This is a genomic window from Mesorhizobium sp. M0040 (genome assembly GCF_040323505.1).
Classification (GTDB): Bacteria; Pseudomonadota; Alphaproteobacteria; order Rhizobiales; family Rhizobiaceae; genus Mesorhizobium.
The window spans coordinates 56824-146825 of the sequence record NZ_JAMYVA010000014.1 but is presented as its reverse complement, the minus strand read 5'-3'; the positions used below and the strand labels follow the sequence as shown (position 1 = coordinate 146825).

At 63.2% G+C, this 90002-nt stretch carries 78 protein-coding genes and 2 pseudogenes (1 of these 80 running past the window's edge); 45 read left to right on the top strand and 35 right to left on the bottom strand.

The window, feature by feature from the left end:
* Window positions 1–493 precede the first annotated feature (493 nt).
* Window positions 494–1432 carry an NAD(P)-dependent oxidoreductase gene (locus tag NKJ91_RS15325; protein WP_352456263.1) on the bottom strand — a complete coding sequence of 313 codons (939 nt, stop codon included), beginning with the start codon at window positions 1430–1432 and terminating at the stop codon, window positions 494–496.
* Between the two features lie 145 nt (window positions 1433–1577).
* Here NKJ91_RS15325 and NKJ91_RS15320 point away from each other — a divergent pair, with 145 nt between their 5' ends.
* Window positions 1578–2474 (top strand): NAD-dependent epimerase/dehydratase family protein, encoded by an 897-nt coding sequence (locus tag NKJ91_RS15320; RefSeq protein ID WP_352456262.1) that lies wholly within the window; start codon window positions 1578–1580, stop codon window positions 2472–2474.
* A 100-nt stretch (window positions 2475–2574) separates the two neighbouring features.
* Here the strand turns inward: NKJ91_RS15320 and NKJ91_RS15315 are convergent, their stop codons facing one another.
* Window positions 2575–2979: a VOC family protein gene (locus tag NKJ91_RS15315; RefSeq protein ID WP_352456261.1), complete on the bottom strand. Its 405-nt coding sequence runs from the start codon at window positions 2977–2979 to the stop codon at window positions 2575–2577.
* Between the two features lie 108 nt (window positions 2980–3087).
* Between NKJ91_RS15315 and NKJ91_RS15310 the strand changes: the two genes are divergently transcribed.
* Window positions 3088–3570, top strand: a complete 483-nt coding sequence (locus NKJ91_RS15310) for a MarR family winged helix-turn-helix transcriptional regulator (protein ID WP_352456260.1) — start codon at window positions 3088–3090, stop codon at window positions 3568–3570.
* A gap of 162 nt (window positions 3571–3732) precedes the next feature.
* On the opposite strand, the gene NKJ91_RS15305 is transcribed toward NKJ91_RS15310, so the two are convergent.
* The 3 genes from NKJ91_RS15305 to NKJ91_RS15295 form a co-directional block, all read right to left on the bottom strand.
* Window positions 3733–4221: a nucleoside deaminase gene (locus tag NKJ91_RS15305; protein WP_352456259.1), complete on the bottom strand. Its 489-nt coding sequence runs from the start codon at window positions 4219–4221 to the stop codon at window positions 3733–3735.
* Window positions 4222–4293: 72 nt separating this feature from the next.
* On the bottom strand, window positions 4294–5151 hold the full coding sequence (locus tag NKJ91_RS15300) for an EamA family transporter (RefSeq protein ID WP_352456258.1): 858 nt from the start codon (window positions 5149–5151) through the stop codon (window positions 4294–4296).
* Window positions 5148–5762, bottom strand: coding sequence for a nitroreductase family protein (locus NKJ91_RS15295; RefSeq protein WP_352456257.1), 615 nt, complete (start codon window positions 5760–5762; stop codon window positions 5148–5150). The genes NKJ91_RS15300 and NKJ91_RS15295 overlap by 4 nt, the downstream gene beginning before the upstream one ends.
* Before the next feature lie 110 nt (window positions 5763–5872).
* Here NKJ91_RS15295 and NKJ91_RS15290 point away from each other — a divergent pair, with 110 nt between their 5' ends.
* The gene (locus tag NKJ91_RS15290) at window positions 5873–6874 is read left to right on the top strand and encodes a LysR family transcriptional regulator (RefSeq protein ID WP_352456256.1); all 1002 of its coding nucleotides are present in this window, start codon (window positions 5873–5875) and stop codon (window positions 6872–6874) included.
* Between the two features lie 30 nt (window positions 6875–6904).
* Window positions 6905–7678, top strand: coding sequence for a FadR/GntR family transcriptional regulator (locus tag NKJ91_RS15285; protein WP_352456255.1), 774 nt, complete (start codon window positions 6905–6907; stop codon window positions 7676–7678).
* 25 nt (window positions 7679–7703) lie between these two features.
* Here NKJ91_RS15285 and NKJ91_RS15280 read toward each other — a convergent pair whose 3' ends face one another.
* The 5 genes from NKJ91_RS15280 to NKJ91_RS15260 form a co-directional block, all read right to left on the bottom strand.
* Window positions 7704–8810 (bottom strand): Gfo/Idh/MocA family protein, encoded by a 1107-nt coding sequence (locus NKJ91_RS15280; protein ID WP_352456254.1) that lies wholly within the window; start codon window positions 8808–8810, stop codon window positions 7704–7706.
* A 32-nt stretch (window positions 8811–8842) separates the two neighbouring features.
* Window positions 8843–9655 (bottom strand): ATP-binding cassette domain-containing protein, encoded by an 813-nt coding sequence (locus NKJ91_RS15275; protein ID WP_352456269.1) that lies wholly within the window; start codon window positions 9653–9655, stop codon window positions 8843–8845.
* A gap of 32 nt (window positions 9656–9687) precedes the next feature.
* Window positions 9688–10803, bottom strand: coding sequence for an ABC transporter permease (locus NKJ91_RS15270; RefSeq protein ID WP_352456268.1), 1116 nt, complete (start codon window positions 10801–10803; stop codon window positions 9688–9690).
* Between the two features lie 148 nt (window positions 10804–10951).
* On the bottom strand, window positions 10952–11920 hold the full coding sequence (locus NKJ91_RS15265; RefSeq protein WP_352456252.1) for a rhizopine catabolism ABC transporter substrate-binding protein: 969 nt from the start codon (window positions 11918–11920) through the stop codon (window positions 10952–10954).
* A gap of 67 nt (window positions 11921–11987) precedes the next feature.
* Window positions 11988–12962: a polysaccharide deacetylase family protein gene (locus tag NKJ91_RS15260; RefSeq protein WP_352456251.1), complete on the bottom strand. Its 975-nt coding sequence runs from the start codon at window positions 12960–12962 to the stop codon at window positions 11988–11990.
* Window positions 12963–13308: 346 nt separating this feature from the next.
* Between NKJ91_RS15260 and NKJ91_RS15255 the strand changes: the two genes are divergently transcribed.
* Complete coding sequence (locus NKJ91_RS15255; RefSeq protein WP_352456250.1) at window positions 13309–14553, top strand: DegT/DnrJ/EryC1/StrS family aminotransferase; 1245 nt, start codon at window positions 13309–13311, stop codon at window positions 14551–14553.
* 169 nt (window positions 14554–14722) lie between these two features.
* Window positions 14723–15166 (top strand): SRPBCC family protein, encoded by a 444-nt coding sequence (locus NKJ91_RS15250; RefSeq protein WP_023675820.1) that lies wholly within the window; start codon window positions 14723–14725, stop codon window positions 15164–15166.
* A gap of 31 nt (window positions 15167–15197) precedes the next feature.
* Here NKJ91_RS15250 and NKJ91_RS15245 read toward each other — a convergent pair whose 3' ends face one another.
* From NKJ91_RS15245 to NKJ91_RS15225, 5 genes are all read right to left on the bottom strand, one after another.
* Window positions 15198–15563 carry a GFA family protein gene (locus NKJ91_RS15245; protein ID WP_352456249.1) on the bottom strand — a complete coding sequence of 122 codons (366 nt, stop codon included), beginning with the start codon at window positions 15561–15563 and terminating at the stop codon, window positions 15198–15200.
* Between the two features lie 194 nt (window positions 15564–15757).
* Complete coding sequence (mocR, locus tag NKJ91_RS15240) at window positions 15758–17224, bottom strand: rhizopine catabolism transcriptional regulator MocR (protein ID WP_352456248.1); 1467 nt, start codon at window positions 17222–17224, stop codon at window positions 15758–15760.
* A gap of 4 nt (window positions 17225–17228) precedes the next feature.
* Window positions 17229–17435 carry a LacI family DNA-binding transcriptional regulator gene (locus tag NKJ91_RS15235; protein ID WP_352453276.1) on the bottom strand — a complete coding sequence of 69 codons (207 nt, stop codon included), beginning with the start codon at window positions 17433–17435 and terminating at the stop codon, window positions 17229–17231.
* A gap of 199 nt (window positions 17436–17634) precedes the next feature.
* Window positions 17635–18546 carry a myo-inosose-2 dehydratase gene (gene iolE / locus NKJ91_RS15230; protein WP_352456247.1) on the bottom strand — a complete coding sequence of 304 codons (912 nt, stop codon included), beginning with the start codon at window positions 18544–18546 and terminating at the stop codon, window positions 17635–17637.
* Window positions 18547–18665: 119 nt separating this feature from the next.
* Window positions 18666–18953 (bottom strand): DUF3175 domain-containing protein, encoded by a 288-nt coding sequence (locus NKJ91_RS15225; RefSeq protein WP_023675825.1) that lies wholly within the window; start codon window positions 18951–18953, stop codon window positions 18666–18668.
* A 175-nt stretch (window positions 18954–19128) separates the two neighbouring features.
* On the opposite strand from NKJ91_RS15225, the gene NKJ91_RS15220 reads away from it, so the two are divergent.
* From NKJ91_RS15220 to NKJ91_RS15190, 7 genes are all read left to right on the top strand, one after another.
* Window positions 19129–20328, top strand: coding sequence for an MFS transporter (locus NKJ91_RS15220; protein ID WP_352456246.1), 1200 nt, complete (start codon window positions 19129–19131; stop codon window positions 20326–20328).
* Between the two features lie 206 nt (window positions 20329–20534).
* Window positions 20535–21563 (top strand): HTH-type transcriptional regulator GntR, encoded by a 1029-nt coding sequence (gene gntR, locus NKJ91_RS15215; RefSeq protein ID WP_352456245.1) that lies wholly within the window; start codon window positions 20535–20537, stop codon window positions 21561–21563.
* A 296-nt stretch (window positions 21564–21859) separates the two neighbouring features.
* A complete protein-coding gene (locus NKJ91_RS15210; protein ID WP_023675828.1) occupies window positions 21860–22984 on the top strand; it encodes a sugar ABC transporter substrate-binding protein in 1125 nt (374 codons plus the stop codon).
* A gap of 79 nt (window positions 22985–23063) precedes the next feature.
* Window positions 23064–24605 carry a sugar ABC transporter ATP-binding protein gene (locus tag NKJ91_RS15205; RefSeq protein WP_352456244.1) on the top strand — a complete coding sequence of 514 codons (1542 nt, stop codon included), beginning with the start codon at window positions 23064–23066 and terminating at the stop codon, window positions 24603–24605.
* Window positions 24602–25582: an ABC transporter permease gene (locus NKJ91_RS15200; RefSeq protein ID WP_352456243.1), complete on the top strand. Its 981-nt coding sequence runs from the start codon at window positions 24602–24604 to the stop codon at window positions 25580–25582. Before NKJ91_RS15205 ends, NKJ91_RS15200 begins: the two co-directional genes overlap by 4 nt.
* A complete protein-coding gene (locus tag NKJ91_RS15195) occupies window positions 25579–26565 on the top strand; it encodes an ABC transporter permease (protein ID WP_352456242.1) in 987 nt (328 codons plus the stop codon). The genes NKJ91_RS15200 and NKJ91_RS15195 overlap by 4 nt, the downstream gene beginning before the upstream one ends.
* Window positions 26566–26627: 62 nt before the next feature.
* Window positions 26628–27107 carry a gluconokinase gene (locus tag NKJ91_RS15190; RefSeq protein ID WP_352456241.1) on the top strand — a complete coding sequence of 160 codons (480 nt, stop codon included), beginning with the start codon at window positions 26628–26630 and terminating at the stop codon, window positions 27105–27107.
* Here the strand turns inward: NKJ91_RS15190 and NKJ91_RS15185 are convergent.
* Both NKJ91_RS15185 and NKJ91_RS15180 read right to left on the bottom strand, forming a co-directional pair.
* Entirely contained in the window at window positions 27104–27553 is a 450-nt protein-coding gene (locus NKJ91_RS15185) for an RrF2 family transcriptional regulator (RefSeq protein WP_006202816.1), read from the bottom strand. The genes NKJ91_RS15190 and NKJ91_RS15185 overlap by 4 nt on opposite strands.
* Before the next feature lie 247 nt (window positions 27554–27800).
* Window positions 27801–28787, bottom strand: coding sequence for a sulfate ABC transporter substrate-binding protein (locus NKJ91_RS15180; protein WP_352456240.1), 987 nt, complete (start codon window positions 28785–28787; stop codon window positions 27801–27803).
* 285 nt (window positions 28788–29072) lie between these two features.
* On the opposite strand from NKJ91_RS15180, the gene NKJ91_RS15175 reads away from it, so the two are divergent.
* The gene (locus NKJ91_RS15175) at window positions 29073–29345 is read left to right on the top strand and encodes an antitoxin (protein WP_352456267.1); all 273 of its coding nucleotides are present in this window, start codon (window positions 29073–29075) and stop codon (window positions 29343–29345) included.
* Window positions 29345–29743, top strand: a complete 399-nt coding sequence (locus NKJ91_RS15170; protein ID WP_352456239.1) for a type II toxin-antitoxin system VapC family toxin — start codon at window positions 29345–29347, stop codon at window positions 29741–29743. The genes NKJ91_RS15175 and NKJ91_RS15170 overlap by 1 nt, the downstream gene beginning before the upstream one ends.
* Window positions 29744–29757: 14 nt before the next feature.
* Here NKJ91_RS15170 and NKJ91_RS15165 read toward each other — a convergent pair whose 3' ends face one another.
* From NKJ91_RS15165 to NKJ91_RS15135, 7 genes are all read right to left on the bottom strand, one after another.
* Window positions 29758–30798: a sulfate/molybdate ABC transporter ATP-binding protein gene (locus NKJ91_RS15165; protein WP_254819067.1), complete on the bottom strand. Its 1041-nt coding sequence runs from the start codon at window positions 30796–30798 to the stop codon at window positions 29758–29760.
* 131 nt (window positions 30799–30929) lie between these two features.
* Complete coding sequence (gene cysW / locus NKJ91_RS15160) at window positions 30930–31814, bottom strand: sulfate ABC transporter permease subunit CysW (protein ID WP_352456238.1); 885 nt, start codon at window positions 31812–31814, stop codon at window positions 30930–30932.
* The gene (cysT, locus tag NKJ91_RS15155; protein WP_352456237.1) at window positions 31807–32658 is read right to left on the bottom strand and encodes a sulfate ABC transporter permease subunit CysT; all 852 of its coding nucleotides are present in this window, start codon (window positions 32656–32658) and stop codon (window positions 31807–31809) included. The genes cysW and cysT overlap by 8 nt, the downstream gene beginning before the upstream one ends.
* Window positions 32659–32681: 23 nt before the next feature.
* Entirely contained in the window at window positions 32682–33710 is a 1029-nt protein-coding gene (locus NKJ91_RS15150) for a sulfate ABC transporter substrate-binding protein (RefSeq protein WP_352456236.1), read from the bottom strand.
* A gap of 224 nt (window positions 33711–33934) precedes the next feature.
* Window positions 33935–34621, bottom strand: coding sequence for a M15 family metallopeptidase (locus NKJ91_RS15145; protein WP_352456235.1), 687 nt, complete (start codon window positions 34619–34621; stop codon window positions 33935–33937).
* Window positions 34622–34675: 54 nt separating this feature from the next.
* Window positions 34676–36766: a penicillin-binding protein 1C gene (gene pbpC, locus NKJ91_RS15140; RefSeq protein ID WP_352456234.1), complete on the bottom strand. Its 2091-nt coding sequence runs from the start codon at window positions 36764–36766 to the stop codon at window positions 34676–34678.
* A gap of 214 nt (window positions 36767–36980) precedes the next feature.
* Window positions 36981–42461 (bottom strand): alpha-2-macroglobulin family protein, encoded by a 5481-nt coding sequence (locus NKJ91_RS15135; protein ID WP_352456233.1) that lies wholly within the window; start codon window positions 42459–42461, stop codon window positions 36981–36983.
* A gap of 273 nt (window positions 42462–42734) precedes the next feature.
* On the opposite strand from NKJ91_RS15135, the gene NKJ91_RS15130 reads away from it, so the two are divergent.
* The 6 genes from NKJ91_RS15130 to NKJ91_RS15105 all read left to right on the top strand — a co-directional run bounded on the left by NKJ91_RS15130 (window position 42735) and on the right by NKJ91_RS15105 (window position 57533).
* A complete protein-coding gene (locus tag NKJ91_RS15130) occupies window positions 42735–44660 on the top strand; it encodes an autotransporter assembly complex protein TamA (protein ID WP_352456232.1) in 1926 nt (641 codons plus the stop codon).
* On the top strand, window positions 44660–50710 hold the full coding sequence (locus NKJ91_RS15125) for a translocation/assembly module TamB domain-containing protein (protein ID WP_352456231.1): 6051 nt from the start codon (window positions 44660–44662) through the stop codon (window positions 50708–50710). Before NKJ91_RS15130 ends, NKJ91_RS15125 begins: the two co-directional genes overlap by 1 nt.
* Window positions 50711–50971: 261 nt before the next feature.
* Window positions 50972–52624, top strand: a complete 1653-nt coding sequence (locus NKJ91_RS15120) for an ABC transporter substrate-binding protein (protein WP_352453205.1) — start codon at window positions 50972–50974, stop codon at window positions 52622–52624.
* Window positions 52625–52845: 221 nt separating this feature from the next.
* Window positions 52846–53880, top strand: coding sequence for an ABC transporter permease (locus NKJ91_RS15115; protein ID WP_352453204.1), 1035 nt, complete (start codon window positions 52846–52848; stop codon window positions 53878–53880).
* A gap of 11 nt (window positions 53881–53891) precedes the next feature.
* Complete coding sequence (locus NKJ91_RS15110) at window positions 53892–55049, top strand: ABC transporter permease (protein ID WP_352456230.1); 1158 nt, start codon at window positions 53892–53894, stop codon at window positions 55047–55049.
* A gap of 63 nt (window positions 55050–55112) precedes the next feature.
* Window positions 55113–57533 carry a dipeptide ABC transporter ATP-binding protein gene (locus NKJ91_RS15105; protein ID WP_352456229.1) on the top strand — a complete coding sequence of 807 codons (2421 nt, stop codon included), beginning with the start codon at window positions 55113–55115 and terminating at the stop codon, window positions 57531–57533.
* A 14-nt stretch (window positions 57534–57547) separates the two neighbouring features.
* Here the strand turns inward: NKJ91_RS15105 and NKJ91_RS15100 are convergent, their stop codons facing one another.
* A complete protein-coding gene (locus NKJ91_RS15100; RefSeq protein WP_352456228.1) occupies window positions 57548–58138 on the bottom strand; it encodes a transglycosylase SLT domain-containing protein in 591 nt (196 codons plus the stop codon).
* A 218-nt stretch (window positions 58139–58356) separates the two neighbouring features.
* On the opposite strand from NKJ91_RS15100, the gene NKJ91_RS15095 reads away from it, so the two are divergent.
* Window positions 58357–59895 carry a trimethylamine methyltransferase family protein gene (locus tag NKJ91_RS15095; RefSeq protein WP_352456227.1) on the top strand — a complete coding sequence of 513 codons (1539 nt, stop codon included), beginning with the start codon at window positions 58357–58359 and terminating at the stop codon, window positions 59893–59895.
* 79 nt (window positions 59896–59974) lie between these two features.
* Window positions 59975–62416 (top strand): GcvT family protein, encoded by a 2442-nt coding sequence (locus NKJ91_RS15090; protein ID WP_352456226.1) that lies wholly within the window; start codon window positions 59975–59977, stop codon window positions 62414–62416.
* A gap of 4 nt (window positions 62417–62420) precedes the next feature.
* Here the strand turns inward: NKJ91_RS15090 and NKJ91_RS15085 are convergent, their stop codons facing one another.
* Complete coding sequence (locus NKJ91_RS15085; RefSeq protein WP_352456225.1) at window positions 62421–62813, bottom strand: DoxX family protein; 393 nt, start codon at window positions 62811–62813, stop codon at window positions 62421–62423.
* Window positions 62814–62968: 155 nt separating this feature from the next.
* Entirely contained in the window at window positions 62969–63745 is a 777-nt protein-coding gene (locus NKJ91_RS15080; RefSeq protein WP_352456224.1) for a VOC family protein, read from the bottom strand.
* A gap of 204 nt (window positions 63746–63949) precedes the next feature.
* Here NKJ91_RS15080 and NKJ91_RS15075 point away from each other — a divergent pair.
* Window positions 63950–64074, top strand: a pseudogene (locus NKJ91_RS15075) (gamma-glutamylcyclotransferase); the annotation flags it as partial.
* 339 nt (window positions 64075–64413) lie between these two features.
* Here the strand turns inward: NKJ91_RS15075 and NKJ91_RS15070 are convergent.
* On the bottom strand, window positions 64414–64626 hold the full coding sequence (locus NKJ91_RS15070; protein WP_352456223.1) for a hypothetical protein: 213 nt from the start codon (window positions 64624–64626) through the stop codon (window positions 64414–64416).
* Between the two features lie 220 nt (window positions 64627–64846).
* On the opposite strand from NKJ91_RS15070, the gene NKJ91_RS15065 reads away from it, so the two are divergent.
* The 5 genes and pseudogenes from NKJ91_RS15065 to NKJ91_RS33840 all read left to right on the top strand — a co-directional run bounded on the left by NKJ91_RS15065 (window position 64847) and on the right by NKJ91_RS33840 (window position 69053).
* Window positions 64847–66211, top strand: a complete 1365-nt coding sequence (locus tag NKJ91_RS15065) for an NAD(P)-dependent oxidoreductase (RefSeq protein WP_352456222.1) — start codon at window positions 64847–64849, stop codon at window positions 66209–66211.
* A 2-nt stretch (window positions 66212–66213) separates the two neighbouring features.
* The gene (preA, locus tag NKJ91_RS15060) at window positions 66214–67527 is read left to right on the top strand and encodes an NAD-dependent dihydropyrimidine dehydrogenase subunit PreA (RefSeq protein ID WP_352456221.1); all 1314 of its coding nucleotides are present in this window, start codon (window positions 66214–66216) and stop codon (window positions 67525–67527) included.
* A gap of 100 nt (window positions 67528–67627) precedes the next feature.
* Window positions 67628–68146, top strand: coding sequence for an RrF2 family transcriptional regulator (locus NKJ91_RS15055; RefSeq protein ID WP_023675859.1), 519 nt, complete (start codon window positions 67628–67630; stop codon window positions 68144–68146).
* Window positions 68147–68157: 11 nt separating this feature from the next.
* Window positions 68158–68616 (top strand): carboxymuconolactone decarboxylase family protein, encoded by a 459-nt coding sequence (locus NKJ91_RS15050; protein ID WP_023675860.1) that lies wholly within the window; start codon window positions 68158–68160, stop codon window positions 68614–68616.
* Between the two features lie 54 nt (window positions 68617–68670).
* A pseudogene (locus NKJ91_RS33840) lies at window positions 68671–69053 on the top strand (DoxX family protein).
* Window positions 69054–69088: 35 nt separating this feature from the next.
* Here NKJ91_RS33840 and NKJ91_RS15040 read toward each other — a convergent pair.
* The gene (locus NKJ91_RS15040) at window positions 69089–69811 is read right to left on the bottom strand and encodes an SDR family oxidoreductase (RefSeq protein WP_352456219.1); all 723 of its coding nucleotides are present in this window, start codon (window positions 69809–69811) and stop codon (window positions 69089–69091) included.
* Window positions 69808–70659, bottom strand: a complete 852-nt coding sequence (locus tag NKJ91_RS15035; protein ID WP_352456218.1) for an SDR family NAD(P)-dependent oxidoreductase — start codon at window positions 70657–70659, stop codon at window positions 69808–69810. The genes NKJ91_RS15040 and NKJ91_RS15035 overlap by 4 nt, the downstream gene beginning before the upstream one ends.
* Before the next feature lie 105 nt (window positions 70660–70764).
* Between NKJ91_RS15035 and NKJ91_RS15030 the strand changes: the two genes are divergently transcribed.
* Entirely contained in the window at window positions 70765–71637 is an 873-nt protein-coding gene (locus NKJ91_RS15030) for a helix-turn-helix transcriptional regulator (RefSeq protein ID WP_352456217.1), read from the top strand.
* Between the two features lie 277 nt (window positions 71638–71914).
* On the opposite strand, the gene NKJ91_RS15025 is transcribed toward NKJ91_RS15030, so the two are convergent.
* Entirely contained in the window at window positions 71915–72556 is a 642-nt protein-coding gene (locus tag NKJ91_RS15025; RefSeq protein WP_023675865.1) for a TetR family transcriptional regulator C-terminal domain-containing protein, read from the bottom strand.
* Window positions 72557–72799: 243 nt separating this feature from the next.
* Here NKJ91_RS15025 and aptA point away from each other — a divergent pair, with 243 nt between their 5' ends.
* From aptA to NKJ91_RS15000, 5 genes are all read left to right on the top strand, one after another.
* Window positions 72800–74128, top strand: coding sequence for an omega-aminotransferase AptA (aptA, locus tag NKJ91_RS15020; protein ID WP_352456216.1), 1329 nt, complete (start codon window positions 72800–72802; stop codon window positions 74126–74128).
* A 109-nt stretch (window positions 74129–74237) separates the two neighbouring features.
* Entirely contained in the window at window positions 74238–74684 is a 447-nt protein-coding gene (locus NKJ91_RS15015) for an endonuclease domain-containing protein (RefSeq protein WP_352456215.1), read from the top strand.
* Window positions 74685–74687: 3 nt separating this feature from the next.
* A complete protein-coding gene (locus NKJ91_RS15010; RefSeq protein ID WP_352456214.1) occupies window positions 74688–75938 on the top strand; it encodes a Zn-dependent hydrolase in 1251 nt (416 codons plus the stop codon).
* A gap of 58 nt (window positions 75939–75996) precedes the next feature.
* Window positions 75997–77448 (top strand): dihydropyrimidinase, encoded by a 1452-nt coding sequence (gene hydA / locus NKJ91_RS15005; RefSeq protein ID WP_352456213.1) that lies wholly within the window; start codon window positions 75997–75999, stop codon window positions 77446–77448.
* A gap of 29 nt (window positions 77449–77477) precedes the next feature.
* Entirely contained in the window at window positions 77478–77819 is a 342-nt protein-coding gene (locus NKJ91_RS15000; RefSeq protein ID WP_352456212.1) for a hypothetical protein, read from the top strand.
* 35 nt (window positions 77820–77854) lie between these two features.
* On the opposite strand, the gene NKJ91_RS14995 is transcribed toward NKJ91_RS15000, so the two are convergent.
* On the bottom strand, window positions 77855–78259 hold the full coding sequence (locus NKJ91_RS14995; protein ID WP_023675871.1) for a cupin domain-containing protein: 405 nt from the start codon (window positions 78257–78259) through the stop codon (window positions 77855–77857).
* Between the two features lie 191 nt (window positions 78260–78450).
* Here NKJ91_RS14995 and NKJ91_RS14990 point away from each other — a divergent pair, with 191 nt between their 5' ends.
* The 6 genes from NKJ91_RS14990 (at window position 78451) to NKJ91_RS14965 (ending at window position 83381) form a co-directional block, all read left to right on the top strand.
* Window positions 78451–79242 carry an ABC transporter ATP-binding protein gene (locus NKJ91_RS14990; protein ID WP_352456211.1) on the top strand — a complete coding sequence of 264 codons (792 nt, stop codon included), beginning with the start codon at window positions 78451–78453 and terminating at the stop codon, window positions 79240–79242.
* Window positions 79232–79765, top strand: coding sequence for an endonuclease domain-containing protein (locus NKJ91_RS14985; RefSeq protein ID WP_156937310.1), 534 nt, complete (start codon window positions 79232–79234; stop codon window positions 79763–79765). Before NKJ91_RS14990 ends, NKJ91_RS14985 begins: the two co-directional genes overlap by 11 nt.
* Window positions 79766–80644 carry an ABC transporter permease gene (locus tag NKJ91_RS14980; protein ID WP_352456210.1) on the top strand — a complete coding sequence of 293 codons (879 nt, stop codon included), beginning with the start codon at window positions 79766–79768 and terminating at the stop codon, window positions 80642–80644. It begins immediately after the preceding gene.
* Window positions 80641–81777 (top strand): ABC transporter permease, encoded by a 1137-nt coding sequence (locus tag NKJ91_RS14975; protein ID WP_352456209.1) that lies wholly within the window; start codon window positions 80641–80643, stop codon window positions 81775–81777. The genes NKJ91_RS14980 and NKJ91_RS14975 overlap by 4 nt, the downstream gene beginning before the upstream one ends.
* 40 nt (window positions 81778–81817) lie before the next feature.
* Window positions 81818–82789, top strand: coding sequence for an ABC transporter substrate-binding protein (locus NKJ91_RS14970; RefSeq protein WP_352456208.1), 972 nt, complete (start codon window positions 81818–81820; stop codon window positions 82787–82789).
* A 148-nt stretch (window positions 82790–82937) separates the two neighbouring features.
* Window positions 82938–83381 carry a CHRD domain-containing protein gene (locus NKJ91_RS14965; RefSeq protein WP_352456207.1) on the top strand — a complete coding sequence of 148 codons (444 nt, stop codon included), beginning with the start codon at window positions 82938–82940 and terminating at the stop codon, window positions 83379–83381.
* Between the two features lie 40 nt (window positions 83382–83421).
* Here the strand turns inward: NKJ91_RS14965 and NKJ91_RS14960 are convergent, their stop codons facing one another.
* From NKJ91_RS14960 to NKJ91_RS14950, 3 genes are all read right to left on the bottom strand, one after another.
* Window positions 83422–85071 carry a thiamine pyrophosphate-binding protein gene (locus NKJ91_RS14960; protein WP_352456206.1) on the bottom strand — a complete coding sequence of 550 codons (1650 nt, stop codon included), beginning with the start codon at window positions 85069–85071 and terminating at the stop codon, window positions 83422–83424.
* Window positions 85068–86243 (bottom strand): CaiB/BaiF CoA transferase family protein, encoded by a 1176-nt coding sequence (locus NKJ91_RS14955; RefSeq protein ID WP_352456205.1) that lies wholly within the window; start codon window positions 86241–86243, stop codon window positions 85068–85070. The genes NKJ91_RS14960 and NKJ91_RS14955 overlap by 4 nt, the downstream gene beginning before the upstream one ends.
* A 78-nt stretch (window positions 86244–86321) precedes the next feature.
* Window positions 86322–87257: an alpha/beta fold hydrolase gene (locus NKJ91_RS14950; protein WP_352456204.1), complete on the bottom strand. Its 936-nt coding sequence runs from the start codon at window positions 87255–87257 to the stop codon at window positions 86322–86324.
* A 266-nt stretch (window positions 87258–87523) separates the two neighbouring features.
* On the opposite strand from NKJ91_RS14950, the gene NKJ91_RS14945 reads away from it, so the two are divergent.
* The 4 genes from NKJ91_RS14945 to NKJ91_RS14930 all read left to right on the top strand — a co-directional run.
* Window positions 87524–88309 carry an alpha/beta fold hydrolase gene (locus NKJ91_RS14945; RefSeq protein WP_352456203.1) on the top strand — a complete coding sequence of 262 codons (786 nt, stop codon included), beginning with the start codon at window positions 87524–87526 and terminating at the stop codon, window positions 88307–88309.
* On the top strand, window positions 88306–88755 hold the full coding sequence (locus NKJ91_RS14940; protein WP_352456202.1) for a MarR family winged helix-turn-helix transcriptional regulator: 450 nt from the start codon (window positions 88306–88308) through the stop codon (window positions 88753–88755). The genes NKJ91_RS14945 and NKJ91_RS14940 overlap by 4 nt, the downstream gene beginning before the upstream one ends.
* A gap of 195 nt (window positions 88756–88950) precedes the next feature.
* On the top strand, window positions 88951–89889 hold the full coding sequence (locus tag NKJ91_RS14935; protein ID WP_352456266.1) for a ribonuclease T2 family protein: 939 nt from the start codon (window positions 88951–88953) through the stop codon (window positions 89887–89889).
* 73 nt (window positions 89890–89962) lie between these two features.
* Window positions 89963–90002: the 5' end (the start) of a hypothetical protein gene (locus NKJ91_RS14930; RefSeq protein WP_352456201.1), read on the top strand. The gene runs 575 nt beyond the window's last position; the window shows 40 of its 615 coding nt (coding positions 1–40); it begins with the start codon at window positions 89963–89965; the stop codon falls past the right edge of the window.

The following is a 90002-nucleotide window of genomic DNA, read 5'->3' as shown; positions in this document are numbered from 1 at the left end:
ATACGGATAAGGTGTTCCACGGACGGCTCCCTTGTTTGAGATCTCAACGAACTCATTCTGGCACATCCGATGCCGTCGGGCGCCGTCCACCCCATCATGCCGTTACCTTGCGGCAGTGCTCCAGCAGACCAGAACCAAACGCTGCCACCCGGTCCTGCGAAAAAGCTCGAAGCACTCTGGGACTGGTCGTCTCGATCAATTCGGTCTTCCATTGGCGGAGCCAGCGCTTCCGCAGCTTCTGGCTCGCGGTCATGGTGGAAGGGCGACGAGCGCAATGGCGGATACAAGCGCCGTTCTGAGCCGCTGCATTCTTCGGCTGATGTCACGGCATGGATTCCAGGGTCTGCGCGACGTCGCTTCGCTCCTGCTCCGCCCTGGGATGACGAAGGTGTGGTGTCATATGCTAATCGCCAGCGTTGGAGATTGGCGGATGTAGCTGGTCGGCAGCGAACGTTTGCAGTTGCGACACTCCCAGGCGTTAATCCCAACGTTCTCAGATCGTCTGCTTCTTGCCATCCCTGGTCGGCATCAGGTCGACGCCGTTGACCTTGCCGATATGCGTGGCCAGCATCGGCACATACTGGTCGGCGGGGCCGGCCGCGAAGGCGCCGGCGAAGGCGTTCTTGGTGGCGTTGCCGAGCGGGTTGGCGATGCCGGCAGCGCCCGCCATCGATTCGAGATAGGTGAGATCCTTGAAGGCGTTGGCGATGGTGAATTTGTGCGCGTCGCGGTCGCCTTCCAGCGTCCAGCGCATGAAGGTCTGATAGAAGCCGCAATCCATGCGGCCGTTGCGGATGACGCTGTCGAAGCGCGGCGGCGAGATGCCAACCTTCTGCGCCAGCGCCAGCGCCTCGGAATAGATCGCGGCGTAGCCGAGCGAGATGAAATTGTTGAGCAGCTTCATGCGATGGCCGTCACCGGTGTCGCCGATATGGACGATACGCCCGGCCCAGGTTTCGAGCACCGGCTTCAGCCGGGCAAAGACCGCGTCGGGCGCGCCAACCATGGCATCGAGCGTGCCTTCCCAAGCCTCCTTCGGGGTGCGGCTGAGCGGGGCATCGACATAATCGACGCCGAGCGCCTTGAGCTCGGCGGCCAGCGCCACCGTCGAAACGGGATCAGAGGTCGAGCAATCGACGACAACCGATCCCGGCTTCAGGCCTTCCTTGAGGCCGCCTGGGCCGCGGATGATGGCTTCGACCTCGCGCGAGCCGGTGACGCAGATGAAGACGATATCGGATGCCGCCGCGACGTCGCGCGAGGTTGCCGCTTCCCTGGCGCCGCGGCCGAGCAGGTCTTCCACCGGCGTGCGGTTCTTGCGGCCGAGAAACGTCAGCGGATAACCCTTGTCGACGATGTTCTTCGCGATCCCGTGCCCCATCAGGCCAAGCCCGATGAAGCCGATCTTTTCGCTCGCGGCGGTCGTGTTCATGTCGTTTCGTCCTATTTGCAGTGATGGATGACGGCGCTGCACCTTGCCGGCGAATTGTTGAAGCGGGTTTTTGCCGCATGCCATGGCAGGCGATTGCAGAGTTCGGTATTGTCTGACAATACACATGAATCTTAGGGAGAGCAAAATGACGAAGCGGATCATGTTCACCGGCGGCAGCGGCAAGGCCGGGCGCCACGTCGTGCAGTATCTGGTCGAGCAGGGCTGCCAGGTGCTCAACATCGACACCAAGCCGCTCGACAATCCCAAGGTGCGCACGCTGATCACCGACATCACCGACAGCGGGCAGGTGTTCAATGCGCTGTCGAGCTATATGGGCCTGCATGAATTCGACCCGTCGCTGCGTACGCAGCCGGTGGATGCCGTGGTGCATTTCGCGGCGATCCCGCGCATCATGATCACGCCCGACAATGAGGTGTTCCGCATCAACGCGCTCGGCACCTACAACGTGATCGAGGCCGCGGTGAAGCTCGGCATCCGCAAGGTGGTGATCGCCTCCAGCGAAACGACCTACGGGCTGGTCTTCGCCAACGAGCCGCGCAACCCGACGCATTTTCCGCTCGACGAGGCGTACGACGTCGACCCGATGGACAGCTACGCGCTGTCCAAGGTCGTCAACGAGAAGACGGCGCGCGCCTTTGCGCTGCGCAGCGGCTTCGACATCTACGCCTTGCGCATCGGCAACGTCATCGAGCCGCATGAATATTCGCTGTTTCCGAAATGGTTCGCCGATCCGGGTTTCCGCAAGCGCATCGCCTGGAGCTATATCGACGCGCGCGACCTCGGCCAGATCACGCTGCGCGCCATCGAGAAGGACGGGCTCGGCTATCAGGTGTTCAACGCGGCCAACGACGACACCTCGTCCGACCTGCCGACGGCCGAACTGCTGAAGCGGTTTTATCCCGATGTGCCGGTCAAGGGCGACCTTGACGAATACGAGACGCTGCTCTCCAACCGCAAGGCGCGCGACATGCTCGGCTTCCGGCCGGAGCACAGCTGGCGGAAATACGTCAAGACGACCTGACCGGGGCAGCTGACGCGGAACCGGCACTGGGCCAGCCCCGAATTGCTCGTCATGACTCCAGGCTTACACCGGCTACGACCGATGCGCCCACACCCTAGGTTCAGGCGTTCGCCGTCGGGTTCATCCATACGATTTCCCAGACGTAGCCATCCGGGTCTTCAATGTGGCGGTTGTACATGAAGCCAAGATCCTGTGCGGGGTTGGGATCGGCGCGACCGCCCGCCGCAACCGCGCTGGTCAGTGTTGCATCGACGGCGTCGCGGTTATCGACAGTGAGGACGATCATTGCCTGGCTGTCGCGCCGTGCGTCGCCGATTGGGCGTTTGGTGAATTCGCGGTAGTGGTCATGGGTCAGCAGCATCACCCCGATCGTGTCCGAGAACATGAGCGAGGTGGATTTCTCGCCGGAAAACTGCGGGTTCACAGTGCCGCCTAGCGCCACGTAGAACGCCGTCGAGGCCGACAGGTCACGGACAGGCAGGTTCACGAAAATCATTTTGGGCATCGATTTCGCTTTCTCCAGGGCTGCGCGCTGCGCTATTGTCTTGCTGCAATGTAAGTAGATGCAATGTATCTTGATTGCAAGATACATTTTGCCGAGGGAATATTTGCCATGGATCGCGCCGAGGCCGCAGCTAAGCAATGGGCCCGCGAGCGCCCCGATCTTCCGTCGTTACCTGTTGAAACGGTAGGTCGTCTGCTTGATGCCGCCGCACGGGTCATCCGCGATCACATGAACCCGTTGCTCAAAGAAGCAGGCCTGAATGTAGGTGAGTTCGATGTGCTCACGCCGCTTAGGCGCGCCGGTGAACCCTATATGCTTTCACCTACTCAGCTCTACGAATCGGCAATGATCTCCTCGGGCGGCATGACCAGCCGCCTGGACCGGCTGGAGCGCGCTGGGCTGGTTGAACGACGCCCCGATCCCGCCGACCGGCGCGGCAAGCAAATTGCGCTGACGACCGGCGGCAAGCGCGCGATAGACGATTTGATCGGTCCAATGGTGGCGCTGGAAGAGCAATTAATCTCCGTGCTGACGTCGGCGGAGCAGGAAACTCTTAATGCTCTACTTAAGAAATTGCTCACCGGTCTTTGAATTAGAAACTGTTTTGTCGTTCACGGAAACGCCGAACCGATCTATATTTTTTGTTTTGAGGCAATTCCGGGCGGAAAATCGTTTCACACTTTTCCTGGAATTGCTTCAGGTCGTTGTCCACGTCGGCACTCACCTCTGCCTCTGAATCAACGAGTCCTGACCCTACTTGTCTTTCCAGAATTCGGCCTGGAGTTGCGCCGCTTCATCGGCAAGCAGCGGGCCGACGACTTCAGTCGGACGCTGCCCGGCTTCGAAGACGATCCTGCAGGGCAGGTCGAGTGTGGGATTCTCGACATGTGCACCCGTTACCCGCTTGAGGTCATGTTCGCTCTGCCCAAAGACGACCCGTCCGATGCCCGCCCAATAGATTGTGCCGGAGCACATCGCGCAAGGTTCGGCCGACGTGTAGAGGGTGCAGGAGGCCAGCTTTTCGAGACTGACATTCATCCCCGCCCACGAGGCCAGCAGCCTTTCGGCATGAGCGGTGCGGTCGCCGCCGCCGGCTTTGTAACCGTTGGGCTGCTCGCGCAACACATTGCCGTCCTTGTCGGCCAGGAGCGAACCAAAGGGATGTTCGCCAGCATCGCGGGCCCTGCGCGCGACTTCGAATGCCTGACGGAGCAGACGCTCATCATACGGGCGCTGTGGCATCGGCAGATCCTTCGGCAGTGCCGCTTGACCATAGTGCCGGACAATCCGCCGACACAAGTCAACAAGCAAGGCTCAAGCCTCGTTCCGATTGGGCCGTTGAGCCAGCCAGATGCTGCCGATGACGAAAACGACGCCGGCGATTTGAGGCAAGGTCAGTGTCTGATCCAGGAATACCCATCCAAGCAGCACGGCGGTCACCGGGCTGAGGAAAAGCAGCGATGACACCACGGCAGATTCCAGTCGCGCAATGCCCCGGAACCAGAGGACATAGGTCAGCGCCGCGCCGATCAGCCCTAGCCACACGAGTCCAAGCAGGTTGGCGCCGGTCGGGATTGGGATAGACGGCTCGAAAAGCAGGACCACCGGAACGAGAAGGAGACCACCGGCAGTCAGTTGCCATGCCGTAAAGGCGAGCAGCGATGCTGGCGGCTGCCACTTGCGGCTCAACACGCTTCCGAAGGCCATTGAGGCCGCCCCGGCGAGGCCGGCGGCAACGCCGACCGCATCGAGCGCTGCATTCGGGGTCAGCACCAGCAATGCAACACCGGCGATCCCGATAAGGGCGGCGACGATCGCCAACCGACGGACAGGGCTGGCAAGCAGGGCAGCAGCGAGGAAAATCACGATCAATGGCTGGACCGACAGCACGGTCGCCGCGACCCCGCCCGGAAGCCGGTAGGCGGCGACAAACAACATGCTCAGGAAGATCGAGATGTTGAGGGCTCCGAGGACGAAACTGCGCAGCCACCAGATGCCCATCGGCAGTTGCCGAACGATCGCCAGCAGCAGCAATCCGGCGGGCAAGGCACGCAGCATTGCGACCGTCATCGGCGAAAAGTTGGGCAGGAACTGCGTGGTGACGATATAGGTGCTGCCCCATATTGCGGGTGCAATGGCTGTAAGCAACAGATCGGAACGGTGCGTTTTCATAAGATTTCCAGTATTTCGGCAAGAGGGCGGCGCGGCTTTTGCGGCCAGTTTCCGGGCGCGGCGCGGCCGACGGCGATGAGCATCACCGGCACTTCATTGCGCCCAAGGCCAAACTCGCGGGCCATGCCTTCGGCATCGAAGCCGGCCATCGGACCGGAGACGAGCCCCAGCGCTTCGGCCGCGAAAATCAGCGTTGCGGCGCCAAGCGTTGCCGAGCGTACCGCTTCGTCGCGGGCTGCCCGAGGATCGGCATATTGTGCGCGGGCGCCCTCCTGCCAGCCCGAAGCCATATCCACCGGCATGAAGCCGGCTTCGATGAAAGGACGCAGCCTTGCATTGAGGGCAGCGTGGTCGGGGAGTACGCCGCAGATGATGAAGGTGACCGCTGCGTCCTGCACCTTCACCTGGCCGTGGGCCACGCTGCGCAACCGCGCCTTTGCTTCCGGCGTCCGCACGGCGATGAAACGCCAATTCTGAAGGTTGTAGGCGCTTGGCGCGCGCGTTGCGAGACGTGCCAGCTCCTCGATCTCGGCATCCGTCAATTCGTGCGAGGCATCGAACCGATTGGCCGACATGCGCCGCTCGATAAGGGAAATTGCGGGGTTGGTCATCATGTCATTCCGAAACTGAGCAAGTCGTTCGGGAAGCAGATAGAGAATTTACCAAGGAGCGATAATATGCAACAATTGAAAGACATTATTTACTGGAAGAGAACGGTGAGATGGATCGCCTGACTGCGCTGCAGGTTTTCCGCCAGGTGGCGGAACTGAACAGCTTTGCCGAAGCCGGACGGCGCCTGGGTCTCTCGCCTCCCGCGATCAGCAAGAACATCGCCGAATTGGAGGCGCATCTGGGGGTGCGGCTCATCAACCGGACAACGCGGCGCATGGCGCTGACCGAAGAGGGCAGGATCTATCTGGAGCATGTCATGCAGGGGCTCGATGCGCTGGCCAGGGCCGACCAGGTCCTCGGCCCGATCAAGACGGCGCCGAGCGGCACGTTGCGGGTCAGCGCGCCGATGACTGTCACGTTGACGCGGCTTTCGGCTGCCATCCCCGCGTTTCTATCGCGCTATCCCGATTTGAAGCTCGATCTGCACCTTGATGACAGGCGCGTCGATATCGTGCGGCAGGGATTTGACCTTGCCATTCGCGGCAGCGACAATCTTGAGGATTCCAGCCTGGTCGCCCGAAAGCTTGCGGTCATGCCGCACGTGCTTTGCGCAGCTCCGTCCTATTTCGAGAAGCACGGCCGGCCTAAAACGCCCGCCGATTTGAAGGCGGCCAATTGCATCCGGTTCAGCCTCTCGGGGCATGCGGACATATGGGACTTCCATAAGGACGGCCGCAGCGAGCGGGTCGCCATCGACGGACGATATTCGGTTTCCTCGAGCCTTGCCGTGCGCGATGCGCTGCGCGCCGGCTTCGGCGTCAGCCTGATCCCCTATCCCTATGTCGAGAGCGACCTGAAAGCAGGCCGGCTGCAATCGGCTCTGGATGACTGGGACAAGGTCGAAACCACACTCTACGCGGTCTATCCGGCACGGCAGCATCTTGCCCCGAAAATCCGCGTCTTCCTTGATTTCCTGATCGAGGAATTCAGCCGGGACAAAGAGAGGTCGTTCGTGCCTGTCCGACGGGAAGGCTCGGCAAAGCACGGGGTCGGCGAGGCGACGGATACGGAAAATCAAACTGGGATACCGCCGTCGATTTCATCTCCTTGACACGCCTCCAAATCCGGACTTTGTGGAGCCATGCGGGACGCGAAGCCGGATAAGGGAAAGACAGCGGCCGAGGCGTTCGCCGAACGCACGAGCGGTATCCGCCGTGCCGATGCGGCGCGCATACCGGGGTCGAGCGTGCATGCCTCGCTCGCCAACGAAATCGGGCTGAGGATCGTGCGCGGCGATTATCCGCCGGGAACCATCCTGCCCAATGAGGCCAAATGGTCGGAGACCTTCGACGTCAGCCGCTCGGCGGTGCGCGAAGCCATAAAAATGCTGATGGCGAAGAGCCTATTGGCGTCACGTCCGAAAATCGGCAGCTGGGTCGAGCCGAAGGAGCGCTGGAACCTGCTCGATCGCGACGTGCTGGCCTGGTATGCGACCTCGCCGGACCGCGAGGTGTTCCTCCGGACGGTGCAGGAATTCCGCCACATCATCGAGCCGGAGGCCAGCGCTTTTGCCGCCATGCGGCGCACCGACGAGCAGATGGCCGAGATCAGCCAGGCCTGCCGCGAGATGGGCGAGGCAACCAATCTGCAGGAGCGCACGCGCGCCGACACGCGGTTTCACCTCGCCATCCTGCGCGCCTCGGGCAACGATCTGCTGGTGCCGCTCGGCGTGCTGATCGAATCGGCATTCGATCATCTGTTCGCTTATACCACGCGGGAATTGGACGATTTGCAGCATGCGCAGAGGCTGCATGAGGCAATCGAGAAGAGCATCCGGCTGAAGCGGCCGGACGCGGCGCGCAATGCGGTGCGCAAGCTGCTGGCCAATACCGACAGCGTCATCAAGTCCAGATAGCGCCGTTCGGCTACAGGTGGAGTGCTCAGTCGAAGGGTGCGGTCGCGAGATGCCGCCGGGTCAGCCCGATCAGCAGCGCCTGGTCGCGGGCGGCGTGTTCGGGTGGGTTGACGACGGCATCGCCATTGACGATCGCCGCCCAGAAGCCACGCATCTCTTCGACGAAGGCTTCGGCGTAACCGGCACGCAAATCTTTCTTCGACAGCGTGTGACCGTCCGAGGTCGTCACCGTCAGCCGGGTCGGATGATGATTGAGCCAGGGCGAGGGGAATTCGAGCTCGAGGCTGGCATCGTCGAAGAACAGCGTGATCCGCTCCTTGTAGTCGGCGAGCTTGGGCACGGTGAGATGCGTCATGGTCCACAGTGCCTGCCCGTCCAGCAGCCTGACGGCGCCCTGGCCGCCGTCGCCATTGGCAAAGATCTGCGCGCCGACGACCTCGCCGTCCGGCACGCCGAGCGCATCGAGCAGGCCATGGACGGCATTGACATCGTGAATCAAGGCCGAGCTGTAAGCGCCGGTAAATCCACGGAAAGCGAGATCGGTGAAAGGCACGCCAATGGCGTGTTCGACCTGGCGCTTCTGCTTGGCCGCGACAGCGGCGATCATGTCCTTCGGGATATCGGTGCCGCGCCTGTAGGGCTGGTGGGCGATGAACGGCCAGGCGTCGGGATCGTTCACTTCCACCGAGACCGAACGCAGCGTGCTTGATGTTCCAGGCAGCGAAGCGAGCGCCAGCCGATAGCTCGGATCGAAGCGCTTCATATAGCCGACTTGCATGATTTTCCTGGCGGCATCGCGCGCGGCGACAATCTTGGCGATTTCCGCCAGCGAATAGCAGAGCGGCTTTTCGCAAAAGACGTGCAGGCCAACCGCCAGCGCCGCCAGCACCTGTTCGTGATGCAGCGGGTCCGGCGAGCCGATCACCACCGCGTCGAGGCGTTGGTCGAAGAGCTGGTCGATCGTTTCGAAATTGGCAATGCCATGGGTGTCGGTGACGAACTGCCGCGAAATCCTGGAGGGATCGGCGACCCCGACCAGCTCGAACAATTCGCCGAGGCGCAGCAGATTGGGGATATGCTCGACCTGCGAGATCATGCCGGCGCCGACGACCCCGACGCGTAACCTGCTCATTGGATCATTCCCCGCAATGTCCGATTGTCAGCTCAAGGCGCCGCAGGCGGCCGGTTGCCGATCTGGGCAAGCAGGCCGGCAATCTCCGCCTCGACCGCTTTCAAATCCTCGCCGCCCGACATGATCGAGATGACCTCGTCGCGCGAGATCTCCGACTTGGCGTAGGTGCCGCGATTGCGGCCGCGGTTGAGCAGCGTGAAGGTGTCGCCGACCGGATAGGCATGGTGGATGTTGTGGCTGATGAAGATGACGGCCAGGCCCCGCATGCGTGCTTCGATGATGAACTTCAGCACCATCGCCGCCTGGTGGACGCCGAGTGCCGAGGTCGGCTCGTCGAGGATCAGGACGCGCGCGCCAAAATGCACGGCGCGTGCGATCGCCACCGACTGGCGCTCGCCGCCCGACAACGTGCCGACGGCTTGCGTCGGGTCGCGCACGTCGATGCCGATATCGGCCATCGCCTGCCTGGCGATGGTGTTGGCGCGCTCCTTGTCGATGCGCGAGAAGGGCAGGCTGCTTTTGGTCGGCTCGCGGCCGAGGAAGAAGTTGCGGGTGATCGACATCAGCGAGATCATGCCGAGGTCCTGGAACACCGTTGCCACGCCGAGCTCCTGCGCATCGCGCGGGCTGCGGAAGGTGACCGGCTTGCCGTCGACCAGTATTTCGCCCTTGCCCGGCCGGTAGACGCCGGACAAAACCTTGATCAGCGTCGACTTGCCGGCGCCGTTATCGCCGAGCAGGCAGTGGACCTCGCCCGGATAGACCTTGATGTCGATGTCCTGGAGGGCGCGCACCGAGCCGAAATTGACGCTGACGCCGCGCAGTTCCATCGCGGGTTCGGTCATTTGGGCCGGTTCGGTCATTTGGGCCGGTTCGGTCATTTGCCACCTCCGCGGCCGAGCGCCTTCAGCCTGATGTAGTTGTTGACCAGCACGGCCATCAGGATGACGATGCCGAGGAAAACCTTGAACCAGTCGGTGTCGATGCCGGTGTAGAAGATGCCCATCTGCACCAGCCCGAAGATCAGCGCGCCGAACAGCACGCCATAGACGGTGCCGTAGCCGCCGGTGAGCAGCACGCCGCCGATGACGGCGGCGATGATCGCCTCGAATTCCTTGAGCAGGCCGCGCGTGGTGTCGGCGGAGCCCGCCTCCATCACCTGGATGGTGGCAAGCAGCGTCGCCGCGCAGGCGGTGTAGACGAACAGGCTGATCTTGACGCGATCGACCGGCACGCCGACGTTGCGGGCTGCGATCAGGTCGCCGCCGGTGGCGAAGATCCAGTTGCCGTATTTCGTCTGGGTAAGCACGTAGCCGGCCAGCGCCGTCAGGCCAAGCCACCAGACGATCGACATCGGAATGCCGGCGACGAAGGGAATGCCGTCGCTGCGGGTGGCGATCCAGCCTTGCGCGCCCATCCAGTGGAACAGGCCGGTGAGCAGATGGCCGTTGAAAATGCCGGCCGTCGCCGGATCCGGTGCGCCTTCGAGTATGTAGGGGATCTGGGTGCGGCCGGTGACGGCGCGGGTGATGCCGATCGACAGTCCGCGCAGGATATAGAGCGTGGCGAGCGTGACGATGAAGGAGGGCAGGCGCGTCTTCACCACGATCAGGCCGTTGAGATAGCCGGTGAGGATGGCAACGGCGAAGGCACAGGCGATGCCACCCCATAGCGGCAGGCCCCAGTACTTCACCGTCAGCCCGATGACGACACCGGCAAAGCCGACCATGGAGCCGACCGAAAGGTCGAACTCGCCGGCGATGATGAGGAGTGCTGCCGCGGTGGCGACGATGCCGAGCTCCGCCGACAGCGTCAGGAATGTCATCGATCCCTGCAGCGAATAGAGGTTTGCCGCGCCCGGCAGCAGCGCAAAGATGATGATCGTCGCAAGCAATCCGCCGGCGGCACCGGCTTCCGGCCGGCGCAGCCACTGGGTCAGCTTGCCGGTGCTGGCCAGCCGCTCGTCGGCGCCGGCGGCCCGCTTCGACGTCATGCCGAAGCGGTCGGTCGCCTTCAGTTCGCCCGGAGGTATCGCCTTGTCTTCCACGACCGCCATTAGGCTCTCCAATCGCTCAATTCGCAATCTTCGAACGGATCGGGAGAGCGCCTGGCGCATTCTCCCGTTCCGTCGGAGCGCTTGCCTAGCGGATGCCCTCTTTGGCGAGCGCCAAGATCGCCTTGGCTTTTTCCGGCGAGTCTATGAACAGCGGTCCGGTATAGGCATTGTTCTGCGGCCAGAAGCCGTGCGTTGCCTGCTCGACCAGATAGATCACCGGCAAATAGCCCATCAGATATTGCTGGGCGTCCATGCCGAAGCCCATTTCGCCGGCGACGACAGAATCGAGAACCTCCGGGCTGATGTCGAACGTGTAGAGCTTGAGCTTGCCGAACAGTTCCTTGTCGCGGAACATCGGGATCAGCGGATTGGCGGCGGTGGCGCCAAGCGCAAAGACCGCCTGTGTGTCCGGATGCGCCGACAGATAGGCCTCGGTACGGCGCTGGACGTCGGCGGGATCCGGCGCCACGGCCAGAACCTCGGTGCCGCCGCCGGAGGGCTTCAGCCCGTCATTGAGGCCCTGGCAGCGCTGGTCGAGGCTGACATTGCCGACCTCGTGGTTGATGCAGACGACCTTGAGCGTGCCTTCCTTGGCCAGCCGCTCGCCGGCCTTCTTGCCGGAATCATATTCGGAAACGGTGCCGACATAGAGCGTAGTGCCGAGCTCGGCGCCTTCCTTTTCGCCGGAATCCAGAACCACCATGGGAATATTGGCGGCAAGCCCGGATTTGACCGATTTGCCGAGCGCATTGGCGTCGGCGATGGAGACGGCGATACCGTCCGGCTTGGTGGCGATGGCGGCGTCGAGAAGCCGGGCCTGCTCGACCACGTCGAAGACCTGCGGCGCGTAATATTCGACCTTGGCGCCGGTAAGGGCGGCCGCGTCATCGACGCCGCGCTTGACCACCGACCAATAGGGATCGGACGCCGACCCATGCACCACGAAGGTGATGCGCACGTCCTTCGGATCCTTGAGCCCCGCAGCATACGCAATGCCTGTCATCAGGCCCGCCGAAACGAAGGCGCCCAATGCCACTTTCAGAAGAGTTTTCATCTTATTCTCCCATTTGTCGTTGCAGTTCCAATCCCTCTGGCGCCGTTTTCCGGCCGCGACGATCGGCTCACGTCGCGGATCGGGTGGCCGCTTTGCGGGCCTTTGCCGACGCCAATCGCTGTTCGCCCGCGTTGTTGCCGCGGACTGTCCTTGATAATCGCCCGGCCGAGAGTGCGGCGCGAAGCTCCTCGCGCAACGGCTTCATGCCGATGACGTCGATCGGCTGTGCGGTGAGCCAGTCGCGAAAGCCCTGGTCGCGGAACAGCTCGTACTCTTCGGTGCGGATATAGGCGGAGCGCGGCTCGATCAGCTCGAGTTCACCGGGCGCGTTGCAATGCAGGCAAAAGAAGGTCAGGCCCTCGCGCACACCCTCGATGAGCGCTTTGTAAGCCGGCTCGATCGGCCTGGAACGCGGCCGGCCCCAGGTCGTCTGGATGGCGGCGTCGAAAATGGCAAAGCCGCCGGCACGGGCCAGCGCCACGCCGCGCTGGAACGCCTCCTCGGTGACGCCGACCAGATTGTCGTTGGGGGAATAGGCGGACAGGGTCTTGGTCAGCAGCACGGGCAGCTGATATTCGAGCCCGAGCTTGATGTAGATGTCGCAAAATTCCGGCGACAATGCCGCGCCCATATGCGCGTCGAGATGGCTGACGTCGATGCCGGCGCGATAGGCGGTGTCGATCTGGGCGCGAAGCTCGGCCTCGACCGCCTGCGGCACCGCCTTGCGGCGCGTGGTCGCCACGTCGGGCCAGAAGAAGCCGAACTCGTCGGTCAGGCCGGCCGCCCGCGACGGCGCGGTCAACGGCCGCCATTTGTAATGCTGCTTCTCGCTGTTCAGCGTCAGGTGAACGCCAAGGTCAAGGGCAGGTTTGGCGACGGCGCTCTCGGCCATTTCGAGGAACCACGGGCACGGCACCATCACCGCGCCGGAACTGCAGACACCCAGCCCGCTCAATTCGAGGAAGGCGCTGTTGGCGCCGTGGCACATGCCGACATCGTCCTCGTGGAGCACGATCCGTTTGCTGGAGCCGGCGGCGTTCACGACCGGCCGCCTTCCCGCCGGCGCGCCGGTTTCGAGGGTCTTCCAAAGTGTGTCCCGTATTTCATGGAACCAACCGTTTGCCCAACTGGCCGGAATGGAACGCCGAAACCTGGGTTTCCGACAGGGCCACTTTGGCGAATTCGGATGGGTACGATTTGCCTGCCGGCTGAGACACTTAGCTACCGATTTCCCCAATCACGGTTCAAAACCAGTCATAGGAACCGTCTTCCGGGCGCAGATGGCTTGGTCGAATAGCGGCGGAGTGGTTCTTTCAAACTGTGCCGACAAGCCTACAGCTGTCCACACCATCAAGCGACCACATTATCAAGTGACTTGGAGGCCTATCATGTACACCGCCGGCGAAGAGGAAATCGAAGCCATTGCCAGGGTGATCCGCTCGGGCGCGCTGTTTCGTTACGGCAAGGACAGCGAATGCGACCGCTTCGAGGCCCGCTATGCGCAGCATCTTGGCGTCGAGCATTTCGCGCTGGCCGCCAGCGGCACCTATGGGCTCGCCGCCGGCCTGATCGGCCTCGGCATCGGCCCGGGGGACGAAGTGCTGGTGCCGGCGCACACCTATATGGCGACCGCGACCGCGGTGCTGTCGGTAGGGGCCATTCCAGTCATCGTCGACATCGACGAGAGCCTGACCATCGATCCCATCGCCTTGCGCGATGCCATCGGGCCGCGCACCAGGGCGGTCGTCCCGGTGCATATGTGGGGCGCGGCCTGCAACATGAATGCAATCATGGACATTGCTGCCAAGCGCGGCTTGCTGGTGCTGGAGGATGTCTGCCAAGGCATCGGCGGCGGCTATGAGGGCCGCAAGCTCGGCTCGATTGGCCATGCCGGCGCTTATTCCTTCAACTACTTCAAGAACATGACCTCGGGCGAGGGCGGCGGCATCGCCACCAGCGATGCGAAAGTGGCGGAGCGGGCGCGCTGCGCCATCGACCCTTGCCATTTCTACTGGCAGGGCAGAAGCGACAGCATCAAACCCTTCGCCGGCATCGGCGCGCGTGCTTCCGAACTGATGGGGGCGATGCTCAACGTCCAACTCGACCGGCTGGACGGCATCATCGAGGCGATGCGGGCCGAGAAGAAGACGGTGCTGGCCGGTACCCGCCACCTTAGCAATCTTGGGCTGACGCCGTCGCCGATGAACAGCGCGGACGACGATTGTGCCGCACAGGTGATGTACCTGCTGCCGAGCGAGCAGGCGGCGCAGACTTTTTCGAAGACCATTCCGAGCGTCGTTGCCGGCAAGACCGGCCGTCACAATTTCACCCAGTGGGACCAGGTGCTGATGCATGAAGGCGCGCATCATCCGGCGCTCAATCCTTACGCACTGCCCGAGAACCAGGGCCTGCGGCTGGATTATTCCGACGACCTCGGCAAGCGCTCGCTCGACATCCTCAACCGCACCGTGATGGTCGCCATGAACCCGGCGCACAGCGATGCCGACATTCAGGACATGATCCACAACATCGACGCGGCGGCGCGGGTGGCGCTGGAGAATGCTTCGCTCGATGATATCGAATTGCGCAAGGCGGCACCGGTTGACCTGCAGAAGTTCGACAGTGTGAACTAGACCAGATCCGGCGCGGTTTGCTACCCTGCGGTCGAGTTCCTTGTCCGGCGGCCGGGCGAGGATTCCGGCCGGCATAACCGGTCGCCAAAAAATCCGCAGGCCCGTGTCGGATAGGCCGGGCTCCGCTCGTCCTAGGGGGCATCGATCACCAACACGGAGGATTAACGATATGCCCGGCACCGTACGGCTGCACCGCGTTCTGACAACAAGCCCGGAGAAAGTCTACCGCGCGTTCCTCGAAGCGGACGCACTTGCCAAATGGCTTCCGCCGAACGGCTTCACCTGCACGGTTCATCACTTCGAGGCGAAAGTCGGCGGTACGTTCAAAATGTCCTTCCGCAACTTCACCACCGGCGACAGCCACTCGTTCGGCGGCGAATATGTCGAGCTCGTGCCCAATGAGCAACTGCGTTACACCGACCGGTTCGACGACCCCAACCTGGCCGGCGAGATCGAGGTGACCGTGACATTGAAGAAAGTGTCGGTCGGCACCGAAGTCAATATCACGCAGGCAGGTATTCCAGACGCCATCCCGGTTGAGGCCTGCTATCTCGGCTGGCAGGAGTCGCTGCGAAATCTGGCGAAGCTCGTTGAACCCGAGATCAACCAGTAGGATAAAGCGCTGCCCTGGCGGGTTGGCGTCGCTAACCGGAAACCCAGGGATGACGCCGTTCTTCCCACCCAACATGCGCCGGGGCCGGAAAGGCCGGATCGGCGAAGCAGCCGACCGCGACAGCGATCCATTCAGGCTTTCGCCCGGGCTCCCAGAAGACGCTTGAGCCGCAGCCCGGGCAGAAATGGAAAGTGACGTGGTGGCCGCTCCGAGCTGACCGCCTGTAGGTTCTGGCGTCGCCTTCGGCTTCTACCTTGTCGCGCGCAAAGAAGGCGGCGACGCCGTATGTGCTGCCGGTCCGTTTCTGGCAGTCGAGGCAGTGGCACTGTGCGATCAGTTGCGGCGCTCCGTTACAGGAGATCCTCAGTTGCCCACAGGCACAGGATGCGGTTCTCATGGCAATCCTCATGGTTCAGATGAATGCGTTGCCCGCCTATACCGGCGGTAGGCATGCTTCTGGTTTTCGGGGAGGTTCGGCCTTGGGAAGCGCGCTTTGCGCGAACGCCGAAAAACAAGGACCGATGCCCCATATTCCTAATCACTGCGGGCGACGGACTCAACCCCGCGGTGAACGAGATGGAGAGCCTGGCTCTAGCTTCTATCCAATCTTAGGAACGCGGCGCGCAACGCCAGAACGGCGCGCAAGATCTGGCGTTCGTCCATCGCCGCATAGCCGAGCAGCAGCCCGTGCTCGGGTTCAGTGGAATGATAGTTGATCGAGATGCCCTGGACGTCGAGCCCCTCCTTGACGGCTGCGGCGACCACGTCGCTGTCCTTATAGGGCCTGACAAAGCTCGCCAGCAGTTGCATGCCGGAATCGTTTTCCGTGACCGTCAGCCATTCCGCCAGATGCTCCTGGCACAGCTTGACGAAGTTCGCCTGCCGGCGCGCGTAGAGCCGGCGCATGCGCTTGAGGTGCGTGGCGAAATAGCCCTGGGTGATGAAGTCGTTGACCGTTGCCTGCAGGATCAGCGGCGCGAACTGACCGGTGATGCTCACCGCCCGGTCGAACGGAACCGACAATTCGCGCGGCACGATCAGATAGCCGATGCGCAGCGCCGGGATCAGCGTCTTGCCGAAGCTGCCGATATAGACGACGCGGTCGGCATGATCGAGCCCGCGCAGCGCCGGCACCGGCCGGCCGCGGAACCGGTATTCGCCATCATAGTCATCCTCGACGATCCAGGCGCCGTTGCGTTCGGCGATGTCGAGCAGCTGCAACCGCTCCTCGATGCGCATGATGGTGCCGAACGGCCATTGGCAGGATGGCGTCACATAGATCAGCCGCGGCGGCGGCAGCTCCGGATTGGCAAGATGCCAGCCGCGCCGGTCGACCTTCAACGGTGCCAGCTTGGCGCCGCTGGCGAGAAAGGCGCTTTTGGCGCCGAGATAGCCGGGCTCCTCCATCCAGACATGGTCGCCTTCGTCCATCAGCACGCGCGAGACCAGATCGAGCGCTGCCTGCGCACCGGTGACGATGATCACCTGGTCGGCGGTGCAGCTGATGCCGCGCGACAGGCCGATGGTCGAGGCAATGGCCTGACGCAGGCCGGGGTGGCCGGCAAAGGAGAGATAACCAAGCAGGCTCTCGTCGCGGCTGCGTGCATTGCGCACCAGAAGGCTTGACCAGATGGTGAACGGAAACGATGCCGTTTCAGGCACGCCGGGATGGAAATTGATGACGCCGGCATTGCGTGGCGGTTGCGGGCCGTTGACGATGGTCTGGCCACGCCGCGACAGCTTTTGCGGCGCTGCCAGTCCGGCGCGCAGGGATGCTAAGGGGCGGTTCTGCTGGATCGGCGCCACCCAGGTGCCCGATCCGGCGCGCGCCTCGATAAAACCTTCGGCAAGGAGCTGGTCATAGGCGGCGATGACCGTGTTGCGCCCGACCTTCAGATCTTCGGCCAGCGAGCGCGTCGACGGCAGCAGCGTGTTCTGCGGGATCTGGCCGTCAAGGATGAAGCGTCGCAAGGCGCCGTAGATCTGACGATGCATCGGTTCTTCCGAAGCGCGGTCGACCGACATGATGTCGAGGGAAAGGCGCATGTGGTCGGCCACGGCACTATCCCCCGACGAACCGGGCGGCGCGGGCGATCTTTTCCTCGTTGAGCCGGCAGACGGTGTCGAGCACCAGTCGCCTGGTTTCGGGGCGGATCTCGCGGCTGTTCTTCAGCGCGCGATGCACGGTGGCGGCGCCAAGTTCCGCCTTCTCGGCAATCTCGCGGATGGTGCAAAGCCGTTCCATGCCAAGCGCAGCTTCGAAAGCCATGTCGCTCCTCCTCGGTTGCATCAAGGCACGGCTTCCGGCCGGCCTCAAGCTTGAAAGTCGGGGTTTTAATCCAGAGCCGGGATTCTGCGATCCGCGCCGCATAGGGAGCAAGACGGCGCGGATCGCCGGGCGCTTCCGCGTCGCTAACCCCATCGAGGCGCGCGCCCATTATGTTCCTCCGGCTCGCAATGCGGGCCGGTCAGCCTGCCTTCCGAGTCGCCACTTCGAAGCCGGCCTCGCGGGCGGTGGCGAGCAGCGAGAAATAGCCTTTGCTGGCATAGGTCAGCGGATGCGCCTTGGCCGGATCCTGCTCGGCTTCGACAACGAGCCAGCCTTCATAGCCGCGCGCGGCGAGGGGTTTCAGCAATGACAGGAAATCGACCGAGCCGTCGCCGGGCACGGTAAAAATGCCGTCCATTACCGCCGCCATGAAGCTCATGTCCTCGCGGCGTGCCCGTTCCAGCACCGCTCTGCGAACGTCCTTGCAATGGAAATGCACGATACGGTCGAGATGCCGTTGCAGCAGCGATTGCGGGTCGCCGCCCGAAAACAGGCAGTGGCCGGTATCGAACAAAAGGCCGACGCTTCGGCCCGTCGCCTCCATCAGCCTGTCGACTTCATCGTCCGTCTCGACGATGGTGCCCATGTGGTGGTGGAAGGCCATGCCGACCCCGAATGCGGCCATGCGGTCGGCGAGGGCGGTCAGTTTCTCGCCATAGGACGGCCAGTCGCTGTCGGCGAGGCGCGGACGCTCGGAGATCGGTGCGAAAATGCCGTCATGGCGACCGCGCGAGGTGTCGGCGTAGACGACGATCCTGGCGCCAAGGTTGCGCAACAGCTGAAGATGTGGGGTGATCGCCGCGAATTCCTCGTCGACCGTGCGGTCGAGAATGCGGCCATCATACCAGCCGGAGACGAGTTCCAGGCCATAGGAAGACAGGAGCGGCCCAAGCACTTCAGCCTGGCGCGGAAATTTGCCGCCGAGTTCGGTGCCGCGGTAGCCGGCCAGCGCCGTTTCCGACAGGCAGGTCTCCAAGGACGTATCCCCGCCAAGCGCCGGAACGTCGTCATTGCTCCAGGTGATGGGATTGATGCCGATCTTGACCGTCATGACGCCAGGCTTTTGCGGGCTCGGGAATCCAAGCCGAGCCTGCAGACTGGCGGCAAAGAGGACCCGTCTCTAGGTCCAGTTGAGCCGAATTTGGCAGAACCAATCGATGGCGATCGATTCTAATCTTCCTTTGGGCGACCAAAAAGGGCGCGCAGCTCGTCTTTGGCGTCCTCCAGCACTTTCTTCTGCGCCGCCGGCAGGTTCTTGCCGGCGCGGTTGATGTAGAAATTCAGCATCGACATGGCGGATTGAAACGGCCCCGCCTTGCGTCGGTCGCTGTGCTCGGCCGATCGCTTCAAAGAGGCGGCGATCTTCTTGGGATCGTGGGATTCGAAGATGTGTTCCTCGAGGTCCAGCGCGTCGCTGTGCTCGGTGACGTCGGCGGACCATTTCCGTTGCGCGGTCATGGCAAACTCCTTCCACTAGGTCGTTGCCGGGAAAACGCCTTATGGCGCACCCCTGTTCCACTTCGGCCCGGATCCCTGGAGCCACGGATTTGCCTGTCGTGGCGCTGCTCGGCGATGCGAATGCGCCGATAGTGGTCAGAACCGCCGATTCAAGAACTGCGGACAGGAAACGCTCTTGACTCCAATCGTCTCAAGCCAGGCAGAAAGTTCCGGCATCGACAGTGCCTATGCCTGGATACGGCTGGGCATCTCGATGCTGCTGGCAACGATCGGCGGGGTCGGCATGTGGGCGGTGGTCGTGGTGCTGCCTGCCGTGCAGGCAGAATTCGGCGTCGATCGCGCCGCTGCCTCGATGCCCTACACCGCGACGATGGTCGGCTTTGCCGCCGGCAATGTGCTGTTCGGCCGCGCCATCGACCGCATGGGGTATTGGATCCCGGCGCTGATTGCCGCGATTACACTTGGCGCCGGCTTCCTGCTGGCGTCACTGACCAGTTCGATCCTGCAGTTCACCCTCGTCCAGGGCCTGTTGATCGGCGTTGGCTCGTCGGCGATCTTCGGGCCGCTGATCGCCGACATCTCGCACTGGTTCAACCGGCGCCGCGGCGTCGCGGTGACGGCTGCCGCATCCGGCAACTATCTCGCCGGAGCGATCTGGCCGACGGCGATGCCCTATGTCATGCAGACCGAAGGCTGGCGCTTCACCTATGCCGCGATCGGCGCCGTCTGTCTGGTCACCATGGTGCCCTTGATCCTGCTGCTCCGGCGCGGCGCACCGCCCCAGGCGGCTCCGGGATCGCCGGGGGGCCGCGTGGTGCAGCCGATCTCACTGTCGCCGGCGGCCTTGCAGGCGCTGCTCATCGTCGCCGGGCTCGGCTGCTGCGTGGCGATGTCGATGCCGCAAGTCCATATCGTCGCCTATTGCATGGATCTCGGCTACGGCGTGGCGCATGGCGCTGATATGCTGTCGATCATGCTGGCGGCGGGCGTCGTCAGCCGGCTTGGCTCGGGTTTCCTTGCCGATCGCATCGGCGGCGTGAAAACCCTGCTGATCGGCTCGGTGCTGCAATGCCTGTCGCTGCTGTTCTATATCCCGTTCGACGGGCTTGCCTCGCTTTATGTCGTCTCGCTGGTCTTCGGCCTGTCGCAGGGCGGCATCGTGCCCTGTTATGCGATCATCGTGCGCGAATATATGCCAGCCAAGGAGGCTGGCCAGCGCGTCGGCATCGTCATGATGGCGACCATCTTCGGCATGGCGATCGGCGGCTGGATGTCGGGCTGGATCTACGATCTGACCGGCTCCTATGCCGCCGCGTTCCTCAACGGCATTGCCTGGAACCTGCTGAATATTTTGGCCATGGTGCTGCTGCTGTGAAAGGCCCGGCGCAGCGCTGCTGTGGCGGCTTGAAGCACAGCGGTACGGATACAGTCTCTCCGGCCGTCGCTTGACAACAGCCGAAGGCTGCGCGACGCCAGACAAGGTGTGGCAACGGGCCAGTTTGGCATGGCAGCAGTTTCAAAAACGCTGAACATCGTTTCACGGTCGCGTGTGGGCGGTTGCCCGGCGTCCGGACGAGTACGGTGATCAAGCCGCGCTCGCGCCGCGGCGGCGGCCGCCCGACCATCGCCGATGTCGCCCGCAAGGCCGGCGTCGGCGCCATTACCGTATCGCGCGCCCTGCGTGAGCCGGGGCGTGTCTCGGAAGATCTGCGCCGCCAGATCGAGTCGGCCGTGAACGAGCTCGGCTATGTGCCCGACCCGAATGCGCGGGCGCTGGCTTCGGCGCGCGCCGAGGTCTTTGGCGTTCTGGTGCCGTCGCTTACCAACAACGTCTTTGCCGAAGTGGTGCGCGGCGTCTACGACAGCCTGTCGGACGGCCCTTTCCGGATTCAGCTCGGCAACACCCACTATTCCGGCCTCGAGGAAGAGCGGCTGCTGCAGGTGTTTGGCCCGCAACGCCCGGCGGCGCTGATCGTGGCCGGCATCGACCAGACGCCGGCCTCGCGAAAACTGCTGGAAACGGCAGGCTGTCCGGTGGTGCAGGTGATGGAGACCGGGCCCGATCCGGTCGACATGATGGTCGGCTTCTCGCATTTCGAGGGCGGCAAGGCGGCTGCGGAACATCTGATCGAGGCAGGCTATCGCCGGATCGGCTTCATCGGTGCGCGCATGGATCCGCGTTCGCAGCGGCGGCTTGCCGGCTATCGCGCGGCGATGGAGGCGGCCGGCCTGTTCGATCCGAGGCTCACCACCACGACGCCAGTGCCCTCCAGCGTCACCCTCGGCCGCGAATTGTTCCGCGACGCGCTGGCCAAGGTGCCGAGCCTCGATGGGGTGTTCTGTAACAATGACGATATCGCCCTTGGCGTGCTGTTCGAATGCCACCGCGCTTCGATCGCCGTGCCGAAAACGATCGGCATCGTTGGCTTCAACGATCTCGACATGATGGAGGTGGCCTTTCCGTCGGTCACCAGCGTTCGGACCTACCGCTACGAGATCGGCCGGCGGGCGGTCGCCATGGCGCTTGCGGCGATCGAAGGCAACAGGCCGGAGCAGCGGGTTGTCGACCTTGGCTTCGAACTCAAGCGACGTGAAAGCACGGCGCGCTGAAGCGAGCTTCAACGCAATGGCGCTTTACACTGCGTAATGGTAGCGCTACCAGTTATCGCCGGGCGGTACTTCGCTCAGAAGATGGGAGGCTGTTTATTATACATAAGCGACAGCTCATGCTTGTTTATTATGTATAATATGATAGTTTTTGTGGGACTATCCGGGCAGCAAAGGAGGGGATCGGGTCGGCATTCGGCCACCTGAACGCGCGACGGGTACGGCGGGAGGTGCCGGGCCGGAAACGCGCAAATTCATCGGCGTAACAACAAACAACACTGCAACTGGGAGGAATATCGATGATCAAGTCACTCGTTGGCGGTATCGTTGCCGCCACTGCTTTCGTCATGCTGAGCTCGTCGGCGATCGCCGATCCTGAAATCGTCAAGGGGCCATCGGCCGAGCCTGACTGCTTCGCGCCCTGGTCGGCCGATACGCAGTTCTTCAAGTTCCCCAAGAAAGACGGCCCGTACCGCATCGCTCTGGCCAACGGCTATATCGCCAACACATGGCGCATCCAGATGGTGCAGACGGCAAAGGCCTATGCAGCGCAGCCGGAGGTCGCGGCCAAGCTCAAGGAATTCAAGGTGGTCTCGACCGGCGAAGACGTGCCGGCCCAGATTTCGGCGATCAACAATTTCATCGATTCCGGCTATGACGCGATTGTCGTCAACGCCCAGAACCCGACCGCATTCGGTCCTGTCATCAAGCGGGCCAAGGAAGCCGGCGTGGTGCTGGTCGCCTTCGACAACATCCTCGACACCAAGGATGCCATCAACGTCAATGTCGACCAGAAAGGCCTTGGCGAATTGTGGGCCAACTGGCTGGTCAAGCACGTGCCGAACGGCGGCAAGGTGCTGGAAGTGCGCGGCGTCGCCGGCACGTCCGTCGACACCGATCGCCATAACGGCATCCACGAGGTTCTCGACGCTTCCGGGAAGAAATGGGATGTCACCGAGGTCGTCGGCAAGTGGGATGACGGCGTTGCGCAAAAGGCTACGGCCGATGCCATTGCCACCAACGGCCCCTTCGACGGCATTACCGGACAGGGCGGCGATACCGGCATCGTGCAGGCGATGATCGATGCCAAGCATCCGTTCGTGCCGTTCGGCGGCGAGACGGAGAACGGCTTCCGCAAATTCTGCGCCAAGTTCGCCGCTGACGGCCTGAAATGCTCGTCGGCCGGCACCGGCCCGGCTCAGGTCGCGGTTGCCATCAAGACGGCGATTGCAGCACTTGAAGGCCAGGTCGTGCCGCAAGCGGTCAAGCTGCCGCTGGCGATCGTCGAGGATCCGAACTTCAAGGCAGGCCAGGATTTCTTCCCCGATCAGTCCGACAATTTCTTCGTCGGCAATTCCTTCCCGACCTGCGGCATCAATTTCACGGCGCAGGAAATCATGGGCCAGAGCAAGGAAAACCAGTAAACTCCGACAGCCCGACGCCGCGGGAATCCCGCGGCGTCGGCGCTCGACATCCTGATTGCCAAGCGCCTGGGGAGGGCCGATGGACGGTGCGGTTCCGCTCTTCCGCATGGAAGGCATATCCAAGCGCTATGGCGGCGTGCGGGCGCTGGAGAAGGCCGAACTGTCGGTCACTCCAGGCAGCATCCACGCCATTCTCGGCGAGAACGGCGCCGGCAAATCGACGCTGATCAAGGTCATGGCGGGGGTCGTTGCGCCCGACGAGGGCCGCATGATGCTGGACGGAAGCGAAGTTACCTTCGCTTCGCCGGCCGCCGCCAACCAGGCCGGCATCGTCTGCATCTTCCAGGAACTGTCGCTCGTCCCCGAACTCAGCGTTGCCGACAACATCGTCATTTCCGATCCGCCGAAGCGTTTCGGCATGATCGACCGCAAGGCGCAGCGCCGCATCGCCGAAGAAGCCCTGGCTCGCGCCGGCGCCTCCGATATCCATCCGCTGGCGCTGGTCAAGGATCTTCCTCTTTCGAGACGGCAGATGGTCGAGATCGCCAAGGCACTGGCGCGCAAGCCGCGCATCCTGATCCTCGACGAGGCGACCTCGGCGCTGACCGCGGCTGACGTCGCCAGAGTTTTCGCCGTGTTGAAGCGGCTGCGTTCGGAAGGGCTGGCGCTGCTCTATATCTCGCACCGCATGAACGAGATCGCCGAGCTGGCCGATCAGTGCACGGTGTTCCGCAATGGCCGCAATGTCGCCAGCTACGCGGCCGGCACCAAGAGCGACAACGAGGTCGTCGAACTGATGATCGGGCGCGAATACAGCCACATCTTTCCGCCCAAGCCCGCACGGGCGGCTGCCGCAGCCACGCCGGTTCTGGAGGCGCGCAGCCTGTCATGGACGGATCGGCTGCATGATGTCTCGCTGTCGGTCGGGGCGGGCGAGGTGGTCGGCCTTGGCGGCCTCGACGGCCAGGGCCAGCGCGAATTGCTGCTCGCCTTCTTCGGTGTGCTGCGTGGCCTGTCGGGCCAGATCCTGATCGACGGCAGGCCGGTGGCGATCGCCAGCCCGGCCGCGGCGCGCGATGACCGGATCGGCATGGCGCTGATCCCGGAGGACCGCAAGACCGAAGGGTTGATGCTGCCGATGACGGTGCGCGAAAACCTCTCCTTCGCCGCCCTTGACCGGCTGTCCAGGGCCGGCATCATCGATCGCGCCGCCGAGCAGCGGCTGATCGACGACATGGTCGGTCTCCTGGCGATCAAGACCGCCGGGCTCGACATTCCGGTCGGCGCACTGTCCGGCGGCAACCAGCAGAAGGTCGTCATCGCCAAATGGCTGATGCGGCAGCCGCGCATCATCCTGCTCAACGATCCGACGCGCGGCATCGATGTCGGCACCAAGCAGGAGCTTTACCAGTTGATGCGCAAGCTTGCCGACCAGGGCGCGGCGATCCTCTTCTATTCGACCGACTATGACGAGCTGATCGGCTGCTGCGACCGCGTGCTGGTGCTCTATGACGGCGCGGTCAAGCGCGAACTGGTCGGCGCCGAAATCACCGAGCGGGCGCTGATCGCCAGCGCGCTCAACATTCACGAAGAGATGCCAAAGCAAGGAGCGGACGCGTGAAGGATTGGCGCTACTGGCTTGCCGAACAGCGCGGAACGCTGCTGGCGTTCGGCATCTTCGTTGTCATGTTCGTCATCTACACCTCGAACCATCCGGCGGGCTTCACCGCCAACGTCGTACAAACGGCCTCGAACAAGGGCGTGCTGCTCGCCTTCGTCGCCATGGCGCAAACGCTGGTGGTGATCACCGCCGGCATCGACCTTTCGGTCGGTATGATCTTCACGCTGACCAACTGCCTGGCCTCGTGGCTGGTCGTCGGCACCGGCATCGAGACCGCCTTCGGCGTCCTCGCCGTGCTCGGAACCGGGCTGCTGTGCGGGGCAATCAACGGTGCGATCGTCATCTATGGACGCCTGCAGCCGATCGTCGCCACCATCGCCACCGGCGCGGGCTATTTCGGCATCGCGCTGCTGCTTCGGCCGTTTCCCGGCGGCTCGGTCAATGAAGGGCTCGCCGATGCGCTGACCGGGCGCCTGTTTGGTTTTGTGCCGGCGAGTCTGGTGACGCTGCTGGCGGTCGTGCTCGTGGTCTGGGTGCCGTTCAGCCGGTCGGTGCTAGGCCGCGCCGCTTATGCAGCCGGCTCCTCGGAGATGGCGGCCTACATGTCCGGCGTGCCGATCCGGCGTGGAAAGTTCGCCGCCTATGCGCTTGCCGGTCTGCTTGCCGCGATCGGCGGGCTGTTCCTGACGTTCTTCACCTATACCGGTGATGCGGCCTATGCCAGCGGCAACGCCTATACGCTGTTTTCGATTGCCGCGGTCGTGCTTGGCGGCGTGTCGCTGTTCGGCGGCAAGGGCAGCGCCATCGGCGCGATCTTCGGCGCGCTTGCCTTCCGCACCATCGGCGACCTGCTGTTCGTCTTCGATTTCGATCCGCTCTGGCAGCCGCTGTTCCAGGGCGTCATTCTGCTGATCGCGGTCAGCCTCGGCGCGTTCGCCCTGTTTCGGGTCCGCAACCGGCTGGAGTGGTTCCTGTGAGCGAAACGACTGTGAGTGGTCTCGCCGGCCGCATGCCGAAATTCCTCCGCCGCGCCGACCCGGCGGTGCTGACGGCGTTCGCCTGTATCGTGCTGCTGCTGTTCCTCGGCAGCCTCTATTCGCGCAGCTTCCTGTCGCCTGAATACCTTTTGCAGCAGCTCAAGGTGGCGTCGTTTCTCGGCGTCATCGCGACCGGCATGATGCTGGTCATCCTGCTCGGCCAGATCGACCTGTCGGTGCCCTGGTCGGTGGCGGCCGGCGCCATGATGGCCTGCGCCGCGGCCGCATACGGTACCGTCGGCGTGGCGCTTGCCATTCCGTTCGGCATCTTCTGCGGTGTTCTGATCGGCATCGTCAACGGCATCGGCGTCGCCTATCTGCGCATTCCCTCGATGATCATCACGCTTGCCACCAACGCCGTCGCGCAGGGGCTGATGGTGGTCTACACGGGCGGTTTCTCGCCGCAGGATTCGGCGACCGGTGCGATGCGCTACCTGGCGACCGGCTTTGCCGTTCCTGCCGTGCCCAACGCCGTCCTCATCTGGGCGCTGATCGGCGCCGCAATGGTGTTCGTGCTGACCCGCACCGGCTTCGGCCGCACCGTTTACGGCATCGGCAATCGCGAGCGTGCCGCCTATCTTTCCGGCATCGATACAAGGCGCGTGGTGATGATCGCCTTTGCGGTTTCGGGCGGGCTCTCGGCCTTCGGCGGCGTGCTGTTGGCCGGCTATGCCTCCAAGGCGGCACAGTCGATGGGCGATGCCTATCTGCTGCCGTCGATCGCCGCGGTGGTGCTCGGCGGCACCTCGATCCTCGGCGGGCGCGGCTCCTATCTCGGCACCGTCGCCGGGGTAATCCTGATCACCCTCTTGCAGTCCATTCTCTCTGTCATGCAGATGCCGGAGGCGGGACGGCAGATCATCTACGGCGTCGTCATCGTCGCCATGCTGCTGCTCTATGGCCGCGCGCCGGCAAGCCGCTGACCTGCATGACCGGGAACGACGTGAGGGCGAGCACTGTTCGAACGATACCCGCCATCGTGGTGATGGGCGTTGCCGGCTGCGGCAAGTCGGTCGTCGGCGAAGCGCTTGCAGCGGCATTGGGCGCCCTCTTTATCGAAGGCGACAGGCTGCATCCGCCCGAAAACGTCGCGCGCATGGCGAGCGGCCAGCCGCTCACCGACGCGCTGCGCGAGGGCTGGCTCGACGCGATCGGCCAGCGGATGGCCGCGTCGGTCGCAAGCGGGCAAGGTGTGGTCGCCGCCTGCTCGGCGCTGAAGCGCAGCTACCGCGATCGCCTGCGCGGCTTTTGCCCGGATATCGTTTTCGTTTACCTGGAAATCGACCCGGCAACAGCAAAACAGCGCGTCGGCAATCGCAAGGGTCATTTCATGCCGGCAAGCCTAGTCGACAGCCAGTTCGCCACGCTCGAGGCGCCAGCGGCGGACGAGGCGGCGATAACCTTAGATGGCACGCGTCCGGTCGCCGACACCGTCGCGACTGCCTTGAGCCTGCTCGCGCGCTAGATTTGCGACGTCAGTTCGACTGGGAAATCGTCATTGTCGGCGTCGCGCATGGCCGCGAGGCTGCGGTTGTCCAGCACCTCGGCGATCGCCTGCCGGACCTCCAACATCATGTGCCGAACCTGGCAGGTCGCCTCGTCGCAATCCTCGCAGCGCTGGTATTGCGTGCGGCTGGCGCAGGGGATCGGCGCCAGCGGCCCGTCGAGGACACGCACGACATGGCCGATCTTGATCTCGGAAGCCGGCCGGGCAAGGCGGTAACCGCCTTCCTTGCCCTTGCGGCTCTGGACGAAGCCGGCGTTACGCAACTCGCCCAGGATGGCATCCAGGAATTTCTTGGGGATGTTATTGGCGACCGCAATGTCGTTGACGAATGCGAGCTGGCCGACCGGCAGGCCCGACAGATGCACGAGGGCCTTGAGGCCGTATTTGCCTTTTTTGGTAAGCATGCCCCGAGTCAACCCATGAAGCCCCAACCACCCGCGTCTGGCGGCTGTTTGTGTGCAAATCATGACGGTTTGATCACGCGAAGCCGTTCGCGAAAACAAGCCGTCCGTTCTCACGGTAGGCACAAACGCGTTGATTCTTTGTAACGTTTTGGACGGAATGCGCCCGGAAAGTGCCAGAAATCACCGTTCGCGGCGCGAAAGCAAAGAAGCCGGCAAAGCCGGCTTCTGTCAAAGTTGGAAGATCGCCTCAGCGGCTGCCATAAGTCTGGTCGAGCAGGCCGCCCGCTGCAAAGTGCTCGGCCTGGACCTTGGCCCAGCCGCCGAAGACGTCCTCCACCGTCAGCAGGCGGACGTCGGGAAACTCAGCCTTGTATTTGGCGGCGACGGCCGCGTCCCGGGCCCGCAGGCCGTTGCGGGCGGCGATGTCCTGGCCCTCCGGCGTATAGAGGAAGTCGAGATAGGTCTTGGCGAGATCGCGCGTGCCATGCTCGTCTGCAACGGTGTCGACGATCGCCACCGGAAATTCCGCCAACAGGCTGACCGAAGGCGTTACCTGCTCGAACTTGTCCTCGCCATACTCCTTGCGGACGCCGCGCGTTTCCGACTCGAAGGTGATGAGTACGTCGCCGATTTCGCGCTGCACGAAAGTGGTGGTCGCGGCGCGCCCGCCGCTGTCGAACACCGGCACGTTGTTGAACAGCTTGGTGACGAACTCCTTCACCTTGGCGTCGTCGTCCTTGAAGGCTTCCTTGGCGTAGGCGGTGGCCGCAAGATAGGTGTAGCGCGCATTGCCCGAGGTTTTCGGATTGGGGAAGATCACCTGCACGTCGTCGCGCACGAGATCGCTCCAATCCTTGATGTTCTTCGGATTGCCGGCGCGCACCAGGAAGGAGGGCAGCGAATAGAAAGGCGAGGCGTTGTCGGGAAAGTCCTTCTGCCAGTCGGCGGAGATGAGGCCCTTCTTGACCAGGAAGTCGATGTCGAGGACCTGGTTGAAGGTAACGACATCGGCGCTGAGACCCTCGGCGATGGCGCGCGCCTGCGCCGACGTCCCCGCATGCGACTGATCGACGGTGACGCCTGGGTGCGCGGCGACGAACGCCTTGTTGACCTGCGCAAACAGTTCGCGGCCGACATCGTAAGAGGCGTTCAGCAATCTGTCGGCCGACCAGGCTTGGGAGGATGCGAGGACCAGGCCGGCCAACGTGGCGACGCCAAGCAAAAATCGCTTCATGAAAACAGGCTCCAATGCCATGAGCTTAATGCCGGACCATAGCGGCAAGGCATCGTGCGCGACGAGGCACGCAGAGCGGCCGCTCGACATTATCGCGAGAAAAAGTAGTCCCGTTGTGGGCGGTTTCTAGTTTTTTCTTTCAAGAAGGGTCTTCCGCGCAGCTTGGAAGGGGTGCCGGCGTGGTTCGCGTGCACGATGATTCCCGGCCGGCTAACGCGGTGGCAAGACGAATGCATCGCGGCGCTGCCTGGCATATACAAGCGGTATATACAAGGAGCCATCGCCATGCCCCAACGCCGCCATTCAACAACCCCGCCGAAAGAGGCGAAGCTGTTTCGTAACAATCGCAGCCAGGCGGTACGCATTCCTGTCGAGTTCGAACTTCCCGGCGAAAGGGTCTTGATCAGCCGTGAAGGCGACCGCCTGATCATCGAGCCGGTCCGCAAACCTGGCCTCACGGCGCTGCTCGCGCAATGGGCGAAAGAGGCGCCGCCCGGTGCCGAGGAAGACTTTCCCGAGGTCGACGATATGCCGGTCAAATCCGAGGAATTTTTTTGATGCGGTTCATGCTGGATACGATCATTGTCAGCGACATGATCCGAAATCCGGCCGGGAAAGCCGCAAGCGCTGTCCTGCGCGTGGGAGACGCCGCCGTGTGTACCAGCATCGTGGTCGCGTCGGAACTGCGATATGGTTGCGTCAAGAAAAGATCAGCCAAGTTGCACAAGAAGGTCGAGGAATTGCTGGCTGAGATTCCCGTCTTGCCGCTCGATCTGCCGGTGGATGCCGAGTACGGCGCGATTCGCGCAGAACTGGAAGGCAGGGGCCAGACCACCGGCCAAAATGACCTTTTTATTGCTGCCCACGCCCGTGCGCTTGGAACTATCCTGGTGACCGCCGACACCGGGGAGTTCAACCGGATCAAAGGCCTGAAGGTCGAGAACTGGCTGGTGTAACGCCTGATAGAGGATCAAGCAGCCGGAAAAAGCTTCCAGCGCCGCGGCCTAAAAGCCACGCGACTTTTCTGCGCCGCCGGATGATCGACGGGCAATTCGATCTCGACCCGCTGACGTTCGCCGCCGATTTCGAGCTCGACCCGCCTGGTGCCGGCGACGCGGCGGCTGGCGGCGACCGTGCCGGCGATGCAGCCGTTGCATTCTTCCACCAGATCGACGTCGTGCGGGCGAAAGAACAGCGTCGCTTCGCCTTGCGGTGCGTGCGGCGCGGAGAGCCCGATCGGGCGGTCGGCGATCCAGACCTGGCCGTCCTCGACCTTGACCGGGATCGAGCTCGATTCGCCGATAAAGCCATAAACGAACGGCGAGTTCGGGGTGTCGTAGATCTCGTCGGCGGTGCCGACCTGCTCGATGCGGCCCTGGCTCATCACCACGACGCGATCGGCAAGCTCCAGCGCCTCTTCCTGGTCATGGGTGACGAAGACCGTAGTATGGCCGGTGGCGTCGTGGATGTCGCGCAGCCAGCGGCGCAGTTCGCGGCGCACCTGGGCATCGAGCGCGCCGAACGGCTCGTCGAGCAAAAGCACGGCCGGTTCGATCGCCATGGCGCGGGCCAGCGCCACGCGCTGGCGCTGGCCGCCCGAAAGCTGTGCCGGATAGCGTTTTTCCAGACCGGAAAGCTGAACGAGGTTGAGAAGTTCCGAAGCGCGGCGGCGGATTTCCTTCGCCGACGGGCGTGACGGCCCGTGCCGGACCTTGAGGCCGAAGCCGATATTGTCGGCGACCGTCATGTGGCGAAACAGCGCGTAGTGCTGGAAGACGAAGCCGACATTGCGCTCCTGAATCGACTTTTGGGAGGCATCCTCTTCGCCGAAGAAGATCTTTCCGCGGGTCGGCCGCTCCAAGCCGGCAATCAGCCTGAGCAGCGTCGTCTTGCCGGAACCGGAAGGTCCCAGCAGGGCGATCAGTTCTCCCGACTTGATGTCGAGCGAAACGTCGCGGAGGGCCGGAAACCGCTCAAACTCCTTGCGCACGTTGGCAACGCGAACTTCCATGCAAATCCCTTTTGTAGTTGATGCATGCCGTTATCCCAAAACCGGTTCCCACTTTTGGGCGACATCAAATCTTTGTTTTATGCATGTCGTTGTCCAAAAACCGCTACACACTTTTGGGCGACATGCATTTGTCAGTGTCCGCGCGTCGCGGCGATCTCGGCGCCGTAGCGCATCTCGAGAAGTGTTTTCAAGACCAGCGTGACGAGCGCCAGGCCGGCAAGCAGCGAAGCGACGGCAAAGGCGGCGGCGGCATTGTACTCGTTATAAAGGATTTCAACATGCAGCGGCATGGTGTTGGTTAGCCCGCGTATGTGGCCCGACACGACCGAGACCGCGCCGAACTCGCCCATGGCACGGGCATTGCACAGCAACACGCCGTAGAGCAATCCCCATTTGACGTTGGGCAACGTCACGTACCAGAACGCCTGCCAGCCATTGGCCCCGAGCGACAGGGCTGCCTCCTCGTCGCCATTGCCTTGTTCCTGCATCAGCGGGATCAATTCACGGGCGACGAAGGGGAAGGTGACGAAGATCGTGGCCAGCACGATGCCCGGCACGGCAAACAGGATGACGATGCCATGCGCCTTGAGCCAGGCGCCGAGCAGGCCTTGCGCGCCGAACAGAAGTACATAGACCAGGCCGGAAATGACCGGGGAGACCGAAAACGGCAGGTCGATCAGTGTGGTCAGGAACGCCTTGCCCTTGAACTCGAACTTGGCGATCGCCCAGGCGGCGGAAATACCGAAGACGATGTTGAGCGGCACCGAGATCGCCGCGACCAGAAGCGTCAGGCGGATCGCCGAGCGCGTGTCCGGTTCGCTCAGCGCCTGTGTGTAGGCCTCGATACCTTTGGCGAAAGCTTCCTTGAAGACGATGATCAGCGGCAGGAGCAGGAAAATGCCGAGGAAGGCAAAGGTCACTATCATCAGCACGGTTCTCGCCGTGCGGCTCTCGGTCACCGCCGGCGACTGGCTTTCATGGTGCGGCGCGTAGGATTTGATCTCCGGGTCAGCCATAGCGCTTGCGGCTCCAGGTCTGCACCAGGTTGATGACCAGCAGCATGACGAAGGACAGCGCCAGCATGATCGCCGCTATCGCGGTCGCCGCGGCGTAATTATATTCCTCCAGCCGGATGACGATCAGAAGCGGCGCGATCTCGGATTTGAACGGCAGGTTGCCGGCGATAAAGATGACGGAACCGTACTCGCCGACGCCGCGCGCGAAGGCCAGCGCGAAACCGGTGACGATGGCAGGCGCCAGTCCGGGTAGTAGAACGCGGCTGATGATCTGGAAGCGATTGGCGCCGAGCGTGGCGGCCACTTCTTCTACCTCCTTGTCGATCTCCTCCATGATCGGCTGCACGGTGCGCACGACGAAGGGCAGACCGATGAAGACCAGCGCGATGACGATGCCGAGCGGCGTATACGCGACCTTAATGCCGAGCGGCGTCAGCAGGCTTCCGATCCAGCCATTCGGTGCGTAAAGCGTGGTCAGCGCGATGCCGGCAACCGCCGTCGGCAGCGCGAAGGGCAGGTCGACCATGGCATCGGCGATGCGGCGGCCTGGAAAGCTGTAGCGCACCAGCACCCACGCGACGATCGTGCCGAAGACGACGTTGACGGCGGCGGCAATGAAGGCGGTGCCGAAGCTGATTTCAAGCGCGTTGATGGTGCGGCGGTCGGTGACGATCGCCCAGAAGTCGGTCCAGCCGAGCGCCGCCGAGCGCCAGATCAGCCCGGACAGGGGAATGAGGATGATGAGAGTGAGGTAGGCAAGCGAGAAGCCGAGCGTCAATCCGAAACCCGGAATGACGCTCGGCTGCCTGAATCGCCACCCCGCCTTGGCGGATGCTGTGGTCATGTCGTCCTGATCTAGATTTTATCTTACTGCGCTGGCTTGTAGATCTGGTCGAATATACCACCGTCGCCGAAATGGTAAGGCTGCGCCTTCGTCCATCCGCCGAAAATTGGATCGTCGATGCTGATCCGCTTGATTTCCGGCAGCTTGGCGAGATCCTCCGCAGGCACCAGGTCGGGCTTCGCCGGACGGTAGTGGTTCTTGGCGATGATCGTCTGGCCTTCCTTGGAATAGAGATAGCCCAGATAGGCTTCGGCAACTTTGCGTGTGCCCTTGGCATCGACATTGGCGTCGACAACGGCGACCGGCGGTTCGGCGAGGATCGAGGTCGGCGGGATGACGATTTCGAACTGATCGGCGCCGAACTCGTCCAGCGCCAGATAGGCCTCGTTTTCCCAGGCGATCAGCACATCGCCCAGGCCCTTTTGCGCGAAGGTCACGGTCGAGCCACGCGCGCCGGTGTCAAGCACCGGAACATGGGAATAGAGGTTGCCGACGAATTCCTTGGTCTTGGCTTCATCGCCGCCATCGTTGGTGTTGGCCCAGGCCCAGGCCGCGAGGTAGGCCCACCGGCCACCACCGGAGGTCTTGGGATTCGACGTGATCACCTGGACGCTGTCCTTTGTGAGATCGCCAAAATCGTGAATGCCCTTCGGGTTGCCCTTGCGGACGAGGAGGACGATGGTCGAGGTATAAGGAGCCGAATTGTTCTCGAACTTCGTCCGCCAGTCGGGATTGATCTTCTTCGTTTTCGAGACAATCGCGTCGACGTCGCCTTGCAGCCCCAGCGTCACCACGTCGGCGTCGAGGCCGTCGATCACGGCGCGGGCCTGAGCGCCCGATCCGCCATGCGACTGCTGGACGGTGACGGTCTCGCCGGTCTCGGACTTCCAGTGGGCGGTGAAAGCCTCATCGAATTGCTTGTAGAGCTCACGCGTCGGGTCATAGGACACGTTGAGAATTGTGGTGTCGGCAAACGCGAAACCGAGCGTGCCAAACTGGACAGATGTGGCGACCAGTGCGCCGAGCAGTTTCCTGAAATGAGGTTTGGTCATTTCCGCCTCCGTTGAACTCGCGCCAAATCTACCGAATTGATAGAATTTAGATGCATTCAATGTTGCCTTTTTTGGCCTATTGAAGCAATTTTTCGCCCACTTTCGGCGATATGAGGAACTATTTTCCCGACAAGGGGCCGGGATCGCGCTCCCGACGCGATTATCTAGAAACAGCTAGCTCTTCGGCAATGGCCTGCATCGCGCCCGAACGAGGTTTCGGCGGATTATTCGGCAGTAACGGGAAAGTTGAAGCGCTCTCTTGGAAACGGCTCGTTTTCCAGCGTGAAGTGCCACCATTCGCGTGCATAATTCCTGAAGCCGCCGGCGCGCATCGCCTCGACAAGTTTTTTGCGGTTAACCGCCGCTTCACTGGCTATCGGTCGGTGAGCCGTTTCGCTCGCTGGATCGAAACAGTCGAAACCCGTGCCGAAATCGAGCGTATCGGCATCGGTCGCGCCGCAGGCCGGTTTCGGAGCGCTCTTGCGGTCGGCTCGCGCGATCGCGACATCGACCGTCGATCCGCGCGAATGGGTGGACAGTTCGCCGATATAGCCCTTGGCGATGAGATCCTTGCGCTTGACCTTTGGGTACCATTGCGGGTCCGGTGGTCCACTCGTTTTTGTCCAGTCACCCATGTCGGAGACAGCCCGCGCAGGGCGATAGCAGTCGAACACGACCAGCGTCAGTCCTTCGGCGGCAATCGCTTTCTGCACTGCTGAAAGCGCTTGTGCCGCTTGCCTGGTGAGGACGCATATCGGCGCATCGTAGCCGCTTACCTTGCGATGCAGGAAATTTTCGAGGCCGGCATAGCGGATATCCTGCCGGATACTAGGGTCGATATCGGCCAGTCGAACAAAGCTGGCGGGCAGCGCGTCAGCAGACGCCGAGGAAATACCGGCGGCCGAAAGCAAGACGTAAAACCCAATCCCCTGAATCACCTGCCGGAAATTATTCAAGGGAAACTTTCACTCGACGAAAACCTTCACACTGGCCGCGCGTCCCGCCGCGTCGATCACGGTTAGGGTCGAATAGCCGGCGCCGTCCGGCTGCCAGGTCGCGGTGCGCCGCCGGTCGATGCCGACCAACGGCTTGCCGTTGGCCAGCCAGCGGAACGGTGCGCGGCCGCCTTGCAGCTTGAGCACCAGCGGCGAGACGTCGGCCGAGGAAGTGCCGAGATCGACGCGAGCGCCGTCGGGCGGAAAGATGATGGTTGGCGCAGGTTCGGTCGGCGTCGCCTGTACCAGCCCATCGGCGCCGGCGCCGAAGCGCGTCAGCGTCACCGGCAGCTCCTCGCGCTTCGGACGCCGGACGCCGGACGGCTGGCTCGGCAGCGGTACGGCGGCCAGGCTGGAACGGACAAAACCTTCGAACAGGATGGGCGCAGCCGAGACATAGCCGGACAGGCCGGGAACCGCGCCGGCGTCGGGGCGGCCGACCCAGACGCCGAGCACGTAGCGGCCGTCGAAGCCGACCGACCAGGCGTCGCGATAGCCGTAGGAGGTGCCGGTCTTGTAGGCGATGCCGCGTTGGGCGGCACCCTGGGGAGGCTTGACGCCTGACAGGATGTCGGTGATCTGCCAGGTCGCCTGCCCGTCGAGGATGGTGGTGGTCGAGCGTTCGGCATTCGCCGGCTCGGTGCCGTCATGCAGCGTGTGTGCCTTGCCGCCATTGGCAAGGCCGGCATAGAGTTGGACCAGGTCGCGCAGGGTCACCCCGACGCCGCCGAGGCCGATCGCCAGGCCGGGCGCTTCGTTGACGGGCAGGATAGGGGTCACATCGGCCTGGCGAAAGCGTGCCATCAGCCGGGCCGGGCCGACCGCGTCGAGCACGCGGATCGCCGGCACGTTGAGCGACAATTGCAGCGCCTGCCTGATGCTGACATCGCCCTGATAGCCCATGTCGAAGTTCTTCGGCCGATACCCGGAGAAATCGGCTGGGCTGTCCTCGATCAGCATCTCCTGCGCCACCAGGCCTTGTTCGAAGGCGAGGCCGTAGATGAACGGCTTCAGCGTCGAGCCAGGCGAACGAACGACTTTGGTCATGTCGATCCAGCCCGAACGGCTGGCATCGAAGAAATCGGCAGAGCCGACCTCACCAAGAATATCGCCGGTACGGGCATCGGCCAGTACCATGGCCACCGAGAGGCGAGGGCCGAGCCTGGCGGCCGCATCCTTGGCCACCTGCTCCAGCCCTTCCTGGACACTCTTGCGGATCGTCAGTTGCAGCTTCTGGCCGGGAACAGCCTTGGACAGCATTGTATAGGCCGCATGGGCAGCGAGCGCCGGCAAGGTGCGCCGCAGCCCCGACACATCGTCGAGCGCGGCACGCGCGGCCTCACGTTCGCCGAGCAGGCCTGCCGAGACCATGCGGGTCAGCACGCGGTCGCGGGCGGCCTGGGCGACGTCGAGGTTGCGGTCAGGGCGCCGCTTTTCCGGCAATTGCGGCAAAGCGACGAGCAGGGCCGCCTCCGAGACCGTCAGCCGTTTCGGCTCCTTGCCGAAATAGGCAAGCGAAGCGGCGCGCACACCTTCGAGATTGCCGCCATAGGGCGCCAGCGTCAGATAGCGTTCGAGGATCTCGCGCTTGGAAAGCCGCCGTTCGATCTGGAGGGCGCGCAGCATCTGCTTGATCTTCGAGCCGAGGCTGCGGCTGTCGCGCGGTTCGATCAGCCGGGCGAGTTGCATCGGCAGCGTCGAACCACCGGAGACGATATGGCCGCTGGTCGCGAACTGGCCGGCGGCACGCGCCAGTGCCAGCACGTCGACGCCTTGATGATCCCAGAAACGCTTGTCCTCATAGGTGACCAGCATGTCGACGAACTGCTTGTCGACCTGGTCCAGGCTGGTGGCGAGCCGCCAGTAGCCATCCGGCGTAGCGAAGGCGCGCAGCAGCTGGCCGTCTCGGTCCTGCACCTCGGTCGAGACCGGCAAAGCAGCCGGCAGCGGCGGCGGAAAAGCGCGGTCGAGCTGCCAGAGGGCGGCGGCGGTGATTGCAGCGAGACCGGCCAAGGAGATGCCCGTGATGGCCGCTCGGCGCAGGAATTTTCTGGAGAGCATGGCGCCGCCCCTCATCCGCCTGCCGGCACCTTCTCCCCGTTTAGTGACGGGGAGAAGGGGGCTGTCGCGAACCTTGGCGCCTTTTCTGCGACGTTAAAGTTCGGCGAAAACTTCGGCGCATGGCTCTTTCTCCCCGTCTCTATACGGGGAGAAATGCCCGGCAGGGCAATGAGGGGCAGCGCCATCGCCATATTCCTATCCGCCATTTTTTGCCTTACGGCGCCTTGACCTCCATCATGCCGGTGGCGGTGCGGGCCGAATATTGCGGCCGGTACATGTCCTCGATCGTTGCCGCCGGGTGGGCGTAGGTGCCCGGCGTCACCGCGCGCACGACGTAGGCGAGTGTGATGTTGCGGTCGCCGTCGCCGTCGTTGGGATTGAATGCCGCGACGAAACGGTCGTCGCGGAATTCGAGATGGGCGGCATCGGTCTGCGCCAGCCAGGAGAAGTTCGTCAATTGGGCGCTGGAGACCAGGCCCGGATTGTCGATCTCGAAGCCGGCCGGCAACAGGTCGGTGATCAGCAGTCGCGAAGGCCAGGTGTTCTGCTCGTAAACCTTGAGCACGACGACATAGCGTTCGTTCTGCTTGACCTCCGTCATGTTGGCCTCTGTGCCGTCTAGCTTGTAGTAGGTACGGCTGATGGTAAAGCCGTTGCCGCCGGCCGGCAGAGGCTGGATCGGCGAAGCCACGGTGGTGACGACCGCCTGCAGCGGATTTCTGCCGGTGTTGACGATGGTCAGCGGACTGTCGGCCAGGTCGCCACCGGCGATCTGGTCCGAATAGCCGCCGGCATGCGGTGCGCCGTTGACGGTCAGCGCGATCGAATCATTGCCGGCCTTCAGCGCGCGGGCCGCCAGCAGCATCCAGGACTCGTCCTGTGTGCTGGTCCACCTGGCGTCGGCGCGTTCCCTGGTCACTAGTTGGATCAGCGCCGGCACGATGGTCGGCACCGGCTTGCTTTCCGCGGCAAGCGCCAGGATCGCCGCGCCGTCGCGCAGTGGCGAGCCATAGTCGGACCGGTAATAGTCATATTCGGGCGTCGACTTGGCCAGTTGCAGCGCGGCCTGGAAGGTTGCCTCCGAGCGCTGGGTGTCACCGTAGAGCGCGAGAGACGCCGCCAATTGGGCGACGGCCATCGGGCTGGTAAAGGCTTCGAGCTGGGTGTCGGCATAATAACGCAGATCGCCGACCGAGGCCTTTTTGTTGCGGGCAAGCACATAGAGCGCATAGGCGATCTCGCTGCCGCGATCCTGGACGTCCTGATCGTAGCCGATCGCGTTCTGCAGATTGCTCAGCGCCTGGTTCATCGCCAGGGCCGGTACGTCGTACTTCTGCTCGCGCGCCCGGGTGAGGAAATCGGTGACATAGGCGTCGAGCCACAGATCGCCGGAACCCGGACCCCACAGGCCGAAGCTGCCGGCCGAGGCCTGATAGCTCAGCACCTTGTAGATAGCGTCCTGGACGCGGCCATGCAGATCGGGGTCGCTGGCCATGCCGATGCCGGAAGCCATCTCGTTGACGTAGAGAAGCGGCATGGCGCGGCTGGTGGTCTGTTCGGCGCAACCATAGGGATAGCGGTCGAGCGTCATCAGCAGCGACGGTACATCGAAGGCAGCCGCCTGCGAAACGCCGACGCTGACCGAAGCGCCATCGAGCAGGCTTGCCGCCAGCAGTTCCTTGTCGACGCGCAGCGCGCCGCCATTGCCCTTGAGGTCGACGACCATGCGGGTGGTCACCGGTAGTTGCGCCGGGCGCACCGGCACATAGAGCGTCTGCTCGACGGCGGTGACGTCGGCATGCGCAAGCTTGATGGTGATCGAGGCGTTGCCTGCGGTCTGCGCAATCAACGGCACGGTCAGCGTCTGCCGCTTGCCTTTGGCCAGCGTCAGCTTTTCAGGCAAGGCGGCACTGCCGGTAGACAGGTCGCCCGTCGTGTCGATGGTCAGCTTGTAGTCGCCAGCGGGGCCGTCGGTGTCGGCGACGTCGAGCCGCATGACGGCGGAATCGCCGGGCGCCAGGAATCGCGGCAGGCCGGCGGTGATCACCACCGGATCGCGAACGATGACGTCGGACTGGGCATGGCCGACTGCTTCCTTTGTCCAGGCGACGGCCATGACGCGCACGGTGCCGTTGAACTGCGGTATGTCGAAGTCGATCCGCGCCTTGCCGTCGGAGTCGAGCTGGACCGGGCCGGAGAAGAAGGCGACCAGCTTTTCGGTCGGCGGACTGCCTTGCGATTGCATGTTGGCGCCGTCGCCGCCGGTGCGCAGCTTACCGGTTGTGCCCAGCGAGCCGTCGATCAGCCGGCCATAGATGTCGCGAACCTCGAGACCGAGCATGCGCTGCCCGAAGAACCAGTTCTCCGGATCCGGTACCTTGAAGTTGGTCAGGTTGAGGATGCCGACGTCGACGGCCGCGACCATGACATAGGCGTTGGTGCCGGGCTGCACGCCGGCTACGGCGACCGGGATCGACAGCTGCTGGCGCGGCATGGTCTTGTCCGGCGGCGCCAAGCTGACGGCAAGCTTCCGCGAGCCGGGATCGAGCTTCAGCCATTTGACGCCGATGGCGCGCGCCGGCATACGTGTCTCTTGCGCATCGCCCGGCCTGAACAGCGTTGCCGTGACGTAGGCGCCGGCACCCCAGTCGTCGCCGACCGGGATGTCGACGGTGCTGCCGCCGGCCGGCACGCTGGCGGTGACGGTCTTCAGGAGCTTGTCGGCGCCGATGGTGACGAGCAGCTCGCCTGCAAAGTGCGGCGACACTTTGAGCTTGGCCACTTCACCCGCCGCATAGGTATCCTTGTCGAGGGCGATCTCGAGGCCGTCGGGCGTTTCGGTGGTGGTGGAACTGACATACCAGCCGGCGTCGAACTCGTAGCTGGTGGCCGGGCCTTCCGGATCCGCTGTCTCGATCTCGAGCCGGTAGCGGCCCCAGTCGACCGGCAGCGACACCGTCGCCTCGCCATCGGCGCTCAGGTCGACCTGGCCGTTGGCCACCGCCTTGGTGAAGGTGACCGGCTCATAGTTCCAGGAGTTGCTCGAGCGGTACCACTGGTAGCTACGCTCGACCTTGACCAGCGACCACTGCGCGCCCTTCAGCGCCTCACGCTTGCCGTCTGGGTCGACAGCGATCAGGCTGAACTTGGCCGTGCCGCCTTGCGGCACCTCGTCGTCGTCGAAATCCGGGCGGATGCCGATCATGTGGCCTTGCGGGCGGATGCCGATATTCAGCGAGCGCTCGACGGCACGGCCGCCGGTTTCACGCATCCTGACAGTGACCTTTGCATCGACCAGCTTGGTGGTGGATGGCAATTGATCGACGGAGACCGGGAAGGTCGCCTTGCCGTCCTCGCTGACCACCGGCAGGCCGGTGAAGGGCGTCACCGTCGGTTCCGCCGACTGTTCGTCGGCCAGACCGAAGGAATAGGCTTTGAAGCGGTCCCAGTCGCGGGCGGTCGACAGCGTCAATTCGCCTTCGAGCGCGAGGCCCGCGGCCGGCGCGCCGTAGAGAAAGCGGCCGTCGACGGTAATGTTGGCGGTCTCGCCCTGCGCGATCTCCTGCTTGTCGGAGGACAGGTCGAACTCGATGCGGTCCGGTACGAAGTCCTCGACCAGGAACATCTGGCTGGCGACCGCCGCCTGCTTGGGATCGGTATGGATCGCCACCGTCCAGGTGCCGCGCATAGCGTTGGGTTCCAGCGGCAGGTCGACCGCGTGACCACCGGCCGATGCGCCATCGCTGACGATGCGGCGGTCCTCAACGCCGTCGGGCCGCGAGAAGATGAAGGTCAGCGGCAGGTTCTCGACCGCCCTGGCGGCACTGTCGCGGGCAAGGGCTGCGACATGGACGTCCTCGCCGGCGCGGTAGATGCCGCGCTCGGTCCAGGCATAGACGTCGAGCGCGCCAGGTGCCGGCCGTCCGGCGACGCCACGGTCGGACAGGTCGAAGCCGGCGCGGCCCATATCGAGGAAGACGAAATCGTCGTCGCCCTGTTTGGCCATCAGCACGGCCGGGGCCATGCCGCTGTCGCCGCGCGTCAGGCCGGGATTGAACACCGCCCGCCCTTCCGCGTCGGTGGTCGCGGTGCCGAGGATTTCATTGTTCCTGGCCAGCAGCGTCAGCTCGGCGCCGGCGATCGGCTTGGCGGTTGCGAGCGAACGGGCAAAGACGTTCAGCCCATCCTGTCCGGTATAGGTCGACAGGCCGATATCGGAGACGACGAACCATTGCGTGGCGTGCGAATCATAGTCGTCGCTGCGATCGTTGACGGCTTGTGCGGTCAGCACATAGACGCCGGGCTTGCGCTTCGGCAAAGCCTCGTCGATTGGGAAGGAGGTGGTGACTTCCTTGTTGAGGTCGTTGGCGATGTCGAGCTGGCCTTGCCAGACCGGCTCGCCCATCTGTTCGGAGATGTTCGAAATGTCGTAGCCGTCAAGCTGGCGCAGGAACTGATATCCCGACAGAAGCTGGGCCAGCGAGCGGTCGCCGATGCGGAAGAGCTTCATTTCGGCGGCATTCATGTTGACGGTAACGACCGGTATGCCGCGGCGTGCGCCTGCGGGCAGCACGAAGCTGTCGCCGGTGAAGCGGGCCGAAGGCGCGCGGTCCTGCACGTAGATCGACAGAACCACCGGTGCCGCGGTGACTTCGCCAATGGCGGCCGGCAAGCCGGCGCGGAAGGTCACGTCATAATGTTGGCCGTGCTCGAGTCCTTCGACGCAGATCTGCTTGTCCTTGGCTTCGACGCCCTTGGGAGCGGCGTTGTCGACAGTAACGAACTGCGAGTAGTCGACGCCGGTCTTGACCAGTTCCTCGGAGAACTGCGCGCAGATGCGTGGCGCGCTGGTGTCGGCGTCGACGGTGTGATCGATGACGCGGAAGCCCTTGCGGGCCTTGAGATCCTGATAGGCGGCCCTGACTGCCGGCGAATTGACGAGAGCGAGGCTCGCCTCGTAGGCCTGCAGGGCCGGCCTGTAGAGATCGCGGCGATCAAGGCCGTCCCCGAGCAGCGCCAGCACGTCGGCGCGCGTCTTGGTGGTGCGCAGCAATTTGTAGGCGTTGAAGGCGGCGGAAGTGGCGTTCGCCGGTAGGGTCGACGGCTCCGAGCTGTTGGCGGTCGGATGGACGGCAAGCGTTTCGCGCGCCAGCTCGAGCCAGAGCTGGCCATCACCAGGCAACACCGAAACCGCCGCTTCGTATTTGTGCATGGCCGAGCGATGATCGCCCGTCAGCGCCGACTGTTCGGCGGCGGCCCTCAGCGCCGTCAGCCCTTCTGTCGGCTTGGTGTAGGTCGGGCCAGTGAGCTTGTTGCGGTATTGCTGGGCCTGGTCGGCCATCCAGTTGGGGAAGAAGGCGAGTTCGGGTGGCGCGCCGATGTCGGGATCGCCATCGATGTTGACGATCTTGCCGGCGACGGCGCCGCCGAAGGGTTTCAACGAATTGTAATCGGATTTAAGGAAGCACCATTTGGCCTTGAGGTTGTAGGTGAAGGCGCGGCAGGCCGGGTCGCCGAGGCAGGTGGTCTTGCACTGGTCGAGGCTGACATTCTGGTCGGATCTGAGATCGAAACCGAAATAGTCGGAATTGTCCGATGTCACCACCCGCCGGGCTTCGGCCGCTTGCGCGACACCGCTCCAGGCAAAAAAGAGAAGGAAAAGAATCGATAGACCACGAGCCGCGCGCATTGCCATAAACCCCTCCAGACAAGTGCTTACGTCCAGAAATCTTCAAGCTTCAGTCGCGCTTGTCAACATCGGGACGCGGCAGGATCCGCCTGCCAACGGTTTGCTTTCCGGCCGGTGACCGGTAGTAGCTCCATAGGACAGGGGATCACGCTTTCTTGCGGCGACGCAGAAGGTGTGAGTTCCAAGCCCTGTCTATTTCAGCAATTGGATTGTGGCCCCTTTACGAGTGCTTCAGAACTTCATTCCAATTTTAGGTTTGCGAGCTAGGCTAGGAGCGTAATGCCGGCGTATGAAAGGCAGATGTCGGGAGGAACCGCGCCACGGCGCGCGCTTTCGCGCGCCCTGCTTTTCGCATTGTTGTGCTCTACGGCACTTGTTGCCGAAACCGGAAGTGCGGCAGCCTTCGAGATTTTCGGCATCAAGCTGTGGGGATCCAAAGACGAAGATGCCGATATCGTCGACCCGCTGCGCTATACGGTGACGATCGAGGCGCCGGACGCCGACAAGGACCTCGCCGAGAAGCTCGAAAACGCCTCGGCGCTGAAGGCCGACGAGGAACACCCGGTATCCGGTTCTCTCGGCCTGCTGGCCAAGGCGCGCAGTGACCGTGAGCAACTTGTTGCCGCACTCTACACTGACGCCCGCTACGAGGGTGTCGTCACCATCACTATTCAGGGCAAGCCGCTCGACGATCTGCCGCCCGATGCCGAGTTTTCGGGTCCGCAGCCGATACCGGTGGTGATACGCATAGCAGCCGGGCCGAAATTCACGCTTGGCAACATCAGACTGGAAGGCGATGCGGCGGGGCTGGCAAGTGCCGATTTCGGCCTGATCGCCGGCGGTGACGCCAGTTCGGGCGCCGTGCTCAAGGCCGAGGCGGCGATCGTGCGGGCACTCAAGCAAGAAGGCAGGCCGCTGGCCAAGGTGACGGGCCGCGAGATCGTCGCCGAGCACGCCGGTTCGACGCTCGACGTGACGCTTGCCGTCGCGGCCGGCCCGGTCGCCGGCTATGGCGACACCACTGTCGAGGGCACCGAAAAGGTCGACCGCGACTTCACCGAATATATGACCGGCCTGAAGCGCGGCCGCCAGTATTCGCCCGATGAGATCGACGGTGCGCGCGACCGGCTGCTTGGGCTCGAGGTCTTCAACAGCGTGACGGTGAAGGAAGCCGACGCGCTCGACGCCGAGGGCAACATCCCGATCGGTGTCGAGGTCAGCGAGCGCAAGCCACGCTATTTCGGCATTGGCGGCAGCTTCTCAAACACCGAGGGGCTGGGCCTCGAAGGCTATTGGGGGCACCGCAATCTGTTTGGCCGCGCCGAAAAGCTGCGCATCGACGGCAAGATCAGCGGCATCGGCAGCAACGACTTGACCCAGCTCAATTACAATGCCGGCGTCATGTTCGAAAAGCCGGGCGTGGTCGGGCCGGCGTCGAAGTTCATTGCCAGCGTCAATACCGTGCTGGAGCACCCCGACGCCTACGACCATTTCTCGGTCAAGGGCAGCACCGGCCTATCCTACGAACTCGACAAGAAGCAGACGGTTTCCGCGCAAGTCGCGCTGGATTATTCGAGGATCCACGACGCTTTCGGCAAGCACACCTATCTGATCGCCAGCATTCCACTGCAATATGTCTACGACAATCGCGACAGCAAGCTCAATCCGACCCGGGGCTTCAGGGTGCTGGCCTATGGCGAGCCGAGCTACGACATTTTGAGCGGGGCTGCGTTTGTCAAGCTGAAGGGCGAGGGGTCGGCCTACCAGTCACTCGATTCGGCCTCGAAATTCGTTTTCGCCGAACGTGTCGCCATCGGCTCTATCATCGGCGCCAGTCTTCAAGATGTTCCGGCAGATCGACGCTTCTACTCAGGCGGCGGCGGTTCGGTGCGCGGCTATGCCTATCAAGGCATCGGCCCGAAGGACAGCAATGGAGAGCCGATCGGCGGGCTTTCGTTCTTCGAGACCTCGGTCGAGATGCGCATCGCCGTCACCGACAAGATCGGCGTCGTGCCGTTCGTCGATGCCGGCACGGTGTCGACCAGGCAGGTCCCCGATTTTTCGGACATGAAGGTCGGCGCGGGTGTAGGCTTGCGCTATCTGACGGCGTTCGGGCCGCTGCGCGTCGACGCGGCGGTGCCGCTCAACCGCGGCCCCGACGATCCTCATTTCGGCATTTATGCCGGCATCGGCCAGGCATTCTGATGGCAATATTCAGGCGCATCCTCCGTATCCTTTTCTACACGCTGCTCATCGTCGTGGCAGCGGCGGTGGGGGCGCTCGTCGTGCTGACCAAAACCGAGCGCGGCCGCGAAAACCTTGCCGGCATCATCTCGACCATGGCCTCGACCGGTGATCGCAAGGTCACTGTCGTCGGCATCGACGGTATCTGGTCGGGCGCGCTGAGGGTCGATCATGTCGTTCTGGAAGATCGCGAAGGCGCCTGGATGGTGGCGCGCAACGTGGCCGTCGATTGGTCGCCGCTGGCACTCCTGTCGAAGAGCTTCAGCGCCGATCGCATTGGGGCCGAGCGTATCGAGTTGGCAAGGCTGCCGGTGGCCAATACACAGTCGAGCCAAAGCGGAGCGACGACGCTGCCGGTTTCCATCGACGTCAGGCAACTCGACCTTCCCGAAATCGCGCTCGGGCAGGCTCTGGCCGGCAGCGGTGTCGCCGAACTTGCAGCCAAGGGAGCGCTCAAGGCGGACGCCTCACCATTGGCGATCGAGACCAACCTCAACATCGTTCGCCACGACGGCAAGCAAGGCACGGTCGACGCCAAAGCCCATTTCGCGCCGGCCGACAACAAGCTCGACCTCGACCTTAAGGCATCCGAGCCGGCCGGCGGCATCATCGCCAACCTGCTCAACCTGCCGGGCGCGCCGCCGGTCAACATTGTCGTTTCCGGCACCGGACCGCTCGCCAACTGGAATGGCATCGGGACCTTCGTTGTCGACGGCCGGATCGTCACCCAGCTTACCGGTCGCCATCAGCTCACCGACAAGGGTCATTATGTCGAGGCCAACGGCGATGGCGAATTCGAGCGCTTCCTGCCCGAAACCCTGAAACCGCTGTTTGCCGGCAAGACCAGCTTCGACCTCGCCGGCACGGCGACCGCGGCCGGCGGCGTCGATGTCGAGCGCGCCAATATCGACAGCGGCGCCTTGCACGCGACCGCCGCCGGCATTGTCGATCCGAACGGCGCCAGCGACCTTTCGGTGAAGCTCGCCGCAAAGGGGCCGCCGATCGTGCTCAGCCTCGGCAGCGAGGCGCAACCGATAACCGTGGCAATCAAGGATGCCACGGCCCGCGCTTTCGGCGATGGCAAGGCGCCGATGGTGGATATCGGCGCGTCGCTGGTCTCGGTGGTGGCGGGCGGCACGCGGGTGGACGACCTGATCGGGCAAGTGCATTCCGATGGTTTCGACATCCAGAACCGTAGCGGGCCGGTCACCATCAAGCTGACGGCGGCCGGCCTGAACACCGACGTCGCGACTTTGGCGCCGCTGATAACGGGCAGGGTCAGCGCCGGTCTCGCCGGCTCCGTCAGCAAGGAACAGATTGTCGTCGACGAAGGCACGCTACGCAGCGACGCGCTCAATGCGTCCGTAACAGCCACAGTGGCGCTTGCCGATCTGTCGATGACGCTCAAGATGAATGCCGACGCGGCTTCGACGGCGCTGCCGCCGCAAATCAGCTCGGTTCTCGGCGAGCGCGTGCAGTTTTCCGCAACCGCGACACGCGACCCGGACGGTGCGTTCGCCGCCAACGCATTGCAACTCACCTCCGGCACGCTTAGCGCCAGCGGCACCGCCAGTGCGCAAGGCACCGATATCCGGGCCGATATCAAGGGTACGCTGGGCGACGTGTCGGTGCTGTCGCCGCTGGTCGGCGCCAAGGTCGGCGGCGCCGTCGGTTTCGGGCTTACCGCAAGCGGCGCGCGCAGCGCACCGGATTTCTCGGTTTCGGCCAACAGCGACAGCCTAACGGCGTCCGGCCATGCGGTGAAGCAGATCAAGCTGAGCGCGAGCGGCAAGGCCGATATCGCCAGTCCCGCCGCCGATGTCTCGCTGACCGGCTCGGTCGACGACCAGCCGCTCGACCTCAAGGCATCGCTGGTCACAACCGACGGCAAGCGCTCCATCAATGGACTTGCCGTCTCGTTAGCCGACAACAAGGTCTCCGGCGACCTCGGGCTCGACGACAACCTGCTGCCGCTCGGCACGTTGACCCTCGATGCCGCCGATATTGCTCCGCTGGCCGCACTCGCAGGCCAGTCGGTAGCCGGCGACGTGCGCGGCACCATCCGCTTTGCGAACGACAACGGAGCGCCGACGGTCGCGATCGATGCGACGAGCGCCGTGATTTCGCGCGGCGAACTGGCGGCGAAGACAATCGCCGTCAACGCGCTGGTCGCCAATTATCTCAAAGCACCGGCAATCGCCGGCAAGATCAAGGCCGACACGATCACCTCCGGAACCACGGTGATCAGCGGCATCGATGTCGACCTGAAGCGCGATGGCGACTGGACCGGCTTTAGCGGCGGCGCCACGGTCGCCGGCATTCCGGCCAGCGCGTCCGGGCGCGTCAGGGTTGCGAACGGCACCACCAGCATCGAGCTTGCCTCGGGCGAGGCGACCGTCCGCGGCATCAAGGCAGCTGTCGCGCAGCCATCAGCGCTGACAATCGCCAATGGCAGGGTGAGCATAGAGAAATTGGCGCTCGGTGTCGGCGGTGGTTCGGTTGCCGTGTCGGGTACGGCCGGCCAGACGCTCGATCTCGCTGCCACCTTGTCGGCGATGCCGGCAGCGCTTGCCAATGATTTTTCACCGGGTCTCGATGCCGTCGGCGCGCTCAGCGGCACCGCGCAGGTCACCGGATCGTCGGCTGCCCCAGATATTCGCTTCACCGCCCGGCTCAGCGGCGCCGAAACCAGCCAGACCCGGCAGGCTGGGCTCGGGCCGCTGGATCTCGACGCGGCAGGCCGTTTCTCGTCGGCCAGCGGCCTGGCCATCGAGCAGGCGACGCTTGCCGGCGAGAAAATCTCCGGCAAGGCAGCCGGCACCATCAATCCGAACGGTGCCAGCGATTTTTCGCTCGACCTGGCCTCTACCGGTCCGAGCCTGCCGTTGTCGCTTGGCAGCAAGGAGAGCCCGATCAAGCTCGAGCTACAGGCGATATCGCTAAGGGCGGCCGGGCAGGGCGCCCAGCCGAAGCTCGACATTTCCGCGACGCTGCCATCGGCCGCCACCAATCTAGCTACGATCGAGGGCATCACGCTTGTGCTGCACTCCGATCGCTTCGACGTGAAAGCCCGGACCGGGCCGATCTCTGGCTCGGTGACCGCCGAAAAACTCGGCATCGACAATCCGACCGTCGCGCCGCTGATCGCCGGCAAGGTCACCGCCAAACTCGCCGGCAGCCTTGCCGCCGATGCCATCGTCATCGATAGCGGCACGGTGACCAGCGACGCGTTGAACAGCGGCTTCAACGGGCGGGTCTCGCTGGCCGACGGCGCCATCGACCTCAATGTCAAGGCGGACGCCGCCTCGGCGGCACTGCCGGCGGCGGTACGTGGCGTGCTCGCCGAGCGAACGCAATTCAGTGCCGCGCTGAAGCGGGACGCCAATGGCAATGTCACCGCCAATACCGTCAGGCTGTCGTCCGGTTCGCTGACGGCAGACGGCCAGGCGAGCCTTGCCGACAACAAGCTCAGCGCCGACGTCAAAGGCGCGCTAGGCGACGTCTCGCTGCTATCCAAGGACGCCAAAGGCGCCATCTCTTTCGCGCTGAATGCGCAAGGCGCCAGCACCGCGCCGGATCTGTCGCTGAGTGTCAACAGCGACAGGCTTTCGGTCGCGGCGCGCGAGATCACCGGTCTGAAGCTCACTGCCACCGGCAAGGCTGATGCCGCCAACCCGGCTGCGAATGTGCAACTCACCGGAAATGTCGGCGGCCAACCGCTGCAGGGCAGCGCCGCGCTGGCGACATCGGACGGCAAACGCGCCATCAATGGACTTTTGCTGTCGCTCGGCAAGAACCGTATCTCCGGCGACCTGGCGCTCGACGATGCCTTCCTGCCGGCCGGCAGCGTGGCGCTCGACCTGCCCGATATCGGTTCGCTTGCGGCCCTGGCACTGGAAAAGGCCGATGGCGATGTGCGCGGCACGATCGCCTTCTCCAAGGCGGGTACCGTGCCGCAAGTCGCCGTCAAGGCGACGACGGCCTCGATCTCGCGCGGCGATGTCTCGGCCAAGGCCGTGAGCATCGATGCGCTGATCGCCAACTATCTGGCGGCACCGGTGATCTCGGGCAAAATCCGTGCCGACAGCGTAACTTCCGGCGGCACGGCTATTCGGGGCGTCAACGTCGATCTCAAGCGCGACGGCGAATGGACCGGCTTTTCCGGTGGCGCCACCGTCAAGGATATTCCGCTGAGGGCGGCCGGCCGGGTCAAGGCGGTCAAGGGCACGACGACGGTCGAACTTGCCTCCGGCGAGGCGACCATCCGCGGCATCAAGGCGGCCATCGCCCAGGCCTCGACCATCAACATCGCCAATGGAGTGACCAGCCTCGACAGGCTGGTGCTCAACCTCGGCGGCGGCACGGCGACGGTCACGGGCAAGGCTGGGCAGGCGTTCGACCTCAACGCGACGCTGGCCCGCGTCCCGATCTCGATAGCCAACAGTTTTTCGCCGGGCCTCGATGCCGCCGGTTCCATCTCAGGCACTGTGAAGGTGACGGGCGCGCCGGCCAATCCGGCCGTTGCCTTCAAGATCGACGCCGCAGGCGTTCAGACGTCGCAGACCCGTGGTGCAGGTTTCGGCGGCATGGGCGTTTCATCCTCAGGTACGTATTCGGGCAACAGACTGACGTTCGACGCCAACATGAGCGATGCCGCCGGCCTCGGCCTCAAGGGCGGCGGCACGATGACGACATCAGGCGCGCCCACCCTTGATCTCAACTTTTCCGGCAAGGTGCCGTTCGCCTTCCTCACCAGGACACTCGCCGCGCAAGGCCTGTCCCTGAGCGGCACGGCCGACGTCGATGTGCAGGTGCGCGGCCCGGCGACGTCGCCGGTGATCTCAGGCACGGTCCGCACGTCGGGCGCCCGTCTGGTCGATGCGCGATCGGGGCTTGCGATCAACGACATCACTGCCGATGTCGCTATCGGCAATGGCGTGGCCAGGATCAACCGCCTGACCGGCACGCTGTCGACACGCGGCAGCCTTTCGGCCAGCGGCACCGTCGGCATCGATCCGGCAAAAGGTTTTCCGGCCGATCTGTCGATCAAGCTCGTCGACGGCCGCTATACCGACGGCAAGGTGGTCACCGCCAATCTCGGCGGCGACCTGACCGTCAAGGGACCGCTCACCTCCGCGCCGGTGATTTCCGGTACCGTCAACCTGGCCAAGACCGTCATCACCGTACCCGAAAGGCTGCCCGGCTCGCTGGCCGAGCTCAACGTCAAGCACAAGAATGCGCCGGCAGCCGTGCGTGCACAGGACAAGGCGTTGCGCCCGGCCGCAGCAAGCAGCGGCGGTGGAGGCAGCGGCATCAACCTCGACGTCACGGTCAATGCGCCGAGCCAGATCTTCATCCAGGGCAGGGGCGTCGACGCCGAGCTCGGCGGTTCGCTGCGGCTGACCGGTCCGGCATCGTCACCCCAGGCGGTCGGCACCTTCACCTTGCGGCGCGGGCGGCTGACGATCCTTGCAAAGCGGCTGACCTTCACCGAAGGCACCGTCGGCTTTTCCGGCTCTCTGGTGCCCTACCTCAATCTCACGGCGCAATCGAAGACGACTAGCGCCACCGTGACCATCGTGGTGTCGGGCGAGGCGAACAACCCGAAATTCACCTTCTCCTCGGTACCGGTGCTGCCGGAGGACGAGGTGCTGGCGCAGCTGATCTTCGGCCGTTCGATGTCGAACCTGTCGCCGCTGCAGATCGCGCAGCTTGCCGAGGCTGCCGGACAACTAGCCGGCGTCGGCGGCTCGACCTCCCTGCTGCAGAACCTGCGCAGTGCGATCGGCGTCGACGATCTCGACGTGATCACCGACGAAGAGGGCGGCACCGCCGTCTCGGCGGGCAAGTATCTCAACGACCGTACCTATGTGACGATCCAGAAGGGCGACAGGCCGGGCTCGGGCAAGGCAACCGTCGATCTCGACGTTGGACGCGGCGTCAAGCTGCGTGGCGATGCAACCGACGCCGGCGAAGCCAAAGGCGGTGTTTTCTACGAACGGGAATATTGAAACCGGCGGTTCGCGCAGAACAGGTGGTTGCCTGAAGAACGAGCGGCGCAGCGGCGAATGTCCCAGTTTAATTGCCCGTTGAGATTTCAGACGAAATCCCTGGCGCAGTAGCAAATTTGCGCCAAGACTGTCGTTATCGCGCGAACCGCCCTGCTTTCAAAGTTGCACATTCCTTGGCATGTTCCCAATCCGTGCCGTCTTTGACATCATGGCGCGGATGCGGAATGTTAAAAGGCAGAAAGCCAACAATGGGAGTTAGTCATGACGATCTACAAGAGTAACGGCGACCGCGTTCCCGATCACATCCTGGCCATGGCCGAAGATGCCAAGGCAGGCAAGATGGATCGTCGCGAATTTCTGGCTCTCGCCAGCGTTTTCGGCGCGTCGACGGCGATGGCTTATGGCATGCTTGGCCTCGCAGACCCGACGCCGGCCAAGGCGGAAGAGGTGAAGGGCAAGAAAGGCGGCATACTGAAGGTCGCGCAATGGATCAAGGATCCGAAGGATCCGCGCAAGTCCGACTGGTCGGAAATCGCCAATGCCGAGCGCCAGGCGCTCGAGCCGCTGGTCAAATACACCACCGAATACACGTTCCGCCCCTATCTGCTGGAGAGCTGGGACGTGAATGACGACGCTACCGAATACACGCTGCATGTGCGCAAAGGCGTCACCTGGAACAACGGCGATCCGTTCACCGCAGACGACGTCATCTTCAACCTCAAGCGTTGGGCCGACAAGAAGGCCGAAGGCAATTCCATGCCGGGTCGCCTCGGTTCGCTGGTCAAGGACGACAAGCTGGATGAGAGCGCGGTGACCAAGGTCGATGACCACACGATCAAGCTGACGCTCAGCAAGCCGGATATCGCCCTCATTCCCAACGTGTGCGACTATCCCGGCCTCATCGTCCACAAGACGTTCGACGAAAAAGGCGGCGACTTCAAGTCCTGCCCGATCGGCACTGGGCCGTTCGAGCTGGTCTCCTACGATGTCGGCCAGAAAGTGGTCTACAAGCGCCGCGAAGACAACAAGTGGTGGGACGGCGAGGTCTTCCTCGACGGCATCGAGTTCATCGACTACGGCACCGATCCGGCGGCCATGGTCAGCGCCTTCGAGGCAGGCGAAGTGCACACCAACTTCGAAACCTCGGCCGACTATGTGTCCATTCTCGACGGCATGGACTTGGCGAAGTCGGAGGTCGTCACCGCGTCGACGATCGTCTGCCGCACCAACGTCACCAACAAGCCTTACGGCGACCAGAAGGTTCGCAACGCCCTGCAGCTCGCGGTCGACAACAATGTCGTCCTCCAGCTCGGCTACGGCAATGCCGGCACGGTTGCCGAAAACCACCATGTCGCCCCGATCCATCCGGAATACTATGAATTGCCGAAGATTGCTCGCGACCCGGCCAAGGCAAAGGCGCTGATGGCGGAAGCCGGCCAGGCCGATTTCGAGCACGAACTGATCACGGTCGACGAAGACTGGCACAAGAACACAGGCGATGCGATCGCCGCGCAGATGCGCGACGCCGGCATCAAGGTCAAGCGTACGGTGCTGCCGGGTTCGACCTTCTGGAACGACTGGACGAAGTATCCGCTGTCGATGACCAACTGGAACATGCGGCCGCTCGGCGTCCAGGTTCTGGCGATCGGCTATCGCACAGGTGAGGCCTGGAACGAGACGGCCTGGTCGAATCCGGAGTGGGATGCCAAGCTCAACGCTGCGCTGGCAGTTGCCGACGCCGCCAAGCGCAAGGAAATGATGAAGGATATCGAGCAGATCCTGCAGGATTCCGGCATTATCATCCAGCCTTATTGGCGCAAGCTCTACAGCCATTCGGTCAAGGCGGTGCAGAACTACAAGATGCACCCGACCTTCGAGCGCGACTACGGCAAGGTCTGGCTCGACCAGGCCTGACCGGACGATCCGGAAAGGGGCGTCTCGCCCCTTTCCCTCGCTCTTTGCATGGTCCTTGGACCGGAAGTCGGCGCAGCAAAAAGTTGCGGACTCTTCGGCCTGGGTCTGCAATAAAAAGGGTATTGCATCTGGGACTGGTCTGAAGGCTTGTTCTGCCGCTGGCGGCAGCGCACGGCTTGCAAACCGGTTCCACCCCCCAACCCGACCGGCAGGGGACCGCCATGCTTTCTTTCGTTATCAGGCGTCTCGGCACCATGGCAGTGACGATGCTGTGCCTGACGATGATCGTCTTCTTCCTGGTCAATCTCGGGCCTAATCTGAAGAAGCTCGCGATCAGCCAGACCGAAATGCACACATCCGCCGAGCAGCTTGAGGCTTGGCTGGTCAACCATGGCTATCGGCAGAATTTCTTTATCCGCTACGGCCAATGGCTGGGCATCATGCCCAAGCAGCCGGTGACCGACCCGGCGACCGGCAAGCCCGCACAGCGTTTCTCCTTCTGCAACGATCCGGTCGTGCCGACATTCTCCGGCATCCTGCAAGGCGATTTCGGTTGCTCGACCAAGTTCAAGACGACGGTCGCTTCGAAACTCTTTCCGGCGCTCAGCGCCACCGGCATCCTGATGCTCTGCGTGCTGGCCGTAATGGTGCCGATCTCGCTTTTGATCGGTATTCTCGCCGGCATGCGCGAGGGTTCACGCACCGACCGCACATTGTCGGTGGCTTCGATCGCCTCGACGGCGACGCCCGAATATGTTTCGGGCGTCATCTTCACCGTGATCTTTGCCTCCTGGCTCGGCGTGCTGAACGGTTCGGCGGCCTCGGCCAGCCAGGGCATCACCTTCTATAATTTCACCTTACCGGTGATGACGCTGGCGATATACGGCATCGGCTACATCGCTCGCATGACCCGCGCCTCGATGGTGGAGGTGATGACACAGCAATATATCCGAACCGCCCGGCTGAAGGGCCTCTCCTTCGGCAGCGTGGTGATAAAGCACGCTCTGCGCAACGCGCTGATCGCGCCATTCACGGTCATCATGCTGCAGTTCCCCTGGCTGCTCACCGGCGTCGTCATCGTCGAGGTGATGTTCCGCTACCAGGGGTTCGGCTACACGCTGGTCGAGGCCGCCGGCAACAACGACATCGATCTTCTGCTCGGCTGCTCGCTGGTCTCGGTGTTTATCGTCCTGATCACACAGCTCATCTCCGATGTCGGCTACGCGTTCCTCAATCCGCGCATCAGAGTTCAATAGGAGACCGGCGGATGCAGGTCGAATATCTCAGCGCCTTCAACGTCGTACTCGGCGTGCTTACCCGCTTCTGGCCGGTCTGGATCGCTCTCGCCCTGGTGATGGGGGCGAGCTTCGGCTACAAGAAGAAGCTAGGCCTTTACGGCCAGCTTTTCGACAGCGGCGTCGGCATCGTCGGCGTCGGCATCTGCCTGTTCTGGCTGTTTACGGCGATCTTCGCGTCAACCATCTCGCCCTTCGATCCGCTCGCCCAAGTGCCGATCATGAAGGACGCGCTGCCGGGCGCAATCGAGCCGGGGTCGAAACTTGTATACTATTTCGGCGGCGACAAGCTCGCCCGCGACGTGTTCTCCCGCATGGTCTATGGCAGCCAGATCGTGCTGATCATCGCGCCGGCGGCGACCGGTTTTGCGCTGATGGTCGGCATTACGCTCGGCCTGCCGGCCGGCTATTATGGCGGCAAGATCGATACGGTGCTGTCCTTCCTCGCCAACCTTGTGCTGGCCTTCCCGGTGATCCTCCTGTTCTACCTGCTGGTGACGCCGGGCATCATGGACACGCCGATCCCCTACGCGATGGCAGGGCTGTTCTTCCTGTTTCCGATCATCTTCTTCAGTGTGCTGTTCTGGACGCGCTACAAGAACCGCCCCGACCGCCTCTATATCCTGCTTGGCCTGACGTTGGTACTTGGCGGCTGGATCTATGCAGGCCTTGTCTTCGATGCCGATCCGTTCAAGATCATCCACATCGATCCCAACCAGCTCAACATCTTCGTGGCGGTGGTGTTCGCCTCCAGCCCCGGCGTGTTCCGCATCGTGCGCGGCCTGGTCATGGATATCAAAACGCGCGACTATGTTGCGGCGGCACAAACGCGCGGTGAATCGCCCTGGTACATCATGCTGTGGGAGATATTGCCCAATGCGCGCGGGCCGCTGATCGTCGACGCCTGCCTGCGCATCGGCTACACCACGATCCTGCTCGGCACGCTCGGCTATTTCGGGCTGGGACTGGCGCCGGAAAGCCCGGACTGGGGCACGGCGATCAAGGATGCCAGCCGGCTGCTGCGCTCCTTCATCCACCCGGCGCTGCCGCCGACGATCGCATTGATGTCGTTCGTGCTCGGCCTCAACCTCCTGGCGGATTCGTTGCGCGAACAGTCTATGAAAGATTGATGCCGGGAAGATCGATGCCGGGTTCGGCCCGACATGCCTGAAGAACAAGGATTGGAGCGACCCATGAATGAGGCAGTTCGAAATCCCGCCAAGCCGACCGATGGGCCGACCAATGGGCCGATCATCGAGATCGAGAACCTGTCGATCTCCTTCTTCACCCGCAAGGGCGAGATCCCGGCCGTCATGGATTTTTCCTGCACGGTCATGCCTGGCGAGGCGATGGGTATTGTCGGCGAATCCGGCTGCGGCAAGTCGACCGTGTCGCTGGGCATCATGCGCGACCTCTCCAACATCGGAAAGATCGTCGGCGGAAAGATCAAATTCCAAGGCAAGGACATGGGAGAACTGTCCGACGAGGAACTGCGAGCTATCCGCGGCAACAAGATCGCGATGATCTACCAGGAGCCGATGGCCAGTCTTAACCCGGCGATGAAGGTCGGCCAGCAGCTGATGGAAGTGCCACTGATCCACGACAAGGTGTCGAAGGACGAAGCTTACAAACGCGCCTTGGAAATGGTGCGCGCGGTGAAGCTGCCGGATCCCGAGCGCATCATGCGTTCCTACCCGCACCAGCTTTCCGGCGGCCAGCAGCAGCGCATCGTCATTGCCATGGCGCTGCTGTCGAAGCCTGCGCTGCTTCTGCTCGACGAGCCGACGACAGCGCTCGACGTGACGGTTGAGGCCGGCATCGTCGACCTGGTCAAGGGGTTGGGCGAGAAGTTCGGCACCTCGATGATCTTCGTGTCGCACAATCTCGGCCTGATCTTGGAGACCTGCGACCGCATCACGGTGATGTATTCGGGCGAAGCGGTGGAGACGGGCAAGATCAAGGACGTCTTCGACCGGATGCGCCATCCCTACACGCAAGGCCTGTTCCGCTCGATCCCGCTGCCGGGCGCCGACAAGAACTCGCGGCCGCTGATATCCATCCCGGGGCAGTTGCCGCTACCGCACGAGCGGCCGAAGGGCTGCAATTTCGGCCCGCGCTGCCACCATTTCGTCGAGGGCGTCTGCAACGCCGCCGAAATTCCGATGATCGCGGTCGAAGGCCATGACGGGCATTTCTCGCGCTGTGTGCGCTTCAACGAGATCGACTGGGAGGCGCTGCCACCCGGCGCCAAGAAGGTCAACGAGCGGGTGGTGCCCGGTGCGCCGGTGCTCCAGATCGAAGACCTCCGGAAGTACTACAAGGTCGGCGGCAGCGAAGTGTTCGGCTCGAGCGAGGGCCGTGTCGTCAAGGCCAACGAGACGATCTCGTTCATGGCGCGCGAATCCGAGACCGTCGCGATCGTCGGCGAATCCGGCTGCGGAAAATCGACCCTGGCCAAGGTGCTGCTCGGCCTCGAAACGGCAAGCTCCGGCCGCGTGAAGCTCGGCAACAAGGAGATCCAGTCGACCGGGATCGAGAAGCGCAGCGTCGACACGGTGTCGTCGATCCAGATGGTGTTCCAAAATCCGTTCGACACGCTCAATCCCAGCCATTCGGTCGGTTCGCAGATCATCCGTACGCTGGAAAAGTTCAACGTCGGCGACACAGTGGCCGACCGCCGCAAGCGGATGCTGGAATTGCTCGACCTGGTGAAGCTGCCGAGGGCATTCGAGTCGCGCAAGCCGCGCCAGCTTTCAGGCGGCCAGAAACAGCGCATCGGCGTTGCGCGTGCTTTTGCCGGCGACGCCAAGGTGGTGGTGGCCGACGAGCCGGTCTCGGCACTGGATGTGTCGGTCCAGGCCGCGGTGACCGAGCTCTTGATGGACATCCAGCGCAAGAACAAGACGACGATGCTGTTCATCAGCCACGATCTGTCGGTGGTGCGCTACATCGCCGACCGCGTCGTCGTCATGTATCTCGGCTATATCGTTGAGCAAGGCACGACCGACCAGATATTCGCGCCGCCCTATCACCCCTATACCGAGGCATTGCTGTCGGCGATCCCGATCGCCGACACAAGCGTGGTCAAGAAGCACATCGTGCTGGAGGGCGACATCCCTTCGGCGATGAACCCGCCGTCCGGCTGTCCGTTCCAGACGCGCTGCGGCTACAAGAAACTGGTGCCGGACAACCTTTGCGAAACCACGGTGCCGCCAGTCAAAAATCTCGGCGACGGCCATATGAGCTTGTGCTGGCTGTCCGACGACGTGCTGGCGAAAATGGAGCCGGTGATCAAATTCGACAAGGAGCACGCCGCAAATGAGGGCGTGCCGGATGATGCAAACCACGGTGTTGGCCCGGGCTTTGCCGGAGATCCGCCCAAGCGCCCGCATGGCAAGACTGGCAGCGTTGAAGCCGATGCCGAGGGTCAGGCAGTGGAGAATGCCGAAGCGGTCGCCAAAGCCCGCCGTCACGAGGTTCGCGACGAGGTTTCAGAGACCGGCACCTCAAGCTCTGCCGACAGCCAGGTGGCACCAATCATGCCGCCGACTGTCGGCGACGGCCGACAGGCCGAGGACGCCACGCGCAAGCCGCGCAAACCCAAGGGCGGCTGAGAGCCGTTAATAGGCTAGGGCGCGCATTGCCGTAGCTGCGCGGCGTAGTCCTGCGCCATCTGTTCGGTGGCATGCGCATAGCGCTGCACGTCGGCGTCGCCGCGATTGCCGCGCTTATAGGCATTCCAGCCGAGATAGTAGGCGAGATACAGATTGTAGGTGTCGTTGCGGGCGACGCCGAGGGTCTCGGCGGTCTTGGAATGATACCAGCCGACGAAATCGATGGCATCGGCAAACCTGGTGCGGCGCGCCGCCCAGCTGCCGGTCTCGTTCTGGTATTGCGCCCAGGTGCCGTCGAGCGCCTGCGAGAAGCCGGTCGCGCTGGAGATATGTTTCCAGGGAATGAAGCCCAGCAGCTTGGTGCGCGGCGGCCTGGCGTTGCTCTTGAAGCCGGATTCCTTGCGCACCGTCGCCATCAGTACTGGGACCGGCACGCCGTATTTCTGCTCGGTGCGTTGTGCCGCCGCCTGCCAATTGTCGAACCAGCCGTCATTCTGGTCGAAAACGGCGCAGACATCGTTGATGTGGTTCGGCGGCGTCGCGCAGGCCGAAAGCGCCAGCGGCACGGCAATCGCTACAATTTTACTAAAACTCAACCTACGCATTGCAAGAGCATTAGGCCGAAAACATAAAAGGAATCTTGCTGCGTTCCTTAACGGCTCATCGGCCGCTTTGCCTGACGCGGAACAAGTATAACCATTCCGACGTTTGTTGTCGCTTTTGCCGATGTGAAATTCCCGGAATGCCGCCTTGGCTAAAATCACGCCCGCAGGTGGCGGATTCTTGACAGCTCGATCCTCGTGCCGGCGCTTTGATGCGCGGCATGAGCGAACCAAGACGCAAGCGCGGCGCCGAGCGAACCAGCAACAGGGGACCGACCGCCATCCCGCAACTGCCGTTGCGCCGCGTCACCAATCCCTATCCGCCAATGGCGATGCTCTCGGCCGACCAGATCGAGGCGATCCACCAGGCGTCGATGCATATCTTGAAGAATTTCGGCATCGAGGTGATGAGCCCGCGGGCGCTGTTGCTGTTCGAGAAGGCCGGGGCCAAGGTCGATCATGCAACGATGAACGTCCGCATCGATCGCGGCATGATCGAGGAAGCGCTGAAGACGACGCCGTCCAGCTATACGCTGACGCCGCGCAATCCCGCCCATGCCGTCCACCTCGGCGGCAATACCATCAACTTCACGCTCGTCGCCGGGCCGCCGAATGTGCACGACATGGAGCGCGGCCGCCGTGCCGGCAATTTGCGCGATTATTCCGATCTCGTCCGGCTGGCGCAGCATTTCAACTGCATCCACATGCTAGGCAACCAGGTCTGCGCGCCGGTAGAATTGCCGGCGAATTCCCGTCATCTCGACACCTATTTCGCCAATCTGACACTGACCGACAAAAGCTTTCACGTCTCGGCCATCGGCCGCGGCAGGGCGCTCGACGGCATCGAAATGATGGCAATCGCGCGCGGACTGACGCTTGACGAGATGCGCGACGATCCCGGCGTCACCACGATCATTTCGGTCAATTCGCCGCGCCGCTTCGACGAGATGATGGCCGAGGGGCTGATGACGATGGCCGAGTTCGGCCAGTCGGTGGCGGTAACGCCATTCACGCTGATGGGGGCGATGAGCCCGGTGACGCTTGCCGGCGCGCTCGCCCAGCAGAATGCCGAGGCGCTGTTCGGCGTGGTGCTGACGCAGCTCGTCCGCCCCGGCGCGCCGGTGATGTATGGCGCCTTCACCTCCAATGTCGATATGAAATCGGGAGCGCCGGCGTTCGGCACGCCTGAAAACACCAAGGCGAATATCGCGTCCGGACAGTTGGCGCGGCGTTACAACCTGCCTTATCGCACAACGCCGGGCTCGGCTTCCAATGCCGCCGACGCGCAAGGCGCCTATGAGACGCTGATGGCGCTGTGGGGCGCGGTGCTCGGCCATGGCAACCTCGTCTACCATGCCGCAGGCTGGCAAGAGGGCGGGCTGACTGCGTCGTTCGAAAAGTTCATCATCGACGTCGAGATGATCCAGCACATGATGGAGTTTTTGCGCCCGATCGAGGTCAACGAGGCCGAGCTTGCTGTCGAGGCTCTGGGTGCGGTTCCGACCGGCGGCCACTTCTTCGGCGAGCCGCACACGCTGGAGCGCTACGCCACAGCCTTCTACCAGCCGATGCTGTCCAACTGGCAAAATTTCGAGGCCTGGCAGGAGGCTGGCGGGCTCGATGCCACGGCGCGGGCGACGAGGCTTTGGAAGAAGGCGCTGGAGGACTATGTCGAGCCGGTGATGGAAGTCTCCAGGCGCGAGGCGCTTGAGACGTACGTGGCCAAGCGCAAGGAAGCGATCGGGCAAAGCGAGCCGTGATGATCGAAGGCTTGCGCTCGTGGGGCTCCTCCCCGAATTCATCGTTCCCATCCAACTCGTTGACGTCAGAGAGAATCCCATGAAATCGCATGCAAAGGTCGTGGTTATCGGCGGTGGCGTTGTCGGGTGCTCCGTGCTGTTCCATCTGGCCCGTCACGGCTGGACCGACATCGTGCTCCTGGAGCGCAATGAATTGACCTCCGGCTCGACCTGGCACGCCGCCGGCGGCATGCACACCATCAATGGCGATCCCAATGTCGCCAAGCTGCAGAAATACACAATCTCGCTCTACAAGGAGATCGAGGAACTGTCCGGCCAGGCGACCGGCGTGCATTTGACTGGCGGCGTCTTGCTGGCAGCGACGGAGGCGCGGCTCGACTGGCTGCGCGGCGTCGTCGCCAAGGGCCGCTATCTCGGCATCGAGCTCGAGGAGATATCGCCTGACGAGGCGGCCGAGCTGATGCCGTTGCTCGATCCCAAGCAGTTCGTCGGTGCCGTCCGCAACAAGGAGGACGGTCATCTCGACCCGTCCGGCGTTACCCACGCCTACGCCAAGGCGGCGAGGAAGCTTGGTGCCGAGGTCGAGCGTTTCACCAAGGTCGAGGACATTGTGCGGCGCGCCGACGGGCTGTGGCGCGTCATCACCAACAAGGGCGAGGTTGTGGCCGAACATGTCGTCAATGCCGGCGGCCTGTGGGCGCGCGAGGTCGGCCGCATGGTCGGGCTGGAGCTGCCGGTGCTGGCGATGGAGCACATGTACCTGATCACCGAGGACATGCCGGAGGTCGCCGCCTGGAACCAGAAGACCGGCACGGAGATCATCCATGCGGTCGACTTCGACGGCGAGCTCTATCTGCGCCAGGAACGCGGCGGCATGCTCATGGGCACTTACGAAAAGGCCAACAAGCCATGGTCCGAGTTCCAGACGCCATGGAATTTCGGCCACGAGCTGCTCGAACCCGACATCGACCGCATCGCACCGTCGCTGGAGGTTGGCTTCCGGCATTTCCCGGCGTTCCAGAACACCGGCATCAAGCAGATCATCAACGGACCCTTCACCTTCGCGCCGGACGGCAATCCGCTGGTCGGGCCCGTGCGCGGCCTGCCGGGGTTCTGGGTGGCCTGTGGTGTCATGGCGGGGTTCTCGCAGGGCGGCGGCGTCGGCCTGGCGCTGTCGAACTGGATGATCGAGGGCGATCCCGGCGCCGACATCTGGGCGATGGACGTTTCGCGCTACGGCGACTGGGCGACGATGGCCTATACCAACGCCAAGGTGCGCGAGAACTATTCGCGGCGGTTTTCGATCCGCTTCCCGAACGAGGAACTGCCGGCTGGGCGACCGCTCAAGACGACGCCGGTCTATGATCTGTTGTCGGCCGAGGGCGCGCAATGGGGCGTCGCCTATGGGCTGGAAGTGCCGCTGTGGTATGCGCCCGAAGGGGTCAAGGACGAATTCTCCTGGCGCCGCTCGAGCGACTTCGAGCATGTCGCGAAAGAAGTGGAGACGGTTCGGCAACGCGTTGGTCTGTCGGAAATCTCGTCATTTGCCAAATACAGAGTGACCGGCGCGGGTGCAGCAACCTGGCTCGACCGCTTGCTGGCCTGCAAGCTGCCAAGGCCCGGCCGCATGACGCTGGCGCCGATGCTGAAGGAAGACGGCAGGCTAATCGGCGATTTCACGCTGGCCAATCTCGGCGGTCCAAATTCTGCAAGTAAGGATTGGTTCCTGGCCGGCAGCGGTGTCGCCGAGCAGTACCACATGCGCTGGTTCGAAGCGCACCTGCCGAAGGACGACTCTGTTAGCATCGAGGCGCTGGGAGCAAAACTCACCGGCTTATCGATCGCCGGGCCGAGCGCGCGGAACCTTCTTGAAAAGGTCACACGATCTGACGTGTCGAATACGGCCTTTCCGTTCATGGCCATCAGCAGGATGGATATCGGCATGGCGCCGTGCCTGGTCGGGCGCGTCAGCTACACCGGCGACCTCGGCTACGAGATCTGGGTGGCGCCGGAATATCAGCGTGCCGCCTATCAGGCGCTGATGGCGGCGGGCGAGGAATTCGGCATCGGCCTGTTCGGCTCGCGCGCGCTCAATGCGCTGCGGCTCGAGAAGAATTACGGCTCATGGGCGCGCGACTACCGGCCGATCTATGGGCCGCTGGAGGCCGGCCTCGACCGCTTCGTCGCCTACGGTAAAGAGGCCGATTTCATCGGCAAGCAGATGGCGCTGGCCGAGCGCAAGCAAGGCGGCAGACTGCGGCTGCGGGCCTTTGTCGTCGATGCTGCCGATGCCGACGTCATCGGCGACGAGCCAATCTGGTACGGCGGTGCCGTGCGCGGTTGGGTCACGTCGGGCGGCTACGCGCATCATTCGAAAAAGTCCGTCGCCATCGGCTATGTGCCGAAAGAGATTGCCGACGAAGCCGACGGCTTCGAGATTGAGCTTCTGGGCAAACGCCACGCTGCGCGCATGCAGCCGATCCCGCTGTTCGACGCGAATTTCGAGCGGATGCGTGGGTGACGTTTCAGGCACCGCGGCGGTTGTCCAGCGCCAGGGCGCCGGCGCCGGCGAACGCCAGATACAGGAAGATGAAACAGAACGATATTGCCGCATCGCCGCCATTGTTGACCGGGAAGAAGTCGCGCGGCATGTGCGCCATGAAATAGGCGATCGCCATCTCGCCGCTGAGAAGGAATGCCACCGGTCTGGTGAAAAGCCCCAATACCAGCAGGATGCCGCCTCCGAATTCCAGGATGGCCGCGGTCAGCGATAGCCCGCTCATGGTGCCGGCATGGTCGCCGACGGGGAAATTGAACAGTTTCTGGGTGCCGTGCTCAATGAACTGCAGCGCCGTCATGATGCGCAAGGCGGCAAGGGCGAACGGTTGATATCCGGCGAGGCCTTCGAAAAGCTTCATCTACGACTCCATTTTCACCTAGCCCGGCCATAGGTCATCGCCAAAGGCCGGACCATTCACATAGTCCGGCCTGCATTCAACTGTCGGTGAGTGAGTCGTGAGGCGTGCTGCAGCCTTGGGGCCGCATGATGGCGGCCCCGCGATCAGCGCGGCCGTTAATGCCCGGGCGCTGTCAGAGCAAAATGCGCGCCTTGCGGGTCTGTGCACTGTACGATCCAGCTGCCGCCGGGGACCTCCATCGGACCCATCAGGATCTTGCCGCCATTGTCGGTGACGCGCTTGGCTGCCGCGTCGATGCCGGGCACGTTGAAATAGAACTGCCAGACCGGCGCCGGGATCTGCTCGGGCTTGTTCATCATGCCGCCAACGGGCTCGCCGCCGAAGGCGAAAAGCTGGTAGACGCCCATCGGACCCATATCCATGGCGTCGCCCTTCTCCCAGCCGAACTGGCTGGAATAGAAATCGAACGCCGCCTTCCAGTCTGACGTGTAGAGCTCATGCCAGCCGATGTTGCCGGGGGTCGCCAACGGTAGCGGCGGCTGGTCGGGGCCGCTGGGCTGCAGGAAGTTGAACATCGCGCCTTGCGGGTCTGCAACGACGGCGAAGCGGCCGACGCCAGGAATGTCGTCGGGCTCGCGGTGAACCGCGCCACCAGCCTTCTTGAGGGAGGCCGTTGCGGCATCGACGTCCCTGGTGAGGATATAACCGACCCAGGCCGGCGGCATGCCCATCTTGCGCGCGTCATCGGGCAGCGTCATCAACCCGCCGACGCCGCGCTCGCCGACATTCATGACGATATAGCGCGGCATGCCCTGGGCCCCTTCGAAAGGCTGCCCCCTCCAGCCCACCACGGAGGTGTAAAACGCCTCGGCGGCGTCGAGATCGGTGGTCATCAGCTCGTACCAGAAGAAGGGCATGGGGGACTGTGGCATTGTCGTGCTCCTTGCGGTTTGTACATCGATCATGCGCGATCCATTCTAGGACGATCTTCACGACGAAAATCCGACAGCCAACCAAAAAGATGACGGCAAATTGGAAATGTTACCGGGTTGCGCGCCCTGCGGTTTTCGACTTTGCTCGCAGTCAACGAGGGGTTGTTGATCCATGCGCCGGATGTCGCTCACTTTCGAACTTGTCGCGAATATCTCTTCAGCACCGTCCATCATCTGGAAGAGTTCGGCATTCTCGCGACCGCAATCTGTGGCGGCTGCAGGAAGTCGTCGCGGACGAGATCAGGTCGATGCATGGCCGCAAGCCCTGAAGCCGGCTCCCAGACGGCGCCCTGACCAGAGCGGACCATCACCAGTCTAAGGGCTATCCCGCTCCCCGGAATGGTTGTGGAAGGCGTGGTGCGAAGCGAGGGGTCAGATCCAAGCAGCTATGGCTTCACGAGCAATCACCTCTACCGTGCATTCGAGACTGAGCAATAGAAAATGCGAACAGTCGTTTGTCGGCCCGGGTATTGATCGCAACCAGTGCGAGTTCTCGACTCGGAGGAGGGGCCATCTATAGGAGGCTTGCCCGCCAGAGCCAATCAACGGGATTGAGCTGCTAGCGCTGACATGGGTCACTCCCAACATGTCGTCATGAGCCGAAAGTGCTAGCACTCCGTGGAGTTGATCTTGAGGGTTCGTTCGGATGCCCCGACGAAGAAGTCGCCTTCGACGGCCAATTCAAAGTAGTTGTCGGATTTCAGACGCCACACCTGACAGGCAGCCAGCGGTAAATCTTCCACAGGCTCCCACCGCTGAACCGCCTCCTGAACAATGTCCATCACCTTCTCCAATGTCTGAAAATCGCGCACGATGCTCAAGCGCCTACCGCCTGGTAACGCTTTCGAACAGCTTGTCGCCACTTGGTAGCCAATTCTGGGCGCCGCATCCATTGAGGCGCAACGGACAGTGCTCAAAAACATGAGTGCGTTTATCATGTTTTTATCGAGCGGTTTCAGCGGTTTGCGCCGAAAATTGACCAATTGATAAAAAAATAAAATGTGCTAGCCTTCCCCAAAACAAGAACATGGGGAACTGACGATGCCAGAAGGCCAGTTCAAGCAAGGCATTGCCGGCGGGCGGCTCTCGCCGGACCAATATGCCGACAATTTCGCCGACCTGCACCCGCCGCTCGATCATCACGAGGCGCTGGTCGAGTCCGACCGCTGCTATTTCTGCTATGATGCGCCGTGCATGAATGCATGCCCGACCTCGATCGACATCCCGCTGTTCATCCGCCAGATTTCGACGGGCAATCCGATCGGCTCAGCCAAGACTATTTTTGATCAGAACATTTTGGGCGGCATGTGCGCCCGCGTCTGCCCGACCGAGACGCTGTGCGAAGAAGTCTGCGTGCGCGAGGTGGCCGAAGGCAAGCCGGTGCAGATCGGTCGCCTTCAGCGCTACGCCACCGATGTCGCCATGGCCGAAAACAAGCAGTTCTACGAGCGCCCCGAACCGACCGGCAAGACGGTCGCCGTGGTCGGCGCCGGACCGGCGGGGCTTGCCGCCGCGCATCGGCTCTCCCGCTACGGCCACGACGTGACCATCCTGGAAGCTCGGCCAAAGCCCGGCGGCCTCAATGAATACGGTATCGCCGCCTATAAGAGCGTCGACAATTTCGCCCAGGCTGAAGTCGACTATGTCACGTCGATCGGCGGCATCGACATCCAGAACGGCAAGGCGCTCGGCCGTGATTACCAGCTGTCGGATCTGACCAGGAATTACGATGCGGTGTTCCTCGGCATGGGGCTTGCCGGCGTCAATGCCTTGCGAGCGGATGGCGAGGAGGCGCCGGGCGTCAGCAATGCTGTCGAGTTCATTGCCGAGCTTCGCCAGGCCAGCGATCTGGCCAGCCTGCCGGTCGGCCGGCGTGTTGTCGTCATCGGCGGCGGCATGACGGCGATCGACGCGGCGGTGCAATCGAAGCTGCTCGGAGCCGAAGAGGTGACGATCTGCTATCGGCGCGGCCCGGAGCACATGAATGCCTCCGAATTCGAGCAAGATCTGGCTGCCGCCAACGGCGTCATCATCCGGCACTGGTTGCAGCCGAAGCGGGTCATTGCCGACGCCGGCAAGGTGTCGGCGATCGAGCTCGAATACACCGCGATGGACGGCGACAGGCTCGTCGGCACCGGCGAGCGGCTGACGTTGACCGCCGACCAGGTGTTCAAGGCGATCGGCCAGAGTTTTGTCCCGGCTGCGCTCAACGGCAGCGGGGCTTTGCTTGACCTGGAAGCCGGCCGCATCAAGGTCGACGCCGAAGGCCGCACCTCGCTGCCAAACGTCTGGGCCGGCGGCGACTGCATCTTTGGCGGCGACGACCTGACAGTCTCGGCCGTCGCACAAGGCCGCGACGCGGCGGAAAGCATTCATCGGGCACTGACCTCGAACGGGAGGGCATGAGCATGGCAGACATCCGCAACAATTTCGTCGGCATCAAATCGCCGAACCCGTTCTGGCTAGCCTCGGCGCCGCCGACCGACAAGGCCTATAACGTCATTCGCGCCTTCAAGGCTGGCTGGGGCGGCGTTGTCTGGAAGACGCTCGGCGAAGAAGGGCCGCCGGTGGTCAACGTCAACGGGCCGCGCTACGGCGCCATCTGGGGCGCCGATCGTCGCCTGCTTGGCCTGAACAATATAGAGCTGATCACCGACCGCGACCTGCAGGTCAATCTGCGCGAGATCAAGCAGGTCAAGATGGACTGGCCCGACCGGGCGATCGTCGTCTCGCTGATGGTGCCTTGCGAGGAGCATGCCTGGAAGGCGATCCTGCCGGTGGTCGAGGAGACCGGCGCTGACGGCATCGAGCTCAATTTCGGCTGCCCGCACGGCATGTCGGAACGCGGCATGGGTGCGGCAGTCGGCCAGGTGCCGGAATACATCGAAATGGTGGTGCGCTGGTGCAAGGCCAATACCCGCATGCCGGTCATCACCAAGCTGACGCCCAACATCACCGACATACGCAAGCCGGCACGCGCTGCCCTTGCCGGCGGCACCGACGCGGTGTCGCTGATCAACACCATCAATTCGATCACCGGCGTCAACCTCGACAATTTCGCACCGGAGCCGACGATCGACGGCAAGGGTTCGCATGGCGGCTATTGCGGTCCGGCGGTGAAGCCGATCGCCATGAACATGGTGGCCGAGATCGCGCGCGATCCGGAAACGCATGGCCTGCCGATCTCCGGTATCGGCGGCATTACCACCTGGCGCGACGCCGCCGAATTCATGGCGCTCGGCGCCGGCAATGTGCAGGTGTGCACGGCGGCGATGACCTATGGCTTCAAGATCGTGCAGGAAATGATCGCCGGCCTGGAAAACTGGATGGACGAAAAGGGCCATGCCTCGCTCGACGACATCGTCGGCCGTGCCACGCCCAACGTTACCGACTGGCAGTATCTCAACCTCAACTACGTCGCCAAGGCGCATATCGACCAGGATGCCTGCATCAAATGCGGCCGCTGCCACATCGCCTGCGAGGACACTTCGCACCAGGCGATCACCGCAATCGTCGATGGCGTCAGGCATTTCGAGGTGATCGAGGCCGAATGCGTCGGCTGCAATCTCTGCGTCAATGTCTGTCCAGTCGAGAACTGCATCACCATGGAGGCGCTGGCGGTCGGCGTGATGGACCAGCGCACCGGCAGGCCGGTGTCGCCGATCTATGCCAACTGGACGACGCATCCGAACAATCCGATGGCCAAGGTGGCGGCGGAATAGCATTGCGAAAAAAAGCGGCGTTCACGGCGCCGCTTTTTGACTTTCCTATTGCGGATAAAAGTTATCCACGATAATCTATATCCATGAACAAGAGAGCGAAATGAAGCTGGGCGAAGGCGTCGAAGCGGCCATCCACTGCGCCGCGATGCTCGCCGGCGTTGATGGCGCCGCGACCTTGCCAGGTGCTGCCATGGCCGAGGCGTTCGGGCTGTCGCCGAGCTATCTGCTTAAGCATCTCAACGCGCTGACTGCGTCCGGCATTCTGGAATCAGTGCCGGGGCCGTCCGGCGGCTATCGGCTAGCACGGCCGGCCGAGCGCATTACGCTGCTCGATATCGTGCTCGCTGTCGAAGGGCGCGAACCTGCCTTTCGCTGCGGCGAGATCCGCCGCAACGGTCCCGTCAAGCTCGATGCATCGGCCTACGTCAAACTATGCGGCATCAATGCCGCGATGCTGAAGGCCGAGCGCGCCTATCGTGCCGCACTTGCCGAAACCAAGCTGTCCGACATCGTGGCCACTTACGCGGCAGAAGGCGATCCGAGATCGATTGCTGCCAGTTGCGCCTTTGTGGCGCGCCATCAGCGGCCGCAGAAATCCAGTTCAACCAAGCAAGCATGAAAGGAAAGACGATGAAACAGCGGATGCAATTTTTCGCCAAGGCGCCGGAGATCATGAAGGCGGTGTCGGCACTCAACAAGGCGGTCGACGAATGCGGGCTCGAGGCGAGCCTGCTGCATCTGATCAAGCTCAGGGCATCGCAGATCAATGGTTGCTCCTATTGCGTCGAGATGCACAGCCGTGAGGCTAGGCGCGATGGCGAGACTGAGCAGAGGCTTTATCTCGTCTCGGCCTGGAAGGAATCGCCGCTATTTTCGGCACGCGAACGCGCCGCCTTTGCCTGGACGGATGCGGTGACGAAGATCGCCGAAAGCGGTGTTTCGGACGAACTCTATGTGCAGACGCTCGAGCATTTCTCGGAAGAGGAACTGGTCAAGCTGTCGGTCGCGCTCGGCATGATCAACACCTGGAACCGGCTTTGCATCCCGTTCCACGCCCTTCATCCGATGCCGGCAGCCAAGGCCGCCTGATCGACGAAACGGGCGCGCGAGCTGCGCGCCCGTTTTCAGTTGGAGATCAAGAACATGTTTGCAAACTTTGAGAACGAGATTCTATTTGCCGCCCGTCTGCTGCTTGGTGGCGCCTTCGTCTTTGCCGGCCTGCGCAACATCCAGAACCGGGCTTTCGTGACCCAATTGATGGCGACGCGCGGCGTGCCGCAGGCGCGGCTGGCGCTGTGGGCCGGCATCGTCCTGCAGATCGGCGCCGGCGCGTTGGTGTTGACGGGTTTGTGGACTGCTGTCGCGGCGGCGGCGCTAGTCTAATCCTGTTCCTCATTGCCGCGACGCCGATGTTCCACAATTTCTGGGACCATCAGGGGCCGGAACGCGCAGCCCGAATCAATGGGTTTGTCGCCAATGTCGCGCTGACCGGCGGGTTTCTCTCGCTGATGGGGCAGGCGGCATAGCAGCGACCGTCCCGAAACGGTGGACGCATCACCGCTTACGCCGCAAAGCGCAGGCCGCCGTCGCAGGTCAGCACCTGGCCGGTCATGAACCCGTTGGAGACGAGGAATGCGATCGCGCTGGCGACGTCCTCGGCGCGGCCGATGCGGCCGACCGGCGTCTTGCCGGCATACTCGGCAAACACCGTATGGCGCTGTTCATCGGGCAGGAAATCCCACCACGGCGTGTCGATGACGCCCGGCGCCACGACATTGACGCGTAACGGCTTCAGCTCCATCGCCAGGATCGGCACCACGGTCAGCAGCATGCCGTTGACGGCGGCGATGCCGGCGATACCCGGCGCTGACAATTGCGCCGACACCGCCGAGATGAAAGTCACCGAGCCGCTCTTGTTCACCGTCGGCAAGGCGGCCTGCAGGCAGGAGAGCTGTGGCCGGACCTTCTCGTCGACGCCACCGCCGATGTCGGCCAGGTCAAGCGTTTCGAACGGGCCGAGCCCCTTGCCGCCGCTGGCGGCCAGCACCAGGTGATCGAAAGGGCCGAGATCGCTGAAGAACCGGCGAACCTCGTCCGGTTTCGCGGCATCGAAGGCAGCTTTTTCGACGGCGCCGCCAAGGCTTTGCCATGCATTGTCGAGCCTTTCCCTGCTGCGCCCGGTGATCGTCACCTTCATCCCCGGGCCAAGCAGCTTTTTCGCGGTGGCGAGGCCAATGCCGGAGGAGCCGCCGACGATCACGGCGTGCTGCGTTTTCTCGATCATGAATTTTCTTTCTTCGATGTGGCGGAAGCGGGTGCGTGCCCGACAAGACCGAGGCTCAATTCACGCAACTGCTGCCTCGCCTTCGCGTCATAGGCTTGCGCATCGGCGCGGGATTGCCTTTGGCCGTCGAAATAGAGGCCGCTTCGCCCTTCCAGCGTGGGCGATGTGGCGAGATTGATGATGGCTTCGGCGCCGGTTTCGACCGAACTCCAGGGTGTGACGCCCGCCTGCCGCACCATCGTGGTGTTCATGTAGCTTGCCGGATGCAGGCTGTTGACCGTGACACCGGTGCCGTTCAGCTGCTCCGCCAGATCGATGGTGAACATGATCTGCGCCAGCTTGCTCTGGCAGTAGGCACGAACGCCGTCGTAGGAGCGGGTCAGCATGACATCCCTGAAGTCGATCGCCCGTTGCCCGGCCGAGGCGACATTGATGATGCGCGCCGGCGCACTGGCCTTGAGCAGCGGCAGCAGCTCCGTGGTGAGCAGGAAGCCGGCGAGATAATTGACGGCAAAGCGCAGCTCGTAGCCGTCGGCGCTGACCTGCCGTTTCGCGTTGGGGCCGGCTGTGCCGACGCCGGCATTGTTGATGAGGATATCGAGCCGGTCAGTCCTGGCGCGCACGGCTTCGGCGAGGCGGCGGACCTCGGCCAGGGAGGAGAGATCGGCGACAAGCAGCTCGGCCTTGCCGCCGGCGGCTTCGATCTCGGCCACGGTCGCCTTGCCCCTTGTCGCGTCGCGGCCATGCACCAGGATGCGGGCGCCGCCGGCGCCGAGCCTTTGCGCCACGACTCTGCCGACGCCGTCGGTCGAGCCGGTGATGAGGATTGTCTTGTCTTTCAGTTCCATGTTCGGAGCCTCCATCTTATCGCTCTGAGCGGAAAGATGGGGCACCAGACGCATGCCAAACAGTTCAAACTTTATCCTGGTATCGGTACTGCTATAATAGCGCCGATGGATTCCACCACGCATTCTGCCGAAGGCAGCCGTCGCCGCGAGCTTGGCGCCTTTCTGCGTTCGCGGCGCGAAAGGCTGACGCCATCGGCCACGGGCATCTCGACCGGCCTGCGCCGGCGCACACCCGGGCTGCGCCGCGAGGAGGTGGCGATGATCGCCGGTGTTGGCACGACCTGGTACACCTGGCTGGAGCAGGGGCGCGACGTCAGGCCATCGGTGGAGGTGCTGACGGCGCTCAGTCAGGCGTTGCGCCTGGACGCGGCCGAGCAACGGCATCTGTTCATCCTTGCCGGCCGTCCGCAGCCGGAGCGTCGCGTCGACGCCCCGGAAAGGGTCGACCGTCCCTTGCTGCACATGCTGCAAAGCCTGGTCCTGCAGCCGGCCTATGTCCTTGGGCGGCGCTGGGATGTGCTGGCCTGGAACTCTGCCGCGGCAGCCGTGTTCGGCGACTATGGCCTGCTGGAGGGCGATGCCCGCAACATCGTCCATATGGTTTTCACCAATCCACATCATAGGCGCCTGCTCGTCGATTGGGAGGAACTGGCGCGTGCCGTGCTGGCGTCGTTCCGGGCAGAAAGCGCCAGATATGTCGGCGACCCGGATTTCGAGCGGCTGATCGCGCTGATGACGCGCTCGAGCCCGGAGTTTCGCGCCTGGTGGCCGCTGCGCGATGTGGCCCGCAACCTATCGGGTGTGAAGCATGTCAGGCACCCGACAGCCGGCGCCATGGCGTTCGAGCATATGAGCCTGTCGATCGACGACGGCTCGGACATGAAGCTGATCGTCTACACGCCGCTCGCCGAGCAGAACTCGATCGCCAAGCTCGAACAGCTGCTGGAGACGCTTCCGGCCGAGCGGCGCAGCGCGTGACGTTGGGTGCACGCCAACCGCGATCGTGTCCTGGCCCCTGGCGCACAGGCCCCTCGCCTTCGTCATCCCAGGGCGTAGCAGCCGCGAAGCGGCGTCGCGGAGACCCTGGGATCCATGCCGTAACCTTAACGGAAGAGTGCAGCGGAGCAGAATCCTGCACCGCAGCAACGCTCTGAGGTCACGGCATGGATCCTGGGGTCTGCGCTGCGTCGCTCCGCTCCTTGCTGCGCCCCAGGATGACGAAGCAATGGGGGAGGTTTGCGACAGCCGAGCTGCCTCAGCCCTTCGGCTTCAGCCCGTCGATGAACAGTTGCTCGAGAAACCTTGCGGCGTCCTCGAAGCGGCCGTCGCCGCCGCGGTCGGGGCCGAGCACGGCGCGGACCTGGACGTCGAAATCGGCGTAATGCTGCGTTGTCGCCCAGATCGAAAAGATCAGGTGCCAGGGGTCGGTGCGGGCGATCTTGCCGGCGCGCATCCAGCCCTTGATGACGTTGGCTTTCTCGTCGACCAGCGTCTTCAACTCCCCTTCCAGCATCGGCATGATGCGCGGCGCGCCCTGCAGGATCTCATTGGCGAACAGCCGGCTCTCGCGCGGGAAATCGCGCGCCATTTCCAGCTTGCGCCTGATGTAGCTGCGCAGTTCGGTTAGCGGATCGCCGATGTCGTCGAGTTCGCGCAGCGGCGCCAGCCAGGTGTCGAGAAGCCGCTGCATCAGCGTCTCGTGGATGTCCTCCTTACGGCGGAAATAATAGAGCAGGTTCGGCTTCGACATGCCGGCGGCTTCGGCGATCTGGTCGATGGTCGAGCCGCGAAAACCGTTGGTGGAGAAGACTTCTAGCGCCGCCTCCAGGATGAGCTCGCGCTTTTCCAGCTGAATGCGGGTGCGGCGAGGAGGGGAGCTTTCGACCGCCCCCGTCACCCCGCAAAACCTTCGCCGTGAGGAGTGTCTGGACCAATTCTCTGGACCAGTTTTTCCTCGCCCTGTGGAGCGCACTTCGAAAGCCGCATTTCCGCTAGTAATCCCTTGACCGCTGATAAGGCGGTGCTAACGTTTGTCCAACCGGTCAAAAATTTGCGTAGCACGAAAACGTCGCGAAGACCAAGCGTTGGAAAGACCAAGCGTTAGCCGCACCGAAACAGGTTACAAGGGGAAGTCTTGGTCATGTCCAACCGGCTGAAAGTCACGCCGAACGATCTCAGCGCATTCTGGATGCCGTTCACGGCAAACCGGCAGTTCAAGCAGGCGCCGCGCATGATGGTGTCGGCCAAGAACATGCACTACACGACCAGCGACGGGCGCAAGGTGCTCGACGGCACCGCCGGCCTGTGGTGCGTCAATGCCGGCCACTGCCGCCCGAAGATCACCGAGGCGATCCAGAGCCAGGCGGCAGAGCTCGACTACGCACCGGCGTTCCAGATGGGCCATCCGATCGTGTTCGAGCTGGCGAACCGGCTGGTCGACATCGCGCCGAAGGGCATGGACCATGTGTTCTTCACGAATTCCGGATCGGAATCGGTCGAGACCGCGCTGAAGATGGCGATCGCCTATCACCGCGTAAAAGGCGAGGGCTCGCGTACCCGCCTGATCGGCCGCGAACGCGGCTATCACGGCGTCAATTTCGGCGGCATCTCCGTCGGCGGCATTGTCACCAACCGCAAGATGTTCGGCACGCTGCTCGGCGGCGTCGATCACATGCCGCACACGCATCTGCCGGAAAAGAACTCTTTCACCAAGGGCGTGCCGGAGCATGGCGCGGAACTGGCGAACGAGCTGGAGCGCATCGTCGCCTTGCACGACGCCTCGACCATCGCCGCCGTCATCGTCGAGCCGGTGGCCGGTTCCACCGGCGTCATCCTGCCGCCGAAAGGCTATCTCGAGAGGCTGCGCGAGATCTGCACCAAGCACGGCATCTTGCTGATCTTCGACGAAGTCATCACCGGTTTCGGCCGTCTCGGCACGCCGTTCGCCGCCGACTATTTCGGTATCACGCCGGATATCATGACCACCGCCAAAGGCGTCTCCAACGGCGTCATCCCGATGGGCGCGGTGTTCGTGAAGAAGGAAATCCACGACGCCTTCATGACCGGCCCCGAGCACATGATCGAGTTCTTCCACGGCTACACCTATTCGGGCAATCCGATCGCCTGCGCGGCGGCGTTGGGCACGCTCGACACCTACAAGGAAGAGGGGCTGCTGACGCGCGGCGAGGAACTGGCGCCGTACTGGGAGGACGCGCTGCACTCGCTGAAGGGCGAGCCGAACGTCATCGATATCAGAAACATCGGCCTGATCGGCGCGATCGAGCTGGCGCCGATCGCCGGCCAGCCGACGAAGCGGGCCTTCTCGGCTTTCGTCAAGGCATTCGAGCGCGGTGCATTGATCCGCACCACCGGCGACATCATCGCGCTATCGCCGCCGCTGATCATCACCAAGGGTCAGATCAACGAATTGATCGACCATGTGCGCGAAGTGCTGAGGGCCGTGGATTGAACCAGGTGCAGCTTTCCCTCCCCCTCGAGGGGAGGGTGGCCGCGAAGCGGCCGGGTGGGGTCGGTGCGGCAGTGCGCCAGCCTGACCTTCGGCCGCATAGGTGCCTGTGATGCCCCGGACCCGCGTGAGTTTCGAAATGCGCCAAAAGGCGCGCGCGCTTCGAGTTCATGCGACCAAAGGCGAATCCCTGCTGTGGTATGAACTGCGCGAATTGAAATCGGCCGGCATCAAGTTCCGTCGCCAGTGCCCGATCGGACCTTATATCGTCGACTTCGCTTGCCTCGCTGTAAAGCTGGTGGTGGAAGTGGATGGAGACGTGCACGAACAGGAGAAGGGCAAACGGCACGACGCCGTCCGTGATGCCTATCTGCGGTCGCTCGGGTTCGATATCTTTCGCGTCGATGAGCCCGATGTCATAAACAGCGCCTGGCATGTCGCACAGGTGGTCAAGGAGAAGGTCGCGCGCATGTCAGCCGACCCCACCCGACCGCTTCGCGGCCACCCTCCCCTCGAGGGGGAGGGGGACGCTGGCGTGCCGCAACCGATGAGGTTTTAGAATATGGCCGCCCCCGGCGAGAATCTGCGAATCAATTCAGACCGTTTGTGGGATTCGATAATGGAGATGGCGAAGATCGGCCCCGGCATTGCCGGCGGCAACAATCGCCAGACCGTTACCGACGAGGACGGCGAAGGGCGGCATCTGTTCAAGCGCTGGTGCGATGAGGCGGGGCTCGAAATGGGCGTCGACGAGATGGGCACGATGTTTGCCCGTCGCGAAGGCACCGATGCCAGCCTGCCGCCGGTCTATGTCGGCAGCCATCTCGACACCCAGCCGACCGGCGGCAAGTATGATGGTGTGCTCGGCGTGCTCGGCGGGCTGGAGGTCGTGCGCTCGCTCAACGATCTCGGCATCAAGACAAAGCATCCGATCGTCGTCACCAACTGGACCAACGAGGAAGGCGCCCGCTTTGCGCCGGCGATGATGGCGTCCGGGGTATTCGCCGGCGTGCTCGATCAGGCCGACGTCTATTCGCATGTCGACAAGGATGGCAAGAAATTCGGCGAGGAGCTCGAACGGATCGGCTGGAAGGGCACCGAGAAAGTCGGCGAACGCAAGATCCACGCCTTCTTCGAATTGCATATCGAGCAGGGCCCGATCCTCGAGGACGAGGGCATCGACATTGGTGTCGTCACCCATGGCCAGGGACTGAAATGGCTGCAGGTGACGTTGACCGGCAAGGAGGCGCACACCGGCTCGACGCCGATGCCGAAGCGGCGCAATGCCGGGCTCGGCATGGCGCGGGTGATCGAACTGGTGCACGAGATCGCCATGGACTATCAGCCCGACGCCGTCGGCGCGGTCGGCCATATGGAGGTCTATCCGAACTCGCGCAACATCATCGCCGGCCGCACCGTCTTCACCATCGACATCCGCTCGCCGGAAAAGGAGGTGCTGGACGCCATGGACGGCCGCATCCGCGAAGGCATCGACACGATCTGCGACGCGCTCGACATCCAATATCAGATCGATCAGGTCGGCCATTTCGATCCGGTCACCTTCGACGCGGGCTGCGTCAAGGCTGTGCGGGATGCGGCGGAGCGCCTGGGATATACGCATCGCAATATCGTCTCGGGTGCCGGCCATGACGCTTGCTGGATCAACCGCGTTGCACCCACCGCAATGGTGATGTGCCCCTGTGTCGACGGGCTCAGCCACAACGAGGCCGAGGAAATCACCAAGGAATGGGCAGCGGCCGGCGCCGACGTGCTGTTCCATGCGGTGGTGGACACGGCGGTCATTGTCGAATGATGGGATAGCCTCGCAACGCCGCTCACAAGAAGCGCGAAGAGAATAAGGGAACAAGAAAATGTCCAAAGTCATCAAGAACGGAACCGTCGTCACCGCCGACCGGACGTGGAAGGCCGATGTGCTGTTCAAGCACGGCAAGATCATCGGCATCGGGCCGGATCTGCATGGCGACCATGAGTTCGACGCCAGCGGCTGCTACGTGATGCCGGGCGGCATCGACCCGCATACCCATCTCGAAATGCCGTTCATGGGCACCTATTCGGCCGACGACTTTGAATCCGGCACCCGCGCGGCCCTTGCCGGCGGCACGACGATGGTCGTCGATTTCTGCCTGCCGGCGCCGCAGCAATCGCTGCTCGAGGCCCTGCAGATGTGGGACAACAAGACTTCGAAGGCGTCCTGCGACTATTCCTTCCACATGGCGATCACCTGGTGGGGCAAGCAGGTGTTCGACGAGATGGCCACCGTCGTCGACAGGGGCATTACCTCGTTCAAGCATTTCATGGCCTACAAGGGCGCGCTGATGGTCGATGACGACGAGCTCTATTCGTCGTTCCAGCGCTGTGCCGATCTTGGCGCGCTGCCGCTGGTCCATGCCGAGAATGGCGACGTCGTGGCGGCGCTGTCGCAGAAGCTGCTGGCGGCGGGCAATAGTGGCCCCGAAGGGCACGCCTATTCGCGTCCGCCGGAAGTGGAAGGCGAGGCGACCAACCGCGCCATCATGATCGCCGACATGGCCGGCGTGCCGCTCTATGTCGTGCATGTCTCCTGCGAGCAGGCGCACGAGGCCATCCGCCGGGCGCGGCAGAAAGGCATGCGGGTGTTCGGCGAGCCGCTGATCCAGCACCTGACGCTCGACGAGAGCGAATATTTCAACAAGGACTGGGACCATGCGGCGCGGCGCGTCATGAGCCCGCCCTTCCGCAACAAATTGCACCAGGATTCACTGTGGGCCGGCCTGCAGGCCGGGTCGCTGCAGGTGGTGGCGACCGACCATTGTGCCTTCACCACCAAACAAAAGCGCAACGGCGTCGGCGACTTCACCAAGATCCCGAACGGCACGGGCGGGCTCGAGGATCGTTTGCCGGTGCTGTGGACGACCGGCGTCAACACAGGGCGCCTGACGATGAATGAGTTCGTCGCGGTGACCTCGACCAACATCGCCAAGATACTCAACATGTATCCGAAGAAGGGCGCCATCGTCGAAGGCGCGGATGCCGACATCGTCGTCTGGGACCCGAAGCGCAAGAAGAAGATCACGGCCAAGAAGCAGCAGTCGGTGATCGACTACAATGTCTTCGAAGGTTTTGAGGTAACCGGCCTGCCGCGCTTCGTCTTCTCGCGCGGCGAACTATCGATCGAGGAAAACGAGGTCAAGGCGAAGCCCGGCCATGGCGAGTTCGTCGCTCGCGAGCCGAACGCGGCGGTCAACCGGGCGCTGTCGACGTGGAAAGAAATTTCCGCGCCGCGCAAGGTGGAACGGACGGGCATCCCGGCGACGGGCGTTTGAGCTTGGCGAGCCACGGAGCGATTATCTCAATGGCCGCGGTGATCCTTGCCGCCGGGCCGGCGGCGGCTGACGTCCTTGCCGGCTCCTTTGGCAATGAGGTCGGTTGCGCTGGTGTACGGCTCGGTTATCAGGACAGCGACGATTATGTCGTGCTGACCGCCGACGGCGTCGAAACCTATGGCAGCGGCTGCCAGTTCGCACAGCGACTGACGACGGCGCCTGGCACCCTGCTATTGAGCTCCACCTGTTTCGCCGAGGGCGAGGAGGGCACGACCACGGATGTCGTCAAGGTCATCAACAGAGCAGGGGACGGTTTCTTCGTGACCATTCCCGGCCTTGAGGAGATAGGGCCGCTGAAATCATGTTCGTGACGGTGCCGATGACGACCGCCGCCTCGATGCCGGCGTCAGGCGACCAACCCATCCAGTTCCGGCAGCAGGACGACGCTTTCCTGTTCGTTGGGATCGGTGCGGGCAATGACCGCCGAGGCGGGGCCGTCGCTCAGATTGGCCGGCAGATGCGGCACGCCGGGGGGAATATAGAAAAGATCGCCGGCCTTGACCACGATATGCTGTTCGAGCCGGTCGCCATACCAGGTATGGACTTCGCCGGAGAGCACGTAGATCGCGGTTTCATGGTTTTCGTGCATATGCGCCTTGGCGCGGGCACCCGGCGGCATGGTCAGCAGATGCATGCAGATGCCGGACGAGCCGACTGTTTCGGCGGCGATACCGGCGAAATAACTCAGGCCCTGCTTGCCTTCATAAGAGCTTTCAGGGCGGATAAGATGGCAAGTCGGTTTGGGCGACATCGGGGCAACTCCGGGCGTCTATCTGATGGGACAAGGGCGCGTAGAACTGGGGCGCGTAGAACTGGGGCGCGTAGAACTGGGGCGAGTAAAACTGCGGCGAGTAGGACTGGGCGAGTGGAAAGCAACATCGGGGTAAAATCAATGGGATTCCGGCCGGCGCCGCAGTGGCCGGAAGCGACAGGCTACGGCCGATGACGGGAGTATCGCCAGCCGTTGTTTCGGCAAGCAAGCTTGGCCTGACCTTCCAGACCAATGATGGTCCGGTGCAGGCGCTGTCGAACGTCGACCTGACGATCGGCAAGGGGGAATTCGTGTCCTTCATCGGGCCCTCCGGCTGCGGCAAGACGACCTTGCTGCGCGTCATCGCCGATCTGGAGAAGCCGACATCGGGAGCCATCTCCGTCAACGGCATGACGCCCGAGCAGGCGCGCCAGAGCCGCGCCTATGGCTATGTCTTCCAGGCGGCCGCACTTTATCCGTGGCGCACGATCGAGCGCAACGTGGCGCTGCCGCTGGAGATCATGGGCCTGTCCAGGGCGGAGCAGGCGGCGCGCATCAAGCGAACCCTCGACCTCGTCAACCTCAGCGGCTTCGAGAAGAAATACCCCTGGCAGCTTTCGGGCGGCATGCAGCAGCGCGCCTCGATCGCACGGGCGCTGGCCTTCGATGCCGACCTTTTGTTGATGGACGAGCCGTTCGGCGCGCTGGACGAGATGGTGCGCGATCACCTCAACGAACAGCTGCTGGAGCTTTGGGAGCGGACCAACAAGACCATCTGCTTCGTCACCCATTCGATCCCCGAGGCGGTCTACCTGTCGACGCGGATCGTCGTCATGTCGCCGCGCCCGGGGCGCGTCAGCGACGTCATAGAATCGACGCTGCCGAAAAAGCGGCCGCTCGATATCCGCGAGACGCCGGAGTTCCTGGCCATCGCGGCACGCGTGCGGGACGGGCTGAGGGCAGGGCACAGCTATGATGATTGAGGCGGCGGAAGATGAGCTCCCTCCTCTCCCCAACGGGGAGAGGGTGGCCGGAGCGAAGCGGAGGTCGGGTGAGGGGGCCTTGGCGGATCCGACCAAAAGAAAGATCGGGGCGACCGCTCGCGCTCGAAAGCTGCGGTTTGACGAGACCGAGGCTGAATACAGGCTTTGGGGGGAACTAAGAGGGCGCCATCTCAACGGCTACAAATTTGTGAGGCAAGTGCCGCTTGGGCCGTTCTTTGCAGATTTCGTCTGTCGTGAGAGCGCGCTGATCGTGGAAATCGACGGCAGCCAGCACGCGGAATCTCCAACCGATGCCGCGAGAACTGCTTGGCTGAATGGTCACGGGTATTCCGTTCTTCGGTTCTGGAACCATGAAGTCTTGGCCGAACGCCGAGCGGTCCTTGATACGATCTTGGCTTGCCTCGACGGAAAGATTTCTACCCCCTCACCCGGCCTCCGCTTCGCTCCGGCCACCCTCTCCCCGTTGGGGAGAGGAGGGCACCCATCCTGCGAGGACCACTAGATGGACTCGTTTCGCGACAAGATCGTTCCGGTGACCTCGATCCTCCTGGGCGTCGTCGTCGTCTGGTACGTCATGGCTGTCATCCTCAACGCGCCGTTCCAGCGCGATCTCGACCGCCGCGCCAATCAGACGCCGGGTGTTGTGGAATTCATCGGCAAGACGCTGGCGCAGCCGAAGCCGACGCTGCCGGCGCCGCATCAGGTGGCGGTGAATTTTTTCGAAAACACCTTTCTGCGCAGCATCACCTCGAACCGCAGCCTTGTCTACAATGCCTGGGTGACGCTGTCGTCGACACTGCTCGGCTTTGCTTTCGGCACGGCGCTCGGCATCGTCATCGCCGTCGGCATCGTGCATGTGGCGACGCTCGACCGCAGTCTGATGCCGTGGATCATCGCCTCGCAGACCATTCCGATCCTGGCGGTGGCGCCGATGATCATCGTCGTGCTGGCGGCGGTCGGCATCACCGGGCTTATCCCGAAGGCGCTGATCTCGACCTATCTGTCGTTCTTCCCGGTGGCGGTCGGCATGGTGAAGGGACTGCGCTCGCCCGAGCTCACCCATCTCGACCTGATGCACACCTATAATGCCAGTCCTTCGCAGACCTTCTGGAAATTGCGGGTGCCGGCCTCGGTGCCGTTCCTGTTCACCTCGATGAAGGTGGCGGTGGCCGCCAGCCTGGTCGGCGCCATCGTCGGCGAGTTGCCGACCGGCGCCGTCGCCGGCATCGGCGCCAAATTGCTCGCCGGCGCCTACTACAGCCAGACCATCGACATCTGGTCGGCTCTGGTTGCCGGGTCGGTGGTCGCGGCGCTGCTGGTGATGGTCGTCGGCATCGCCGGGCGCCTTGTCGACCGCGCCATGGGCGGGAGGCCGGCATGAGCTCCATCCTGAGCCTTTCCTCAATCACGCCTCGATCCTGGCAGGGGTATGCCGCGCTTGTCCTGCTTGCCGGCGCGCTGCTTCTTTGGCCGCTCGTCAGTGCTACGCCCGGTTACGGCATGGCGACTACGGTTTTGATTTTCATTTTGCTGCTCGTGGCAATCGAGGCCGACAACTTTCCATCGATGATCGGGGTGGTGTTGCTGTTCCTTGGCGCGCATGGCGCAGCGTGGATGCTGCTCGCCGGCATAACCGGCAATGAGGGCAGCGCTCGCGCATCCTTCTATCTGCTGCTCGTCGCGGCGTGGTTTTTGGCCTGGCGCTGCGTAACGGTCTTGTCGTCGTTTCGCCCGACGTCGCGCTGGGCGTCAACCGCCCTGCGCCTGATCATTCCGGCCATCTTCGGCGCCTGGATCCTGATCATCTGGGAGGCGGTGACGCGTGGTGCCGGCATTCCCTTCATCCTGTTGCCGCCGCCAAGCGCCATCGGTGCACGCATCGTCGGCTCGCTGCCGGTGCTGGGGGCCGATGTCAGGCAGACCATCTTCAAGGCGGTTATCTTCGGCTATGTGGTGGGGAGCAGCGCCGGCTTCCTCGTTGCCATCGCCGCCGACCGCGTGCCGTTCCTGCGGCGCGGGCTTTTGCCGATCGGCAATATGGTGTCGGCGCTGCCGATCATCGGCGTCGCGCCGATCATGGTCATGTGGTTCGGCTTCGACTGGCAGTCGAAGGCAGCGGTGGTCATCATCATGACCTTCTTCCCGATGCTGGTGAACACCGTCGCCGGGCTTGCCGCCTCCGGCCATATGGAGCGCGACCTGATGCGCACCTATGCCTCGAGCTACTGGCAGACGCTGTTCAAGCTGCGGCTGCCGGCGGCGGCACCCTTCATCTTCAATGCGTTGAAGATCAATTCGACGCTGGCGCTGATCGGCGCCATCGTCGCCGAGTTCTTCGGCACGCCGGTGGTCGGCATGGGATTCCGCATTTCGACGGAAGTCGGGCGGATGAACATCGACATGGTGTGGGCGGAAATCGCAGTTGCAGCACTTGCGGGTTCGGTCTTTTATGGCGTGGTCGCTCTTTTCGAGAGAGCAGTCACGTTTTGGCATCCCTCTGTCCGTGGTGGATAGGGGCGGTGGGTTTAGGGCGCTAACTTCAGAGGGTAAAAACATGAAAAGACTTGTTGTTTCGATGCTGGCCGGCGCGATGTCGCTTGCCGCGTTCCAGGCGATGGCCGCGGACAAGGTGACGCTGCAGCTGAAATGGGTCACGCAGGCCCAGTTCGCCGGCTATTATGTCGCCAAGGCCAAGGGCTTCTATGAAGCCGAGGGCCTCGACGTCGACATCAAGCCCGGCGGACCGGACATTGCGCCCGAGCAGGTCATCGCCGGCGGCGGCGCCGACGTCATCGTCGACTGGATGGGCGGTGCGCTGGCTGCGCGCGAGAAGGGCGTGCCGCTGGTCAACATCGCCCAGCCGTTCAAGAAGGCCGGCATGGAGCTGGTCTGCCCGAAGGACGGTCCGATCAAGACGGAAGCCGACTTCAAGGGCCACACGCTCGGCGTCTGGTTCTTCGGCAACGAGTATCCGTTCTATGCCTGGATGAACAAGCTTGGCCTCAAGACCGATGGCGGGCCGGACGGCGTCACCGTGCTCAAGCAGAGCTTTGACGTGCAGCCGCTGATCCAGAAGCAGGCGGATTGCATTTCGGTCATGACCTATAACGAGTACTGGCAGCTCATCGACGCCGGCTACAAGCCGGAAGAGCTGACCGTCTTCAACTATTCCGCCATGGGCAACGATCTGCTCGAAGACGGGCTCTATGCCCTGGAGGACAAGCTCAAGGATCCGGCCTTCGAGGACAAGATGGTGCGTTTCGTGCGCGCTTCGATGAAGGGTTGGAAATACGCCGTCGACAATTCCGACGAAGCGGCCGGCATCGTCATGGACAATGGCGGCCAGGACGAGAATCACCAGAAGCGCATGATGGGCGAAGTCGCCAAGCTGATCGACAATGCCGATGGCAAGCTCGATCCGGCGACCTACGAGCGCACCGCCAAGGCGCTGCTCGACCAGAAGATCATCAGCAAGGAGCCTACCGGCGCCTACACGACGGCGATCACCGACAAGGCCATCAAATAGGGCTGTCAAACTGGCTTGTAGCGGAAAAGGGGGCGGGCGACCGCCCCTTTTTAGTAGGATGTAAAATGAACGTTACCGGCGGAAACATCCGCTCGCAAAATCGTTGTGCCGGTGCATCCGCCTCAAGGGTGTCACAACGGAGGTTTCCATGCGCATCCAGTCCTTCACGCCGATGCTTTCGGCGCTGGCCATTTCTGCAACCATCTTCTCGGTGTCACCGGCTCTGGCCGAAACCGTAAAGATGGCGGCGACGCTCGATGGTGCTCAGCAGAACCCGCCCGTCACAACGAAGGGCAAGGGCACCGCCACGCTCAGGTTCAACACCGCCACCAAGAAACTCAGCTGGACCGTGAGATATTCCGGCCTCAGCGGGCCGGCGAAGGCCGCACACATTCACGGCCCGGCGGCAAAGGGTCAAAACGCCGATCCAGTGGTGCCGTTCGAAGGCAAGCTGAAGAGCCCGATCAAGGGTTCGGCGACATTGACTGATGCCCAGGCCACCGATCTTGAGGCTGGCAAATATTACGTCAACATCCACACCGCGGCCCACGCGGACGGCGAGATCCGCGGCCAGATCGAGAAGGCCAAATAGGCAGATCACGACGACAAAACAGGGCAATCATCCTGTTTTGTCAGGCCTTGTCGCGAATCTGGGTCATCGTGCGGGTCGGCGTGATGGCTTCAGGGTCGAGCCTGATCTCTACGATCGACGGCTTGCCGCTGGCCCGCGCTCGCTCGAAGGCCGCGGCGAAGTCGGCGGTCTTTTCCACCGTCTCGCCATGGCCGCCATAGGCACGGGCCAAAGCAGCAAAGTCGGGATTCTTCAAGTCCGTGGCGACGACACGGCCGGGATATTCGCGCTCCTGATGCATGCGGATGGTGCCGTAGATGCCATTGTTGACGACGATGACGATGATCGGCAGCCCGTATTGCACGGCGGTGGCGAATTCCTGGCCGTTCATCAGGAAACAGCCGTCGCCGGCGAAGGCGATCACGTCGCGGTCGGGGAAAAGCTGCTTGGCGGCGACCGCCGCCGGCGTGCCGTAGCCCATCGAGCCGGATGTGGGTGCTGCCTGCGTGCCGAAACGCCGGAAGCGATGGTAGCGATGCACCCAGGTGGCGTAGTTGCCGGCGCCGTTGGTGAGGATGGCGTCGTCCGGCAGCATCGTTTCGAGATAATTCATGATCGGCCCCATCTGCACGGCGCCGGGGCCGCTCTCCGGAGGCGTCGACCAGTCGAGATACGCGGCGTGCAGCTTCGCTGCCTCAGCCGCCCACACCGGCGTTGCGGCCGGCTTGCGTCTGGCAAAGGCTTCGACGAAAGCGGCAGGCGAGGCATTGATCGCCAGCGCCGGCCGGTAGACGCGGCCGAGTTCGCCGGCGTCGGCATGGATATGGACCAGCGTCTGGTCGGGGTAGGGACTCTTCAGCAGCGTGTAGTCGGATGACGGCATCTCGCCCATGCGGCCGCCGATCAGCAGCACAAGGTCGGCCTGCTTGATGGCGGTTGCTACCTTGGGATTGATGCCGATGCCGACATCGCCGGCATAGTTCGGGTGGAGATGGTCGAACAGCATCTGGCGGCGGAAGGAGCAGCCGACCGGCAGCGACCAGGCTTCGGCTATCGTCCGCATCCGTGCAACGGCCTGCGCGTCCCAGCGCGTACCGCCGAGGATGACGAAGGGCCGCTTTGCCTTGTTGAGCAACACTTCCAGTGCGTCGAGATCGACTTCGCCAGGCCGCGTCTCGACAGGGGTGTAATGCCGGGCGTCCGGTGCCTCGGCGAGGCTGGTCAGCATGTCCTCGGGCAGCGAGATGACGACCGGGCCCGGGCGACCGGACGTCGCCACCGCAAAGGCGCGTGTGACGAATTCGGGTATGCGTGCGGCGTCGTCGATCTCGACCACCCATTTGGCGATATCGCCGAAGAACCTGACGTAGTCGACCTCCTGGAAGGCCTCGCGCCCCTTGGCGTGGCTGGCGACCTGGCCGATGAACAGAATGAGGGGGACTGAATCCTGCATCGCGATGTGGATGCCGGCCGAGGCATTGGTGGCGCCTGGGCCGCGGGTGACGAAGCAGATGCCGGGCCTGCCGGTCAGGCGGCCGTGGCAGTCGGCCATCATTGCGGCACCGCCCTCCTGGCGGCAGACGATTGTGCGGATCGGTGAATCATGCAGCGCGTCGAGCACCGCCAGATAAGATTCGCCAGGTACGCAATAGATACGGTCCGTTCCGTTGGCTTCGAGCGCATCGACGATGAGTTGTCCGCCGGTCTTCATTTTCCTGACCTCTCCAGTTCGGCAAGGATTTCTTGGGTGTGTTCGCCGAGACGCGGCGACGGGCGCTCATAGACCAGCGGCGTGCCGGACATGACCATCGGCGCCCGCACCGAGGGCAAGAGATTGCCATGGCCGTCATCGAGGTCGAGCCGCATGCCGCGCGCTATGGTCTGCGGGTCGGCAAACATCTGGCCGATGTCGTTGATCGGGCTGGCCGGCACTCCGGCAGTCTCAAGTCTGGCCAGCAACGGGTCGCGATCGAAGGCTTTCAGCGCCTCGATCATATGCTCGCGCAGCTTTGCCCGGTTGGCGACGCGGGCGGGATTGGTGGCGAAGTCAGGGTTCGACGCCAGCTCGTCGAGGCCGACGGCAGCGCAGAACTTTGCGAACTGGCCGTCATTGCCGACCGCCAGGATGATGTGGCCATTTTTCACCGGCACCACTTCGTAGGGCGCGATGTTCATATGCGCATTGCCCATCTGCACCGGCGACTGTCCGGAGACGAGATAGTTGAGGTTCTGGTTGCCGAGCGTCGAGATCTGGGTGTCGTAGAGCGCCATGTCGATATGCTGGCCTTCGCCGGTCTTCTCGGCATGGCGAAGCGCCGCCTGGATGGCGATGACCGAATAAAGCCCGGTGAAAACATCCGATATAGCGACGCCCGCCTTTTGCGGTTCGCGGCCGGCTTCGCCGGTGATCGACATCATGCCGGCCATGCCCTGGATGATGAAATCATAGCCGGCACGCGGCGCATACGGTCCCGACTGGCCAAAACCGGTGATCGAGCAATAGATCAGCCGCGAGTTGATTTTCCTCAGGCTGTCATAGTCGAGGCCGTATTTCTTCAGTCCGCCGACTTTGAAGTTTTCGATCAGCACGTCCGATGTCGCGACCAGCCGGCGCACCGTCTCGGCACCCTCGGGCGTCGAGAAGTCGATGGCGATGGAGCGCTTGCCGCGGTTGCAGGAATGGTAATAAGCGGCCGAAAGGTTCTCGCCGTCATGGCCGATGACGAAGGGCGGTCCCCATTTGCGGGTGTCGTCGCCGCCGTCCGGGCTCTCGACCTTGATCACGTCGGCGCCGAGGTCGGCAAGCAGCTGTCCGGCCCATGGCCCGGCGAGGATGCGTGCGAGTTCGATGACGCGGATGCCTTTGAGCGGAGGCTCAGTCATGGATCACCGTGGTTGATCGAAAGCGCAGCCTCTATCAATCCCGCGCGCCGCTGTCACGGCCCTTGCAATGGGCCAGTATCACTGTGCCCTCAGCACACGGTCGGCCCAGGCGGCAAAATCCTCCATGATGATGTCTCGGTTGATCTCGTTCAGGCTTTCGTGGCGGGTTTTGGCGTAAACCTTTGAAACGAGATTCGAAAAACCCATCATGTGCATCCGGCCGGCAAGATGGCTGACCGCCTTGCCGCCGTCCGAGGCCGGATCTTGCTCGCCTCCGACCAGATTGACGAACAGGTCGCGCCGCACGCCGGAAAAATTGCGGTCGCTGCCGCAATGCAGCGTCATCATGACGATGTCCTGCCACATCGACACCGATGCGTCCCAGCCGCAAAGCGGGTCGGCGATGTATTTCTCGACTTCAACGGCATCGCGCGACAGCCAGTCGAACGGCGTCCGGTGATTGGGCACCGCCTTGCCCCAGGCCCGGAACGTCAGGCGGGGCAGCATGCGCGACGGCACGTCCGAGCCAAGCCGGAACTTTTCCCAACCAAGCATGGCCAGCGCGATTTGGCCGAGCAGTCCGGCCGAGAAATTGCCGTTCCAGATCGCGGCGGCATGGATGCGCGCCGAGTGGCGGAGGACAAAGTTCAGCGAGACCGACGCGCCCAAGGAGTGACCGAAGACGATGACCGGCAGGCCCGGCTGTTCCCTGGCGATGAGATCATGGACGGCGGCGACATCGGCGATGACCTTGGCACCGCCATCCGCATCGGCGAACCTGCCAGGTGGCGCGTCGGGCGCCTTGGTGGCGCCGTGGCCACGGTGGTCGTGCGCGTAGACCTGGTAGCCGCGCTCGCCAAGGAAATCGGCGAAACGGGCATAGCGCGCCGCGTGCTCGGCCAACCCGTGATTGACCTGGACAATGGCGCGCGGTTGGCCGCTTGCGTGTTTCACATAAAGGTTGAGCTCGGCGCCGGTCGGCGATGCCAGCATCCTCTGCTTGTCAAATGGCATGTCTCGCTCCCGTCGGCGACTGTTGGGCGACGCAGCGATCGACGTCAAGGGGCGTAGGGTACCCATTCGACGGTAGTTGACAGCATGCTGTCAATATGACTACATGACAGCATACTGTCAAATGGTCAGCGGCAGATTGGGGGTATGACTATGAAAACCACCGGGGCCATTTCGCGGCGTGCAATCTGCTGGCGGGCTTCGCCTTCACGACGGCCACCCTGTTGTCAGGGATTGCTGCGTTCAGTCAGGAAACCAGGGAGATGACCATGATGACGTCCACTGTTCCAGGCCCGCAAGGCCAGCTTGCCACTTATAGGATCAACGCCGGCAATGGCCTGCCGATCATGTTCCTGCATGGAGATTGCAGCCGCGCTTCCCACTGGGACCGGGTGATGCAGCTCTCCGTCGAAGGCCGCGAGGCGGTAGCCTTCGATTTTCGCGGTCATGGCGCCTCCGCGCCGGCGCAGGACGGTGACTATGGTTATGACGGTCGTGCAATGGATGTCGGTGCCGTGGCCGACGCGTTTGGCCTGAAGCGGTTTCTCATTGTCGCGCACAGCGGCGGCGGTGGCGTGGCGCTCGCTTATGCCGCCAGCCATGCCGACCGGGTCGCCGGTGTCTTGCTCGTCGACCCGGCGACCGATCCTCGTGCGCTGCCGCAGGCGATTCGTGACGGCTTTGTCCGCGATCTGGCCGGTCCGCAAGGCCGTGATGTCCTGAACGCCTATTACACGTCGATTGCCGGCCCTAACGCGGCTGTTCGCCAGCGTGTTCTGGCCGATGCGGCAGTGGTCGATCCGGCGGCGAGGGCAGGTGTCGGCAAGGCACTGGCCGAATGGAACCCGGAGCCGGCACTCGATGCGTATCGCGGGCCTATGTTCGTATTGGCTACCGAGGCCAGTGACACTCCAGCCGCGCTCTATCGGCTGCGCACGGACATTCCGCGCCAGATCGTGGCGGGCAGCGGCCATTGGGTGATGCTTGACAAGCCGGAGGTCGTAGCCGAAGCCGTTAATAATTTCGTCGCGACCATCGAGGCCGGCCAGAAATGACGACCAGGACCGAAGCGGCAAATGTGCTCACCGAACTGGTGCTTGCCGTGTTCAGGATGAACGGCAGTTTTCTGGATGCGGCCGAGCGGCTGGCCGCTCCAACCGGGCTGACGGCAGCGCGCTGGCAGGTTTTGGGTGCAGTTTTGAAGGAGCCGAAATCTGTGGCCGACATCGCCCGCGACATGGGTCTCGCCCGTCAGAGTGTACAGCGGCTGGCCGACATACTGGCTGCGGAGGGGCTTGCCGCCTACGCCGACAACCCGGCGCATCGCCGCGCCAAGCTGTTGTCGATAACCGATGCCGGCCGGGCAGCGGTCAAGAATATCGGCACACGCCAGCATGTTTGGGCGAACCGTGTTTCGGAGGGTATGGACGCCGACGCGCTGAAAGCCTCGCTTGATCTGCTGCGCACCCTGACGGAACGGGTGGAGGCGGGCGGATCCTGATCGACCGCGCGGGAGCCGTCTCAATGCGCTGGCGATTGTTTTTACGGCCGGGCGAAAGAAATCGTAATTCTGACATGTCGCAAGTTTCTAGCTTGCGGCGTGAATCACGAGGAGTGCCGGAATGCGGATTTGGGCGATGGGGGGGCGGTGTTTCTTGCGTTTGCTGGCGCAAGCGCGGCGCGCGCCGATGTGAAGATGACCGGCTCTTTCGTCGCCGATGCCGCCTGTCCGGCAACGCAGGCGATCAAGAGCGGCAAGAATCCCGGCAATGTCTCGACCGCGGCTGGTCAGAGTTATGATCTGCTGGCCGGCAACAAGGACGCGCCCACGCACTATCTCATTCGCGTGCCGGGCGCCGATCCGGAGCGCCGCTGGGTCAAGATCAGCTGCGGTCGTGTTTCGGGCGGCAGCGCGTCGACGATGCCGGCTGCACCGGCGCCTGCCGAGCCGAACAAGCCATCGGCGTCCGGAAAGCCGGAATATGTCTTCGCGCTGAGCTGGCAGCCGGCTTTCTGCGAGACCAAATCCAGCAAGGCCGAATGTCGTGCGCAGACCGCCGCTGGTTTCGAGGCGACCCACTTCACCTTGCATGGGTTGTGGCCGCAGCCGAACGGAAATTTCTATTGCCAGGTCGCCGCAAGCGACAAGGCGAACGACGATCCGGCGCACTGGCGAGACTTGCCGCCCGTCACCCTTGACCCGAAAACGCGAGCGGAACTCGACCAGGTGATGCCGGGCACCGCATCCGCCCTCGAAAGGCATGAATGGATCAAGCACGGCACCTGCTACGGCAAGAGCCAGCAGGAGTATTTCGCCGACGCGTTGAACCTGATGCACGCGGTGAACGCGTCGCCGGTGCGCGATCTCTTCACCAAGAGCGTCGGCAAGCAGCTCACGTCCGATCAGATCCGCAGCACCTTCGACAGTGCCTTCGGCAAAGGCGCGGGCGACCGGGTCCGCGTGTCCTGCGTGGTCGATCCTTCGAACGGCAGGCGGCTGATCGGCGAACTGACGCTCGGCCTGACCGGCCCGATCGCTTCGAACGCTTCGCTCGGTGCCCTGCTGCTTGCCTCGGCGCCGACAGCCAAGGCTGGCTGCCCGAAGGGCGCGGTCGATGCCGTCGGGTTCCAGTAAACAGGCCGTACGCGACTGTCGCGATGCACCGGGGATGGTATGATCCCGGGGGCATCATTCATAGGGGGTGGCGATGAGTGGCATGACGGGCGGCGCGCTGGCGCGGCTGGCGT

Bases quoted from the DNA above. Each gene is read 5' to 3' on its own strand.
- NKJ91_RS15265 (WP_352456252.1), bottom strand. From the start codon at position 11,920: ATGAAAACTCTTCTGAAAGTGGCATTGGGCGCCTTCGTTTCGGCGGGC.
- NKJ91_RS15320 (WP_352456262.1), top strand. From the start codon at position 1,578: ATGACGAAGCGGATCATGTTCACCGGCGGCAGCGGCAAGGCCGGGCGC.
- NKJ91_RS14985 (WP_156937310.1), top strand. From the start codon at position 79,232: ATGATGATTGAGGCGGCGGAAGATGAGCTCCCTCCTCTCCCCAACGGG.
- cysW (WP_352456238.1), bottom strand. From the start codon at position 31,814: ATGGCTGACCCGGAGATCAAATCCTACGCGCCGCACCATGAAAGCCAG.
- NKJ91_RS15000 (WP_352456212.1), top strand. From the start codon at position 77,478: ATGGCCGCGGTGATCCTTGCCGCCGGGCCGGCGGCGGCTGACGTCCTT.
- aptA (WP_352456216.1), top strand. From the start codon at position 72,800: ATGTCCAACCGGCTGAAAGTCACGCCGAACGATCTCAGCGCATTCTGG.
- NKJ91_RS15190 (WP_352456241.1), top strand. From the start codon at position 26,628: ATGGGCGTTGCCGGCTGCGGCAAGTCGGTCGTCGGCGAAGCGCTTGCA.
- NKJ91_RS14970 (WP_352456208.1), top strand. From the start codon at position 81,818: ATGAAAAGACTTGTTGTTTCGATGCTGGCCGGCGCGATGTCGCTTGCC.
- NKJ91_RS14965 (WP_352456207.1), top strand. From the start codon at position 82,938: ATGCGCATCCAGTCCTTCACGCCGATGCTTTCGGCGCTGGCCATTTCT.
- cysT (WP_352456237.1), bottom strand. From the start codon at position 32,658: ATGACCACAGCATCCGCCAAGGCGGGGTGGCGATTCAGGCAGCCGAGC.
- NKJ91_RS14960 (WP_352456206.1), bottom strand. From the start codon at position 85,071: ATGAAGACCGGCGGACAACTCATCGTCGATGCGCTCGAAGCCAACGGA.
- NKJ91_RS15095 (WP_352456227.1), top strand. From the start codon at position 58,357: ATGAGCGAACCAAGACGCAAGCGCGGCGCCGAGCGAACCAGCAACAGG.
- NKJ91_RS15325 (WP_352456263.1), bottom strand. From the start codon at position 1,432: ATGAACACGACCGCCGCGAGCGAAAAGATCGGCTTCATCGGGCTTGGC.
- preA (WP_352456221.1), top strand. From the start codon at position 66,214: ATGGCAGACATCCGCAACAATTTCGTCGGCATCAAATCGCCGAACCCG.
- NKJ91_RS15125 (WP_352456231.1), top strand. From the start codon at position 44,660: ATGGCAATATTCAGGCGCATCCTCCGTATCCTTTTCTACACGCTGCTC.
- NKJ91_RS15135 (WP_352456233.1), bottom strand. From the start codon at position 42,461: ATGGCAATGCGCGCGGCTCGTGGTCTATCGATTCTTTTCCTTCTCTTT.
- NKJ91_RS15150 (WP_352456236.1), bottom strand. From the start codon at position 33,710: ATGACCAAACCTCATTTCAGGAAACTGCTCGGCGCACTGGTCGCCACA.
- NKJ91_RS15050 (WP_023675860.1), top strand. From the start codon at position 68,158: ATGAAACAGCGGATGCAATTTTTCGCCAAGGCGCCGGAGATCATGAAG.
- NKJ91_RS15225 (WP_023675825.1), bottom strand. From the start codon at position 18,953: ATGACCGCGCAACGGAAATGGTCCGCCGACGTCACCGAGCACAGCGAC.
- NKJ91_RS14990 (WP_352456211.1), top strand. From the start codon at position 78,451: ATGACGGGAGTATCGCCAGCCGTTGTTTCGGCAAGCAAGCTTGGCCTG.
- NKJ91_RS15270 (WP_352456268.1), bottom strand. From the start codon at position 10,803: ATGACGTCGAAGCGGGCCGCCGGCGCCGACGAGCGGCTGGCCAGCACC.
- NKJ91_RS14975 (WP_352456209.1), top strand. From the start codon at position 80,641: ATGAGCTCCATCCTGAGCCTTTCCTCAATCACGCCTCGATCCTGGCAG.
- NKJ91_RS15090 (WP_352456226.1), top strand. From the start codon at position 59,975: ATGAAATCGCATGCAAAGGTCGTGGTTATCGGCGGTGGCGTTGTCGGG.
- NKJ91_RS15235 (WP_352453276.1), bottom strand. From the start codon at position 17,435: ATGGCTTTCGAAGCTGCGCTTGGCATGGAACGGCTTTGCACCATCCGC.
- pbpC (WP_352456234.1), bottom strand. From the start codon at position 36,766: ATGCTCTCCAGAAAATTCCTGCGCCGAGCGGCCATCACGGGCATCTCC.
- NKJ91_RS15255 (WP_352456250.1), top strand. From the start codon at position 13,309: ATGTACACCGCCGGCGAAGAGGAAATCGAAGCCATTGCCAGGGTGATC.
- NKJ91_RS14945 (WP_352456203.1), top strand. From the start codon at position 87,524: ATGATGACGTCCACTGTTCCAGGCCCGCAAGGCCAGCTTGCCACTTAT.
- NKJ91_RS14935 (WP_352456266.1), top strand. From the start codon at position 88,951: ATGACCGGCTCTTTCGTCGCCGATGCCGCCTGTCCGGCAACGCAGGCG.
- NKJ91_RS15105 (WP_352456229.1), top strand. From the start codon at position 55,113: ATGAATGAGGCAGTTCGAAATCCCGCCAAGCCGACCGATGGGCCGACC.
- NKJ91_RS14940 (WP_352456202.1), top strand. From the start codon at position 88,306: ATGACGACCAGGACCGAAGCGGCAAATGTGCTCACCGAACTGGTGCTT.
- NKJ91_RS15205 (WP_352456244.1), top strand. From the start codon at position 23,064: ATGGACGGTGCGGTTCCGCTCTTCCGCATGGAAGGCATATCCAAGCGC.
- NKJ91_RS15085 (WP_352456225.1), bottom strand. From the start codon at position 62,813: ATGAAGCTTTTCGAAGGCCTCGCCGGATATCAACCGTTCGCCCTTGCC.
- NKJ91_RS15065 (WP_352456222.1), top strand. From the start codon at position 64,847: ATGCCAGAAGGCCAGTTCAAGCAAGGCATTGCCGGCGGGCGGCTCTCG.
- NKJ91_RS15165 (WP_254819067.1), bottom strand. From the start codon at position 30,798: ATGGAAGTTCGCGTTGCCAACGTGCGCAAGGAGTTTGAGCGGTTTCCG.
- NKJ91_RS15175 (WP_352456267.1), top strand. From the start codon at position 29,073: ATGCCCCAACGCCGCCATTCAACAACCCCGCCGAAAGAGGCGAAGCTG.
- hydA (WP_352456213.1), top strand. From the start codon at position 75,997: ATGTCCAAAGTCATCAAGAACGGAACCGTCGTCACCGCCGACCGGACG.
- NKJ91_RS15110 (WP_352456230.1), top strand. From the start codon at position 53,892: ATGCAGGTCGAATATCTCAGCGCCTTCAACGTCGTACTCGGCGTGCTT.
- NKJ91_RS15315 (WP_352456261.1), bottom strand. From the start codon at position 2,979: ATGCCCAAAATGATTTTCGTGAACCTGCCTGTCCGTGACCTGTCGGCC.
- NKJ91_RS14955 (WP_352456205.1), bottom strand. From the start codon at position 86,243: ATGACTGAGCCTCCGCTCAAAGGCATCCGCGTCATCGAACTCGCACGC.
- NKJ91_RS15250 (WP_023675820.1), top strand. From the start codon at position 14,723: ATGCCCGGCACCGTACGGCTGCACCGCGTTCTGACAACAAGCCCGGAG.
- NKJ91_RS14995 (WP_023675871.1), bottom strand. From the start codon at position 78,259: ATGTCGCCCAAACCGACTTGCCATCTTATCCGCCCTGAAAGCTCTTAT.
- NKJ91_RS15055 (WP_023675859.1), top strand. From the start codon at position 67,628: ATGAAGCTGGGCGAAGGCGTCGAAGCGGCCATCCACTGCGCCGCGATG.
- NKJ91_RS15295 (WP_352456257.1), bottom strand. From the start codon at position 5,762: ATGACCAACCCCGCAATTTCCCTTATCGAGCGGCGCATGTCGGCCAAT.
- NKJ91_RS15100 (WP_352456228.1), bottom strand. From the start codon at position 58,138: ATGCGTAGGTTGAGTTTTAGTAAAATTGTAGCGATTGCCGTGCCGCTG.
- NKJ91_RS15300 (WP_352456258.1), bottom strand. From the start codon at position 5,151: ATGAAAACGCACCGTTCCGATCTGTTGCTTACAGCCATTGCACCCGCA.
- NKJ91_RS15290 (WP_352456256.1), top strand. From the start codon at position 5,873: ATGGATCGCCTGACTGCGCTGCAGGTTTTCCGCCAGGTGGCGGAACTG.
- iolE (WP_352456247.1), bottom strand. From the start codon at position 18,546: ATGACGGTCAAGATCGGCATCAATCCCATCACCTGGAGCAATGACGAC.
- NKJ91_RS15210 (WP_023675828.1), top strand. From the start codon at position 21,860: ATGATCAAGTCACTCGTTGGCGGTATCGTTGCCGCCACTGCTTTCGTC.
- NKJ91_RS15170 (WP_352456239.1), top strand. From the start codon at position 29,345: ATGCGGTTCATGCTGGATACGATCATTGTCAGCGACATGATCCGAAAT.
- NKJ91_RS15115 (WP_352453204.1), top strand. From the start codon at position 52,846: ATGCTTTCTTTCGTTATCAGGCGTCTCGGCACCATGGCAGTGACGATG.
- NKJ91_RS15120 (WP_352453205.1), top strand. From the start codon at position 50,972: ATGACGATCTACAAGAGTAACGGCGACCGCGTTCCCGATCACATCCTG.
- NKJ91_RS15040 (WP_352456219.1), bottom strand. From the start codon at position 69,811: ATGATCGAGAAAACGCAGCACGCCGTGATCGTCGGCGGCTCCTCCGGC.
- NKJ91_RS15180 (WP_352456240.1), bottom strand. From the start codon at position 28,787: ATGAAGCGATTTTTGCTTGGCGTCGCCACGTTGGCCGGCCTGGTCCTC.
- NKJ91_RS15030 (WP_352456217.1), top strand. From the start codon at position 70,765: ATGGATTCCACCACGCATTCTGCCGAAGGCAGCCGTCGCCGCGAGCTT.
- NKJ91_RS14980 (WP_352456210.1), top strand. From the start codon at position 79,766: ATGGACTCGTTTCGCGACAAGATCGTTCCGGTGACCTCGATCCTCCTG.
- NKJ91_RS15280 (WP_352456254.1), bottom strand. From the start codon at position 8,810: ATGAGCAGGTTACGCGTCGGGGTCGTCGGCGCCGGCATGATCTCGCAG.
- NKJ91_RS15285 (WP_352456255.1), top strand. From the start codon at position 6,905: ATGCGGGACGCGAAGCCGGATAAGGGAAAGACAGCGGCCGAGGCGTTC.
- NKJ91_RS15310 (WP_352456260.1), top strand. From the start codon at position 3,088: ATGGATCGCGCCGAGGCCGCAGCTAAGCAATGGGCCCGCGAGCGCCCC.
- NKJ91_RS15185 (WP_006202816.1), bottom strand. From the start codon at position 27,553: ATGCTTACCAAAAAAGGCAAATACGGCCTCAAGGCCCTCGTGCATCTG.
- NKJ91_RS15035 (WP_352456218.1), bottom strand. From the start codon at position 70,659: ATGGAACTGAAAGACAAGACAATCCTCATCACCGGCTCGACCGACGGC.
- NKJ91_RS15130 (WP_352456232.1), top strand. From the start codon at position 42,735: ATGCCGGCGTATGAAAGGCAGATGTCGGGAGGAACCGCGCCACGGCGC.
- NKJ91_RS15305 (WP_352456259.1), bottom strand. From the start codon at position 4,221: ATGCCACAGCGCCCGTATGATGAGCGTCTGCTCCGTCAGGCATTCGAA.
- NKJ91_RS14950 (WP_352456204.1), bottom strand. From the start codon at position 87,257: ATGCCATTTGACAAGCAGAGGATGCTGGCATCGCCGACCGGCGCCGAG.
- NKJ91_RS15015 (WP_352456215.1), top strand. From the start codon at position 74,238: ATGCCCCGGACCCGCGTGAGTTTCGAAATGCGCCAAAAGGCGCGCGCG.
- NKJ91_RS15245 (WP_352456249.1), bottom strand. From the start codon at position 15,563: ATGAGAACCGCATCCTGTGCCTGTGGGCAACTGAGGATCTCCTGTAAC.
- NKJ91_RS15010 (WP_352456214.1), top strand. From the start codon at position 74,688: ATGGCCGCCCCCGGCGAGAATCTGCGAATCAATTCAGACCGTTTGTGG.
- NKJ91_RS15080 (WP_352456224.1), bottom strand. From the start codon at position 63,745: ATGCCACAGTCCCCCATGCCCTTCTTCTGGTACGAGCTGATGACCACC.
- NKJ91_RS15275 (WP_352456269.1), bottom strand. From the start codon at position 9,655: ATGACCGAACCCGCGATGGAACTGCGCGGCGTCAGCGTCAATTTCGGC.